Genomic DNA, 115,321 nt, shown 5'->3' on the forward strand with positions numbered 1-115,321 from the left:
TCGTCATACAGCAGCTCGGCGCCGGCAAAGCCCGGATAGACCTCCACGCCCAGCGCCTCGGCCTGCTCGCCCAGCCACTTCACCACGTTGCCCAGGCGCACGATGTAGTTGCCGTGATTCTCCAGGCAGCCCGGCAGCAAGCTGTTGGGCGTCTTGCGTGCGCCGCTCTCGGTCAGGAACAGCACCCTGTCCTCGGTCACCGCGGTCTTGAGCGGTGCGCCCTTTTCCTTCCAGTCCGGGATCAGCTCGGTCAGCGCCTGCGGGTCCATCACCGCGCCCGACAGGATGTGGGCGCCGATCTCGGCCGCCTTCTCGATCAGACAGACCGACAGTTCCTGCCCCTTGGCTTCGGCCAGTTGCTTGAGCTTGATCGCCGCCGCCAGCCCACCCGGGCCGCCGCCGACGATCAGCACGTCGAATTCCATTGATTCGCGTTCCATCCTGTTCTCCTGTTCCCGTGTGGGGCTAAGATCGAGCGTTCAGATCGAGTTTAACCCCGGAATCCCCTTTGGCGTTGCTCAGGCCATGGTGCTTGCCGTGGGCATGCATAACATACGGATGCGTATGTTACATTAGCGCGTGCCATACACAATAGGAGGATGCTGCATGAACGCTCAGGCCAAGCTTATTTACACCGCTCGCATTCCCGTGCGCTGGGGCGACATGGATGCTTACGGCCATGTGAACAACACGGTGTATTTCCGTTTTTTCGAGCAGGCGCGCTGTGAATGGATAGAGCACATGGGCTTTCGCGTCAGCCCGGAAGAGGCGACCGGCCCGGTCATCATCAATGCCAGCTGCACCTTCCTTGCACCGGTGAACTATCCTGCGACCGTGATCATCAAGATGTATGCGGGCGACCCTGGTCGGAGCAGCGTCATGACCTGGTACGAGCTCTTCATCGAGGGGGAAGAGCGCCTGTATGCCGAAGGCGCGGCCAAGACGGTGTGGATGGACATGCGCAGCGGCAAGTCGGCCCCCTTGCCCGACAAGGTGCGTGCGCTGTGCGACGCAGCACGGAACTGATCAACCCAGCCCATGACAGGGTGCAGACGTGACGGATCTGCATCTGCGCCCGATGACAAGCTGTTGATGGATGAAGAGGAGACAACATGAATCTTGCTGAAGACAAGCCATTGTGGACACCGTCGCCGGCGCGTATCGCGTCGTCCAACCTGACCGCCTTCCGGGTGGCGGCCGAACAGCGCTGGGGCCTGTCCCTGCCGGATTACGAGGCCTTGTACGCCTGGTCGGTGGAGCAGCCCGAGCAGTTCTGGGTCAGCGTATGGGAGGGTGCGGGCACGGGTGGGCCGGTGATTGGTGTGCGCGGTGAGCGCGTGCTGGTCGATGGTGACAAAATGCCTGGCGCGAGCTGGTTTCCGGATGCCCGCCTCAACTTTGCGCAGAACCTGCTGCGTTCACGAGACGCGCACGATGCGCTCGTGTTCTGGGGCGAGGACCGCGTCAAGAACCGCATGAGCCATGGCGAGCTCTATCGTGCGGTGGCGCGCTTCGCGGCCGCGCTGCGCGAGCAAGGGGTGGTGGCGGGGGACCGGGTCGCGGCCTACATGCCCAACATGCCCGAGACCCTGGTGGCGATGCTGGCGGCGGCGAGCATTGGCGCGATCTTCACTTCCGCTTCGCCCGATTTTGGCGTTCAGGGCGTACTCGATCGCTTCGGCCAGACCGAGCCCAAGGTGCTGGTGGCCTGCGACGGCTATTACTACGCCGGCAAGACAGTCGATGTTCTGCAGCGCCTGGGGGAAATTGTCGCGCAGCTGCCCTCGCTCAAGCGCGTGGTCGTCGTCCCCTATGTGCATCAGGCCCATGAGCTGTCGGCGGTGCCGCACGCACGCATGCTGAGCGATTTCGTCAAGCCCTTTGCTCACATCGACGATCTTGAATTTGCCCAACTGCCCTTTGATCATCCGCTCTACATCATGTACTCCTCGGGCACCACCGGCGTGCCCAAGTGCATCGTCCATGGTGCCGGCGGGGCCTTGCTGCAGCACCTCAAGGAGCACCGCCTGCATGGTGACGTGAAGCCGGGCGACCGCGTCTATTACTTCACCACCTGCGGCTGGATGATGTGGAACTGGCTGGTGTCCGGTCTCGCCGCCGGTGCCACCTTGCTGCTCTATGACGGCTCGCCGTTCGCGGCGGACAAGCACATCGTCTTCGATTACGCTGACGCCGAAGGCATGACCCACTTCGGCACCTCGGCCAAGTTCATCGATGCCTGCGCCAAGTTCGGCATGAGGCCGCGTGAGACGCACAAGCTCGACCGCCTGCGTGTGATGATGAGTACCGGCAGTCCCCTGGTGCCCGAGGCTTTCGACTACGTCTATCGCGAGATCAAGACCGACCTGCAACTGTCGTCGATCTCGGGTGGCACCGACATCATCTCCTGCTTCGTGCTCGGCAGCCCGGTGCTGCCCGTGTGGCGCGGCGAGATCCAGAGCCGCGGGCTGGGCATGGCGGTGGACGTGTGGGATGAGGACGCGCAGCCGGTGCGCGGCGAGAAGGGTGAGCTGGTGTGCACCAAGCCCTTCCCGGTGATGCCGATCGGCTTCTGGGGTGATGCCGATGGCAGCAAGTATCACGCCGCCTATTTCGATCGCTTTCCGAATGTCTGGTGCCACGGTGATTTTTGCGAGATCACCGCTCACGGCGGCCTGATCATCTACGGACGCTCGGATGCCACGCTCAATCCTGGCGGTGTGCGCATCGGCACCGCCGAGATCTATCGTCAGGTCGAGAAGCTGCCTGAAGTCGTGGAAAGTCTGGTCATTGGCCAGGACTGGCCACCACAGAACCCGAACGATGTGCGCGTTGTACTGTTCGTGAAGCTCGCCGAAGGCCTGGTGCTCGATGATGAGCTCGTGCGTCGCATCCGCCAGGTCATTCGCGACAACACCACGCCGCGCCACGTGCCGGCCAAGGTGTTGCAGGTGGCGGACATCCCGCGCACCAAGAGCGGCAAGATCGTCGAGCTGGCGGTGAGAAACGTCGTCCATGGGCGCCCGGTGAAGAATCAGGAGGCGCTCGCCAACCCTGAGGCGCTGGCTTATTTCAGTGATCGTAGTGAACTTGCTGGCTGAGGAGAGGGAGCGATGTTGATGAACCGTGAGCAGTCCGTGTTGTTGATCGTCGATGTGCAGGCCAGGCTGGCACCCTTCATCCACGAGGGTGAGCAGGTCGCGGCCCATTGCGCGTGGCTGGCGCAGGTCGCCGAGCGTGTGCGCGTGCCGGTCGTGGTGACCGAGCATTTCCCGGAGAAGATCGGCGGCACGCTCGAATCCGTGCGTGCGGTGACGCAGGCCGCTCAATATGTGAGCAAGCAGTGCTTTTCTGCGCAGGACGATGGTTGCCTGAAGGGCACGGCCGTCGAGCAACAGCGCCAGGTCATCATCTGCGGCACCGAAGCGCACGTCTGTGTGCAGCAGACCGCGCTCAGCCTGCGTTGGGCGGGCAAGCAGGTGTTCGTGGTGGCTGATGCTTCAGGCTCGCGCGACCCGGCAAATCGCGACCTGGCGTTCGAGCGCATGCGTGGCCATGGCATCGAGATCGTGTCGCGGGAGATGGTGGCCTTCGAATGGCTGCAACGTGGAGGCACGGATCTGTTTCGCGAGGTCAATCGCGACTTCATTCGCTGAAACCCCCGCCCGGGGCGTTGCGCCTGCACATCAGGCGAGCAGGCGCTCGGTCCCCGGCCTTGATGCACAAACGCGTTTCATGCAGGGCAATCGGGGCCAGGTGCACATCTGGCCCCGATTCCGTTTCAAGGTTCGATGGCGAGCCCGAGCAGCTTGTCACCCCTGCCGATGATGCCCATGGGTTCGGCCTTGCCACTGCCGAGATCGATACGGTACAGCGTGGGTCTGGCGTCTGCGGCGGTGCTCAGCGCCACCAGTGCGGTGTTGGTGACATCCGAGATGTCGAAGTGGGCGTCAGTGATGCCGTCGACCCCCAGCGCGCCTACTGTGTGCAATTGCCCGGAGTTGGGTGAAACGACAGGCTGCTGGCCTTCGATCGAGCCCTGTCGCACCAGGGTGGCGCGCGCAGCATCGATGGCGAAATTGGTCGTCAACTTTTCGTCTTCGGTGTTGTAGGTGTAGGCGGCGGCGACGAGCTGGGGCGCCTGACCGGCATGAGGATCGTCCGCCGCATAGCTCAGCGCTGCGTCCGCCTGCAAGCCGGCTTGCTCGGGTTTGTAATCAAGGACAGCGCCGGTTTCGGGGTGGACGCGCAGATTCTGGCCGCGGTCGGAAACGATGCGGATGCGATCGGCCGCGGGATTGAAGTCGAAACCGAAGCGCTCACCCTCGAGCCGGGAGGCGAAAGCCGCATCGCCCACCGGCGTCAGCGCACCGCTGACGACATCCACCGTGAACACCCTGTTGCTGCTACCCAGCGCGAACAGCACGCCGTAGGCCACGCGATAGTCAATACCGAGCAGGCGCTCTCCGGCCTCGAGTCCGGAAAGCGTCACACTGCGGGCGATTTTGCCCGGCTGTGCAGCGGAAATGGCGATAAGCTGGTACGCGTCCGAGGCTGCAGTCTGGGTCAGGGCATGCAAGGTGATTCCCGCTGGCGTGCGCTCGGCATCGGCGATGACCGGTGTTGCCAGCCCCGCAAGAGCCGTGCTTAGCGTCGATACGACAAGGCGGGAGACGAGTGATCGCATACGAAATCCTGATGATGAGTGTTGGAATGAGCGTGTGTTGCAGACAGCGGCCTGTGCGGCGGGTGCTTGCATTGAACGATAGACCAGTCGACACCAGAGGCCTTGTGACCGAGTTGGCAGTCAGGGCGAGGCGTCAGGCCGGGGCGCTGGCCGCAGCGGCCCTGGGGCTCGCGCTGGCGGGCGACGTGGTGGCGGCCTCGCTCACGCTCAGCTTTACCGATGACAAGGGCGCTGCCGTCGAGCATGCTGCCGTGGCCTTGGTGCCCATTCAGGCCCAGTCCGCAGTGCCGCCCCAGCGCGCCGAGATCGTGCAAAAGGACAAGCGCTTCACGCCGCTGATGTCGGCCATTCAGACCGGTTCCGCCGTCGAATTCCCGAATCGCGACAGCGTCCGCCATCATGTGTATTCGTTTTCGCCGGCGAAGACCTTCGAGCTCAAGCTCTACCTCGGCAAGCCTGCCAAGCCGGTGGTGTTCGATAAACCCGGCATCGTCGTCATGGGTTGCAACATCCACGATCACATGGTCGCCTACGTGATGGTGGCCAACACGCCCTGGCTCGGCGTCAGTGATGCGCAGGGGCGGGTACGCCTGTCAGGGTTGCCGGTGGGCGACTATCGGCTCGAATACTGGCATCCACGCTGGGTGGGCAAGGCTGACATCGCGCGTCTGGCCCTAAGCGTCGACGGCGACACGGCGTTCACCCTGAAGATCGAGAGCCAGCCTTGATGCGCTTCGGTTTTCGCAGCCTGAAGTGGCGCATTGCTGCGTGGACGGCGCTGATCCTGCTGTCCATGCAGATCGGCGCCCTGCTCCTGTTTGCGCAGATCGGGCGCACCAGCGCCTTGGCCGAGGTCGGCATCCAGCTCGACACCGGCAACCGGGTGTTCGCGCGCCTGATCGATCAGCGCAGCGCACAGCTGGCGCAGGCAGCGCGCGTGTTGGCGGCGGACTACGGCTTTCGTGATGCCTTGCTGTCACGCGACCGGGCGACGATCGAGTCCGCACTCGACAACCACGGTTCGCGCATCGGTGCGGCGCTGATGCTGCTGATCGGGCTCGATGGCCGCGTGATCGGCGCCCATCCGCCGCGCCCTGACGCGATTGAACTCGGCACCGTGCGCAGTCTCATCGATGAGGCGGGGAAGGAAGGTGGCGCCAATGGCTTCCAGTTTCTGGATGGGGCGCTCTACCAGGTAGTGGTGGTGCCGGTGAGGGCGCCGGTTGCGGTGGCCTGGGTGGTGATCGGCTTTCCGGCCGATGAGGTTTTCGTGCAGGACTTGAAGCGGCTCACCGGGCTCGAGGTCAGCCTCAAGTTCGAGTCCGCAGCGCAGGCGCAGGCCATGATCGCGAGCACGCTGGCGCTGGCTCTGCAGCCGGCCTTGCTGCACACGCCCTCGCTGGAGTCGATGGAGCTGGACAGCGTGGAGTACGCCGGGCGCGTGCATGTGATCGAGGCCGATGACACGGGGCGGGTCACTGCGGTGCTGCAACTCTCGCTGGCGCGCGCGCTGCAGCCGTGGAACAAGCTCTATCGCGACTGGACCGGCCTGTCGATCGCCGCCACCTTGCTCATGTTGCTGGCCAGCGTGTGGGTGGGGCGTACGATCGCGTCGCCGGTGACTCGCCTGGCGCAATTTGCGCGGCGGGTCGAAGGCGGTGACTACGCTGCGCCGCCGCGCTCTGAAAGTGGCGACGAGATTGCACAGCTCGCCGATGCCTTCGGCGTCATGACCGATGCCATTGCCAGCCGCGAGGCACGCATCTCCGAGCTTGCCTACTGCGACGCGCTCACCGGGCTGCCCAACCGGGTGCGTTTCATGGCCTGGCTGGAGCAATCGCTGCAGGCTGTGCAGCTGTCCGGGCAGCCCCTGGCCTTGCTCAGTTTCGACATCGATCGCTTCAAGCTCATCAACGACACCCTCGGTCACGGTTTTGGCGATCGGGTGCTGCATGAAGTCGGCCAGCGTCTGCTGGCGCTCGAGCTCAGTGGCGACGCCGGGTGTGGATGTGGCGGCAGGGACGATGAAGACGAACGGGCGCCGATGCGCAGCGCGACCGCCCGCCTGGGGGGTGACGAATTCGCCGTACTCCTGCCTGCGGCCGATCTCGCCGCAGCGCTCACCGTGGCCGAGCGTGTTGCCAATGCGCTCGAGCAGCCGATGAACGTGCAGGGGCAGCTGGTGGATTTGCGCGCCAGTATCGGCATTGCCCTCTACCCGCAGCACGCGACGGATGCGGCGGAGCTGATCCGCTGCGCGGATGTCGCCATGTACAAGGCCAAGCGTGGCATCGACGGCGTGGAGGTCTACGACCCCGCACACCACGAGCGCAACGCCGCGCGCCTGTCCTTGCTGACCGAGCTGCGGCAGGCGGTCGAAGGCCATGAGCTGGTGCTGTTCTATCAGCCGAAATACGCTTTTCAGGCCAGCGACGAGCTCCATGTCGAAGCGCTGGTGCGCTGGATTCACCCCCAGCGCGGTTTCATATCGCCGATGGATTTCATCCCCTTCGCGGAACAGACCGGCTACATCAGGACCATCACCCACTGGGTGATGAACGAGTCCATTCGTCAATGCGCTCAATGGCAGCGGAGCGGGCGCAAGGTGCACATCGGGCTCAACCTGTCGGCGCGTGACCTGCTGCAGCCGGAGCTACCCGCACAGTTTTGTGCCCTGCTCGAGCGCCACGCTTGCAGGGCCGACTGGATCACCCTCGAGATCACCGAAAGCGCGGTGCTGGACGACCCCGCCAAGGCCCTCGCCAACCTCGAGCACCTGCGCGCGACCGGCTGCAGGCTGTCGATCGACGACTATGGGACGGGCTATTCATCGCTGTCCTATGTGCGCCAGATGCCGGTGCAAGAGCTGAAGATCGATCGCAGCTTCGTGATGAACCTGATCACTCAACCCGACGACGAAATCATCGTCCGCTCCACCATCGAGCTTGCCCACAACATGGGGCTGACCGTGACCGCCGAGGGCGTCGAGACCGAAGCCGTCCTGCAGCGGCTGGCCGAACTGGGTTGCGATCTGGCACAGGGCTATTTCATCTGCCGTCCCCTGGGCGTGGCCGAGCTCGAGACCTGGCTGCAAACCTCGCCCTGGGCGCGTGCCGGCCATCATCAGCGCGCGCTGGCGGACGAGACCCAGCCCGACTGACCTAGGGAAAACGCGGGTTCCGCTTTTGCGCCGTGTCGCCTAGCCTTGGTGTTTATTCCACGGTGATGCGACATGGACTTCCGCCACGCCGACCGTCGGCGTCTGTCCGCATCCTGCCGTGAGCTGATCAACAGCAGGGGGGCGAGATGGAAAAGACGGAGTTGAAGCGACTGGCCGTGCAGGTCGATGCGGTCATCGAGCAGATCGACGCGCGTTTGCCCGCGCACCAGGCCGGAGCGGTGGCGGAGTTTGCGGCGCAGTTTTTCGCTCAGGTCGACCCTGAAGACCTCGAAAAGCTGTCGGTCGCCGACCTTTATGGTGCTGTGCTCAGCCAATGGCACTTCATCGCGCGCCGCAAGTCGGGGGTCAGCACGGTGCGGGTGTTCAACCCGCGCCTCGATGAGCACGGCTGGGAGTCCGCGCATACGCTCGTCGAGATCGTCGGTGACGACATGCCGTTCCTGGTCGATACCGTGACGATGGAGCTCATCCGCCAAGGCTTCACGCTACACCTGCTGATCCATCCGGTACTCAAGGTCGTGCGCGACGCCGACGGCGTGCTGCTGCGCTTGACAGACGACAGCGATGCCGACGCGCAATATGAATCGACCATGCACCTCGAGGTCGACCGTCGTAGCGATGAGGCCGATCTGCAGGCCTTGCAGCAAGGTCTCGAGCAGGTGCTGTCCGATGTGCGCGCGGCGGTCAGCGACTGGCGCTTGATGCGTGAGCGCATGCACGACATCATCGCCGGCCTGTTGAGCACGCCAGCTTCGATCGAGGCGGAAGAGGCTGCAGAGGCGCGCGACTTCCTGCAGTGGCTGACGGCAGACAATTTCGTGCTGCTGGGTTGTCGTGACTACGCGCTTGCCAGCGCTGAGGACGGCGACGCCTTGCACATCGTGTCCGGTTCCGGTCTGGGGCTGCTGCGCGCTGAGGGTGAAGACGGGCAGTCTCGCTCGTTTGCCGCGCTGCCGCCGCAGTTGCGCGCACAGGCACACGTGCCGGGCGTGCTCACCGTCACCAAATCGAATACGCGCTCGACCGTGCACCGTCCGGGCTATCTGGACTTCATTGGCGTCAAGACCTTCGACAGCGAGGGCAGGGTGAGCGGCGAGCGCCGCGTCATCGGACTGCTGGCGTCCACTGCCTATGGCACCTCACCCGCGCACATTCCGCTGTTGCGGCGCAAGGTCGCCGCGGTGATCGAGCGTGCCGACCTGCCCTCTGGCGGGCACGCTGCGAAGACGCTGCAAACCATCATCGAGCGCTATCCGCGCGACGAGCTCTTTCAGATCACGATCGACGAGCTCTACACCCAGGCGATGGGCATCCTGCGCCTCGGCGAACGCCTGCGCACGCGACTCTTCGTGCGCTGCGATCCTTTCGCGCGCTTCGTCTCCTGCCTCATCTATGTTCCGCGTGAGCACTACAACACCGATCAGCGCCAGCGCATGCAGGCCGTGCTGGTCGAGGCCTTTGATGGCAGTTCGTCAGAGTTTGACGTGCAGTTCTCCGATTCGGCGCTGGCCCGCATTCAGATCATCGTGCGCACGCGCGATTCGGTCATTCCGCCCTTTGATGTCCGCGAGCTCGAGCAGCGCCTGATCCGTGCCTCGCGGCCCTGGGAGGACGCCTTGCGCCAGGCCTTGGTCGAACAATGTGGCGAGGAGCGCGGGCTGGCGCTGCTGCGTCGCTACGGCAAGGGCTTCCCCGCGGGGTACCGCGAGGACTACAGCGCGCGCATGGCGGTGTTTGACATCGAGCAGATCGAAGGCCTGGGCGGTGTCGGTGAGCTGGGCATGAATCTCTACCGCCCGCTCGAAGGGGCAGCCGACCGCATCAACTTCCGCATCTATCACCTCGATGCCTCCGTGCCGCTGTCGCAGAGCCTGCCCATGCTCGAGCGCATGGGGGTGAAGGTGATGGACGAGCGCCCCTCGGAGATCGTGCGCCAGGACGGCAGCGTGGTCTGGCTGCACGATTTCGGCCTCAGCTTCAGCGCGGCCGAGACCCTCAATATCCATGACATTCAACCGCTGTTTCACGACACTTTCCGCCGCGTGTGGAGCGGCGAGGTGGAAAACGACGATTTCAACCGCCTGGTCTTGCTGGCCGGCCTGTCCTGGCGTGAAGTCAGCGTGTTGCGAGCGTATGCGAAGCATATGCGGCAGGCTGCGTTCACCTTCAGTCAGGCCTACATGGAGCAGGCCCTGGCCTGCTACCCGCAGCTGACGCGTCAGCTCTACGCGCTCTTCCGCGCGCGCTTCGACCCTGCGCTGGAGGCGGATCGCGAGGCGCACTGCAAGGACATCACGGCGCAGATCGAAGCCAGCCTGAACACCGTGGCCAACCTCGACGAAGATCGTATCCTGCGCCAGTTCCTGGCCATGATCCTGGCCACGCTGCGTACCAATGCCTTCCAGCGTACGGCTGATGGTTCCTGCAAGCCCTGGCTGTCGTTCAAGCTTTCACCTGCGCGCATCCCCAACCTGCCGCAGCCGTTGCCGATGTTCGAGATCTTCGTCTATTCGCCGCGCATCGAAGGCGTGCATCTGCGCGGGGGCAAGGTGGCCCGCGGCGGGCTGCGCTGGTCGGACCGGATGGAGGACTTCCGCACCGAGGTGCTGGGGCTGGTGAAGGCGCAGATCGTCAAGAACGCGGTGATCGTGCCGGTCGGCTCGAAAGGCGGCTTTGTGGTCAAGAACCCGCCCACCGAAGGCGGACGGGAGGCGCTGATCGCCGAGGGCGTGGCCTGCTACCAGACCTTCCTGCGTGGCCTGCTCGATCTCACTGACAACCTGGTGCAAGGTCAGGTGGTGCCGCCGGTCGATGTGGTGCGCCATGACGACGATGACCCCTACCTGGTGGTGGCGGCCGACAAGGGCACGGCGAGCTTCTCCGACCATGCCAATGAGATCTCGGCCGAATACGACTTCTGGCTGGGTGATGCCTTCGCTTCGGGCGGCTCGGTCGGCTATGACCACAAGAAGATGGGCATCACCGCACGTGGTGCGTGGGAGGCGGTGAAGCGGCATTTCCGTGAAATGGGCACCGACATCCAGAACCAGCCCTTCACGGTGGCGGGCATCGGTGACATGTCGGGCGACGTGTTCGGCAACGGCATGCTGTTGTCGAAGCATATCCGGCTGGTGGCCGCGTTCGATCATCGCCATATCTTCATCGACCCCGAGCCCGATGCCGCGCGCTCCTGGGAAGAGCGCGCGCGCCTGTTCGCGCTGCCGCGCTCGAGCTGGGACGACTACGACAAGGCCTTGATTTCAGAAGGTGGCGGGGTGTGGGCGCGCAGCGCGAAGTCGATCAAGCTGTCGCCGCAGCTGCGCGCCGTGCTCGACATCGAAGCCGAAGCCCTGGCGCCGGTGGAGCTCATTCGCGCCATCCTCTGCGCTCCGGTCGACCTGGTGTACAACGGCGGCATCGGCACCTACATCAAGGCGGCGAGCGAGGCCGATGCTGCGGTGGGTGACCGCGCCAATGACGCGGTGCGGGTCAATGGCGGCGCGCTGCGCTGCAAGGTGCTGGGCGAAGGCGGCAACCTGGGGGCGACCCAGCTCGGTCGTATCGAATTCGCGCTCAAGGGTGGGCGGGTGAACACCGACGCCATCGACAACTCCGGCGGTGTCGATTGCTCGGACCATGAGGTCAACATCAAGATCCTGCTCAACGGTGTGGTGGCCGAAGGCGAGCTCACGCTGAAGCAGCGCAATCAGCTGCTGGCGGACATGACCGACGAGGTCGCCGCCCTGGTGCTGCGTGACAACTACGCGCAAACGCAGATTCTGGCGCTGACGCGCTTGCGCGGCGTGGCGCTGCTCGACGAGCAGGCGGAGTTCATGCGCCGGCTGAGTCACCTGGGCAGGCTCAGCCGCAAGCTCGAGTTCCTGCCGGTGGATGAAGACCTCGCCGAGCGCAAGGCGGCACGCATAGGCCTCACCAACCCCGAGCTGGCGGTGTTGCTGGCCTACAGCAAGATCGAGCTCTACGACGAGGTGCTGGCTTCCGACGTCCCCGAAGATCCCTATATCTCCACCGCCCTCGAGCGTTATTTCCCCGCTCCCCTGCGTACGCGCTTCGGGGCCCAGATCCAGCACCATGCCTTGCGCCGCGAGATCATCTCGACCCATGTCGTCAACAGCATGGTCAACCGTGTCGGCCCCACCTTTGCCGGTCGGCTCAAGTCCGAGCAGGGCGTGCGCGCCCCCGACGTGGTGCGCGCTTACATGGCCACGCGCGAGGTCTTTGGTCTGGTCGATGTCTGGGCGCAGATCGAGGCCCTCGACAATCAGCTTGATCATGCGGTGCAAGTTGATTTGATGAGCGCCTGTGATCGTCTGGTGCAGCGCGGCAGTTTGTGGTTTTTGCGCCACCCCGAGTGGCTGAGCGACCTGCAGGCGACCTTGCACCACTTCTCGCCAGGTGTGGCGGCGCTGGCCGGAGATCTGCTTGCTCTGGTCGGCGACGCTTACCGCAGCGAGCTTGAAGCGACGGTGAGGCGTGCGGTGGACCAGGGCGTACCCCAGGCCCTGGCCGAGCGCGTGGCGGCGCTCGACGAGCTGTATTCGGCGCTTGATCTGGTCGAAATCGCGGTGGAGACGCAGCGCCCCGAACCCTTTGTGGCGCGGGTGTATTTCGGTCTCGGTGGTGATCTCGAACTGCACTGGCTGGGGCAGCAGATTTCCGCGCTGGCGACCGAGAACCGTTGGCAAGTGCTCGCCCGTGGCGCCCTGCGCAGTGATCTTTCTGCGCTGGCGCGCAGCCTGACGACCAATGCGCTGCAACTGACGGTAGACGAGGACGATGCCCAGCAGGTAATGGCGGCGTGGTACCAGCGCCAGGGCGCGCGACTCGAGCGTTATCGCCAGTTGCTCGGAGACATGCGCAGCGCTCAGTCGGTGGATCTGGCGATGGTGTCGGTGTTGCTGCGTGAATTGCGTGGCATGAGCTGATCTCCATGCGAGCTGGGCAGGGCTCGGCGCCAACTGCGGCGCAGGTCCCTGCCCATGTCGCTTGCGTGCCGGGAGAGCGGGTTCGGGTGTCCTGGCTTCGGCGTGCTGATTCGGGTGGGCTGACTCCGGCGTGCTGACTCCGGGGCGGTGGATCGGTTATCATCGCGCTTTCCCGCAGCACTGTTCACATGACCAAATACGTCTTCGTTACCGGTGGTGTCGTGTCCTCTCTGGGCAAAGGCATCGCCGCGGCTTCCCTTGGAGCCATCCTCGAGTCGCGTGGCATCAAGGTTACGCACCTCAAGCTCGATCCCTACATCAACGTTGATCCGGGCACGATGAGCCCGTTCCAGCACGGTGAGGTCTTTGTCACCGAAGACGGCGCCGAGACCGATCTCGATCTCGGCCATTACGAGCGCTTCACCAGCGCCAAGATGAGCAGGCGCAACAACTTCACCACCGGCCAGATCTACGAGTCGGTGCTGAAGAAAGAGCGTCGCGGCGAATATCTGGGCAAGACCGTGCAGGTCATCCCGCACATCACCGACGAGATCAAGGCCTATGTGAAGCGCGGTGCCGAAGGCGCCGACGTGGCCATCGTCGAGGTCGGCGGCACGGTGGGCGACATCGAGTCGCTGCCTTTCCTGGAGGCCATCCGCCAGATGGGCTTCGAAGAAGGCCGCAACGGCACCTGCTTCATTCACCTCACGCTGTTGCCCTACATTCCCACCGCGGGCGAGCTCAAGACCAAGCCGACCCAGCATTCGGTCAAGGAATTGCGCGAGATCGGCATCCAGCCCGACATTTTGCTGTGCCGTGCCGACCGCCCGATTCCGCTTGACGAGCGGCGCAAGATTGCCCTGTTCTGCAACGTCGTGCTCGAAGCCGTCATCGAATGTCTCGATGCCGACTCGATCTACAAGATCCCGCGCCAGTTGCACAACCAGATGCTCGACCAGATCGTCTGCCACAAGCTCGACATTCTGGCGCGCTCCGCCGACCTGTCGGTGTGGGACAAGCTGATCCACGCCCTCGAGAATCCGAAACACACGGTCAATGTCGGCTTTGTCGGCAAGTATGTGGATCTCACCGAGTCTTACAAGTCGCTCATCGAGGCCCTGAACCACGCAGGGATGCATACCGAGTCGAAGGTGAAGATTCACTACATCGATTCCGAGGTCATCGAGCGCGACGGCTGTTGCGTGCTCGAGACCATGGACGCCATCCTGGTGCCGGGCGGATTCGGCAAGCGCGGTACCGAGGGCAAGATCGCCGCCATTGGCTTTGCGCGTGAGAACAAAGTGCCCTATCTGGGCATCTGCCTCGGCATGCAGCTCGCGGTGGTGGAGTTCGCGCGCGATGTTGCGGGCATGGGGGGCGCGCACTCGACCGAGTTCGAGCGTGACACGCCGTTTCCCGTCATCGGCCTCATCACCGAGTGGAAAGACCGCAGCGGCAAGATCGAAAAGCGCTCCGAAGAATCCGACCTCGGCGGCACCATGCGCCTGGGCGGACAGATCTGCCTGCTCAAGGAAGGCACGCTGGCGCGCGCGATCTACGCCGCACCCGAGATCCTGGAGCGCCACCGCCATCGCTACGAGGTCAACAACACCTTGCTGGCGCAGCTTGAGGACAAGGGCCTGGTGGTGTCGGGTCGTGCACCGGTCACCGAGCTGTGCGAGATGATCGAGTTGCCAACCGAGGTGCATCCGTGGTTCGTGGGTTGCCAGTTCCACCCCGAATTCACCTCCAATCCGCGTACCGGTCACCCGCTGTTCACTGCATTCGTGCAGGCGGCGATCGCACACAATCAGGCCATTGTCCAAGGGGGTGAGGCATGAATCTATGTGGCTTTGAAGTCGGCCTGGAGCAGCCGTTTTTCCTCATTGCCGGTCCTTGCGTGGCCGAGTCCGAGCAGATGTGTGTCGACATCGCCGGGCAGATGAAGGAGATCTGCGCCGAGCTCGGCATTCCCTATATTTTCAAGGCGTCCTACGACAAGGCCAATCGTAGCTCGGGCAAGAGCTTTCGTGGCCATGGCAGGGACGCCGGCCTGAAGATGCTCGCAGCGGTCAAGCAGCAGCTCGGCCTGCCGGTGCTGACCGACGTGCACAGCATCGATGAAATTGCGCTCGTGGCTTCGGTCGTCGACGTGCTGCAGACGCCTGCCTTCCTGTGCCGCCAGACCGATTTCATCCACGCGGTCGCAGCCAGCGGCAAGCCGGTCAACATCAAGAAGGGCCAGTTCCTCGCCCCCGGCGACATGAAGAACGTCGCCGACAAGGCGCGCGAGGCCAATGGCGGCGCCGACACCATCATGGTGTGTGAGCGTGGCGCATCCTTCGGCTATAACAACCTGGTCTCGGACATGCGCGCGCTGGCGATCATGCGCGACACCGGCTGCCCGGTGGTGTTCGACGCCACCCATTCGGTGCAGTTGCCAGGCGGGCAGGGCACATCCTCCGGCGGCCAGCGCGAGTTCGTGCCCGTGCTGGCGCGTGCTGCGGTCGCAGTCGGGGTGGCCGGGCTGTTCATGGAAACCCACCCTGACCCCGCCAACGCGCTGTCTGACGGTCCGAACGCCTGGCCACTGCAGAAGATGAAGGCGCTGCTGGCCACGCTCAAGGACATCGATGCGCTGGTCAAGCGCCAGGGTTTTCTGGAAACGACGCTCTGAGAGCCACTTTTTGAGGAGATGGGGTGTGCCACCACAACGCATGGCGCCAGCGCTGCCAATTGCCTGCGACACGCTCGTCCGGTGCCCGCATTCCGCCTCCAGCTTCACGTCTCCGCGTGATTGATTCGAATCCTTCGTAACTGCAACAGGACAATACATGAGTGCAATTGTTGATGTGATCGCCCGTGAGATTCTCGACTCGCGCGGCAACCCCACGGTTGAAGCCGACGTGCTGCTGGAGTCCGGCGTCATGGGCCGCGCTGCCGTGCCCTCGGGCGCCTCCACCGGCTCGCGTGAGGCGATGGAACTGCGTGACGGCGACAAGTCGCGCTACCTCGGCAAGGGCGTGCTGCGCGCGGTCGAGAACGTCAATACCGAGATCGCCGAAGCCATCATCGGCCTCGACGCCGAAGAGCAGGCTTTCATCGATCACACCCTGATCGAGCTCGACGGCACCGAGAACAAGTCGCGTCTTGGCGCCAACGCCATGCTGGCGGTCTCCATGGCGGTGGCCAAGGCGGCGGCAGAAGAGGCGGGCCTGCCGCTGTATCGTTACTTCGGCGGCTCCAGCCCGATGGTGATGCCGGTGCCGATGATGAACGTCATCAACGGCGGCGAGCACGCCAACAACAGCCTCGACATCCAGGAATGCATGATCATGCCGGTGTCGATGACGAGCTTCTCCGAGGCGCTGCGCTGCGGCGCGGAGATCTTCCATCACCTGAAGAAGATCGTCGATGGCAAGGGCTATCCCACCACCGTCGGCGACGAAGGCGGCTTCGCCCCCAACGTGTCGGGCACCGAAGAAGCGCTCAACCTGATCCAGGAAGCCATCGTCGCTGCCGGCTACGTGCCCGGGCAGGACGTGTTGCTGGCGCTCGACTGCGCGGCCTCCGAGTTCTACAAGGACGGCAAGTACGAACTCAAGGGCGAGGGCTTGTCGCTGTCCGCCGAGGGTTTCACCGACTACCTCGAGACCCTGTGCGACAAGTTCCCGATCGTGTCGATCGAGGACGCCATGGCCGAGGGCGACTGGGATGGCTGGAAGATCCTGACCGACCGTCTGGGCAAGCGCGTGCAGCTCGTCGGCGATGACCTCTTCGTCACCAATACGAAGATCCTGGAGCAGGGCATCGCCCAGGGCGTGGCCAACTCCATCCTCATCAAGATCAACCAGATCGGTACCCTGACCGAGACCTTCGCCGCGGTCGAGATGGCCAAGCTGGCGGGTTACACCGCGGTGATTTCGCACCGCTCGGGCGAGACCGACGATTCGACCATTGCCGATATCGCCGTCGGCCTGCGCGCGATGCAGATCAAGACCGGTTCGCTGTCGCGTTCGGATCGCATCTCGAAGTACAACCAGCTGCTGCGTATCGAAGAAGATCTGGGCGACACTGCGTTCTACCCGGGCAAGCGCGCGTTCTACAACCTGCGCTGAACGCGCTTGTGAGCTGAGCGCAAGCATGCACAGGGCCGGCGCGCAAGGCGCCGGCCCTCGTCGTGAATGCAAGCCTCTTATAAGACACCATGCGCTGGCCCATCCTGATCCTTCTTGCGCTCGTCGTGCTGCTGCAGTACCCGCTCTGGCTTGGCAAGGGGGGCTGGTTGCGGGTGTGGGAGGTCGATCGCCAGCTCTACGCACAGCGCGAAGAAAACCTGCGTCTGGAGCAGCGCAACGCCAGCCTCGAGGCCGAGGTGCGTGATCTCAAGTCAGGCAATGAAGCGATCGAGGAGCGCGCGCGCTTCGAGTTGCGCATGACGCGGCCAGAAGAGATCTACGTCCAGGTGCCAAGGCACTGAGCTTGCGCGCCGCCCGCTGCAAGGGCCTGTTCCATCCTGATTCGTCCGGCGCGCTCCGCTCAAACCTATGTTTCAGCCGGTGGTGATCAAGGTGCGCGCGCCGTCGATGCGGGGCGCGAAATAGCGGTTGTCCAGGCGCTCGACGCGGACGCGTCCCTTGCTCGAGGGCGCATGCACGAAGCGGCCGTCGCCGATGTAGATCCCCATGTGTGAATGACGGCGCTTGAGGGTGTTGAAGAACACCAGGTCGCCGGCCTGCAGCTGGCTCACTTCGATGGGTCGAGTGCGTTGCGCAATCTGCGCCGCGTTGTGTGGCAGTCGTTTGCCGCTGATGTTCTCCACAATCCACGCCACCATGCCACTGCAGTCAAGGCCAGCCTCGGGGTTGCGGCCACCGAACTGGTAGCCGGTATCGAGCAGGCCGAGCGCGAACAGCACCATCTCGCGCGCGTGGCTTTCATCTTCGAGGGTGAAATACGGCGCGCTGGGTGAGGCGGTGGAAGGCCGGTCGAGCGCTGCGCGCGTGCTGGGTGCAGGGGTGGAGCTGCAGCCTGCGAGCACGCCTGCAGTGAGCGCGATGAGGGCAAGCGTTCCGACGTGGTGCCGCTCAGGCCGCGTGTGCGCGCTGGGGGGGAGCAAGGTCTTCATGCGCGCCAAGATAATTCAGTGCGCGGCAGACGTCCAGCTCCGGGCGCGGCTGGGCCGGCACCGTGGGCCGCTCACTCGAGCAAGTCGATGCGGCCGCTGATGCTGACCCCGACCTGGCTCTCGCCGCCTTCGAGCGGCGCGGGCGCAGAGTCGGCCAGCATGCCTGCCGGGGCTGCGCGCATGCGGATGGGCATCGGCGGCTGAAAGCCGCTGTCCCCGATCGACATGTGGGCGATGCGATAGCCTTTGCCCAGCGTGTGTGCGATCAGCGCGGCGCGTTGTTCGAACGCCCGAATTGCGCTCACCGTGGCTTCCTCGACCGCCTTGCGCCGGGTCTCGGGCGCCGGTTGCATGACGACCTGCGATAGGGCGAGATCGGCCTGCAGCTTGCCGATGAGTTCGGAGAGCGCGCCGAGGTCGCGGCTCTCGATGCGAATCTCCGAGCGCATGCGCCAGGCCTCGATGCGCCCTTGTCCGTCCTTGGCGTACACCGGCCAGGTCGACACGCCGCCCGACTGCGCCTTGACGCTGGCAAAAGCGTGCGCGACCGCGAGCGCCTTGACCATGCGCTGGTTGATCCCGAGGGCGAGCTCGGCCGCATTGTCGCCGCTGCCCTCGGCGTACAGCGTTGCCACGCCCAGATCGTTGGCCGCGGTCTGGCTGGCTTCGGCCGAGAACTCAATGCTGGGTCGCGCCTCGTTTCCCGTCGCCAGCTGCGCGCTGGCTGCGGTCGGGACGCTGATCATGACGGTAGCGAGACTGGCGCCCAGGATGCGGCTCCAGGCCTTGGTGTGAGCCCCCCCAAGGGCAAGACGAGGCCAGATGCGAACAAGCATGGGCGAACTCCTGAAGCAGGTTTGCGACGGCGCTGCGGGCGGGTACCGGCCTTCAGGCCTGGGTCGATGACTTTGCAAGCACGCTGGCAGGGTCGATGGCGCGCAGTTCCTGCGCATACAGCCTGGCGTTGTCGACGTAGTGGCTCGCGTTCCATTTCAGGTGCTCGACCTCGGCATCCGAAAGCTCGCGGATCACGCGCCCTGGCGAGCCCACGACCAGCGAGCGGTCCGGAATGATCTTGCCTTCAGGAATCAACGCATTGGCGCCGATGATGCAATTCTTGCCAATGACGGCCTTGTTCAGGATGACGGCATTGATGCCGATCAGGCTGCCGTCGCCGACGCTGCAGCCGTGCAGCATCGCCATGTGGCCGACGGTCACGCCCGCACCGATCGTGAGCGGCACGCCGGTGTCGTTGTGCAGCACCGAGCCGTCCTGGATGTTGCTGCCGTCGCCGATCGTGATCGGATCGTTATCACCGCGAATGACGACGTTGTACCAGATGCTGACATCACGGCCGGCGCTGACCGCGCCGATCACGGTCGCGTTGTGGGCCACCCAGGATCCTTCGCCGAAAAGGGGGCTGCGCTCGCCCAGGGCGTAGATACTCATGCTTGTTCTCACTGTCTCTGTCAGCCGGCCAGTGCCGGCGATCGGGGGCGCATCATAACAAGTGAGCCAGGCGCTGCAAACTGTGGCAAACGATAGGTCCGGGCTGAGGATGTGGCTGATCTGCCGAAGGATTTGCGCTCGCGGCGAGCGTCGCGTCGCGCTCTTTGGACGAGCGCAGTGCTAGCATGCTGGCCGCAACCGGAAATTCCTCATGCTCAGTTACCGTCACGCTTATCACGCTGGCAGCCACGCCGACGTCCTCAAACATTGCGTTGTGCTCGAACTGCTGTCCTACTTCAACCGCAAGGACAAACCCTGGCATTACATCGATACCCATGCGGGAGGGGGCTGTTACGCGCTCGAAAGTGAGCGCGCAGGCAAGACCGCCGAGCATGAAGAGGGTATCGCCCGCATCTGGGGGCGTACCGATCTGCCGGCGCCGCTGGCGGCCTATCGTGAGGCGGTCGCGCAGTTCAACCCCCATGGCCGGCTGGTGTTCTATCCGGGTTCTCCCGCGCTGGCGATGACCATGGCGCGGCCTCAGGACAGGCTGCGCTTGTTCGAGCTGCATCCGGCCGACTTCGAAGCGCTTGAGCGCACCTTCGCTGGCGAGACGGAGCGCGTGCAATGCCGCAAGGCTGACGGCTTTACCGGCCTGAAGAGCCTGCTGCCGCCGCTGTCGCGGCGGGCGCTGGTGCTGATCGATCCTTCCTATGAGATCAAGGACGACTACCGCAAGGTGGTCGATTGCGTGAAGGACGCAATGCGGCGTTTTCCGACCGGCACCTACGCCGTCTGGTATCCGCTGCTGGCGCGCTCGGAGGCACGCAATCTGCCGACGCGGCTTGCCGACCTGGGTGCTCAGAGCTGGCTCGACCTGCGGCTGGCCGTGCGGCGGCCGCCGCGTGACGGCTTTGGCATGTTCGGCAGTGGCATGTTCATCATCAACCCGCCGTGGGTGCTCCCCGAGCGCCTGGAAACAATGATGCCGTGGCTGGTCAATGTCCTGGGCACTGACGACGGTGCGGGCTTCGATCTCGAGCATCACATCGAGTGATGTGGCAAGCGACGGCGCAGGCTGGACTGCCAGTTATTGCAGCGCAAAAAAACGCATCTTCGCCTGAGCGCGGATGCCTTTTCGCGGCAGCGCGACGCGGCAGATCTGGATCTGTGGTGCCAATGCTGCGCTGCAGCGAGAAATTGGGCCTCTGGCCACTGAGGTGGATTGGGTGCAGCGCAATTTTCTGAAACAATAAGGCCTTCGTTCATTTCGGGACACTTGACGTGGACCTGCAACATATCAGCGACCTTGAACGTGCCGCACACAGCGGGCGTGGTGAGCTTTCGAGATTGGGCATCGGACTGCTGTTCATCGTTGGCGTGATGTTCTACGCCGCCATGCGCGGCAGCGGCGAGGGCGGGATGATGCTGGTCATGGCTGCCATGGTCGGCGGCTACATGGCGATGAACATCGGCGCCAACGACGTTGCCAACAACGTCGGTCCGGCGGTGGGCTCCAAGGCCTTGAGTCTGGCCGGTGCGCTGATGATCGCGGCGGTGTTCGAAGCCGCAGGCGCCTTGATTGCCGGCGGCGAGGTTGTTGGCACCATTCGCAGCGGCATCATCAACCCCGATCTGATCGCCGATTCCGACACTTTCGTCTGGATCATGCTGTCCGCGCTGCTCGCCGGCGCCTTGTGGCTGAACATTGCCACCGCAGTGGGCGCGCCGGTATCCACCACACATTCGATCGTGGGTGCGGTGCTGGGCGCGGGCATGGCCGCGGCTGGACCGTCCATCGTGGATTGGACGATGATGGCGAGCATCGCGGCGAGCTGGATTGTCTCGCCCCTGCTCGGCGGTCTCTTTTCTGCCGCCTTCCTGTACCTGATCAAGCGCAGCATCACTTACCAGCCCGACATGGCCGCGGCCGCGCGCAAGATGGTGCCCTTGCTGGTCGCCCTCATGGCGTGGACCTTCGGCACCTACCTGATCCTGAAAGGGCTCAACAAGGTGTGGAAGGTCAGCTTCGGCAGCGCCATCCTCTATGGTTTTCTGATTTCCATTCCGGTGTTCCTGATCGTACGCCGGGTGGCCTCCGTCACCTCGGGCCGGGTCACCAACACCAAGCAAAGCGTCAACCGCCTGTTTACCGTGCCGCTGATCTTCGCGGCCGCCCTGCTGAGCTTCGCGCATGGCTCGAACGACGTCGCCAACGCGGTAGGGCCGCTGGCGGCGATCGTCGATACCGTCACGCATGCGGGCGTGGTGAACAAGGCCGCACCGATCCCCCTCTGGGTGATGATGGTGGGCGCAATCGGCATTGCGCTCGGCCTGGCCCTGTTCGGCCCGAAGGTGATCCGTACCGTGGGTTCCGAGATCACCGAGCTTGACCAGATGCGGGCCTACTGCATCGCCATGGCAGCCACCTTCACCGTGATCGTGGCCAGCCAGATGGGCTTGCCGGTGAGCTCGACGCACATTGCAGTCGGAGGTGTGTTCGGGGTCGGTTTCCTGCGTGAATATCTGAAGAGCAATTACGACCGCATGCTGGCCGACATCAAGAGCCACCACTCGGAAGGCGACATGGCCGAGATCGAGGCCTTCGTTGCGCGCTTCGAGAAGGCGTCGATTGACCAGAAGGGCGAGATGCTGCGCGATCTGAAGGAGCGCTCGAAGAAGGCCGAGGATCCGGCGCATTTCTCCAAGGTCGAGCGCAAGGGTTTGCGCAAGGTCTATCGTCGTGAACTGGTGAAACGCTCGCAGCTGATGCGCATCGCGGCGGCGTGGGTGATCACGGTCCCGGCCTCTGCGCTGATGGCCGCGATACTGTTCTTCACCATCCGCGGCATGATGCTCCCCTGAGCGGGGGGCTGCGCATGTCTTTTTTGGAGCTGATGGCCGTGCTGCTGCTGGGTGCCATGCTCTGGTTCTGGTTCGACAGCCTCAAGGCGCGCGAATCCGGCCTGGCCGCGGCGCGACGCGCCTGTCAGCGCGAGGGCCTGCAGTTTCTGGACGAGACCGTGGTCGGTCACGGTTTCAAGTTCGCCCGTGACGACAAGGGGCATCTCGTGCTTCGTCGTGGTTTCGACTTCGAGTATTCGCTGTCGGGGGATGACCGCTACCTTGGCGCAGTGATCATCGAAGGCCACGACATCGTGCTGGTTGACACCACCCAGCATCGCTCCCGTGCCGTCGATTTGATCTGAACTCACGCGCAGCAGGGCTGCGCGCGGGTGCTGGAGTCAGCCCGAGATCGCGTGCAGGAATTCGTTGCGTGCCTGTGCCGAGCGTTCGAACTCTCCGCTGAAGGCCTGCGTCACCACACGTTCATCGCCGCGCCTGTCCTCGCCCAGCAGCAGGCACAACTGCTCGGCTTCGACCACGCAGGCTGCGCCTGCCGCCTTGCCGTGCGCCATCAGCGCATCGGCAATATCGCGCGTCATCCATTCCTGGTAGGTGAAGCGGTGGCCGATGGCATCAACGAGGCGGGCGATGCGACCGAAACCGTGCAGGCGGCCGCCCGGGATGTAGGCGACATGGGCGACGCCGCGAAAGGGTACGAGATGATGCGGGCACACGCCATGCACCGCGATGCCGCGCACCACCACCATGTCGCGGCGTTCGTCGGCAAAGCCCTCGCCCAGCACTTCGGCCGGGTCGAGGTCGTAGCCACCGAGCAGGCGTTTTTGCCATAGCTCACGCACGCGTTGCGCGGTGCGCCCGGTATGCGCCGAGTCGGTCTTGATGCCACAGGCGCCCAGCAGATCGGTGATCGCGCGCTCGAACGCGGGTGCGTCGAACTGGGCGCTGCGCGCGATGCCCACCGTGCGCGGCCGAGCTTGCACAGGGTGATCGTGCTCGGAGTCGTGATCGGAGTTGGAGACGGGGGGGGATGCGCTGTGGCGCACTGATTTCTCGTTTGGCCTGTCGTCTGCTGCCATGCCGGCATTCGCCTTCATCTGCGTTGAATGGCTTCTCATGATACGCGGATCGAACCTGGCGGACCCTTGCGGAGCGGGTTCAGGCGATGAATACCGGGTCCGAGAACACGAGCGTGCCGTCCTTGCGCACCATCAGGTTATTGGCGTTGAGGATGTCAGGCAGTACCTGATAGCTGTCGACGAAATCGGACAGGGCGCGGATCGCGTCCTGCAACTTGTCGCCCACCGCCAGTGGATTCAAGGACATGTGGTAGAGCGCGATGCGGCCCATGTTCACGCCCAGCCTGCTCCACTGCTGACAGCCTGACCAATAGGCCTCGATCAGGCGCAGCGCGAGCTCGGCGGCGGGCGAGCCCTCGGCGAGCGGGTAGAGCTTTTCCATTTCGATCAGGTGCAGCGGGTAGCCTGATGCGGCACGGCCGATGATGCCGTGATCGGCGTGGATGGTGGGAAAGTGTTCGCCACGAGGGCGATCGTCAGCGGTGTACAGAAAGTAGTCGGCGGGCGAACTGACGATCTTGTAGACGCGTTCGCCATCGCCATTGTCGAGCACGATCGAATACTCACCACGACCGATCTCCTTGCGGCCATCGAGCAGCGGGTGCGCCGGAACGGGGTCCGGCAGCAACACGCCTCCACGGCCAAATTGAACTCTGGCTGCAGCGAGATCGATCATGGCGGCCTCCGTCTTTACGCCATGATGTTATAGCCAGCGTCCACGAAATGCACGCCGCCGGTGATCAGGCGACCGGCGTCAGACACCAGGAAGGCGGTCAGCGCGCCGATGTCCTCGGGCGTGACCAGCGCACGCATCGGCGAACGTTCAACTGCCGTTGCCATCAGGCCGTCGAAACCCGCAATGCCCGAGGCGGCACGCGTCATCAGCGGACCGGGTGACACGGCGTTGACGCGAATGCCCTTGGGGCCGAGTTCGGCTGCCATGTAGCGGGTGGCGGCTTCCAGTGCGGCCTTGCACAAGCCCATCACGCCGTAGTTGGGAATGACCTTCTCGGAGCCAAGATAAGTCATCGTCACCAGTGCGCCGCCGCCTGCCTTCTCCAGCAAAGGCTCGGCTTTTTGCGCGAGGCGCACGAAGGAGTGGGTGGAGACGTCCATCGCGAGCGCAAAACCGTCAGCCGAGATGTCGACCACGCGGCCGTGCAGGTCGTCGCGCTTGGCAAAGGCCATGCTGTGCAGCGCGAAGTCGAGTTTGCCGTGGCGCGCCTCGATTTCGGCAAAGGCCGCATCCATGGTCTCGGGTCGGGTCACGTCGAGCAGGAACACATCCTTCACGCCGAGACGGTGGATCACCGGTTCGATGAAGGCGCGGGTCTTGTCGTTCTGGTAGGTGATGATGAGCGTGGCGCCGGCAGCGGCGCAGGCTTCGGCGACGCCGGTCGAAATCGATTTTTCGTTGGCAATGCCGGTGATCAGACCGACCTTGCCCTGCAGGTTGACGATGGGGTTCATGCAGGATTCCTTGTGGTGGAGGCGTTGGTTGTGCGGCGCACAAAATCTCGCCGGCGTACTGGACGGCAATAATCTTTAAGTGTTTCGTGACTTAGCTGACAGGCGTCCAGGTGTGGGTTTGGAGTATATTCCGCATTGCAGCATTCAAGACCCGCTGCCTTACGCCTAATTGGCACAGAGAGTGCAACATGACACGCAACACATACATTTTCATGGACTTCGATGGCGTCACCCACCCTTGGGGTGAGGTTGAGGACTTTCGTTGCCTGCCGCTGATCGAGTCGGTCGTGCGCGAATTTGAAGAGGTGCGGGTGGTCATCTCATCGGACTGGCGCATGCTGTTCTCCATGCAGAAACTGCTTGCACGTTTCGCCGAGGACATCCGCGAGCGCGTCGTCGGGGCGACCCCCCACATGCTGCCCAAGAGCGGCGCCGAACTGCATGGTCTGCGCGAACGCGAGGCCATGCTATGGCTCGCCCAGCACGACGCGGACGGCCGCAATGCGGCCTGGTGCGCCATCGATGACGCACCAGGCAACTGGATGACGCGCTCACGATTGCTGCTCACGGATTTCAAGCGCGGTTTCATCGAAGAGGATGCGATCGCCTTGCGCCGCACCCTGCAAACCTTCAGTGACGGGCTCGAGCTTTGCCCCGACATCAGGCTCGCGCCCTCGCTGTGGGAACGCAACATCGCCTGAGCTTGCTGGCGGCGCGTGCTCGGCGCGCACGACAAGCACATTGCTTCGTCCTCTGCCGCTGTGCACAATGAGCGCCCATTTGCCATGATGGTGCCGCCATGACCGCGCCCGAATCCGCCCTTCCCTCCGACTGCCTGGCTGTCCATGCTGACGGCCAAACCCAACGCCAGGCTGCTCACCTCGCGCAGGATGCGTTCGCACGCGTGTTTCGCCTCAGTGTGGGCGAGACCGATGAGGTGCGCCACCGTGGCGTGGGGCAGCTGCAAGGCGAACTTGAACAGTGGGCGGTGGCGGGTGCGGACGATGAGTCCCGCGCACTGCGGCGTGCCCTGCTGCTCAGTGGCATGGATCACTGGGGCGTGGCGTGGAGCGAGGCTTTCAATCTCGTCGCCATTCCCGGCCTGAGCGAGCTCATCGGCGCCTTGCGTACCGGGCTGGCGGTGCGCGATGAGGCGCGCTTCCTGCAACAGTTCGAGGCCATCACCCGCACCGAAGGCAACGCCATCGACTTCAAGGTCGAGTTGCGCCGTGGTATTCATCTCGCCCTGTGGCACTCCTCCATCGCCACCGAGAATCGTGACCAGGCGCTGCGCCTTGCTGGTCAGCTCGGCGGGCGGCTGCTCGGGCTGACACGCGAAATGCCGACCGTCGGCTGGCGCCTGGTGGCCGACGCGCTCGCCTTCATCCAGATTCGTTGCCTGGCCGACGGGCTTGCCGCCGAGGGCGTGGGCCAGGAGGCCACGCAGGCACTGTTCGCGGCGCTGAGCCGCGAGCTGCCCAAGGCGCAGCGTGAGGTGATCATGGCGCACGCCGCGCGTGCCGTGCTGGCCTGGCAGCAGGCCAGCCGTGCTCCAGAGCAGATCCACTGATGGCGCTCAAGGCAACGATCTTCAAGGCCGACATCCAGATCGCGGACATGGACCGGGCGCATTACGCCGACTACAGCCTGACCCTGGCACGCCACCCCTCCGAAACCGACGAGCGCATGATGGTGCGCCTGCTTGCTTTTGCGCTCTTTGCCCACCCCGCGCTGGTCTTTGCCAGGGGTTTGTCCGTCGATGACGAACCTGGCCTGTGGCAGCTGGATCTGACCGGCAGGATAGAGCGCTGGATCGACGTCGGTCAGCCCGATGAGAAGTGGCTGCGCAAGGCCTGTGGGCGCGCTGATGAGGTCGTGGTGCTGAGCTACGGTCGTGGACTCGACGTGTGGTGGAACGGCGTGCGTGAGAAGCTGGCGCGCCAGTCCTCGCTGCGCGTCATCGAGATTGCGCGCGAGGCCAGTGCGGATCTGGCGCGCCTGGCCGAACGCTCGATGCGCTTGCAGTTCAGCATCCAGGACGGTGGCGTGTGGGTGACCAACGGGCGCGACAACGTACAAATCGAGCCCAGGTGGCTGCAGGGCGGTGAGCGCAGCTGAGCGTGCGCGCGGAGCGGTGCGCACGGGCGTTTGCACGGCGCTCAGGGTCAATCCGCAAGGTAGTCGATGATGGCGGTGGCCGTGGTGCTCGGGTCTTCCTGCATGAAACAGTGCCCGCCGGGCAGGACTTGCTGACTCACAAGCGGGTTGCGCTGTGCCCAGCGCGCTATGGCGCGCGCGGCGAAGGGGAATGTGTCGGCGCCGCGCATGACCCGTGTGGGCGTGCTGATGCGCGCCAGTGAAGGCCACAGGCGACGTGGATAGGAGCCGAAGATTTCGGCCTCGCGCGCGGGTTGGCACTTGAGCTCGACACCGCCGCCGGGGTGGTCGCGCAAGGCGTGGGTGACATAGGCCTGCAGCGCATCTTCGTGCCAGCCGTGGAACATGCCGCGATTGCGCAGGTTGTCAGCCGCCTCCTTACGGTCCCGCCAATGGTGACGACGCCTGCGCGCGCGGCTTGCGAGCTGATTGCGTGAGTACAGGCCAATGACGTCGGACAGGGCCATCAGCCCTATCATCGCCGGTGGAAACAGCACCGGATCGAGCATCACCGCACGATCGAAGGCATCCGGCGCGCGCGCCAGCATCAGCGCCGTCAGCACCGAACCGAAGCTGTGACCGACGGCAAAAACGCGCACCTCACCGAATTGATGCTGGTGCGCGTGCCATGCCTCGAGCGCGTATTCTGCGCTGCGATTCCAGCCCACGAAGCGGCCACCATGATCACTGTCGCCATGGCCCTGGATGTCGGACAGGAAGAGGTCGAAGTGTGCGCCCAGGCGCTCCAGCAAGGGCGCATAGCTCAGGCCGCAATAGCCATTGCCATGCAGGAAATGGATCAGCGGCCGGCCGCTGGGCGGCGTGTGCACACCGCGCACGGTGTAGCCGGCAGGCGTACGGTGGGACCAGGGATGAAACTGCATCGGTGAGGGCTCAAGGTGGCGGGGCGAAGCTGGGCGCATCGGTGTCGGCGCTCGCCGTGTACCAGCTCATCCAGCCGGGGATGTGTGTGGGCGGCATGGGGCGCGCGATGCCGAAGCCCTGGCCGAGATGGCAGCCGATATCGATCAGGGCCTGAGCGTGCTCCATGGTCTCGACCCCTTCGGCGATGACCTCTCGGCCGAAGGACTGTGCCAGATGCACCACGCTGAGGACGATCGCCCGATCGTCGGCGTCGGTGAGCATGTCGCGCACGAAGCTGTGGTCGATCTTGAGCAGGTCGACCGGCAAGCGGCGGAAGTAGGCGAGCGAGGCGTAGCCGGTGCCGAAGTCGTCCAGTGCCAGGCGTACGCCGAGCGCACGGCAGGCGGTGAGCACCTCGAGCGCGCTATGCATGTCGGTGATCGCGGTTGATTCGATGATCTCGATTTCCAGGCGGTCGGGGGCGATGGCCGGGTGCTGTGCGAGGGCGTCGCGCAGCGATCGGACAAAGCCGGGCCTGAGCAGATGGCGTGCACTGACGTTCACCGCGACCGGCAGATCGAGCCCCAGCGCTCGCCAGCTGTCGATCTGTTGCAGCGCGCTGCGGATGACCCACTCGCCGAGCTCCACTTCGAGTTCGCTGCCTTCGATTGTGGGCAGGAACTCGCCCGGCGCGAGCATGCCGCGTTCGGGGTGTTGCCAGCGCACCAGGGCCTCGACCCCGATCGGGCGCCCTTGCAGCATGTCGACCTTGGGCTGGTAGTGGAGCACGAACTCGCGCGCTTCGAGCGCCTGAGCGAGGCGGCGCAGCAGTTCCTGCTTTGCCTGCAAGGACAGCTCGACGCCGGCATCGAACAGTTGCACGCAGTCGCGTCCGCGCTGCTTGGCGAGATACATGGCCTGGTCGGCGTGACGCAGCAAGGTGTCGGCGTCCGAGTGGTCCTCGGGGTAGAGGGTGACGCCCACGCTCGCCGATACGCTGACGTCTTCGCCGCGCAGGCGGACGGGTTTGCGCACCTCATCGAGGATGCGTTCGAACACCGCGTCGCTCTCGAGGTCTCCCAGCAACAGCACGAACTCGTCGCCCCCCAGGCGGGCGACCGTGTCAACCTTGCGCAGCATGGACTGCAGCCGCGACACGATCTGCACCAGCAGGTGATCTCCTGCCTCGTGACCGAACTGATCGTTGATCGGCTTGAAGCCGTCCAGATCGAGCATGCACACCGCGAGCGTCTGCCCGCTGCGCTCCGCGCGGGCGATGGCGTGCTTGAGGCGATCATCGAGCAGGCGGCGGTTGGGCACTCCGGTGAGGGGGTCGAAGTGGGCGATGCGATCGAGTTCGTCGGCATGCGCCTTCAGGCGACTGATGTCGGAGAACACTGCGACGTGATGGATCAATTGCCCGTGTTCGTCCTTGACACAGGTGATGGACAGGGATTCAGCGAAAATCTCACCGTTCTTGCGGCGGTTCCACACCTCGCCGCGCCAGTGGCCACGCTCGTTCAGGCTGCGCCACATCTGGGCGTAGAACTCGTGCTCGTGGCGACCTGAGTTGAGCAGCGAAGGCTTGCGGCCGAGCGCTTCTTCGCGACGGTAGCCGGTAATGCGGGTGAAGGCGGGGTTGACGTCCACGATATGGTTGGTGCTGTCGGTGATCATGATCGCGTCGTAGCTATTGGTGAACACGCTGGCAGAGAGCCGCAGCATTTCCTCGGCCAGCTTGCGCTCTGAAATGTCCTGATGCGTGCCGACCATCAGCAGCGGTTCGCCGCTGGGCGTGCGTGAAACGAGGCGGCCGCAGTCGTACACCCAGATCCAGTGCCCAGCCTTGTGTCGCATCCTGACTTCGATGCGATAGTCCGTCAGCTCGCCTTTCAGGTGACGCGCCACCAACGCGTTCGAGCTTGCGATATCGTCGGGGTGCGCGAAGCGGCGCCAGATTTCGATGGAGATCGGCTCGAGCTCTGCAAGCTCGTAACCCAGCATGTTGGCCCAGCGCGCGTTGAGCGTGAGTTCGCCGCTGGACACGTTCCACTCCCAGGTGCCGACTTGTGTCGCCGCGATGATGTTGCCCAGGCGCTCGCGCTCAAGCTCGATCGTCGCTGCAAGCGCGCGCGCGCGGCGGTGAGCCAGACTGAGCTGACGATTACCGCGGGCCAGCCCGAGTGCAAGCACGATGATGATCAGTACGGCCGCAGTGAGGGCGGAAATCCACTCCGGGTAGCGCAACAGAACATCGCGCCAGGTGAACACGGGCAGGCTGTCGAAGGGGGTCACGCGCAGTGCGCGCATGGCGCTTTCAACTTGCGTGTAATCGGCCGGGATGGTGAAACCGTGGATGCCTGCCGCACGTAAAACCGGGTCGTTGGGCTCCAGGCTCAGCAGCTGTGCGGCGATGCGGCGCGCGAGCTTCTCCTCGACATGAGGCAGGGCGACGACCGGCCACTCGGGATAGAGGCGGGTGGAAACGGCATAGGGGAAGTCGGGATGATGTTGTTCGTTGAGCACGCGCAGGCGTGAAGGATCGATGCGTCCTTCCTGGGCGAGTTGCTCGAGCACGCCGGTGCGGATGAAGCCCGCGTCCACCTCACCCTTCAGTACGGCGTCGACCACCGCATCGTGCAGGTTGGAGCCGGATTCGAGTTCGATCTGGTCTGGCCCGATGCCCGCTTCGAGCAGCTCGTAGGCTTGTGCGACGTATCCGCCGAGGAAATTCCGGTTCGGGGTGGCGACCCGCTTGTCGCGTAGATCGGCAAGCGTGGTGAGCTCAGTGCGCTCACTGCGCACGATGATGACGCCGCCCAGGGTCGATTTCGGCCTGCCCTGATGCATCGTCACCACGGTTGCCAGGACGCCCGAAAGGACATTCTCGCTGCGCAAGGCGATGAAGTGCGTAGGGTTGGTGAACACGACGTCAAGTTCGTCCTTGCGCAGCGCCTGGGTGAACTCGCTTGAATCCAGGATGCGCAGGGTGAGCGCGGTGTCTGGCAGTGCTGCGGCGAGCGACTCCGCCAGCGGGCGCCAGGCCTGCTCCATGACCGGCTTGGGACGGTAGGCGAGTACGCCGAGAACGAGTTGTTGCGCGGCCTGAACCGGTGAGGCGAGGCTGGAAAGCAGCATTGCCAACAGCAGGATGAACCGGATCATGATGCGTTTATGCTGGCTGGCTCGGTTTGACTTGAGCGGGCGCTCGATTTGAAAGCCGGTTTCGAAGCACACCGCCACTGGAGCTCAGTGCGCTGATCGTGTGTGCTGGAGAAGACAGCTGCAAGGCCTTGCGGCGGTGATGCGTGGGGGGCGGTCCGCAGGCAGGGGTAGCCCATTCCTGCCTGCGGACAGCGTTCATTTCTCAGTCGTCCTTCTTGCGGCGCGGCTTGGAGGCGGAGTAAGGCGGATTCGACGGCCGCGCGGCCGGCTTGCCTGTGGTCGGGCCGTTGCGCTCATCACGGCGCTCTTCGCGGCGGGGGGCGGCTGGAGATTTCGTGCGATCGCGCTCCCAGGCGCCGCGCTGGGTGTCGCTCGCGGGGCGGCTCGGGCGCGACTCGAAGTCCGCCTTGTGCCCGAAGTCACGCTTCTTGTGCCAGCCGCCCTCACTGCGTTCGCCCTGCGGCGCGGCGTCGCGTGGCGGGCGGCGGCGTTCCGGGGTGGCAGCGGCCTCGGCTGCCGACAGCGGGCGAATGTTCAGCGCCATCTGACGCACACGGGTGCGCTTCAGGATGGCAAGCAGCTCGTCGGGCAGATTGGCGGGCAGCTCGACCGTGGAGAAGTCGTCGAAGAGGTGGATCTGGCCGATGTACTTGCCTTCGATGCCACCTTCATTGGCGATGGCACCGACGATTTCCTTCGGGCTCGCGCCCTGGCTGCGGCCGACTTCGATGCGATAGCGCGCCAGCGCACCATCGGCAAAAGAGCGTCGCCGCGAGAGGATCTCGTCACGGTTGGGGCGTGGCGTGCGTTCGCGTGCGGCCCCGGTGGTGAAATGTTCTTCGCGCGGTGCGCGGCCGCCGCTGCTGGGCTCGGCGGTGGCCAGGTCCCAGCCACGCCCGGATTGTTCGAGCTGCAAGGGGCGCTCGCGCTGGGCGAGATAGGCGAGCGCGGCGGCAATTTCATGTACGTCGAGTTCGTTCTCTTCGGCGAGGCTGTTGACCACGTCCATGTAGAAACCGAGCTCCTGCGCATTCACCGTTTCGACCACCTGGCGCTTGAACTGGGCGACGCGCAGATTGCTGACCTCCTCGCTGCTGGGCAGCGCAATCGGGGTGATCGGCTGCCGGGTGGCGCGCTCGATCATCTTCAGCATGCGGGTCTCGCGCGGCGCCACAAACAGGATCGCGACCCCCTCGCGTCCGGCACGGCCGGTGCGGCCGATGCGGTGCACATAGGCCTCGGTGTCGTACGGGATGTCGTAGTTGATGACGTGACTGACGCGCGGCACGTCGATGCCGCGTGCGGCCACGTCAGTGGCGATGACGATGTCCAGGCTGCCATTCTTGAGCTGCTCGATCACGCGCTCGCGCAGACCCTGGGTCATGTCGCCATTGAGCGCCGCCGCTGCATAGCCGCGCGCGGCGAGCTTGTCGGCGAGCTCTTCGGTGGCGATCTTGGTGCGCACGAAGACGAGGGCGGCGTCGAAGCTTTCTTCGGCGTCGAGGATGCGGGTCAGGGCATCGAGCTTGTCCACCCCGCGCACCAACCAGTAACGCTGGCTGGTCTTGGCAATGGTGGCGGTGGCGCTACGGATCTTGACTTCTTCGGGCGCGCGCAGATGGCGGCGGGCGACCTCGCGGATCACGTTCGGCATCGTCGCCGAAAACAGCGCGGTCTGGCGGTCTGCCGGCGTGTGCTCGAGGATCCAGTCGACGTCGTCAATGAAGCCCATGCGCAACATCTCGTCGGCCTCATCGAGCACGATGGCCTTGAGCGCATCGAGCTTGAGGCTTTCGCGCTCGAGGTGGTCCATCACGCGCCCCGGCGTACCGACGATGACCTGAGCGCCGCGCGAGAGCTGGCGCAACTGCACCACCATGCTCTGCCCGCCGTAGATCGGCAGCACATGGAAGTTCTTCAGGTGGCGCGCGTATTTGGCGAAGGCTTCTGCGACCTGGATCGCGAGCTCGCGCGTCGGCGTCAGCACCAGCACCTGCGGCCGGGTATCGGACAGATCCAGATTGGCAAGCATCGGCAGGGCGAAGGCTGCGGTCTTGCCGGTGCCGGTCTGGGCTTCGCCCAGGATGTCGCGTCCGGCGAGCAGCAGCGGAATGCACGCGGCCTGGATGGGTGAGGGCGTCTCATAACCGACGTCGGCCAGAGCGGACAGCAGGGCTGCGGGCAGATTGAGGTCGGAAAAGCGCACAGCGGCCCCCGGGCTGGCGGATTCGGGGCTGGCGGAGTCAGGCTGAGTGGATTCGGTCATGGCAGTCGTGCCGCGCGAGCGGCGATGTGCAGCGGCGCTGCGAAGTCGCGATTATCGGCGATTCCGGCGCAGCAAATGAAGAATGTGGCTTGTGACCACAACGGGGGTCGGCATGCGGGGTGTCGGCGGCCGGACATCGTGCAACGCACGCTGCAAAAGCAAAAACGCGGCGCAAGGCCGCGTTCTGGATCAATCGAAGGACGTCGGTGACGTCGTATCGATTACAGCGGGCGGATGTTCGCCGCCTGCAGGCCCTTCGGGCCGGTCTTGACTTCGAATTCGACGCGCTGGTTTTCGGCCAGGCTCTTGAAGCCCTTGCTCTGAACTTCAGAGAAGTGGGCGAACAGGTCGTCACCACCGTTTTCCGGGGTGATGAAGCCGAAGCCCTTGGCGTCGTTGAACCACTTGACGGTACCGGTTTGAGTGCTCATTTGCGTTCCGTATAAAAAATGATTGGGCTCGCGCCCCAAAGTGCAGGAACGATCAAGAAACGTAATCCAGAGGAATCAGACCGGCACGCGTTCTCGTAGAACACGCTGGGTAACCACCAGAACAACCACTGCTTGAATCGACTGCGAAGCGGACGATACACGTTTTCAGGTGTCCGGGGAATATTTTTTGTGCCGAAATTCGCACCCTTCGTGGCCTGTCGTGGTAAGCCTGCAAAGGCCTGTCGGCAAGGCCTCATGCATGTTCTGCGCAGCGCCACTGCTAAGGGATAATGCAGGCAACTTCAACGTGGTGATTCCAGCATGCCCATACAGTGGTTTCCCGGTCACATGGCCTCGGCGCGTAAAAAAGCCGCCGAGGCCATGGCGGCCATCGACGTCGTCATCGAGGTCGTCGATGCACGCCTGCCTGCGGCCAGCAGCAATCCGATGATTGCGCAATTACGGCAATTCCGTAATCGGCCCTGCCTCAAGCTGCTCAACAAGTCCGACCTGGCCGACCCGGCAGCGACACAGGCGTGGATGGATTTCTACAATCGTCAGCCTGGCGTCAAGGCGGTCGCCATCTCGGCGAAGAGCGCGGCCGAGGTCGCGCGCGTGCCCGCTCTGTGCCGACAGCTCGCGCCGCATCGCGATGACGGCACCAAGCCTCTGCGCATGATGATCATGGGCATCCCCAACGTCGGCAAATCGACGCTGATGAATACGCTGCTCAAGCGCAAGGTCGCCAAAGTCGGCGACGAGCCCGCAGTCACCAAGCATCAGCAAACGCTGGATCTGGGGCCAGGCATGACCCTGACCGATACGCCGGGGATGATGTGGCCAAAGATCGACTACGATCCGGACGGCTACATGCTGGCGGCAAGCCATGCGATTGGCCGCAATGCCGTCATCGACGAAGAGGTGGCGAGCTTTCTGGGCGGCATCCTGCTCGAGCGCTACCCGGCCCTGCTGGCGGCGCGCTACCGCATCGAGCCTGCGGCGCTCGATGCCCCAGCGTTGATCGAGGCCATCGGGCGTCGGCGTGGTTGTCTGGTCAAAGGCGGGGGGCTCGACCTGGAGAAGGCGTCCCTCATCCTGTTGCAGGATTACCGCGACGGCGCGCTCGGGCGCGTGAGCCTGGAGACACCGCAATCGCGTGCGCAGATGATCGCCACGGTTGATGCCGCGCGCGCCGAAGCCGTGCCGGACGATCAGAGCGTGGATGAGGATGAGGACGATTGAGCCTGGGTTGTCGCGCAGGCACGCTAAGCTGTGCTCGTGATGCGGACCCAGCACCGCCACTGACCACAGGCATTGCGCGGACCGCGCAGCGAACCATGCCAGGGGCCCTCATGACAGGCGCCGCGGCTGTTCGTCGGGTCGAGCTCCACCGTGCTCCCATCCTCGCCCAGCGTGCGCTGCCCGCCCCAGCGGTTGCAGGTGGGGCAGCGGCGGAGTTCAGCGAGCAGTGGCGCGGTCATGGGGGTGGCCCGGATGGTCGAGGACGGCATGGTGATGGATGGTGCAATGATAAGCAGCTCGCGCCGTACTTGAGCGTGCGGGCCGAGCACGATCGAGATTGCCTGTCAGCGCGCTTCTTTTTGTGGGTTTTGTCGAAAGTGCTTGTATTGATGGTCTAGATTGTTTATAGTTCTGTTTCTCCGACGCGGGGTGGAGCAGTCTGGCAGCTCGTCGGGCTCATAACCCGAAGGTCGCAGGTTCAAATCCTGCCCCCGCAACCAAAAAAAGTCATTAAAGCCAATCACTTAACGGTGGTTGGCTTTTTTGCGTTTGGGTGTCGTGGGCACGGTGTTCATCTTGTGCCCAGAGGGGGGCACGCCGGTCGGCGCTTGGAGTTCTGAGCGCAGGCACACACGGCTCTTGTTGCCCGTGCCGTCATGCTTTCTTGCCAAGCCAGGGGGGCTTCATGGGGCTTTTAACTCCCCTTTGGCTGCGCTATTCCTCGTTGCTGGCAAGCGTGCTGGAGTTCTCGTCACCCGTCGTTCTATCGGGGATGTATTCAAGAAGTTCACCCAGCGAGCAATCCAGATACCTGCACAGTTCGTTCAGGACGTCGAGTTCGAGTCGCTCCGCGGTCTCGTGATAGAGACGGGTGAGCGTTCCGCGATTGAGACCAGTCATGGCATACTGCATGAAACGTCAACGAGGATTCTGACAGTGCCCGCCACTGCTTCTGCCGATCTCTCCCGCCTGGGTCAGGGCACCCGGCTGCATGCCGGCAAGGTATTCCGCCGCAAGGACCTTGCCGCCTCGCTGCCCAGTGTGGACCGCGAATTGGGCAGGGCGCTCAAGGCTGGCCTGGTGCGCCGCGTGGCGCAGGGGCTGTACTACGTCCCACGGCACACCCCCTTCGGCGAAGTGCCACCCAGAGAGGAGGAACTGGTCCGCAGCTTTCTCGACGATGACCACTTCCTGCTCTTCAACCCCAGCGTGTATAACAGTCTTGGCCTGGGCACCACCCAGCTTTACCGCAGCAGCGTGGTGTACAACCACAAGCGCCATGGCCTCTTCACGCTTGCCGGGTTCGAATTCGATTTTCGCGTCAAGCCGCGCTTTCCTGCGCGCGATCAGGTCAGCCGCGAATACCTGCTGGTCGACATGCTCAACAACCTCGACCAGCTCGCTGAGGACCCGGATGTGCTGCTCGTCGCCGTGCGTCGCAAGCTCGATAGCTTCGACGCCGCACGCCTGGAGCAGGCGCTGCGCGACTACGGCTCGGCCCGCACACGCCGCCTGTTTCGCCAATGGATGAGCGAGCACGATGCCCAGGGCTGAAGCTGCAACGCCAGTCGTGGGCTTCCTGCACGAGCACCCCAACTTCGTGGACTTGCTGCGTCAACTCGCCCAGCAAACCGGCATCGCCACCTACCTGATCGAAAAGGACTACTGGCTCATGCATGGCCTGTGGGCCTTGCAACAGCAAGGCTGGCAATTCCAGCTCAAGGGCGGCACCTCGCTGTCCAAAGGCTTTGGCATCATCCAGCGCTTCTCCGAAGACATCGACCTGCGCATCGAGCCGCCCGCTGGGCAGCAGGTGAAGACCGGCAAGAATCAGGACAAGCCCGCACACATCAAATCGCGCCAGCAGTATTTCGATTGGCTGGCGACCGAGATCCGTGCCCGCCCGCTGCCCGGCTTCGAGTCGGTCGAGCGCGATACCGAATACGACGACCCCAAATGCCGGGGCGCCGGCATCCGCCTGCATTACCCGGTGCTTACCGATTACCTCCCCGGCATCAAGGAAGGCATCTTGCTCGAGGTCGGTTTCGACGACACCGCGCCCAACACCCCCTGCCTGATCAGCGCCTGGGCAGTCGATGCCGCGCTCTCCAGCCCGGTGCAGGTCATCGACAACCGGGCGGTGGATGTGCCGTGCTACAGCCCGGCCTACACCTTCGTCGAAAAGCTGCAGACCGTCTCCACCAAGTTCCGCCTGCAGCAGGCCGCTGATCCTGACGCACCCTTCCCGAAGAACTTCCTGCGTCATTACTACGACTTGTATTGCCTGCTGGCCCACCCCGAGGTGCTGGCCTTCATCGGCACGGCGGAATACGCGCTGCGCAAGCAGCAACGCTTCCGGAGCGGCGACGAACTCAACATCGCGCGCAACCCGGCGTTCACCTTGATCGACCCGGCCGTGCGAGCGCGCTACCAGCACAAGTACGAGGAAACTGCCGGTCTCTACTACGCCGGCCAGGTGCCGTTTGCCACCATCCTCGCGCGCATCGCCGAACACATCGACCGTCTCTGAGCCATGGACAAAGCCAAACTCAAAACGGGCTTTCGGCGTTCAGCAGGCCATGCTTTTTTCCGTCCGGATTCAGGTGACCCTTGGAGGCGACAAAGCCCTTGTCCGTGTCCGCGCAGGTGCCGACGCTGTGGATGTGAACGCCTTTCGGACCGGGTGGGAGGCCCTTGGCAGAAACATGGATGAGCACGCCCTGCGGGCCTTCGATGAAGGTGGCAGTGCCGACGCTCTGTCCCTGGCGGTCGATGAGGGTGGCCGAGGCAGGCTCTGTTGCTTGGTCCGTGGCTGAGGCGGTGCTGGCGAGGACAAGTAGAATGCAGGTCGCGAAGAGACGGTGTGTGCTCATGGCGGAGCTCCCTCGGTAATGGATCGAGTCATGATCATACTCATCATTCATGCCTCTCTCAGGCCAAGCTCGGCCGCAACGGCCCGTTTGGCGCGCACGGGTGCTTGCCCGTAACATCGCTGCCAACATTCACGGAGAAAAAACATGGCGTCTTCCGCCGACAGCATCAACATGGCGCTTTATTGCGACTTCGAGAACGTGGCGCTTGGCGTGCGTGATGCCAACTACGACAAATTCGACATCAGCCGCGTCCTTGAGCGCTTGCTGCTCAAGGGCAACATCGTCGTCAAGAAGGCCTATTGCGACTGGGACCGTTACAAGAGCTTCAAGGCCTCGATGCACGAGGCCAACTTCGAGCTGATCGAGATTCCGCACCTGCGCCAGTCGGGCAAGAATTCGGCCGACATCCGTCTCGTCGTCGATGCGCTCGACCTGTGCTACACCAAGTCGCATGTCGATACCTTCGTCATCATCAGCGGTGACTCCGACTTCTCGCCGCTGGTGTCCAAGCTGCGCGAGAACGCGAAACAGGTGATCGGCGTGGGCGTGAAGCAGTCCACTTCTGATCTGCTCATCGCCAACTGCGATGAATTCATCTTTTACGACGACCTGGTGCGTGACAGTCAGCGTGCGGCCAAGCGCGACACGCGCGATGCGCAGTCGGCGCCGAAGCGTTCGCCCGAGGAGGACAAGCGGCGCAAGGAAGAGCTGGAGAGCCGCCGTGGCAAGGGTATCGAGATTGCGGTCGAGACCTTCGATGCCTTGATGTCCGAGCGTGGTGACAGCGGCAAGATCTGGGCTTCGATGCTGAAGGAAGCCATCAAGCGTCGTCGGCCGGATTTCAGTGAAGGTGCCTTCGGTTTCCGCGCTTTCGGCAATCTGCTGGAGGAGGCCCAGGCGCGCGGACTGCTGGTCGTGGGCCGTGATGAGAAGTCGGGTGCGTATGTCCATCGCCCCGCCGTGACCGCGTCCGAGTCCGAACTGAACTCGAACAGCGATGCCGGTGATTCCCATAACGGTACAGTGCTCACGCCTGATGCTGCGGGCAGGCCCGAGCCTGCCGATGGTGCTCAGGTCTCCAATGGGCGCAAGAGCACGCGTGGCCGCGGTACAGGCGGACGCAAGGCGAGGCTTGAGGAGAAAGACGTTGCGCCCGCTGAGGTGGCAGAGGTGGCGCCCGCGCCTGCGATTGCAGCACAGCCAGCGGCAGCGCCGGCCGCTACTGCCGCTGTGTCCGAGACCGCAGCTGTCGAGACCGCAGCTGTCGAGACCGCAGCTGTCGAGACTGCAGCCGGGGCCGAGCCGGCCGTCGTGGGCGATGAGCCTGCGCCGCGGCGCGCGCCGGCTGCCGCGAAGGGGCGGGGTCGCTCCAGCGCACGGGGGCGCAAGGACGCAAGTGCAGAGTCCGGGAACGGAGAGGCCGGGGGTGGTAAGGAAGAAAAGGGGGAGGCGGTGATTTCCGCACAGGTGTCCGCCGCCCCGGCTGCAGCCGACGCTCCGGCCGCAGCGCCCCGAAACCCTCGCACGCGCCGCCCGGCCGCCACTCCGCCAGCAGTCGTCGAACAGGCGCCAGCAGCCATCGAGCAAGGACCCGCAGTGGTCGAACAGGCGCCAGTGGTGGTGGAGCAAGATGCAGGGGGCGGTGCGGCTGCAAGCGCGGCGGTGGCAAAGAAGCCTGCTGCGCGCCGTCGTACGCGCAAACCGGCCGAGACGGCGGGCGAGGGCGAGTGAGTCGGGCCGGCGTGCGCGTTTCGCCGCGCTTGCGTTGATGCGGGCGATGCCTGCAGCCGGGGCCATGGACAAGGCTATCGACTGGCCCGGTCCGTGGCCTTACCCGCTCTGGATCGCCCATCGCGGAGCGGGCCGGCTGGCGCCCGAGAATACGCTGGCCGCGTTTCGATTGGGCCATGCTTACGGCTATCGCATGTTTGAATGTGACGTGCGTCTGAGCGCCGACGGTCTGCCCTTCCTGCTCCATGACGATGATCTTGAGCGCACGACCAGTGGCCACGGACCCGCCGTTGCGCTCGAGTGGTCAGCGCTGGCGCAACTCGATGCCGGCAGCTGGCATTCGGCGCGTTATTTCGCCGAGCCGCTCGCCAGTCTGTCTGAAGTGGTGCGCTTTTGCCACGAGGCGGATTGCGCGCTCAATGTTGAGCTCAAGTCCGCTCCAGGCATCGAGCGTGAAACCGGTCTCATCGTCGCCGAGACCCTCGCGCGCGAGTGGCGGGGTGCGCTGCCACCCCTGCTGAGTTCGTTCAGCAGTGCTGCGCTCGAGGGCGCACGCACGGCCGCCGCCTGGCTTCCGCGCGCGCTGCTTGTTGAGCAGGTCGATACCGGGTGCGTGCAGGCTGCGCTGGCGCTTGGCTGTGTGGCGATGGTCGTCGAGCATGGTCAGATCGAGCCGCAGCTTGCGGCAACCATGAGCGCTGCCGGGCTGGTGCTGCTGAGCTACACCGTCAATGACGAACTCGAGGTGCAGCGTTTGCTCGGCCTGGGCGTTCAGGGGCTCATCACCGATCGCGTGGATGGCTTCAAACCGGGGCCGTGAGGCCGTGGCCTGGAACTCGCGGCGGTGCGAAGGCTCTACGCATACATCGTATCTGCCGAGACTTCAGCCCATGCGCTGCTCACGCTTCCTCGTTTCCCGCCTGCTCGCTGCGAGCCTGGCGCTCGCGCTGCCGTCTTCGCTTGTGTTCGCAAGCACTGCTGCCGACTGTCTGCGGCCCGGGGAGTGGACGGTGTTCGATGGCCTGGAGCCGCGTGCGGGGGGAGATGTTGCCGCCCTGGTGGCAGCCATGGCGCAGCGCGAGGTGGTGCTCCTGGGCGAACAGCATGATGACGCTGACCATCATCGCTGGCAGCTGCAGGTGCTCGCCGCCTTGCATGCGCAGCGCCCCGACATGGTGATCGGCTTCGAGATGTTCCCGCGCCGAGTGCAGCCCGTGCTGGAGCGCTGGGTGGCGGGTGAGTTGAGCGAGAGCGAGTTCCTGCAGCAGGTGGAGTGGGACAAGGTATGGAGCATGCCCGCCGAGCTTTACCTGCCGCTGTTTCACTTCGCGCGCCTGAATCGCGTGCCGATGGTCGCGCTCAACATTGATCAGAAGCTGAGCCGGGCGATTGCCAGGCGTGGCTGGGATGCGGTGCCTGAGGCGGAGCGTGAAGGCGTGAGCCCTGCGGCCGAGCCCTTGCCGGCCTATGTCGATTTTCTGTTCGGCATTCATCGCGAGCATGCGCAAATGCGCGCCGGCAAGGACAAGGAGGTGGCGCGCGAGGATGTGGCTTTCCGCAACTTCGTCGATTCGCAGCTGGGCTGGGATAGGGCCATGGCCGAGGCGCTGGCGTCAGCGGCAAGAGCGCAGCGCGCATCCGCACCGGGAGCCGCCAGTGATGCACCGGCGCCGCTGGTGGTGGGCATCATGGGCAGCGGGCATGTGCGCTTCGGCCACGGCGTGGCGCACCAGCTCAGGAGCCTGGGGGTGGACAACCCGGGCCTGTTGTTGCCGCTGGCGGCGAGCACACCGTGCACCGACATCGTCGCCGGCCTGGCCGATGCGGTGTTTGCGGTGCCCGAGGCCGTGCTCGCGCCGGTGCCGCCGCCGCGGCTGGGCGTGAGCCTGGAAGAGCACCGTGATGGGGTGAAGATCGTTGAGGTTTCGGCCGGCAGTCTGGCTTCGCACACTGGGTTGCGCGCCGGTGACATCATCATCGAGGCCGCCGGTGCCACACTGAAGCGCTCGGCAACTCTGGTCGCGCTGGTGCGGGCACAGCCGCCCGGCACCTGGCTGCCGCTCACGCTCAAGCGCGAGAGCGAGACCATAGAGCGCGTCGTGCGCTTTCCGCTGGCGCGCTGATGGTGATGAACGAGGTTTCGAGGTCGGCGCGCGCGCTGATGCAGATGTTGCTGGCTGTTCTGGCGTTGGCGGTGCTGCGCCCGGCGCTGGCGAGCGAATGGCCGATCGCGCTCGATGTGGTGCTCGATCCTGCATCGCGCAGTCTGCAGGTCGAGGCGGAACTACGCCCGACAGAGCGTGACTTCCGCTTCGTGCTGCATGCTGAGCTGCGCATCGCTTCCGCCGAAGTCGATGGCAAGGCCTTGCGCGTCGAGTCTGTAGGTGGGCGCGGCGAAGTTCGCGCCTGGCGCATTCGCTTGCCAGCCGAGGGGGTGTTGCGCATGCGCTATGGCGGCACCCTGCCGGCGCTCGATGCCGGGCTGGATCATCGTGAGGTGCTGCAGGGCATGCCGCCGATGGCGGCGCAGGGCGGTACCTTCCTGTCTGCAGGCAGCGCCTGGTATCCACGCCCGGCCGAGGTGTTCAGCTATCGCGTCGATGTGCGCGTTCCGGGCGGGCAAAGGGTGGTCGTACCTGGGCGGCTCGTTGCCGAGCACCTGCCTGGGGAGGAGGGCGCGGCGGCGGGTGTCGCTGGCTTGCGGCCCGACACTCCGACCTCAGCACCGGGGATGCTTGCGCGCGACTATCGGGCGCGCTTTGAATTCGACCATGCTGCCGATGGCATTGACCTCATGGCCGGGCCGTGGATCGTGCGTGAGCATCGCGTCGAGCGCGTGGGTGCCGAGCCTCTGCGCCTGCGCACTTATTTTCCGCCGGCGCTCGATGCCGAGCCTGGCCTGGCTGAGGCTTACCTGCACGACAGTGCGCGCTACATCGCGCGTTACAGCGCACGCATTGGCGCCTATCCCTTCACCGAGTTCTCGGTGGTTGCCAGCCCCCTGCCCACCGGCTTTGGCATGCCCACGCTCACTTACCTGGGTGAGCAGGTGCTGCGCCTGCCTTTCATCCGTGCCACTTCGCTCGGCCATGAGGTGCTGCACAACTGGTGGGGCAATGGCGTGCTGGTCGACTACGCGCGCGGCAACTGGTCCGAGGGTTTGACGACCTTCATGGCCGACTACGCTTACAAGGAAGAGCAATCCGACGTCGCGGCGCGCGAGATGCGGCTGGGGTGGCTGCGCGACTTCGCTGCCCTGCCGATGGATGGACAACAAGCCCTTGCGGCGTTTCGCTCGCGCACGCATGGGGCTGCGGCCGCAGTTGGCTATGGCAAGGCGGCGATGGTGTTCGTGATGTTGCGCGATCTGATCGGCGAGGCGGCCTTCGATCGTGGCATCAAGCTTTTCTGGGAGCAGAACCGTTTTCGCATCGCAGGCTGGAAGGAACTGCAGCTTGCCTTCGAGCAGGCTTCAGGACGGGTGCTCGCAGACTTCTTCCGTCAATGGCTGGATGTGGCCGGTGGCCCAAAGGTGGCGCTCGAACAGGCGTATTTCGTCGCGCAAGGCAATGGTGGTGGCGTATTGCATGTCGAGCTGAGTCAGTCGGGACCGACGCACACCCTTCATCTGCCCTTGCAGATGGAGGACGGATCAGGGTCACAGACGCGCTGGCTGAACGTATCGAAAGCGCGCGAGACGATAAGGCTGACGCTAGAGCGTGCGCCGCAGACCCTGAGCCTGGACCCCGAGCTGCGCGTGTGGCGTCGGCTGGATGAGGCGCAACTGCCGCCCATCCTGCGCCAGTGGATGCTGGAGAGCGCTCCCCAGGTGGTGATCGCGGATGAGGGCGATGCCGCACTGGCGCAGGCGGGCAAATCCCTTGCAACGCGCTTTTTCGAGCGTCCGCCACGCGTCGTGAGCCGCGCTGCCCTGAGCTCCGCGCGCGACCCGGTGCTGCTGGTCGGAACCCACGCCGCCATCGATGTCACCTTGGCGCACGCCGGGCTGCCGCCGCGGCCGGCCAGCCTGGGGGCGCGCGGCACGGCGCAGGTGTGGACCCTGCGTGAGGGCGCACGCTCGGTTGCGGTGGTGTCGGCGCGCGACCCTGCGGCGCTGGCGGCGCTTGAGCGCCCGCTGCCGCATTACGGCGGGCAGAGCTGGCTGCTGGCTGAGGGCAGCCGCGTGTTCGAGCGTGGCGTGTGGGATGCCCAGGGCGCCGCAGTGGCGGTGGAGATGCGTTGAAGCGCAGCGCGGGCTCGCGAGCACCTCACCGCGGCGGTGAGCGGCGTAGAATCGAGCGCATGCCTACGATAATGTCTTCCACCGCGTGCGAGCCTGTTCCTGCGGCCCACCCGGTTCACACTTCTCTTCTCCAACGCCGGCTTTCATCCCAGCGTCCGGCCTTGCGCGCGCTCGGGGGCGCGCTGGCCTTGCTGGGCATGGTGGCGCTGTCAGCGCCCGCGATTGCTTCCGATCGCGAGTTTGCCGCCTGTCTGCAGCAGTTGCGCAGTGAGGCCGCGACAAAGGGCGTTTCGTCCGCGACTTTCGACCAGCACACCGCTGCCCTGGTGTCGGATATGGCCGTGGTCGGCTTTCTCGATGCCCAGCCCGAATTCGTCACGCCGATCTGGGACTACATGGCCGGGCTGGTCGACGCCGAGCGCGTGGCCGACGGGCGTGCCATGCTCGAGCGCTGGGCTGAAGTGCTCGCCCGCGTCGAAACCCAGTACGGCGTCGATGCGGGCACGGTGGTTGCGGTGTGGGGCGTGGAGAGCAACTTCGGGCGTAACTTCGGTAGCCGGCCGCTGCTCACCTCACTGTCGACGCTGTCCTGCTTTGGCCGGCGACAGGCTTTTTTCCGCGGTGAGTTCTTCACCACATTGAAGATCATCCAGGAGGGCCACGTCGCGCCCGAGCGTCTGACGGGCTCCTGGGCCGGGGCCTTTGGCCACACGCAGTTCATGCCCTCCACCTTCATGCGGCTGGCGGTCGACTTCGATGGCGACGGCCGCCGCGACCTGGTCGACAGCGTGCCCGACGCGCTGGCGTCCACGGCGAACTTCCTCAAGCGCGCGGGCTGGCGCGGCGATCTGGATTGGGGTTTCGAGGTGGTGCTGCCGAAGCGGTTCGATACGGCGGGTGCAGGGCGGCGCAACAAGCAGCCGATGCAGCAATGGGCGTCGCGCGGGGTGAAACGCGTCGATGGTTCTGCCTTGCCGGCTGCGGCCACCCCGGCGGGCTTGCTGCTGCCCGCAGGCGCAGCGGGCCCCGCTTTTCTGGTGACTCGCAATTTCGATGCCTTGTACGCCTACAACGCGGCCGAGAGTTATGCCCTGGCAATCGCCCACCTGGCCGACCGCCTGCGTGGGGGCGCGCCCTTGGTCACGCCGTGGCCAACCGATGATGCTGGCCTGTCGCGCGCGGAGCGCCGCGAAGTACAAAGCTTGCTGCTTGCCCGTGGCCATGACATCGGTGAGCCCGATGGCATGATCGGCGCGCGCACGCGTGAGGCGCTCAAGCGGGTGCAGGGCGAGCTCGGGCTGGTGGCGGATGGTCGGGCCGGGCAGGCGGTGTTAAAGGCACTGCGTGATGCGGAGTCACGCTGAGCCTCGCCACCTCATCTGAGTCCTTTCGCCCTTGCCGTCGGACGCTGCACGCCCACCGCCATCGGAGCTGGTAGGCGTGATCAACAGTAGGTGTAATCAACAATCGCTGCGTCGGCTTGGCGGCGGCACAATCGTTCTGCTTTCTTCGGAGGCCATTCTTATGAGTCACAACTCCAGGGGCACAGGCCAGGCGACACGTGTGGCACCGCCGCGCGAGGCTGCGCGTGTTTATCCACCAAAGCCGACCGATGTCTATCTGTTCGGCACCTGCGTGATTGATCTGTTCTTTCCCGATGCCGGCATGGATTCGATCCGCCTGCTCGAGCGCGAAGGCATCAAGGTCCATTTTCCGCAGGCACAGAGCTGCTGTGGTCAGCCGGCCTATACCTCGGGTTACACCGAAGAGGCGCGCGCGGTGGCGCGTGCTCAGCTTCAACTGTTTGCCGCCGACTGGCCGCTGGTGGTGCCATCCGGGTCGTGTGCGGGGATGTTTCGCCACCATTATCACGAGCTGTTCAAGGATGAGCCCGCGGCCCTGCAGCAGGTCGAGGCGCTGGCGGCGCGCACCTATGAGCTCGCGGAGTTCCTCCTCCATGTGTGCCGCATCCAGTTGAGTGACACGGGCGCGCCGGTGAAGGTGGCGCTGCACACCTCGTGTTCGGCGCGACGTGAGTTGGGCACCCATGTCCATGGTCGTGCGCTGCTGGCGCAGCTCGGAGCGGTGGAGCGTGTGGATCACGCTTACGAGAGCGAGTGCTGCGGCTTTGGCGGCGCCTTCAGCGTGCGCCTGCCCGATATCTCGGGTCTCATGGTGCTGGACAAGACCACTGCGCTGAAGGATTCGGGCGCGAGCGAGGTGGTGAGTGCGGACTGTGGCTGTTTGATGAACATCAATGGCGCGCTCGAGAAGCAGGGTGAATCCCTGCGTGGCGAGCACCTCGCGAGTTTCCTGCTGCGACGCAGTGGAGGAAAGTGACATGCCCAATTTTGCCGCCTTGACCGAGGCTCCGATCGAATTCAAGCGCAACGCACGCGCGGCGCTGGCCGACGGGCAGCTGCGGCGCAATTTCCGGGGGGCGATGGATTTCCTCATGGTCAAGCGCGCGGCGCAGTTTGCGGACGACGAGGAGTGCGAGCAGCTACGGGCCTTCGGCAACCGGGTCCGCGCCCGCGCGCTGTCCCGGTTGCCCGCCTTGCTCGAACAGCTGGAGGCCCGACTGACGCGCAATGGCGTGCAGGTGCACTGGGCTGAGAGTGTCGACGAAGCCAACACCATCGTGCATTCGATCGTCGCGGCGCACGAGGCGAAAAACCTCATCAAAGGCAAGTCGATGGTCAGCGAGGAGATGGAGATGAACCATTTCCTGGGCGAGCGTGGGGTGGACTGTCTTGAGTCCGACATGGGCGAATTCATCGTCCAGCTGCGCGCGGAAAAGCCGTCCCACATCATCATGCCGGCCATCCATCTCAACGTCGGACAGGTCGCTGCCTTGTTCCACGACAAGCTGGAGGTCGATTACACCGAAGACGTTGACCTGCTCATCCAGATTGGGCGTGAGACTTTGCGGCGCAAGTTCTTCGAAGCGGATATCGGCGTCTCGGGGGTCAATTTCGCCGTCGCCGAAACGGGCACCCTGGTGCTGGTCGAAAACGAGGGCAATGGGCGCATGTCGACCACGGTGCCGCCGGTGCATATCGCCGTGACCGGGATAGAGAAGGTGGTGGAGAAGCTGCGCGACGTGGTGCCCCTGCTGTCGCTGCTGACGCGCTCGGCGACCGGCCAGCCGATCACCACCTATGTGAACATGATCTCCGGTCCGCGCCAGGCGGACGAGCTGGACGGCCCGCGCGAAGTGCATCTGGTGCTGCTCGACAACGGTCGTACCCAGGCTTTTGCCGACAGTGAGCTGCGCCAGACGCTCAACTGCATTCGCTGTGGTGCGTGCATGAACCATTGCCCGGTGTATACACGGATTGGCGGACACGCATACGGGACGGTGTACCCGGGGCCGATCGGCAAGATCATGACCCCACACATGCTTGGCCTGGAAAAGACACGTGAGCTGCCAAGTGCATCTTCCCTGTGCGGCGCCTGTGGCGAGGTCTGTCCAGTGAAGATTCCGATCCCGTCCTTGCTGCGGCGCCTGCGTGAAGAAGCGGCGCGTCGTGCCGACGCTGCCCCGCATCATGTGCGCGGACAGGGGGCGAATCATTCCACCAAGGAAGGCTTGGTCTGGAAAGCGTGGGTGAAGATGAACACCTCGCCGACGCTGTATCGCCTGCTCACCTACGCTGGCACCCGCGCGCGCGGCCTCACGCCGGCGAATATCGGCCCCTGGACCGAACACCATGCAGCGCCAAAGCTGGCGCCGCGTACCCTGCACGAACGCGTGCGCGAGCACCTGGGAGAGGCGTGAATGAACGCCAGGGAACGCATTCTCGCCAAGCTGCGTGGCAGCCTCGAAGGCACCACCCCGATCGCGGATGACTACGATACCGCGCTCGTCACCACGCCCTGGACGTATGCGCCCGCGCAGCGTGTCGCCCGCTTGCGCGCGCAGCTCGAGGCCGTCCATGGCGAAACTCAGCTGACTACGAGTGCCGAGTGGCCGGCCAGGGTGTTTGCGGCACTCGCCGAACGCAACATCGATGAACTCCTGGTCTCGCCCTTGACGCTGCATGGCCAGCAACTGGCCGCTCAGCTCGCGCTCAACAAGGGCGGGTTGAGGCTCAAGGCCTACGATCGGGCAGTGGAGACGTGGAAGGACGAGCTGTTTTTCCATACCCCGGCGAGCCTGACCGGAACGCTTGGCGGTATTGCCGCAACCGGCAGCCTGATCGTCTGGCCCACCGTTCAGGAGCCGCGTCTGATGAGCTTGGTGCCGCCGCTTCACATCGCCTTGCTCAAGGCCAGCGCCGTGTTCGACAACTTGCATGAGGCGATGCACACCCAGCGCTGGAGCGAGGGGCTGCCGACCAACGCGCTGCTCATCTCCGGGCCGTCGAAGACCGCCGACATCCAGCAAACACTTGCCTATGGGGCTCATGGCCCCAAGGAGCTGATCGTGCTGATCCTGCAGGATGCGTGAGGGGTGTGGAGGGCACGCGCTGCTGCGTGTGCGTCTCGACCGCGGCGGAGTGCTGCAAGGTCCGAAGAGGGCGAAGACGAGCGCGCGCTTTCGTTAGAATCACGCCCCCGGGGTGCGTCCTTCACGGCCGCCCCAAACTTTTCAGGTTGCGCATGCAAGATCTTGCTTATTTCAAATGGTCGATTGCGGTCACGGTGCTGGGCATCGTCGGCGGTTATCTGCTCGCCGGTCCATCAGGTGCATTCATTGTCGTCGTGCTGGCGATTCTGGAGACCTCACTGTCGTTCGACAACGCCGTGGTCAATGCCACGGTGCTCAAGCACATGGACGAGAAGTGGCGCAAACGCTTCCTGCTGTGGGGAATCCTGATTGCAGTGTTCGGCATGCGCATCGTGTTCCCGCTCGCAATCGTCGGCGTGGTGGCCAACATGGGGCCCTTGCAGGTCATCGATCTCGCCCTCTTCGACGAAGCCGAGTACGCCCGTCTGCTGTTGTCGGCACACCACGAGATCGCCGCCTTTGGTGGGGCCTTCCTGGCCATGGTGTTTCTGAAGTTCTTCGTCGATGCCAACAAGGACGAGCACTGGCTGCATTTTCTGGAAAAGCCGCTGACCCGGCTCGGTCGCCTGGAGGCAGCGCAGATTCTGCTGACCTTGCTGGCCATCCTGGGCAGCGCGGCCTATCTGGAGAGCGACACCAAGCGCGTCGAATTCGTGGTGGCCGGCTTGTGGGGCCTGGTCACCTACATCGTTGCCGACGGTCTCGGGGCGATTCTTGGCGGTGAGCCGGGTGAGGGGGGCAAGACGGTCGTCAAGACCGGGTTTGCCGGCTTCATGTACCTGGAGCTGCTGGATGCCTCATTCAGCTTCGACGGTGTGATCGGCGCGTTCGCACTGACGACGAGCTTGCCGATCATTGCCATCGGGCTCGGGGTTGGGGCAATGTTCGTACGCTCCTTCACCCTGATGCTGGTCGAGCGCGATACGCTGAACGCCTATCGCTTCCTCGAGCATGGTGCATTCTGGGCCATCGGGGCACTGGCGGCGGTGATGTTCATCGGTGTACACATGCATATTCCCGAGGTCTTCACCGGCCTGATTGGAGCGGTGTTGATCGGCGCCGCATTCTGGAGCTCGCTGCGCCATCGACGACTGGAAGCCTGAGGCTCAGGCGCGCCGGGTATGCAGCAGGTAGTTCACATCCGTATCCCGCCCCAGTGAGTACACCCGGCTGAGAGGGTTGTAGCTCAGACCGATGAGTTCATGGGTGTCCAGTCCCGCATTGCGGCAGTGGCGGCTCAGTTCGGAGGGCTTGATGAACTTGGCGTATTCGTGCGTGCCCCGGGGCAGCATGTTGAGCACGTATTCGGCGCCGATGATCGCCTGCACGTAGGCTTTGAGGTTGCGGTTCAGGGTCGAGAAGAAGACGTGGCCACCCGGCTTGACCAGGCGGGCGCAAGCAGCGATGGTGCTCGCCGGGTCGGGCACGTGCTCCAGCATTTCCATGCAGGTCACGACGTCGAAGTGAGCCGGCATTTCCTCAGCCAGATCTTCCGCGCTGATCAGGCGATAGTCGACACTGAGTCCGCTCTCGAACAGGTGCAGCCGCGCCACGCTCAGTGCCTTTTCCGACAAGTCTATGCCGGTGACCCTGGCGCCGGCCGACGCCATGCTTTCGGCCAGGATGCCGCCGCCGCAGCCGACGTCGAGCACGGTCTTGTCGAGCAGGTCGGCCTTGCCGTTGATCCAGCCCAGGCGTAGGGGGTTGATGTCGTGCAGGGGTTTGAATTCGGACGCGGGATCCCACCAGCGGTGGGCGAGCTCACTGAATTTTTGCAGCTCGGCGGGGTCGGCGTTGATTGCGCTCATCGTGTGTTGTCACCGCTTGTTGGATTGAATGCTTCTGCCCAATGGGAGTTCGTGTTTCTAACACGCCCCGCACAAAACAAAAAGCCCTGCCGAGGCAGGGCTTTTCTTGTGCATCAGGCTACCGATTACTTGGAGCCGATGACTTCGACTTCAACGCGGCGATCCGGCTGCAGGCACTCGATCAGAGCCTTGCGGTTCTTCACGGTGTTGCAGGTCGTGCCGGTCACGGGCTGCTTCTTGCCCTTGCCTTCGGTGTAGACACGGTTGGCTTCGACGCCCTTCGACACCAGATAGGTCTTCACGGCGGCGGCGCGACGCTCGGACAGCTTCTGGTTGTAGGCATCGGAACCGATGCGGTCAGTGTGACCAACGGCCAGGATCACTTCCAGCTTCAGTTGCTTGGACTTGACGGCCAGCTCGTCGAGCTTGGCGCGGCCTTCTGCCTTCAGCGTCGCCTTGTCGAAGTCGAACAGGGTGTCGGCGGCCAGCTTGATCTTGTCGGCGCTGGGCTTCGGTGCGGGGGCGGGAGCCGGCTTGGCAGCGGCAACCGGGGCTACGCACTTGTCCTTGGCGACGATGTCGGCGTCACACTCGCAGCCTGCCGGGAACTGACCGGCCATGGCGGTCGAGGCGGCAGCCGGCGACCAGTAACCCGTGCGCCAGCACAGGCCAGCACCACTACGGGCAACAACGTTGCGGGCATCGATGACGTAAGGGATCTCGCCCTTGCCGTCGACAACGACGTCCTTGACCTGAGCATAGGCACCGGGGGCGGACAAGCCGATCGATGCGATTGCAGCCAGCACGAAGATCTGTTTCTTGGTTTCTTTGATCATGGTTTCCTCTTTGATGGGCGATTCGCCGGAATTACCACTGCAACGGGAAGTGAAAACAGCCGGAAAGCCGCATTCGTGTCGGGTTTGAACCCTGTATCCAGTTCAATTAGCGAACCTAGTGTGCCATACCGATACGATCCTGAGCAATTGTTTGTCGCTTATTTGCAACAGCGTAAGCCCTTTGTCCACGCGGGGTTCACCGTTTATCCAGACGTGTGTGACGTATTCGCGACCTGCGACATAAACGAGGTGCGAAACCGGATCGAAACAAGGCTGGGTCAATATGCTGCCGAGGTCGACCGCACACAGGTCGGCGCACTTTCCGGGCAGGAGTGAGCCGATCTGCGCATCGAGCCCGAGCGCCTGGGCGCCGCCCAGTGTTGCCATGTGCAGGGCGGCATGCGCGGGCAGTGCAGCCGCATCGAGCGTGCGCACCTTGGCCAGCAGGGCGGCGTGGCGCATCTCCTGGAAGATGTCGATGCGGTTGTTGCTTGCCGCGCCGTCGCTGCCCAGTCCGACACGGATCCCGGCAGCCAGCAGTTCGGTTACTGGCGCCATGCCGCTGCCGAGCTTCATGTTCGAGCTTGGGCAGTGGGCGACGCTGCAGCCATGATGTGCCAGCAACTCGATATCGGTGTGGTCGAGATGCACGGCATGCACACCGATCAGGTTCTCGCCCAGCACGCCGAGCTTTGCCAGCCGTGCAAGCGGACGCATGCCATGTTCGGCGAGCGAGTCACGAATCTCGTTTGCGGTTTCGTGAATATGGACATGGATGGGCAGTTCCAGTTCGTCGGCGAGGGCGCGTGCGCGCTGGAAGCTGCTGTCGGACACGGTGTAGGGCGCATGGGGTGCGATCGAGAACGAAATGCACGGATGATTGCGCCACTGGTCGCGGGCGGCGAGGCCTTTGCGCAGGTAGTCGTCGGCGTCGCTGGCCCATGGGGTGGGAAACTCCATGAGCACCATGCCCACCACCGCACGCATCCCGGCGCTGGCAAAAGCCTGCGCTGCAGCCTCTGGATGGAAATACATGTCGTTGCAGGTGGTGACTCCGCCGCGAAGCATCTCGGCAGCCGCCAGCAAGGTGCCGTCGCGCACGAACTCGGCGCAAACATGCCGGCTTTCTGCCGGCCAGATCGCCTCCTGCAGCCAGCGCATCAGCGGCAGGTCGTCCGCGGTGCCGCGGAACAGGTTCATTGCAGCGTGGGCGTGCAGATTGACCAGGCCGGGGATGAGCACGTGTTGCGCCAGTTCGACCAAGGACACGGGCTGGTAGCGCGCACGTGCTTCGTCGACCGGCAGGATGGCGAGGATCTTGCCGTGCCTGACCGCGAGTGCATGGTTTTCAAGTGTGACGCCGGCCGGCTCTACCGGAATGATCCAGCGTGGGCAAATCAGGAGGTCAATCGTTTCGCGCACGCTGCAGGCTCCCTTGGAAAGGCTGGGGTGCTCCGTGCTGCGGTGCGCGCTGGTCGCGGGCGCAGCAAGGAGGGAGTTTGTCGGTGTTCAAGCTGGGATTTGTCCTTGCAAGGTTCGCATTTCTGGTTTTCGTGCGCCGCACCGGGGGCGCGCGTGCCAAGTGACTTCGTGCCACAATCGCGCTCATCAACAATGGCCCGCGCAGATCCCGTGGAGCCCGCCCGAGCCCTCATGAGCCGAATTCCAGAAACCGTTGGCAAGTATCGCATCCTGCGCGAGGTCGGTCGCGGCGCCACGGCGATCGTCTACCTTGCCGAGAGTCCGGACCATCCCGAGCCGGTCGCGCTCAAGCACGTCCGCTTCGAAGACCGGGCGACCGACGAAGCGAAATGGAACCGTCGCCTGCTCAAGTTGCTGAAGGCGGAGCAGGCCGTGTCCTCGCGCCTCAGTCACCCGAACATCATCCGCATCCTGGATGCTTCGGTTGAGCCGACGGAAGCTTATGTGGTGATGGAGTATTTTCCCGGCGGCACGCTGGAGCGCTACTGCAGCTTCGAGAAGTTATTGCCGATACACCGCACCATCGGCATCATTTTCAAGTGCTGCATGGCGCTCGATCATGCCTTTCGCCAGGGGGTGGTGCATCGCGACATCAAGCCGGCCAACATCCTGGTGGACGATGAGGATAATGTGAAGGTCACGGACTTCGGGCTGGCGTTGAACATCAACAAGCGCGTGGATACCGACTCGACCTTCATCATGGGCGTGGGTTCGCCCGCCTACATGAGCCCGGAGCAGATCAAGGGCTATCCGCTCAACCAGAAGACCGACTTGTATTCGCTTGGCGTGCTGCTGTTTCACATGCTGACCGGGCGCTTGCCGTTTCGCGCGAACAATCCGGCGCAACTGGTCTACAAGATCATCAACGCCGACCCGCCGCTGGTGTCGCAACTCAACCCTGATGTGCCCGAGCAGATGGACGCGGTGATCCGCAAGGCGCTGGAAAAGGATTTGTACTCGCGCTATCACAATGGTGCAGAGTTTGCCAAGGATCTGGCCGCCGTACGCTACAAGATCCTTGATGAGAATTACGTGGCGCCCGACACCAGCCGTTTTGCGCGCCTGCGCAAGCTTGCGTTCTTCACCGAGTTCGAGGACGTGGAGTTGTGGGAGGTGCTGCGCATCTCGTCCTGGCGTCGGGTCGAGCGCCATGTCTGCCTGATGCGCGAGGGCGACGCCGACCAACGCTTTGGTGTCGTGCTCGAGGGCAGTGTCGAGTTGTCGATCGAGGGGCGGCGGGTGATGGAGTTGGGGGCTGGCGAGGTTTTTGGCGTTCAGGCCTGGCTCGATAGTCTTGAGCATCGACACATGATGACGGTGGTTTCGCTCTCTGCGCTGACTTATCTCGAGATCAACCCGGCGGCCCTTGCGCTGGCCAGCGAAGAAGTGCTGGAGCGTTTCCGCCGCGAGTTGGCGACGATGGTGGTACGCCGCCTCGCACAGACTGCAAGACAGCTGTCCGTGGGTGCTCCCGCCGCGGTGCGTGGCGACTACACCGCGACCGGGGGGCTGGACCTGCAGTTGCTGGAGCCCTGACTCAGCTCCTGGCGCCGAGTGCGAGCGCTTGCGCGCGCGCGGCCTTCAGTTCGGCCTCGTCGGCCTGTGGCCGTGACAGCCAGGCGCCCAAGTGCTCAATGGTGAGCGCAGTCAGACCCTCGACCCAGTCCTGGCGTTCGTTCAGGCAGGGGATGTAATGGAAGACCTTGCCGCCGTGGTGGAGGAAGGCCTCGCGACACTCCATGGCCATTTCTTCCAGCGTTTCCAGGCAGTCCGCCACAAACCCGGGGCAGATCACGTCCACCCTGCCTATGCCCTGGGCAGCCAGCTTTTCCAGGGTGGGCTGAGTGTAGGGCTGCAACCATTCGGCCTTGCCAAAGCGCGACTGGAAGGTCAGCAGTGCGCGTTCGGGCGCGATGCCAAGCGCTGCGACAAGCAGACGAGCGGTCTTGTGACACTCGCAATGATAGGGGTCGCCAAGCTCCAGGGAGCGCCGCGGCACGCCGTGAAAGCTCATGACCAGGCGATCGGGCTCGCCGTGCAGTGCCCAGTGCTCGCGTACGCTGCTGGCCAGGGCCTGGATGTAGCCGGGGTTGTCGTGAAAGTTGCGCACGAAGCGCACTTCGGGCTGATTGCGCATCTGCGCGAGGCAGCGTCCCACCTCGTCGGTGACGGTTGCCGTCGTGCTCGCTGAATACTGTGGGTAGAGGGGCAAGACGAGAATGCGCGTGCAGCCGCGAGCACGCAGGGCTTGCAGGCGGTCGGAGATGGACGGCGCGCCATAGCGCATCGCAAAGTCCACGTCGATCTCGTCATGACCTGCCTGGAGCAGTTGCTTGGCCAGCAAGGTGGTCAGGCGTTCGGTGTGCACCTTCAGGGGCGAACCCTCTTCCATCCATACACTGGCGTATTTCTTTGCCGATGCTGCGGGGCGCAGGGTGAGGATGATGCCGTTGAGGATCGGCCACCACAGCAGACGCGGAATCTCGACCACGCGCGGGTCGGAGAGGAATTGCTTCAGATAGGGGCGCAAGGCGGCAGCGGTGGGGGCGGCCGGCGTGCCCAGATTGACGAGCAGGACTCCGGTGCGGGGGGCTGTGCCGTGAAGGTAGGGGGGTTCGGGCCAGTAGCGGGCCATGCTTGTCCTTGTTCTGGTGATGCGTGTGTCTGTTCGGAGGCGGGAGGGCAGGCTCGCTGGCTCAGCTGTTGGGCGACAGCGCGCTGGACAGCAGCCGTGCGGTGATGTCCACGATGGGGATGACGCGGTCGTAGGCCATGCGGGTGGGGCCTATGACCCCGACCGAGCCGACGACCTGGCCATTGGCTTCATAAGGGGCGGTGATCACGCTGCAGCCATCGAGTTGGGCGAGGCCGGACTCGCCCCCGATGAAGATCTGCACGCCGGCGGCCTTGTTCGACAACTCCAGCAGTTGCATCAGGCTGGTGCGCTGCTCGAAGAGTTTGAACAGCTCACGCAGGCGCGTCATGTTCGACGACAGGTCTTCGATGTCGAGCAGGTTGATTTCGCCTGAGATGACATAACCCGTGGCGCTTTCCTCGGCGGCTTCGCTTCCCGCATCCACGGTTGCCGTCATCAGTTCGCTCATGTCGCTGCGCAGCTGGCGCAGTTCGTCCGTGATGCGACGCCGGATGGCGTCAAAGGAAAGACCGGTAAAGTGTTCGTTCAGGTAGGCCGCGGCGCTGCTGAGTTCGGATGAGTTGTAGGCGCGTCGTGTGATCAGGATGCGGTTCTGGACGTCGCCTGCGGTGGTGACGATGATGAGCAGGATGCGGTTCTCGGACAGGCTGATGAACTCGAACTGCCGGATGCGGACCGCGTCCTTGCGTGGCGTGACCACGACGCCGGCGAACTGGGTGAGATTCGACAGCATGTGCGAGGCCGAGTTGAGCAGGCGTTGCGGCTGGTCGGACTGGAGTTGCCCCTTGAGCTCATGCACGCGTGAGGTGTCCAGGGGCTGAACGGTCAACAAGGCGTCGACAAAGAGGCGATAGCCCAGCGCGGTGGGAATGCGGCCGGCGGACGTGTGCGGGCTGGCGATCAGGCCCATTTCCTCCAGATCACTCATCACGTTGCGCACGGTCGCCGGCGATAGCTCGAGGCCGGAAAAGCGCGACAGGGCGCGTGAGCCGACCGGCTGCCCGTCCGCGATGTAGCGTTCGATCAGGGTTTTCAGCAGGATCTGGGAGCGGGCGTCTAGCGAGTTCATGTCAGGCGGCGAATATAGCCCGGATTCTATAGGCAAGTTGGCATTTCCTGGGATCATGGCGGCGTTCTTCGGCAGAAGACAAGGCACTGGCGGGATATGGTTTAATCCTTGGCCATGAGCACGACATTTCACAATATTGCCCTCGTGGGCAAATATCAGAGCCCTGACGTGGCCGAATCCGTGATGGCGATCGCGCGCTTCCTGCGCGAACGTGGGCTGATGGTATGGATCGAGCAAGGGACGGCGAGTTCCATCGGCGGCGCAGGCGACTTTCCGGTTTCCAGCTACGAGAACATCGGCAGCGAAGCCGACCTCGCGGTGGTGGTCGGTGGCGATGGCACCATGCTGCATACGGCGCGGCGCCTGGTTGAATATGGCGTGCCACTGGCCGGCGTCAATCTCGGGCGCGTGGGCTTTCTGACCGATATCGCGCTCAAGGATGCGAACCACTATCTGGGTGAGATCGTCGATGGGCGCTTCTGTGAGGAGACGCGATTCCTGCTCGATGCCGAGGTGTTGCGCGGCGGCAAGCGTGTATTTCAGACGCTGGCGCTCAACGACGTCGTCGTCAACAAGGGAGAGCTCGGTCGGATGATTGAATTCGATCTGTCGATTGATGGCGAGTACGTCTATACCCAGCGCTCAGACGGCATGATCATATCGACCCCGACCGGATCGACCGCGTATGCCATGTCGGCCAATGGGCCGATTCTTCACCCCAGCGTCGGCGGCATTGCATTGGTGCCCTTGTGTCCCCATGCGCTCACGGCGCGACCGATCACGCTGCCTGACCATTGCTGCATCGAGATCGAGTTGTTGCCGCCGCAGGATGCGCGCGTCCATTTCGATGGTCAGGCACGTTTTGACCTGAGGGCGGGCGACTGTGTGCGCATAATGCGATCGCAGCACGCCTTGCGCCTGCTGCATCCGGAGCGCTACAGTTATTTCGCCATGCTGCGTGAGAAGCTCCACTGGAGCGCCACGCCGCGGCACAATTGAGCACGCACACACTTTTGCGGCGAGCCTGCAGCAGGGCGCCCACCGCCGTGCTTGATCGACAGTTGCTCCCCATTTTTTGTGACCCACCATGCTGAGAAGCCTTTCCATTCGCGATTTCGTCATCGTCGATCATCTCGATCTCGAATTCGATCGGGGCTTCGGCGCGCTCACCGGTGAAACCGGAGCAGGCAAATCCATTCTGCTCGGCGCACTGGGGCTGGCGCTGGGTGGGCGCGGCGAGGCCGGCATGGTGAGGCGTGACAGAGAACGTGCCGATGTGGTGGCAGAGTTCGATCTGCCCGAACGAGGGGGCTTGCGGGCCTGGCTCGCCGAGCACGATCTTGTGGCGGACGAGGGGAGCGTGCTGCTGCGGCGCACGATCGACGCCGCTGGGCGTAGCCGTGCGTGGATCAACGGTAGCAGTGTGACGCTTGCCCAGCTGCGAGCGGCGAGTGACTGGCTCGCCGACATCCATGGTCAGCACGCACACCACGCCTTGCTCAGGCCCGACGCGCAGCGCGCCCTGCTCGATGCCCATGCTGGCGCCCGGGGCCTGGCCGCCGAGGTGGACACGCTCTATCGTGCCTGGCAGCAGCTTGTCCGGTTGCAGGCTGAGGCCGAGGCCCGATCGGCGAACTCTGCGCGCGAGCGTGAATTGCTCGGGTGGCAGGTCAGGGAACTCGATGAGCTCGCATTCGATGCCAGCGAGTGGGGTGAGCTCAATGCCGAGCACAGCCGCCTTGCCCATGCCGCGAGCCTGATGGAGGGGGCGGACGAAACCCTGGCGGGTCTGGGTGAGGGTGAGCTCGCGGTGTGTGCAATGCTGCGTCACTTCGACTCCCGTGTGGCGGCCTTGACCGAGATCGACCCCTCCCTGACGGATGTACGCGAGTTGCTCTGCAGCGCTGCGATCCAGGCCGACGAGGCCTTGCACGCCCTGCGCCGCTATCGCGAGCGCCTGGATCTGGAGCCACAACGCCTCGCCGAGATCGAGAGCCGGATTGCGGCGGTGACCGGTGTGGCGCGCAAATATCGTGTGGTGGTGGACGATCTGCCTGAGTTGCGTACGCAATCGCAGGCGCGCCTGCACGCTCTGGAGGCGAGTTCGGATCCGGCGCGTCTGGCTGCCGAAGAAGCGCGCGCGCGCAAGGCATTCGAGCTTGCCGCTGCCCGCTTGTCAGCGCTGCGAAAGCCGGCTGCAGCGGCGCTCTCTGCCGAGATATCGGACGCCATGCAGACCCTGGCGATGGCGGGTGGACGTTTCGAGGTGGCGCTCGAAGCCTGTGCGCCCGCGGCGACCGGGCTTGAAAGCATCGAGTTCCGCGTTGCAGCCAACCCTGGGCAAGCGCTACGCAGCATGGCCAAGGTGGCTTCGGGGGGCGAGCTTTCCCGCATCGGGCTGGCAATTCAGGTCATGACCAGCCGAGCATCCGACACCCCGACGCTGATCTTCGATGAGGTCGATGTCGGTATTGGTGGCCGTGTGGCGGAGATCGTCGGCAAGCTGCTGGCGCGTCTGGGCGAGGACAGGCAGGTGATGTGCGTGACGCACTTGCCGCAGGTTGCAGCCTGCGCCGATTGGCAGTGGCGGATTGCGAAGCGCGAGCAGGCTGGTGAAACCTTGAGCGAGGTGCGGACGCTGGAGGCGAGCGAGCGCGTCGAAGAAATCGCGCGCATGCTGGGCGGCGTGAACATCACCCCGACGACGCGTCAGCATGCCGCCGAAATGCTCGGCCGCAAGGCTCCCGGGGAGGTGGCTGGCCAGGAGGCCAAGGCCTGAGGCGTGAGGACGTGCCCGTCGTGCCGGCCGCGCAGCCTTGGGCCCGCTGTCGCGCTACGCTGAGTCATTCGTCCGTGCTGCGATTGGGGCAGTTGTCGCGCGTGCAGTCGGCGTAAAGATAGAGTGCGTGTTCGCGCAGTTTGAATCCGCGCTCCTCGGCGATGGCGTTCTGCCGTTTTTCGATTTCTGCGTCGAAGAACTCCTCGACCTTGCCACACTGCATGCACACAAGGTGGTCGTGGTGGCCACCCTCGTTGAGTTCGAACACGGCCTTGCCAGACTCAAAGTAGTGGCGCTCGAGCAGGCCCGCCTGCTCGAACTGAGTCAGCACCCGATACACGGTGGCCAGGCCGATGTCCATGCCATCGTTCATCAGCGCACGGTAAACGTCTTCCGCGGTCAGATGTCTCTGGTCAGAGCTTTGAAAGAGATCGAGAATCTTCAGGCGGGGGTAAGTCGCCTTCAGTCCGATGTTCTTCAGGTTTTTTGAGTTGTCAAGCATGAGTCTTCGCGGAGATGTCCCTGTTGGTGGCCGTGAGAAGCAGGAGCGCGCGACCGGACAGTGCGCCGTGTAAAATCGCACTATGTTATATTTTTTGACCTTTACTGAGAACCGCGCGCCCCGTGCGCCACAACCTACGCCGACATGCGAACCTATCTTTCTGCGGCGATCCTCGCCTCCAGCCTGCTTGCAGGCTGCTCCTTCGACTCCATCGTTGGCGTGGTCGATCCCTATCGCATCGATGTGCGTCAAGGCAATTACGTTGACCAGGAGATGGTATCCCAGCTCAAGCGTGGCATGAGCCGTGATCAGGTCCGCTTCGTGCTTGGCTCGCCCCTGGTGGTCGACATGTTCCGCAAGGACCGCTGGGACTACGTCTACCGTTTCAAGCCCGGTTCTGGCGCCGCTGAACAGCGCGTGATCTCGGTGTTCTTCGTTGATGAACAGCTGCATCACGTCGAAGGCGATGTGGTGGGCGAAGGTGCTACGCCCGCCGCCGCCGTCGAGCGCAGCCGGGTGGTCGAAGTGCCGGCAGCAGTCGACGATTGATTTTTGCGTCCCGTCGATGGCGGGGCGCTGCTTTTTAGGATTTTGGTGATGGCTGACATTGGTGTTGCAATTGCCGGCGCATCCGGCCGCATGGGCAGGATGCTGATCGAGGCCGCGCTGGGGGCTGAAGGCATCACGCTCGCTGCGGCCTTCGATCGTCCCGGAACCGCCTTCATCGGACGTGATGCGGGTGAGATGGCCGGCGTGGTGACCGGCGTTGTCATCGTCGATGATGCACGGGCGGCGATAGCCGCGGCGGATTGCGTGATTGATTTCACTCGCCCGGAGGGCACGCTCGAGCACCTCGCGCTGGCGCGCGAGCTGGGCAAGGCGATGGTCATCGGTACGACCGGATTCGATGCCGGCGGCAAGGCCGAGATTGCGCGCGCCGCCGAGTCGGTGCCGGTGGTGTTCGCACCGAACATGGCGGTAGGGGTCAATGCGGTGTTCAAGCTGCTTGAGGTCGCCGCACGCATCCTGTCCGAGGGTTATGACATCGAGGTCATCGAGGCTCATCACCGCTTCAAGGTGGACGCGCCTTCCGGCACGGCGCTGCGCATGGGAGAGGTGCTGGCGCACGAGCTTGGACGTGATCTCGACACCTGCGCAATCTATGGGCGCGAGGGTTACACCGGCGAGCGCAAGGCGGAAACGATTGGTTTTGCCACGATTCGTGGTGGGGACGTGGTCGGTGATCACACGGCGCTCTTTGCCGGCATCGGCGAGCGTATCGAGATCACGCACAAATCGGGTAGCCGCATGCCCTATGCGCTGGGCTCCCTGAGAGCTGCACGCTTCCTGCAGGGGCGCGGCAGCGGTCTGTTCGACATGCAGGACGTGCTCGGCTTGCGCTGAGGCCGGAGATGGACAAGGCGTTGCGTAGCGAAGAGCGATGCGTGACCCCTGATGGTGCGCAGCCGAAGTGGCGCTGGCAAAGGCCAGGTAGCACGGCGGCACGCGACCGGCGTGCGGCTGCGCTGATTGCGGCGAAGGAGGCCGCCGAGGCTGCGAGCCGGGCCAAAGGCGACTTCCTGGCGAACATGAGTCATGAGATCCGCACGCCCATGAATGGCGTGCTGGGCATGACCAATCTGCTGCTCGATACCGAACTCACGCACGAGCAGCGTGATTACCTGAATACGGTGAAGTCGTCGGCCGAGGCGCTGCTCATCATCATCGATGACATCCTCGACTTCTCCCGCATCGAGGCCGGCCGTCTTGCCCTGGAAGAGGTCGATTTTTCGCCGCTTCAGCTGGTCGCGGACACCTGTCGTGCGCTGGCCTTCAAGGCGCATCAGAAAGGCGTCGAGCTGTTCTTCGCGCTCGCCCCGGAAGTCCCTTCGGTGGTGCGGGGTGATCCCACGCGCCTGCGCCAGGTCCTGATCAATCTGATTGGCAACGCAATCAAATTCACCGAGCGTGGCCAGATCGAGCTTGAGGTGAGGGTGGTCGCGCAGGCGGGCGCCGCCGTCGAGCTCCTCTTCGCTGTGCGCGACAGTGGCTGCGGCATCCCGCCTGACAAGCTCGAAAGCATCTTCGAGGCCTTCACCCAGGCTGACAGTTCGACCACGCGAAGATTCGGTGGAACGGGGCTTGGGCTGACCATCTCGCGACATCTGGTCGGATTGATGCAGGGTCGTATTGAAGTGCGCAGCGAGCCCCTGCAGGGGAGCACCTTTTCAGTGGTGTTGCCGCTCGTGCTTGTCCAGCCCGCGGTTTTTGTCCGCATGTCCTTGCTCGATCAGGCCCACGTACTGATCGCCGCGTGCAATGAAATCCTGGGTCAGCACCTGTGCGACGTGCTCGCGCGTCACGGCGCTCGTGCTCAGCTCGCCTGCAGCGGGGAGGCCGTGGAGGCCGCGCTTGTGGCTGCGCATGAGGACAATGATCCGTTTCACTTTGTCCTCATGGACGCTGACATGCCTGACCCCGGCGGCTTTGCGCTGGCAGAGCGCTTTGCCAGGGAGACGCCCTTCATTGACCGGTTCGTGATGATGATTTCCAGCCATCTGCAGCGCGTCAATACTGCACGCTGTGAGGAGATCGGTTTGCCAGTGCGCTTGTCGAAGCCGTTTGCCGTGGAGGACTTGCTCGGTGCGCTGCAACTCGCCAGTCAGGGGCTGTCAGGCCGGCGGGTGGGGGCAGAGAGCGCCACCGATGTCGCTTTCGAACTGGCGCCCCCGCTGGCGTTGGACGAGGCGAGTGCACAGGCGCAGAGCACTGCTCTCGCCGTTCTGGTGGTGGAGGACAATCCGGTCAATCAGACCGTTGCCAGGCGTATTCTCGAAAAGGCGGGTCATCATGTGACCATCGCCAACAACGGCGCGGAGGCGCTTGAGGCCTTCGATTCCAGGCACTTCGACCTCATCCTGATGGATGTGCAGATGCCCGTGATGGGCGGCATCGATGCAACGCAGGCTATCCGTGCACGCGAGGCCAGGCGCAGCTGGGTCATTCAGGGGGACTGGCGACCGACGGCGATCATTGCAATGACCGCGCATGCGATGGCCGGTGACCGCGAGCGCTGCCTCGAGGCCGGAATGGATGACTACGTTTCCAAGCCGATCGATGTCAACGCCTTGTTCGCAGCGATTGATCGTGTTCTCGGTCGCCCTGCACTCGATGACAGCGATGGTGATGTCAGCCTGCTCGAGATGGGAGAGGGCGACCGTCGCCAGATCGCAAATCTGGACGAGGCGCGCGCCATGTTCGACGGCGACGAGGACGTCGTGCAGCAGTTATTGGCGCTCTTCTTCCGCGATTTCGATCGCACCATCACCGATCTGCAGCGCGCATCGGCTGCACAGGATTACAAGCGCCTGGCCGAATTGTCCCATGCGCTCAAGGGTTCGGTGGGCTTGTTTGGTGCGCAACGCGCTACGGAGGCGGCAAAAACACTGGAACAGATGGCCAGAAGCGCTGACCCCGCCGCCGCGACCACGCAAGCGACGAAGCTCAGCGGTGAGCTGAAATTACTCGCTCAGGCCTTGCATCAGCATGAGAAAAAGCACTGAGAACCAATCCGCAGCCACGCAGGCGTCCCCGCGCAGGCGGAGCGTGCATGCCTGAGCCGGCCTTGCAGAGCGTGTTGAAGGTTTGCCATCGAACGCTCGAAAATATACAATCCGACGGTTTATCCAGCGGGATTGACCCAGGGGGCGGTCCCGCTTTTTTGCACGTTTCGGGGCGCGAATTCTCGTTAGTCCCTGATCTTAAAGCTGAATTCAGGAGTTTCTCGTGAGTGCATACCCGTCCGCCCTTCTTGCGCTTACCGACGGGACGGTCTTCCACGGCAAGGGCATCGGTGCGGTAGGCAGCACGGTTGGCGAGGTGGTGTTCAATACCTCGATGTCCGGTTATCAGGAAATCCTGACTGACCCGAGCTATTCGCGCCAGATCGTCACGCTGACCTACCCCCACATCGGCAATACCGGTGTCAATACCGAAGACGTCGAGTCCTCTCGGGTGCATGCCGCAGGGCTGGTCATACGCGACCTGCCCATCCTGCCGTCGAACTTTCGCATGACTCAGCGTCTTGATGCCTACCTCAAGACGGAAGGCGTCGTTGCCATCGCCGGGCTTGATACGCGCAAGCTCACCCGCCTGCTGCGCGAAAAAGGCGCACAAGCCGGCTGCATCGTGACCGCCGCCGAAGGTGAAGTCCTCAATGCCGAGTCGGCGATCGCCCAGGCTCGATCCTTTCCGGGTCTGAGCGGCATGGACCTGGCGCAGGTCGTCACTGCTGCCCAGGCCTATGACTGGACGCAGACCGAGTGGCGGCTGGGTGAAGGCTATGGCGAGCAGCACACGCCGCGCTTTCATGTCGTCGCCTACGATTTCGGCATCAAGTACAACATCTTGCGCATGCTCGCCGAGCGCGGTTGTCGCCTCACCGTAGTGCCGGCGCAAACGCCCGCACGTGACGTGCTGGCACTCAAGCCCGACGGCGTGTTCCTGTCCAACGGACCGGGCGACCCCGAGCCCTGCGACTACGCCATCGAGGCCATCCGCGAAATCCTTGGTGCACGCATCCCGACCTTCGGTATCTGCCTGGGCCACCAGTTGCTGGCGCTGGCCTCCGGCATGAAGACGATTAAGATGGGTTCGGGCCACCATGGCGCGAACCACCCGGTCAAGGACCTCGAAACCGGCAACGTGCTGATCACCAGTCAGAATCATGGTTTTGCGGTCGACGCGTCGACCCTGCCGGGCAACCTGCGCGTAACGCACGTATCGCTTTTCGACGGCACCAATCAGGGCATCGCCCGCACCGACGTACCGGCCTTCTCCTTCCAGGGGCATCCGGAGACGAGCCCCGGTCCGCGCGACGTGGCCTACCTGTTCGATCGCTTCATTGAGTTGATGGAAGCGGCCAAGACCAAGTAATACGGCATCCGGCACGCACAAGCCTGCCGTCACTGTTCGACTCCGGCGCACAAGGCCGGGTCAAGGAATCATCGAGGCAAGACAATGCCGAAACGCACCGACATAAAGAGCATCCTCATCATTGGCGCGGGTCCGATCGTCATCGGCCAGGCCTGCGAGTTCGACTACTCCGGCGCACAGGCCTGCAAGGCCCTGCGCGAAGAAGGCTACAAGGTCATCCTGGTCAACTCGAACCCGGCGACCATCATGACCGACCCGGAAACCGCCGACGTCACCTACATCGAGCCCATCACCTGGCAGGTGGTTGAGCGCATCATCGACAAGGAACGTCCGGACGCCATCCTGCCGACCATGGGCGGGCAGACTGCGCTGAACTGCGCACTCGACCTGGGTCGCCACGGTGTGCTGGAAAAATACAAGGTTGAGTTGATCGGTGCCTCCGAAGTCGCCATCGACATGGCAGAAGATCGCCTGAAGTTCAAGGACGCGATGACCCGGATCGGCCTTGGTTCGGCGCGCTCAGGCATCGCTCACAGCATGGAAGAGGCGCTTCAGGTTCAGGGCAGCATCGGTTTTCCGGCCATCATCCGTCCCAGTTTCACCCTGGGTGGCTCGGGTGGCGGCATCGCCTACAACATGGAAGAGTTCCACGAGATCTGCAAGCGCGGTCTCGAAGCCAGTCCGACCAATGAGTTGTTGATTGAAGAGTCGCTGCTGGGCTGGAAAGAATTCGAGATGGAGGTCGTGCGCGATCGTGCCGACAACTGCATCATCGTGTGTTCGATCGAGAACCTTGATCCGATGGGCGTGCATACCGGCGACTCGATCACCGTGGCCCCGGCGCAGACCCTGACCGACAAGGAATATCAGATCATGCGCAACGCCTCGATCGCGGTGTTGCGCGAGATCGGTGTTGAGACGGGTGGCTCGAACGTGCAGTTCGCGATCAACCCGGTCGATGGTCGCATGATCGTCATCGAGATGAACCCGCGCGTTTCGCGCTCGTCGGCGCTGGCATCCAAGGCGACCGGCTTCCCGATCGCAAAGGTCGCGGCCAAGCTTGCGGTGGGCTATACGCTGGACGAACTGAAGAACGACATCACCGGCGGTGCCACGCCGGCCTCGTTCGAGCCTTCGATCGACTACGTCGTCACCAAGATTCCGCGCTTTGCCTTCGAGAAGTTTCCGCAAGCCAACGACCGCCTCACCACGCAGATGAAGTCGGTGGGTGAGGTGATGGCGATCGGGCGCACCTTCCAGGAATCTTTCCAGAAAGCCTTGCGGGGTCTCGAAGTCGGCGTCTATGGGCTCGATGAGATCGAGGCCGACAGTTCGGATCTCGAGCACGAACTGGCGAGTGCCGGCCCGGAACGCATCTGGTACGTTGGTCAGGCCTTCCGCGAGGGCATGAGCCAGGAGCAGGTGTTCAACCTGACCAAGATCGATCCGTGGTTCCTGGCCCAGATCGAGGATATCGTGCTCTCCGAGAAGGCACTCGCCGGCCGCTCCTTGAAAGCCTTGCAGGCAGCCGAGTTGCGCGAGCTCAAGCGCAAGGGCTTCTCTGACCGCCGTCTCGCCAAGCTGCTCAACACCGACGAAACCGCAATGCGCCTGCATCGCCATGCCCTTGGTGTGCGTCCTGTGTTCAAGCGCGTGGATACCTGCGCGGCAGAGTTTGCCACCTCGACCGCGTACATGTATTCGAGCTACGAGGATGAGTGCGAAGCCCAGCCGAGCGACAGAAAGAAGATCATGGTTCTGGGTGGCGGCCCGAACCGGATCGGGCAGGGTATCGAGTTCGACTACTGCTGCGTCCATGCCGCGCTCGCGCTGCGCGAAGACGGCTACGAGACCATCATGGTCAACTGCAACCCCGAGACCGTGTCCACCGACTACGACACTTCAGACCGCCTGTATTTCGAGTCGATCACGCTTGAGGATATTCTCGAGATCGTCCATGTCGAGAAGCCGGTCGGGGTGATCGTGCAGTTTGGCGGCCAGACCCCGCTCAAGCGTGCGAAGGCGCTGGAAGCGAATGGCGTTCCCATCATTGGTACCTCGCCGGACATGATCGACGCCGCCGAGGATCGCGAACGTTTCCAGAAGCTGTTGATGGATCTGGGTCTGCGCCAGCCGCCCAACCGCACCGCGCGCACGCCCGAAGAGGCCGTGCGCCTGGCAGCCGAGATCGGCTATCCGCTGGTGGTGAGGCCGTCCTATGTTCTGGGCGGGCGGGCGATGGAGATCGTGCATGAGCAAAAGGATCTCGAGCGTTACATGCGTGAGGCAGTCAAGGTCTCCAATGAGTCGCCGGTGCTGCTCGACCGTTTCCTCAACGATGCGACCGAAGTCGACGTCGATGCCCTGTCCGACGGCAAGCAGGTGATCATCGGCGGCATCATGGAACACATCGAACAGGCGGGGGTGCACTCGGGCGACTCCGCCTGCTCGCTGCCGCCCTACACGCTGTCGGCCAAGCTGCAGGACGAACTGCGGCGCCAGACCGAAGCGATGGCACGCGCACTGAATGTCTGCGGTCTGATGAACGTGCAGTTCGCGATTCAGGGCGAAGGCGACAACGCGGTGGTCTATGTGCTGGAAGTGAATCCGCGTGCTTCGCGCACCGTGCCCTTTGTCTCCAAGGCCTGCTCGCTGCAGCTGGCCAAGGTGGCGGCACGTTGCATGGCAGGTCAGAGTCTGGCGAGCCAGGGCGTGACCAGCGAGATCATCCCGCCTTACTACTCGGTCAAGGAGGCCGTGTTCCCCTTCGTCAAGTTCCCGGGCGTGGATACCATTCTCGGCCCTGAGATGAAGTCCACCGGCGAGGTGATGGGGGTGGGCCGCAGCTTTGCCGAAGCCTTCGTCAAGAGCCAGATCGGCGCCGGTGTGCGCCTGCCGAGCTCGGGCACCGCATTCATCAGCGTCAAGCTGAGCGATCGTCCAGTGGCCATCGAGGTGGCCAAGGATCTGCATGAGCTCGGCTTCACGCTGGTCGCGACGCGCGGCACGGCATCGGTGATCGAGGCGGCGGGGATCCCCGTGGCGGTGGTCAACAAGGTCAATGAAGGGCGTCCGCACATCGTCGACATGATCAAGAACGGGGAGATATCGCTGGTGATCAATACCGTGGAGGAGAAGCGTCAGGCGGTCACTGATTCGCGCTCCATCCGCACCAGTGCGCTGGTGGCCAAACTGACGATCTTTACCACCATCGAAGGCGCGCGCGCAGCCTGCATGGGCATGCGCCAGATGGCCGACGGTCTCGACGTGTACTCCTTGCAGGCCTTGCACGCCGAGCTGAAGGGTATGGCATGAACAAGACGCCGCTGACCGTGACCGGTGCCGAGCGCTTGCGTGATGAGCTTCATCGCTTGAAGACCGTGGAGCGTCCGAACGTCATTGCCGCAATCGCCGAGGCCCGGTCGCATGGCGACTTGTCCGAAAACGCCGAGTACGATGCGGCCAAGGAACGCCAGGGCTTCATTGAAGGCCGCATCATGGAGGTTGAGGGCAAACTGTCGAACGCTCAGATCATCGACCCCCAGCTGCTTGATGCCGATGGTCGCTGCGTGTTCGCATCAACCGTCGAGCTCGAGGACCTGGATACAGGGCAGGTGGTCACTTACCAGATCGTCGGCGAGGATGAGGCGGACATCAAGGAGGGCAAGATTTCCGTGAGCTCGCCGATTGCGCGCGCCTTGATCGGCAAGTACGCGGGTGATGTTACCGAGGTGCAGGCGCCGGGCGGCGTGCGTGAATTCGAGATTCTGGACGTGCGCTACGTCTGAGCATCGCAGCCCGCTGCCCTGTTGAGGGCGCTACGGAAGGGCGGTCTGCGGACCGCCCTGCGTGTTAATGTGGCGGGCTTGCTTCAGCGACCACGATTTCCGCTGTTGGGGTTGCGGCCGCGCGGGGCTGAGCTTCGTGCCGGCGGGCGACGGGATTCGGCGTTGGCCTTTGCCAGCGCAGCGCGACGTGCGGCCGTTGCGAATGCTGAGGCCGATTTTGCAGTGGATGCCTTGGCTGTTGGCTTGTGTGCGGCGTGGGTCGGGCTTTTCTCTTCTTCGCGGCGCTCACGCCACACGACCAGGATGTTGCCGATGTGTTGAACCGCGGCGGCGGCGAGGGTTTCGCACAGTTCATTCATCAGGGTTTCGCGCTGTTCGCGCTCGCTGCCCTGAACCTTGACCTTGATGAGCTCGTGGGCCTGAAGCGCACGCTCGATCTCGGCCACGACGGCAGGGGTGAGGCCGTTGCCGGCAATCGTGACAACGGGGTTGAGGTGGTGGGCTCGCGCACGCAAATCGCGGCGTTGAACCGGGGTGAGTTCGGTCATTGAATCTCTCTGGATGCTTGAAGCTTAGGACCGCGGATTCTACTCCGATTACTAAAGGCGGACTTCTTCCAAGTCGATGAAAAAGAACAAGACAAATCGGGCCTGGGTGCATGATCACCTCAATGACCCCTATGTCCAGCGCGCTCGAGCCGAGGGCTATCGCGCGCGCGCGGCCTACAAATTGCTGGAGATTGACGAGCGTGACCACCTGCTCAAGCCAGGCGCCGTGGTCGTTGATCTGGGCTCGACCCCGGGCTCGTGGTGTCAGGTGGCGATCAGGCGTTGTGGGGCGAAGGGAAGGGTGTTTGCACTCGATATCTTGCCGATGGAGGAAGTGGCCGGCGTGGATTTCCTCCATGGCGACTTCTGTGATGATGCGGTGCTGGCCGAGCTTGAGTCGCGCCTTGAAGGCGCACGGGTTGACCTTGTGCTGTCCGATATGGCGCCCAACCTCTCGGGTGTGGCAGCAGTGGACCAGGCGCGCTCTGTGCACCTGTGCGAGTTGGCGCTGGATTTTGCCGTGCGCCACCTCAAGCCGGAAGGACAGTTCCTGGTCAAGATGTTTCAGGGCGAAGGCTTCATGGAATACCGCAAGCAGATGGAGGCCGCATTTGCGTCCGTCCAGGTGCGCAAGCCCAAGGCGTCCCGTGATCGCAGCGCAGAGGTCTATGTGCTGGGTAAAGGGCCGCGCGCACTGCAGTAAGGCGTCGGTTTGTCCAATCCGATCGTGGCTCGCGGTTTGCCCGCGGGAACGTTCGGCACTAGAATCGGTCAGTCGCGTACACGGCCAAAATGGCTTTTGAGGAACAGACAGTTGAATAATCTATTCAAAAACCTCGCGATCTGGATGGTCATCGGTGTCGTGCTGATGACTGTGTTCAACCAGTTCAACACGCGTCAAGTCGCGCCCAGCACGATGGAGTACTCCCAGTTTCTGGAAGAGGCCAAGGCGGGGCGTATCACCAAGGCGACGGTGGATGGTCGCTTGTTGCGCGCAGTGACCCAGGAAGGGCGTTCGATCACGGTGTATACGCCTGGAGTGCAGGACATCTGGATGGTGTCCGACCTGATGCGTTACGGGGTGCAGATCAATGCGACCAAGCCCGAGGAGGAGCAGTCCTTCCTCGCGAGCATCTTCGTGTCCTGGTTTCCGATGTTGCTGCTGATTGGCGTCTGGGTCTTCTTCATGCGCCAGATGCAGGGTGGCGGCAAAGGGGGTGCGTTCTCGTTCGGCAAGAGCAAGGCACGCATGCTCGATGAGTCCACCAACACCGTGACCTTCGCCGATGTCGCCGGTTGCGATGAGGCCAAGGAAGAGCTGGTCGAGATCGTCGAATTTCTGCGCGACCCGTCCAAGTTTCAGAAACTGGGAGGGCGTATTCCCAAGGGCGTGCTGATGGTCGGTTCGCCCGGCACGGGCAAGACCTTGCTCGCCAAGGCGATTGCGGGCGAGGCCAAGGTGCCGTTCTACTCGATTTCCGGCTCGGACTTCGTCGAGATGTTCGTGGGTGTTGGCGCTGCCCGTGTGCGTGACATGTTCGAGCAGGCGAAGAAGCAGGCGCCTTGCATCATCTTCATCGATGAGATCGACGCGGTCGGGCGCCAGCGTGGCGCTGGCATGGGGGGCGGTAATGATGAGCGCGAGCAGACCCTGAACCAGCTCCTCGTCGAGATGGACGGTTTTGAAGGCCAGACCGGTGTGATCGTGATTGCTGCGACCAACCGCCCGGACGTGCTTGATCCCGCGCTGTTGCGCCCTGGGCGCTTCGATCGCCAGGTCGTGGTTTCCTTGCCCGACATTCGTGGGCGTGAGCAGATTCTCAAGGTGCACATGCGTAAGGTGCCGGTTGCACCCGATGTCGAACCGCATGTCCTGGCGCGGGGCACCCCCGGTTTTTCGGGCGCTGATCTTGCGAACCTGGTGAACGAGGCGGCGCTGTTTGCCGCGCGTTCCAACAAGCGCCTGGTTGATATGGAAGACTTCGAGCGCGCCAAGGACAAGATCATGATGGGCGCGGAGCGCCGTTCAGTGGTCATGCCCGAGGAGGAGCGTCGCAACACCGCTTACCATGAGTCCGGCCACGCGGTGGTGGCCCGTCTCCTCGATAAGACCGACCCTGTGCACAAGGTCACCATCATTCCGCGCGGTCGTGCCCTGGGCGTAACGATGCAGTTGCCGACCGAGGATCGCTACAGCCAGGACCGCGATCGCTTGTTGCAGACGATCACCGTCCTGTTCGGTGGCCGGATCGCGGAAGAAATCTTCATGAAGCAGATGACCACCGGCGCCTCCAACGACTTCGCGCGCGCAACCGATCTTGCCCGCCGCATGGTTACTCAGTGGGGAATGTCGGACAGCCTTGGGCCCATGGTCTATGGCGAGGAGGAAGGGGAGATCTTCCTCGGCCGTCAGGTGACGACTCATCGCAATATGTCAGAGGCCACGATGCAGAAGGTCGACGGCGAGATCCGTCGCATCATCGATCAGCAGTACAGCCTCGCGCGCCGCCTGCTGCAGGAGAACAGCGACAAGGTTGAAGCAATGACCGCGGCGTTGCTCGAGTGGGAGACGCTTGACGCCGATCAGGTGAACGACATCATGGACGGCCGTCCGCCGCGTGCGCCCAAGCCTGTTTCAGTGCCGCCCAGTCGTCCCCGGGATGATGCGCCGGGTGCAGCGCCGACAGCGCCTGCGCCAGTGGCCTGAACGCTGTAAATCATTGATTCATCAACCTGGCGGGCCGGTTCATCCGGCCCGTTTTTAATCGTGAACCGGTATGTCAACCTTCCAGTGTGGGCGTTTTCGTCTCGATCTTTCAAGCCCGAAGGTGATGGCGATCATCAACCTCACCGCCGACTCCTTTGCGGGCGACGGCTTGCATGGTGATCTGACGGAGGCCGTTCGGCGCGCCGAATGCGCTCTTGAGCAGGGCGCGCACATGCTCGATGTCGGCGCGGAGTCCACGCGGCCGGGGGCGCACGCGGTGTCGCCGGCGCAGGAGTTGGAGCGTGTGCTGGGCTTCATTGAGCGCACGCGCGACTGGAAGGTGCCGCTCTCCATCGACACTCAAAAACCCGAGGTGATGGCGGCTGCACTGGCCGCAGGTGCGGACATGATCAACGACATCAATGCGTTTCGCGCGCCGGGTGCGATCGAGGCAGTCGCCGCCAGTAATGCCGGCCTGTGTGTCATGCACATGCAGGGTGAGCCGCGCACGATGCAGGACAATCCGCGCTATGTCGACGTGCTTGCAGAGGTGGAGCGGTTTCTTGACGCGCGCGTCCGTGCCCTGGAGATGGCTGGGGTCGCGCGCGATCGAATCGTGCTTGACCCCGGTTTTGGATTTGGTAAGCGAACCGAGCACAACTATGCCCTGCTGCGTGAGCTCAAGCGTTTTGGCGCCGACGGGCTTGCGGTGCTTGCAGGTATGTCACGCAAGTCCATGCTCGGGGCAGTGAGCGGACGTGCGGTTGATGAGCGCATGCCGGCCAGCGTGGCGGCAGCGCTGATCGCGGTGCAGCGCGGTGCGGGAATCGTGCGCGTACACGATGTTGGCCCCACCCTTGATGCACTCAAGGTGTGGCAGGCGGTGTGTGGCGACGGCCGCGCAGCGTGACGCTTCCAGTGTCATAATCCGTGCTTTGCGATTGAGCTGGAGCGATGATGGGGCGCAAGTATTTCGGGACGGATGGTGTGCGAGGCAAGGTTGGGGACAGTCCGATCACGCCGGAATTCGTGATGCGCTTGGGCTACGCTGCTGGCGTCACCCTTGTCGCACGCGAGAAGCTTCCGGCCGGTGAGCATCCGGCTGTCCTTATCGGCAAGGACACGCGGATATCCGGCTACATGCTCGAGGCAGCGCTCCAGGCCGGGTTCGCTGCAGCGGGTGTCGATGTGATGCTCGCGGGCCCCATTCCAACCCCGGCGGTTGCTTACCTGACGCGGGCGCTGCGGCTGCAGGCAGGGGTGGTGATCTCAGCGTCACATAACCCATTTTATGATAATGGTATAAAATTTTTTTCGGCAAGCGGAACGAAGCTGCCCGACGCACTTGAGGCTGAGATCGAGGCGCACCTGGATGAGCCCATGGGTTGCGTCGACTCAGCCCGACTGGGCAAGGTGCGGCGCATCAGCGATTCGGCCGGCCGCTATATCGAATTCTGCAAGAGCACTTTTCCTAATGAGCTGGACCTGCGCGGCATGCGCATTGCCCTGGACTGCGCCCATGGCGCGGCCTACCAGATCGCACCGAGCGTGTTTCACGAGTTGGGCGCCGAGGTGCTGGCCGTCGGGGTGGAGCCAAACGGACTCAACATCAATGACGAGGTCGGCGCCACGCGGCCAGAGCATCTGCGCCAGGCGGTACTCGCCCAGGGGGCGGATCTGGGGATCGCACTCGATGGCGATGCCGATCGTCTGATCATGGTCGACCATCGTGGAGAGATCTACGATGGTGACAAATTGCTCTATGTGATCGCCGCGGCGCGCCAGTCCGAGGGCAGGCTCGATGGCGTGGTGGGCACGCTGATGAGCAACCTTGGTTTCGAGCACGCCATCGGGCGCTTGGGTGCCTCCTTTGCACGCGCCAAGGTCGGCGATCGCTACGTGCTGGAACTGCTTCACGAGTACGGCTGGACGCTGGGCGGAGAAAACTCCGGTCACATCATCTGCCTCGACTGCCACAGCACCGGAGACGGAATTGTCTCAGCGTTGCAAGTGCTCGCAGCGCTCAAGAAGCAGGCCATCACCCTTGCCGATGCCTGCAAGGATCTGGTGTTCTACCCACAAAAGCTCGTCAATGTAAGGCTGCCCGCCGGCTTCGACTGGCGAGCCGACGCTAGTATCGCGGCAGCGCAGGCGAGAGCTGAGCAGGCCCTGGGTGAGAGCGGCCGGGTGCTGCTGCGACCCTCAGGGACCGAGCCGCTGCTGCGGGTGATGGTCGAGGGGCGTGATCTCACGCTCGTCGAGCAGCTCGCCCGTGACATCTCGGACGTCGTGCAGGACGCGGTCGCGTAACGGGCCCTCCGCATGATGCATGCGCGTCTGGCGCCGGCTCGTTGGGCAGGGGCGCGCACCTCGACTTCGTGCTCGAACGTCCCGAACCTCAGGCTCGCATGCGTTCAAATTTGCTGGGTCGCAAAGAGGGGTCTATAATTTTGCGGTTAAGCTATCAGAGCGAGCGGTTAGTTTCATGAAAAAGATCGTCGCCGGAAATTGGAAGATGCACGGTAGTCTGGTCTCCAATGCCAAGTTACTGTCCGGTATGACTGACGTGCCCGGGGTCGAGGTTGTGCTCTGCGTTCCCTATCCTTATCTTGAGCAGCTCAGGCAGCGTCCCGCTGGACTCGCGCTGGGCGCTCAGGATGTCAGCGAATATGCGCAAGGAGCCTATACCGGCGAGGTCAGTGCGGCGATGCTGGTCGATTTCGGCTGCCGTTACGTCATCGTGGGGCACTCCGAGCGCCGCGCGTTGTTTGGCGATGATGACATGAGTGTTGCGCGCAAGGCGAAGGCTGCGCTCGCTACCGGGCTCGTTCCCATCGTCTGCGTCGGCGAGACCTTGGACGAGCGCGACGCGGGTCTGGTGCATGCAGTCATTGCACGCCAGCTGTCGGCTGTGCTTCAGCTGCTTGGCAGTCAGGCGCTGGGTGGGGTGGTGCTGGCCTATGAGCCCATTTGGGCAATTGGTACGGGGCGCTCGGCAAGCGCTGCGCAGGCCGAAGAAGTGCATGCCGGCATTCGGGCCTGGTTGCTTGCACACGGAGTGCAGGCGGCCAGTATTCGCATCCTCTATGGGGGGAGTGTGAAGCCGGAGAATGCTGCGGAGTTGTTTTCCATGCCGAGCGTGGACGGCGGTCTGGTCGGTGGTGCATCGCTTGTAGCCGATGATTTCATGGCTATCTGCCGCGCAGCGGCCACAGCATGATCTTTCAACGAAGTGTTTTTTAGGGTTTGTGATGGGTGACTATCTTTTTTCTCTCGTGCTGACTGTTCACGTGCTCGTCGGGCTTGGTGTGATCGGCCTCGTTCTTGTGCAGCACGGAAAAGGGGCTGACATGGGTGCTGCGTTCGGGAGCGGGTCCTCGGGTAGTCTGTTCGGTTCCTCGGGCTCGGCGAACTTCCTCAGTCGCACTACAGCCGTCCTTGCGACGGCTTTCTTCCTGACTAGCCTCGGTTTGAGCTACCTCGCCAGCAACAAGCCGGCAGCGCCTTCGAGCGTCATGGAGGGTTTGCAGACGGCCCCTCTTCCTGGTGCTGTACCTGATGTGCCTGTGGTGCCTGCGGACGACTCCAAGGCCCAGTCGATTCCGAAATAAATGCGTGCGTGGCTGTTTGCGCGCCGCAAAAAAAGTCGTATAATTATGTGGCTTTGAAACGAAGCGCCGACGTGGTGAAATTGGTAGACACGCTATCTTGAGGGGGTAGTGGCGAAAGCCGTATGAGTTCGAGTCTCATCGTCGGCACCAGATGACGGAGAACGCCCGCTTCAGCGGGCGTTTCCATGCAGAGCAAACAAAACAATAATGATCGGCTGAAGCCTGTCGATTTAACAGGGGGTTCCTGAACATGCTGGAAAGTTATTTTCCTGTCTTGATGTTCATGCTCGTTGGCCTGGCTGTCGGTGTCGTTCCCATAGTTCTGGGGCGAGTTCTTGCCCCTTATAATCCCGACAGTGAAAAGCTATCTCCGTACGAATGCGGATTCGAGGCGTTTGAAGATGCCCGAATGAAATTCGACGTCAAATATTATCTGATCGCCATTCTTTTCATCCTGTTCGATCTGGAAATAGCCTTCCTGTTTCCCTGGGCGACTGTCTTTCAAGAGTTCATTGCCGCCGGCGAGCACGCTTGGTTTGTATTTGGATCGGTAATGGTATTTCTTGCCGTTCTGGTTATCGGCTACATCGTCGAGTGGAAAAACGGCGCACTCGATTGGGAGTAAGGAATGAGCATTGAGGGTGTCTTCCGCGAGGGGTTTGTCACCACTTCGCTCGATGCGGTGATCAATTGGACGCGTACAGGCTCTTTGTGGCCGATGACTTTCGGTCTGGCCTGTTGCGCGGTCGAAATGATTCACGCTGGCTGTGCGCGTTACGATCTGGATCGCTTCGGTGTGATATTCCGGCCCAGTCCGCGGCACTCCGACCTGATGATCGTGGCCGGAACCTTGTGCAACAAGATGGCCCCCGCCTTGCGCAAAGTCTATGACCAGATGCCCGAGCCGCGCTGGGTGATCTCGATGGGATCCTGCGCCAATGGTGGAGGTTATTACCACTACTCCTATTCGGTTGTGCGAGGTTGTGATCGCATCGTGCCGGTCGACGTTTATGTGCCGGGCTGCCCGCCTACGGCCGAAGCGCTGATCTACGGCATTCTCCAGTTGCAAAACAAGATCAAGCGCACGACTACGATTGCGCGCTGACGGATGCTCCAGACATGAGTGCAAAGCTTGAACGCCTGAGCCAGACCTTGCGCAACGTATTCGGCGAAACGCTGCAGAGTTTGGTGCTCGACTGTGGCGAGGTCACCATCGAGGTTACTGCCGCAGATTACCTGAAGGTTGCGCGCACCCTTCGGGATCACGTCGATCTGCATTTCGAACAGTTGGTCGATATTTCCGGCCTCGACTTTTCGACCTATGGTAATTCGCCCTGGAAGGGAAAGCGCTTCGCGTCTGCGGCTCACCTGCTCTCGGTACGCCACAATTGGCGCGTCCGTTTGCGTGCATTTGCTGATGATGATGCCTTTCCGGTGCTGGATTCGGTGTGTGACGTCTGGCCAAGTGCAAACTGGAACGAGCGTGAGGCCTTCGATCTGTATGGCATCATGTATGTCGGCCATCCGGATCTGCGCCGTATTCTCACCGATTACGGTTTCGTCGGACATCCCTTCCGCAAGGATTTTCCGGTCTCGGGCTATGTTGAAATGCGCTACGACCCGGAGCAGGGAAGGGTGGTCTATCAGCCTGTGACGATCGAGCCGCGCGAGAATACACCGCGAATCGTGCGCGAAGAGAACTACGGGGACGTCGGTCATGGCTGAGATTCGAAATTACACGATCAACTTTGGTCCTCAGCATCCATCTGCACATGGTGTATTGAGAATGGTCCTGGAACTCGACGGTGAAGTCGTCGAGCGTGCCGACCCTCATATCGGCCTCCTTCATCGTGGGACCGAAAAGCTTGCCGAGACGCGTACCTGGGTGCAGTCAGTCCCATACATGGATCGCCTCGACTATGTATCGATGATGTGCAACGAGCACGCCTACTGCATGGCGATCGAGCGCCTGCTCGGTGTGCAGGTGCCTGAGCGTGCTCAGTACATCCGCGTGATGTTCGATGAAGTCACCCGCATCCTCAATCACCTTCTGAATATCGGCACTCACGGTCTCGACATCGGTGCGATGACCATGGTGTTGTACACCTTCCGCGAGCGCGAAGACCTCATGGACGTTTATGAGGCCGTGTCGGGGGCGCGAATGCATGCGGCGTATTACAGGCCCGGTGGCGTTTATCGCGATCTGCCCGACCGCATGCCGAAGTATGAAGTCAACAAGTTTCGCAACGACAAGGTGGTGCGTGATCTGAACGCTGCGCGCGATGGTTCGCTGCTCGATTTTCTTGAGGACTTTACAAACCGGTTTCCGGCGTATTGCGATGAATACGAGACGCTGCTGACCGATAACCGTATCTGGAAGCAGCGCACGGTTGGTATCGGTGTGGTTTCACCAGAGCAGGCGCTTGCCTGGGGTTTTACCGGTCCGATGCTGCGTGGTTCCGGGGTGGCCTGGGACCTGCGCAAGAAGCAGCCCTACGAAGTGTACGACCGCATGGACTTCGATATCCCCATCGGCAAGAACGGCGATTGCTACGACCGCTATCTGTGCCGCATGGAAGAAATGCGCCAGTCCAACCGCATCATCAAACAGTGCATCGACTGGTTGCGTAAAAATCCAGGCCCGGTGATTACCGACAACCATAAAGTGGCGCCGCCCTCGCGCGAGGACATGAAAGCCAACATGGAAGAGCTGATTCACCACTTCAAGCTCTTTACCGAAGGTATTCACGTCCCCAAAGGCGAGGCTTATGCGGCGATCGAGCATCCTAAGGGTGAGTTCGGCGTCTATGCCGTATCCGATGGGGCCAACAAGCCTTATCGCCTGAAGTTGCGCGCGCCAGGTTTTGCACATCTGGCAGCGATGGACGACATGGCACGCGGTCACATGATTGCGGACGTTGTCGCCATCATCGGCACGATGGATGTCGTGTTTGGCGAGATCGACCGTTGAGGTCGGTTCAATTCCCGCGATGCGGGCGTGTGATCGGCTAACGAGAGTTGGCAAGCTATCCGGAAGATCAAGACGAAATGCTCAGCCAGGAATCATTGCACCAGATCGATCGAGAGATCGCCAAGTACCCCTCCGATCAAAAGCAGTCCGCCGTCATGGCAGCGCTGCGGATCGCCCAGATAGAAAAGGGCTGGCTGCCCAAGGATCTCATCGAGTTCGTGGCCAACTATCTTGAAATGGCGCCGATCGCAGCGTTCGAGGTCGCGAGCTTCTACAACATGTACGACCTCGAACCCGTCGGGCGCCACAAGATCACGGTGTGCACCAATCTTCCCTGTGCGCTGTCGGGAGGCGTTCACGCCGCAGATTACGTAAAGCAAAAGCTCGGGATTGACTTCAACGAGACCACCGCCGACGGCAAGTTCACGCTCAAGGAGGGTGAATGCATGGGAGCCTGTGGCGATGCGCCGGTGTTGCTGGTGAACAATCATCAGATGTGCAGCTGGATGACCACAGAAAAAATCGACCTGATGCTGGCGGACTTGGACAAGAAATGAGTACGCAAGGAATGATTCTCGCCGGCTGTGACGGTGACCGCGCCTGGCGGCTACAGGACTACGTTGCGCGCGGCGGTTATTCGGCGCTGAAGAAGATCATTGCCGAGAAGGTTTCGCAAGACGCGATCATTGCCGAGTTGAAGACTTCGGTGCTGCGTGGCCGTGGTGGTGCGGGCTTCCCGACTGGCCTGAAGTGGAGCTTCATGCCGCGATCGTTTCCAGGTGAGAAGTATCTTGCCTGCAACTCCGACGAGGGCGAGCCTGGAACCTTCAAGGATCGCGATATCCTGCGCTACAACCCGCACAGCGTTATCGAAGGGATGACGATCGCGGCCTACGCGATGGGCGCCGCCCGTGGTTACAACTACATTCATGGTGAAATCTTCGATGTGTATCTGCGCTTCGAAGAGGCGCTCGCTGAAGCTCGTGAAGCCGGCCTGCTTGGACAGAACGTTCTAGGGTCGGAGTTCTCCTTCGAGCTGTTCGCACACCATGGCTATGGCGCTTACATCTGCGGCGAAGAAACAGCCCTGCTCGAGTCGATCGAAGGCAAGAAGGGGCAGCCGCGCTTCAAGCCCCCGTTTCCGGCGAGTTACGGCCTTTACGGCAAGCCGACGACGATCAACAACACTGAAACATTCGCATCGGTCCCGTTCATCATGAACATGGGCGGTGAGACCTTCCTTGAGCTCGGCAAACCCAACAATGGCGGAATGAAGCTTTTCTCGGTGTCCGGGCACGTCAATCGGCCGGGTAACTACGAGGTCCCGCTTGGCACGCCCTTCGCCGAAGTGCTGGAGATGGCGGGTGGGATGCGCGGAGGACGCAAGCTGAAGGCGGTGATCCCCGGGGGGTCCTCCTCGCCGGTCATCCCCGCCAGCGTGATGATGGATTGCACGATGGATTACGACTCCATCTCGAAGGCCGGCTCCATGCTCGGTTCGGGCGCCGTCATCGTGATGGACGAGACAACCTGCATGGTGAAGGCGCTTGAGCGCCTGTCGTATTTCTACTTCGAAGAGTCTTGCGGCCAGTGCACGCCTTGTCGCGAGGGCACGGGGTGGCTGTATCGCGTGGTTCACCGCATCGAGAACGGGCTTGGACGTCCGGATGACCTCGAGCTGTTGAATTCGGTTACTGCCAACATCATGGGCCGCACGATTTGTGCCTTGGGTGACGCTGCGGCAATGCCGGTGCAGAGCTTCGTCAAGCACTTTGGCAGCGAGTTCGAATACCACATTGAAAACAAGAAATGCCTGGTGCCGCCTGAAGTGCAGCGCGCCGGCAGTCAAATCTACGTGAGCCCGTCATGCTAGAGATCGAAATCGACGGCAAGCAGATCCAGGTCAATGACGGCAGCACCGTGATGGACGCTGCTGCTGCTGCCGGTACGTACATTCCGCACTTCTGCTACCACAAGAAGCTGTCCATCGCGGCCAACTGTCGCATGTGCCTGGTGCAAGTGGAGAAGGCGCCCAAGCCGCTGCCTGCCTGCGCAACGCCGGTGACCAATGGCATGAAGGTGTGGACGCACTCGGAGTTGGCGGTGAAGGCTCAGAAGGGCGTGATGGAGTTTCTCCTCATCAACCACCCTCTGGATTGCCCGATCTGCGACCAGGGTGGCGAGTGTCAGTTGCAGGACCTCGCAGTCGGCTATGGCGCCTCGGGTTCGCGCTATCAGGAAGAAAAGCGGGTCGTGTTCAACAAGAACCTCGGCTCTCTGGTGGCAACCGACATGACGCGCTGCATCCACTGCACGCGCTGTGTCCGCTTCACCACTGAAATTGCGGGTGAAATGGAGCTTGGGCAGGCATTCCGTGGTGAGTTCGCGGAGATCATGCCTTTCATCGAAAAGACGGTGGACTCCGAGTTGTCGGGCAACATCATCGACCTCTGTCCCGTGGGAGCGCTGACCTCCAAGCCCTTCCGCTTCGCTGCGCGCACGTGGGAGTTGTCCCGTCGCAGGACGGTGAGCCCGCATGATGCACTTGGTTCCAATCTTATCGTTCAGACCAAGCACGACGTCGTCAAGCGTGTGCTGCCGTTCGAGAACGAGGAGATCAACGAATGCTGGCTGTCCGACAAGGACCGTTTCTCCTATGAGGCGCTCAACAGCGACGAGCGCCTGAGCGCGCCGATGATCAAGCAAGGTGGGGAGTGGCAGCGGGTCGACTGGCAGAGCGCACTCGAATTCGTTGCCACCGGCTTGCGTGGAATTGCGAAGGATCACGGTGGTGCGTCGATCGGGATGCTGGCGTCCCCGCACTCGACGCTTGAAGAGCTGTATCTGCTGCAGAAGCTGGCGCGCGGCCTCGAGTCGCAGAACGTCGATTTTCGCTTGCGTCAGGTGGACTTCCGTGCCGACGGCAAGCGTGCAGGCGCACCGTGGCTGGGCATGCCGATCGCAGGCGTGAAGGACTTGAACCGATTGTTGGTGATCGGCAGTTTCCTTCGCAAGGATGCGCCCCTGCTCGCGCAGCGGGTGCGTCAGGCGGCCAAGAAGGGACTGCAGGTCAGCGCAATTGGCCCGAATGCCGAGGACTGGCTGTTACCGGTCAAGCATCGCGCGCTTGTCGCCCCCTCGTCCATGGTTGCGACGCTTGCCCAAGTGCTTGCCGCTCTTGTGGCGGAAAAAGGCCTTGAGCCATCCCCTGCGCTGGCGGGGAAGTTGCCCGAGCACATCGAAGATGAGGCGCGTGCCATTGCGCTGAGCCTGGCCTCGGGTCGTCAGGTCGCGGTCTGGCTGGGCAATCTGGCTGTGCAGCATGGTCGTGGGAGTGAGCTCCAGACCCTGGCGCAGGAAATCGCGCGTCTGACCGGAGGCAGTTTCGGTTTCATCGGCGAGGCGGCAAACAGTGTTGGCGGCTATCTGGCGGGTGCCATCCCGGGCGCAGACGGTCTCAATGCGGCAGCGATGATCGAGCAGGCACGCAAGGCCTATGTCGTGATGGGCGCGGAGCCTGCGTTCGATTTTGCGAATCCGTCGGCGACAACTGCCGCCATGCAGACGGCGCAACTGGTGGTGGGACTGACAGCCTTCGATTCGGCCTCTCTGCGTGGCGTGGCTGACGTGATGTTGCCGATTGCACCCTTTTCCGAGACTTCAGGCACCTATGTGAACTGTGAGGGGCGTGCGCAGAGTTTCGTTGCCGTCGCTCGGCCTCAGGGCGAGACGCGCCCCGCGTGGAAGGTCCTGCGTGTATTGGGTAACCTTCTCGCTCTGGACGGCTTCTCGCAGTCGGATTCGGAGGCGGTGCGGGATGAGATTCTGAGTGCTGATTTTGCCTCGCAGCTCAACAACGGAGTCGAGGGTGTTGTGGTGTCAATAGCCACCGCTTCGTCGGCCGCGCTTGAACGCGTGACCGATGTCCCCATCCACTTTTCCGATCCGCTCGTGCGACGCGCTGAGGCGCTACAGAAAACACGCGATGCGGCGGCACCAAGCGCTCGCATTTCACCGGCCACCATGGAAGCGCTCGGTGTCGCAGCCGGCGATCGGGTTCGTGTTGCGCAGGGCGCTGCCACTGCGGAGCTCATCGTGCAGGCCGATCCAGGGCTCGCCGCGGGCTGTGTGAGGATTGCAGCTGCGCATGTGTCGACCTCGAAGCTCGGTGGGATGAGTGGTGACCTCAGTGTGGAGCGTGTCTGATGGAAGCGATGCTGCAGCCTGTTGCCGAATTCTTCGGCCCGACCTGGACAGCGGTATGGGTCCTGGTCAAGATCATCGCGATCGTTGCGCCACTGATGATAGGGGTGGCCTATCTGACGTATGCCGAGCGCAAGGTCATCGGCTTCATGCAGGGCCGCATCGGCCCTGATCGCGTCGGTCCCTACGGACTGCTCCAGCCGATGGCTGACGGCCTGAAGCTGCTGTTGAAGGAAGTCATCGTTCCGAGTAGCTCGAGCAAGAGCCTGTTCATCCTCGGCCCCATCCTCGCGATTGCGCCATCGCTTGCGGCATGGGCGGTGATCCCGTTCGACGATGGCCTTGTGCTCGCAAACATCAACGCCGGCTTGCTTTTCATCCTCGCCATCACTGCGCTCGAAGTGTACGGGGTGATCATCGCGGGTTGGGCCTCAAACTCCAAGTATCCCTTCCTGGGTGCGATGCGGGCCGCGGCACAGATGGTCTCGTACGAAGTGTCGATGGGTTTTGCGCTCATCTGTGTGCTGTTGATCTCAGCCAGCCTCAATCTTTCGGATATTGTCCTGTCGCAGGGGCAGGGTCGGTTTGCGGAAATGGGTCTCGGTTTCCTGTCCTGGAATTGGCTGCCTCTGCTGCCCATGTTCGTCGTGTATCTGATCTCGGGTATCGCGGAAACCAACCGGGCGCCCTTCGACGTGGTGGAAGGCGAGGCCGAGGTGGTTGCAGGACACATGGTCGAGTATTCGGGAATGACGTTCGCAATGTTCTTCCTCGCCGAATACGCAAACATGTTCCTGGTTTCGGCAATGACTTCGCTGCTGTTCCTTGGCGGTTGGCTGTCGCCCGTGGGTTTCCTGCCTGATGGTTTTCATTGGCTTGCCCTGAAGACGGCTGCAATGTTGTTCGTCTTTCTCTGGGCACGTGCGACCTTTCCGCGTTTCCGTTATGACCAAATCATGCGACTGGGCTGGAAGGTATTCATCCCGGTGACCTTGGTGTGGGTGTTTGTGGTGGCCGCATGGTTGATGTCGCCGCTGTCGATCTGGAGTTGAGAAGACCATGGGTGCCAAGGATTACATCGGCAGTCTGTTCCTGAAGGAACTGCTCAAGGGTATGGCCCTCACCGGGCGGTATTTCTTCCAGCGCAAGATCACGATTTACTTTCCTGAGGAAAAGACGCCGCAGAGCAACCGTTTCCGTGGTTTGCATGCCTTGCGCCGCTATCCGAATGGCGAGGAGCGCTGTATCGCCTGTAAGCTGTGCGAGGCCGTGTGCCCGGCGTTGGCGATCACGATCGAGTCAGAGCAGCGCGATGATGGTTCACGCCGGACGAGTCGCTACGACATCGATCTGACCAAGTGCATTTTCTGTGGTTTCTGTGAAGAAGCCTGTCCGGTTGACGCAATTGTAGAGACACGGGTGTTTGAGTATCACGGCGAGCAACGGGGTGATCTCTACTACACCAAGCAGATGCTGCTGGCAGTCGGGGATCGCCAAGAGGCACAGATCGCAGCTGATCGTGAGCAGGACGCAAAGTACCGCTAAGGGAGGGCGCTTCTAGCGCCATTAGCCAGGAATATGGAATTCAAAACCTTCATCTTCTACTTTCTCGCCGTGATCATGGTTTTCGCGGCGCTGAGGGTGATTACCTCGAGAAATCCGGTCCAGGCCGCATTGTTCCTCGTGCTCACCTTCTTCAATGCTGCGGGCATTTGGCTGCTGCTCAATGCCGAGTTCCTCGCCATGACGCTGGTTCTGGTGTACGTCGGTGCAGTGATGGTCTTGTTCCTTTTCGTAGTGATGATGCTCGACATCAACCTCGATCGTATACGTCAAGGTTTCTGGAGTTATCTGCCTGTGGGTGCGCTGATCGGCATCCTCCTGCTGCTTGAAATGGTGATGGTGCTCGGCGGGTCTTATTTTGGCCTCGATGCAATGCCCGTCCCGCCGGCCGCGAGTCAGGGGTACAGCAACACACGCGAACTTGGGCGCGTGCTTTACACCGACTACGTTTATGCGTTTGAACTCGCTTCGCTGGTATTGCTGGTGGCAATGGTGTCAGCGGTGACCCTTACGCTGCGCAAGCGCAAGGGCATCCGGTACATGGCTCCGGCCGACCAGGTGGCGGTAAGGCGTGAAGATCGCGTCGAACTGGTCAAGATGCAGTCCGAGAACGAAGCCTGAAACAGTACGCGAACAAAAAAACACGCCAGCCTTGCATCGGCGTGATCAGGGAGTCATAGATGCCTTCGCTTTCCCATTACCTCATCCTGGGCGCGATCCTGTTCGCGATCAGCGTGGTCGGAATCTTCCTCAATCGGAAGAACCTGATCGTGCTGTTGATGGCCATCGAGCTCATGCTGCTCGCGGTGAATATGAACTTCATCGCGTTCTCGCATTTTCTCGGCGATATCGCCGGCCAGGTTTTCGTTTTCTTCATTCTCACGGTTGCTGCGGCTGAAGCCGCCATCGGCCTCGCGATCCTGATTGTCATGTTCCGTAACATGCGCACGATCCACGTGGATGATCTGGACAGGCTCAAGGGTTAAGGAAGCGTCACGATGATGGACATGCAGACTCTCTATCTCCTAGTGCCGCTGGCGCCGCTTGCAGGGGCGATCCTGGCTGGACTTTTTGGCAAGACCATTGGTCGAACCGGTTCTCACATCGTCACCATTCTCGGTGTTGCGGTCGCCTTGCTGGCTTCACTGGTCATCTACCAGGACGTTCAGGCCGGGAACACCTTTGACGGTCCGGTCTATACCTGGCTGGTCGCTGGAGGCATCAGCTTCGAGGTGGGCTTCCTGATCGACTCGTTGACGGTGATGATGATGCTGGTGGTGACCTTCGTGTCGCTGATGGTGCACATCTACACCGTCGGCTACATGTCCGAGGATCCGGGCTATCAGCGCTTCTTCAGCTATATCTCGTTGTTCACCTTCTCCATGCTGATGCTGGTGATGGCCAACAACTTCATGCAGCTGTTTTTTGGCTGGGAGGCGGTGGGCCTGGTCTCCTACCTGCTGATTGGCTTCTGGTATGACCGCCCTACAGCGATCTACGCCAACCTCAAGGCCTTCCTTGTAAACCGCGTGGGGGACTTCGGTTTCCTGCTTGGAATCGGGCTGATCGCTGCCTACGCGGGGAGCGTCAATTACGCCGAGGTGTTTGCCAAGGCTGGCGAACTCGCCACGCAGGAGATGGCGGTCACGGGTTGGTCCCTGATCACCGCGATCTGTATCTGCCTGTTCGTGGGTGCAATGGGCAAGTCGGCCCAGATCCCGCTTCACGTGTGGCTTCCTGACTCGATGGAAGGCCCGACCCCGATTTCGGCGCTGATCCACGCCGCGACCATGGTGACCGCGGGCATCTTCATGGTGGCGCGCATGTCGCCCCTGTTCGAGCTGTCCGATACGGCCCTGTCCTTCGTGCTGGTGATTGGCGCAACGACAGCGTTGTTCATGGGCTTCCTGGGCATCGTGCAGGACGACATCAAGCGCGTGGTGGCGTATTCAACCCTGTCGCAGCTGGGCTACATGACCGTCGCACTTGGGGTGTCGGCTTATTCGGCAGCGGTGTTTCATCTGATGACGCACGCCTTCTTCAAGGCGCTGCTGTTCTTGGCCGCCGGTTCGGTGATCATCGGCATGCATCACGAACAGAACATCCGCAAGATGGGTGGGCTGTGGAAGCATATGCCGATCACCTGGATCACATCCTTGCTCGGCTCCCTGGCCTTGATCGGCTTCCCTTTCTTCTCAGGTTTCTATTCCAAGGATTCGATCATCGAGGCGGTGCACGCATCGACCATTCCGGGTGCTGGATACGCGCTGGTGTGCGTCCTGCTGGGTGTTTTCGTCACTGCGTTCTATTCTTTCCGGATGTATTTCCTGGTCTTCCACGGCAAGGAGAACTTCGGCAGCGCGGACAGCACTCCTCACGGCGCTGCGCACGAAGAAGAGGATCACGGACATGATCCGCACCATGGTCTGGCGCCGGGCGAGAAGCCTCACGAGTCGCCCTGGGTGGTCACGCTGCCGCTCGTCCTGCTTGCGATCCCTTCGGTCGTGATCGGTTTCATCACGATTGAACCGATGTTGTTCGGAGACTGGTTCACGGGTGTGATCTTCGTTGCTGACAACCACGTCGGACTCAAGGAACTCGCAGCCAGTTTCCATGGCGCAGCGGGCATGGCGATGCACGGTCTGCAAACGGCACCGTTCTGGTTGGCGATCAGCGGTGTGGTGCTTGCCTGGTTCTTCTATCTCGTGCGGCCCGGTATTCCGGTGGCGATCCAGCGCACCTTCAAGCCGATCCATAGCCTGCTCGAGAACAAGTATTTCTTCGATCGCTTCAACGAAATCGTGTTCTCGGGTGGTGCTCGTCTGCTCGGCAAGGGGCTCTGGAAGTTTGGTGATCAAGGTCTTATCGATGGCATTGCAGTGAATGGCACGGCCAGGTTGGTGGCCTGGATTGCGCAGATGTCGCGCCTGTTCCAGACCGGCCACCTTTATCAGTACGCCTTCACCATGATCATCGGCGTGTTCGTGCTCCTTACCTTCTGGTTCAACCGTGGGTGAGCAGGTCGCGCAGTGAAGAAATACATAACAAGACGGACCGCGCCGCTCGCGGCGCACTGAACGGAAAGCAACGATGACGGACATTCCTCTCCTCAGTCTGGCGATCTGGGTACCGATTATCGGTGGCCTGCTGGTCCTCGCGACCGGCTCGGATCGTAATGCCCCGCTGGCGCGGATGCTTGCGTTCGCGGTCGCGGTGGCTGGGTTCGTCGTGACCCTCCCGCTTTACACGGGTTTCGACACCACAACCAGCGCAATGCAGTTCGTCGAAGTGTCGTCCTGGATACCGCGCTTCAACATCAACTACCACCTCGGGGTGGACGGCATCTCGGTGTTGTTCCTGCTTCTCAACGCCTTCATCACCATCATCGTCGTGCTGGCAGGCTGGAAAGTGATCGAGAACAAGGTCGCGCAGTACATGGCGGCCTTCCTGATCATGTCCGGTCTGATGAACGGCATCTTTTCCGCACTCGATGGCGTGCTGTTTTATGTCTTCTTCGAGGCGTCGCTGATTCCGATGTACCTGATCATCGGCGTCTGGGGTGGCCCGAACCGGGTTTATGCCGCGATCAAGTTTTTTCTTTACACGCTGCTCGGCTCGCTGTTGATGTTGATCGTGCTGTTGTACCTGTTCATGCAGTCGGGTGGTAGTTTCTACATCCTGGACTGGCATCAACTGCCCTTGCCGATCGAGCCACAGATCCTCATTTTCCTCGCCTTTCTTGTTGCCTTTGGCGTCAAGGTCCCGATGTGGCCGGTGCATACCTGGTTGCCTGACGCTCACGTCGAGGCGCCAACCGGAGGTTCGGTGGTGCTGGCGGCGATTGCGCTCAAACTTGGTGCTTACGGTTTTCTGCGCTTTTCCATGCCTATCGTGCCCGACGCTGCGCATGAGCTGTCGTGGCTGGTGATCTCGCTGTCCTTGATTGCGGTCGTGTACATCAGTTTCGTCGCCCTCGTGCAGGTCGACATGAAGAAGCTGGTGGCTTACTCATCAATCTCGCACATGGGTTTCGTTACCCTGGGTTTCTTCATCTTCAACCCGCTGGGTGTCGAAGGTGCGATCGTGCAGATGATTTCACACGGCTTCGTGTCGGCTGCGATGTTCCTGTGCATAGGCGTGCTCTATGACCGCGTGCATTCGCGCCAGATTGCTGATTACGGCGGTGTCGTGCATACGATGCCAAAGTTTGCGGCCTTCTTCATGTTGTTCGCGATGGCGAACTCGGGCCTGCCGGCAACTTCGGGTTTCGTGGGCGAGTTCATGGTGGTGCTAGGGGCGGTCAAGTACAACTTCTGGATCGGATTCATCGCGGCAACTTCTTTGATCCTCAGTGCGGCATATTCGCTGTGGATGTACAAACGAGTTGTTTTCGGCAAGGTTGCGAACAAGCAGGTTGCCGAGCTCCACGACATCAATGCGCGCGAGTTCGCCTTTCTGGGCATTCTTGCGGTATGTGTGCTTGCGATGGGTCTGTACCCGTTTCCCTTTACCGAAGTGATGCATACCTCGGTCAACGAACTCCTGCGGCATGTTGCCGTGAGCAAGCTCTGAGCGTCGGGCCACCGAACGCCTCAGGGATACTTAACGGACTGGTCAGAAGATGAACTTTGTCGTCCCCGACTTCTACCCCGCCGCGGCCGAGATCTTCGTCGCCGTGATGGCCTTGGTGACCATGCTTGCGAGCGCCTTTGCACGCAGCATTGCCCGCTCGCTCGCTTACTATGCGACCCAATTCACGCTGATCGCGGCGGCCTTCGTAACGATCTACACGATGCAGGGCGAGCCTGTATACACCTTCAACAATCTCTTCATCAGTGACCTGATGGGAGATTTCCTGAAGCTGATGATCTATTTTTCCACCGCGATCGCTTTGCTCTACGGTCGTGCCTATCTTGCGGACCGCAAGCTCGATAGGCCGGAGTACTACGTCCTCGCGCTGTTGATGACGCTGGGCATGATGGTGATGGTGAGCGCGAACCACATGTTGTCGATGTACATCGGGCTGGAAATGATGTCGCTCGCGCTCTACACCATGGTCGCCTTCGACCGCAATTCGCCGCGATCAACAGAAGCGGCGATGAAGTATTTCGTGCTTGGGGCCCTGGCCTCCGGTCTGCTGCTGTATGGCATGTCAATGATTTACGGCGCCACCGGCTCGCTCGAATTCTCCTCGATTGCCCAGGCGGTGTACAACCAGACCGCGAATCAGATCGTGCTGATGTTCGGCCTGGTGTTTCTGGTCGCTGGCATCTGCTTCAAGCTAGGGGTCGTGCCTTTCCACATGTGGGTTCCGGACGTTTATGAGGGCGCGCCTACGGCGGTCACCCTGATGATCTCCACCGCACCCAAGTTGGCCGCTTTCGCGATGGCGGTGCGCTTGTTGATCTGGGCGCTGTTTGACGTCGCCGAAGAGTGGCAGGGGATGCTGATGATGGTTGCAGTGGCGTCCATTGCGCTCGGCAACCTGGCCGCGATCGCGCAGCAGAACATCAAGCGCATGCTGGCCTATTCCGGCATCTCGCACATGGGTTTCATGCTGCTGGGTTTGCTCGCAGGCGTGGTGGACGGGGATCGACACTTCGCGCTCAATGCCTATAGTTCGGCGATGTTCTACGCGGTTTCTTACGTCATCATGAGTCTTGCCTCTTTCGGCATGCTGATCCTGTTGTCCCGGGCCGGCTTTGAGGCCGAGAACATTGATGATTTCAAGGGGCTCAACAAGCGCAGTCCGTGGTTCGCGCTGATGATGCTTTTCGTCATGTTCTCGATGGCGGGTGTTCCCTTCTTCATCGGCTTTTTCGCCAAGCTCGCAGTGCTTCAGGCGGTGGTGGCGGCAGGCTACTTCTGGCTCGCGGTGGTTGCGGTGCTGCTCTCGGTTGCAGGCGCGTTTTACTACCTGCGGGTCGTGAAGGTGATGTATTTCGATGCGCCGGTTGATGAGTCGCCCATTCAGGCGCCTGCGGAAGTGCGCATCATGTTGTCGGCGAACGGAATTGCAATTGCCGCGCTTGGACTCGCTCCGCAGATGCTGATGTCCTTGTGTGCGTATGCGCTGCTGGGCTCGCTCTGAGCACGGCGGGGGTGTGAGCCGGTCCGGGCGTTGACAAGCACCGCGTCTCAAAAAGTGGAGTCAACCTTGGCCATCGCTTGCGCGATGGCCATTTTTTTTTGAGCTACTGGCATCCGGGCCAGGGCCGCGAGAAATACTTGAAAGCGATCGCTTTGGAGCTTGAAGATGGATGTGCTTGAAGAACTTGAGCTGGCCAGCGAGCAAGTGTTCGATGGCAGCTTGCTCAGTGTCTGGCGTGATCGCGTGCGCTTGCCGGATGGTACTGAGGGCAGGCGCGAATACATACGCCACCCCGGTGCTGTGGTTGTCGTGGCCTTGCTGGGTGATGGTGGGATTCTCTTCGAGCGGCAGTTTCGCTATCCCCTGCGTCGCGCCTTCATCGAACTGCCGGCGGGCAAGATCGACAGCGGAGAGGATATCCTCGACTGCGCCCGGCGCGAGTTGCGTGAAGAGACCGGCTATGAGGCCGCAGAGTGGCGCTACGTTGGAGTGATGCATCCCTGTATCGGCTATTCCGACGAGCGCATCGAGATCTTCCTTGCCAAGGGACTCAGCTACCTTGGACATCAGCGGGATGAGGGGGAGTTTCTGGAGTTGTTGACCTTGACGCGGGAAGAAGTCGAAGGGGCGATACACGCCGGTGAGATTACCGATGGCAAGTCCATCGTCGCGCTCTATCGCTGTCTGCCCCTGATCGGAGTCTGACACTCAGCGGGGCGCGCATCTGCCAGGAGGGCGCTTCTTGTCACGCACTAATCGGTGCTGCTGCGGTAGGGCGCGCGTTCGTTCAACTCGTCCAGATAAAAACTCATGTGCTGGCGCTCGCGGCCGAGGAAGTCGTCAACTGCCGTGCGAAAGCGGGGGTCGGCGATCCAGTGCGCCGAGTGCGTCTTCACCGGCAGGAGACCGCGCGCGACTTTGTGTTCGCCCTGGGCGCCACCCTCGAAGCGCTGCAGCCCATGCGCAATGCAGTGCTCGATCGCCTGGTAGTAGCACAGTTCGAAGTGCAGGAAGGGCAGGGGCTCGACGGCTCCCCAGTAGCGCCCGTACAGCGTTTCTTCGTCGCGCAGGAAGAAGGCGCACGCCACCGGCACGCCGGCACGTGCGGCGACAAGCAGCACGACCTGTTCGGGTCGTGCGCGCGCAAGGCGAAGAAAGAAATCCAGATTCAGGTAGGGCGTTGAGCGGTGCAGGGCGTAGGTGTTTGCATAGCAGCGGTACAGAAAGTGCCAGTCCTCGTGCGTTGCGGTGTGGCCATTAAGCCAGCTCAGGGAGAGCCCGTGCGCGCTTGCGCGTCGCCGCTCCTGGCGGATCTTCTTGCGTTTGTCGTGATTGAGGCTGCCAAGGAAGGCGTCGAAGTCGGCATAGGGTGAGCCGTCCGTGCCGGTGTTGCTCCAGCGGAACTGCACGCCTTCACGCAAGGACAAGCCGTTCTGCTGCAAGGACGCGAGCTCGCGTTCGCCAGGAAAGAGTACATGGAGGGAGGACAGGGCGCTGCTTTCAGCGAGTCTGCTTACCCCGGCCATCAACCGCTCGCGTGCCCGGGGATCCTGCCCGAGTACACGCGGGCCGGGCACGGGCGTGAATGGAATCGCACACAGCCATTTGGGATAGTAATCGAGGCCGTGGCGCTGATAGGCCTCTGCCCATGCCCAGTCGAAAACGTATTCTCCCCAGGAGTGCGTCTTGAGGTAGAGCGGCATCGCAGCGGCCAGGCGTCCGTCCGTCCACAGCGTTGCGTGGCGGGGTGTCCAGCCGCTGGCCTCACCTACGCAGCCGCTGGCCTCCAGTGCGTGCAGGTAGGCGTGGTGCAGGCACGGGGTGGGCGCAGGGGGTAGCAGTGCATCCCAATCCTGAGGGGCGATGTCCGCGATCGAGCCGAGCAGCCTGAATTCATCGGGACTGGTCATGAGCGAAACTTGAATGACTTGGATGCGTGCCGCACGGGGGTGTCGCCTCATTATTGTGCAGTGCGAAGATACGCTGCGGCGGCAGCCACTTGCAAGCCTTGTCCCCTGCTTATCCACAGTCTTGCACACCCCGTGTGTGGGTTTAATTGCCGGCTCGCGTGTGATGCGACGCAAGGATCGCGAAGCGGTATAGTTTCGCCCCATGAACACGAACTCTCGAACTTCCCTCACCCTGGCCGTCGCACAGCTCAACCTCACCGTGGGCGATGTAGTCGGCAATGCCGACGCCATCATCGCGGCGATCGGCCGTGCTCGCGCCGCGGGCGCTGACTTGCTGCTCACCCCGGAACTGGCCTTGTCGGGCTATCCGCCTGAGGATCTGCTGCTGCGGCCGGACTTCTATCGTGCCTGCGAGCGCGAGACGCAGCGCATTGCGGCGGCCGCCGGCGAGCTCTGCGTCGTGCTGGGGCGCCCGGTCGCGATCGGTGCGGCGCGCTTCAATGCCGCGTCGGTGCTCCGGGGTGGCAAGGTGGAGCGCAGCTATTTCAAGAATCTTCTTCCCAACTACGAGGTCTTTGACGAGGAGCGCTACTTCGAGGCTGGGGTCGATGCCTGTGTGTTCGACCTCAAGGGGCTGCGCCTGGGGGTGAGCATCTGTGCCGATATCTGGGAGCCCGGTCCGGCCGAGGCCGCGCGGGCCGCCGGCGCGCAGGTGCTGCTATCGCTTAACGCATCGCCCTATCACATGAACAAGCACGCGCAGCGCCTGCAGGTACTGCGCGACCGTGTGCGCGAGACCGGCCTGGCAGTGCTCTATTGCAACATGGTGGGTGGTCAGGATGAGCTGGTGTTTGACGGCGGCTCGTTTGCGCTCGACCACGACGGTCGCCTTGGCTATGCCGCCCCTGCGTTCGAGGAGCGTGTCGATATCCTGCGTTTTGATGGTGCCCGCTGGCAGAGCGAACTCAAGGCCGTGCCGCAGGGCCTGGAGGCAGGCGTGTACGAAGCGCTCAAGCTGGGGGTGCGAGATTATCTCGACAAGAATCGTTTTCCGGGCGCGATCATCGGGCTTTCGGGAGGACTGGATTCCGCGCTGACGCTGGCGGTGGCGGTGGATGCGCTCGGTGCCGAGCGAGTCAGGGCGGTGATGATGGCCTCGCCCTATACGGCGCAGATGAGCCTCGACGACTCGCGCGAAATGGTCGCCCGCCTCGGGGTGCGTTACGACGAGATCCCCATCGAGCCTGCAATGCAGGTTTTTGCGCAGCTGCTCGAAGCGCAGTTCGCCGGCTTGCCGGCCGATACCACCGAGGAAAACCTTCAAAGTCGTATCCGCGGCATGATCCTGATGGCCTTGTCGAACAAGACGGGCGCAATCGTGCTGACCACCGGCAACAAGAGCGAGATGGCAACCGGCTACGCTACCTTGTATGGAGACATGGCCGGCGGTTTCGCGGTGCTGAAGGACGTCTACAAGTCGCTCGCATTCCGTCTCGCGCGCTGGCGCAACACCCTTGGCCCGGTGATCCCGCAGAACATCATTGATCGACCGCCTTCGGCCGAACTGAAGCACGACCAGACCGACCAGGACAGTCTGCCGCCGTATGAGATGCTCGATGCGATCATCGAAGCCTACATGGAGCGCGATCAGTCTCCGCGCGAGATCATTGCCGCCGGTTTTCCCGAGGCCGAGGTGCGGCGCACTGTATCGATGCTCACACGCAGTGAGTACAAGCGCCGCCAGGCGCCGGTGGGCGTTCGGGTGACGCAGCGTGGTTTCGGCAAGGATTGGCGTTATCCGATAACATCGCGTTATCAAGATGAGTTTTAATGATTACCGCAGGCTTTTGTTGCCGCGGGTGAACATGATCAGGAGAAGTGGATGAAGAAGATCGAGGCGATCGTCAAGCCGTTCAAGCTGGATGAGGTCAGGGAGGCCTTGTCGGAGGTGGGGATCACCGGCCTCACCGTCACCGAAGTGAAGGGTTTCGGCCGCCAGAAGGGGCATACCGAACTCTATCGTGGAGCCGAGTACGTGGTGGACTTCCTGCCCAAGATCAAGGTTGAGGTGGTCGTCACCGATGAGCTGGTCGATGCGGCCGTCGAGGCCATCGTCAAGGCCGCCCACACCGGAAAAATCGGCGATGGCAAGATCTTCATCATGGCGGTGGAGCAGGTGATCCGCATCCGTACCGGTGAGACCAACGAAGCGGCGATCTGATGATTCAGCGCTGGGCGCTGCGCTGCGAGGCGTTTTGTGCGCGCAGCAGCACCAGCAGCGCGCCGCCGCCGCCGTCGTGCGGCCCCGCCTGACAGAAGGCCAGAATCTCTTCGCGCTGCGCCAGCCAGCCGCGTGACAACTGTTTGAGGATGGATACCTTTCCGGGTGATCCATGCCCCTTGCCATGGATCACCCGGATGCAGCGCCTGCCCTGCAGCAAGCTGTCATGCAGGAAGTGCGCGAGCGCGGCGCGCGCCTCGTCGCGTATCAGCCCATGAAGGTCGACCTGTCCCTGCAACACCCAGCGCCCGCGGCGCAGGTCGGTCAATATCCGGCGTGGCAGCCCCGGCCGCAGGAAGGCCGCTTCCTCGCCCATGTCGATCCTGTCCTCAAGGGTCAGCGGCGCGACGAGCGATTCGCTGAGCGCGGCGCGCTCGTCCTCTTCGCGCTTGATCGGGCTGGGCTGAGGCGCGGGGCGGGCGAGTTCGATGCGATTGCGGGTGTCGATCGGGCGCAGCTCACCGACCACTGCGCGAAACAGTTCAGCGCTGTCGGCCAGCTCGGTCTCGGCCGGCAGCACGAGTGCGTCCGGGCGTTGTGCCGGCGCTGCGCGGGACGCAGTCCGGGCTGAGGCGAGGTGTCGCCGCGGGGTACTGAGCTCGATCCGACCCGTGTCGCGCAGCGGCACGACGCCGTCGTAGGCGGCACTGAGAGGGTCGGTGCTGCCCTTGTGCGCAGACGCCTGCTCCATGTCTTCGTCGATCGGCTGGCGCGGACGGGGTACGGGGGCAGGGCGCGGACGTTCGATCTCGACCCGGCCGTGGCTGCGGATCGGCGTACTGGGTCCGACCAATTCACGGAATAGCGCCAGTTCGCTGTCGTGCCCGGTTTGTTGCCCGGCGGGCCGGGGTGAGTCGGCGTGCTTGAGCGCTTCCGTGTCGCTTCGGTCAGCGTCGTGCCGTGTCTGGGGCGGGCTTGACTTGCCGGTGGGTGGCGGTGAGGGCGGCGCTTGTTCTGCTTCCCGTTTCTCCCGCAAGGTTCTGCGCAAGGCGGCGAAAGCACCGCTGCCAGCAGCGGCGGTGCTTTTCGGCTCGCTGCCCCCGGCTGTGCGCGCTTGTGCGCGCTCAGCCGGGCGAGGAACGGGACGCGAACGACGACTCATCGCTGCCTTCAGCCAGCGAGCCCGTCGAGGTAGCGCTCCGCGTCGAGTGCCGCCATGCAGCCGGTGCCCGCCGAGGTCACCGCCTGTCGGTAGATGTAATCCTGCACGTCACCCGCCGCGAACACGCCGGGAATGCTGGTCTGGGTGGCGTTGCCGTGGCGACCCCCGGTGGTGACGATGTAGCCACTGTCCATCTCCAGCTGGCCCTCGAAGATGTCGGTGTTGGGCTTGTGGCCGATGGCGATGAACACGCCTTGCAGCGCTACATCGCGCGTCGCGCCGCTGTTGACATCCTTGATACGCATGCCGGTGACCCCGCTGCTGTCGCCCAGCACCTCGTCCAGGGTCGCGTTGGTCGCGAGCTCGATGCTGCCGGCAGCGACCTTTTCCATCAGCTTGTCGATCATGATCTTTTCGGCGCGAAACTGTTCGCGACGGTGCACCAGGGTGACTTTCTTCGCGATGTTGGAGAGGTAGAGCGCTTCCTCGACCGCGGTGTTGCCGCCACCGATCACTGCCACGTCCTGCTTGCGGTAGAAGAAACCATCGCAGGTTGCGCAGGCGGACACGCCGCGGCCGGAGAACTTCTCTTCCGAGGGCAGGCCGAGGTACTTCGCGGTGGCGCCGGTGGCGATGATCAGGGCGTCGCAGGTGTATTCGCCTGCATCCCCGATCAGACGAAAGGGCTTCTCGGTCAGCTTCACGGTGTGGATGTGATCGGAGATCATCTCGGTGTTGAAGCGCTCGGCGTGCTTCTGAAAACGCGCCATCAGTTCCGGCCCCATCACGCCGTCGGCATCTGCAGGCCAGTTGTCGACTTCGGTCGTGGTCATGAGCTGGCCGCCCTGGGCGATGCCGGTGATCAGCACCGGTGCCAGATTGGCGCGTGCAGCATAGACCGCAGCGCTGTAGCCGGCGGGACCGGAGCCGAGGATGAGCAGGCGGGCGTGTTTGGTGGTCATCGGAGAGCGATCCTGTAAGTGTGCGAACGGAGCCGGGATTATAGCCGAGCCCCTTCGAGCATCGCTGCGATGAGGGTCGTCAGGCGTGGACACGCCCGCAAACCGGGGTGACGGCGTTCGTACCACTGCGATTGATCGCGGGTATTCGTTTACACTGTGAAATAAGTCGTAGACATGCCTGTTTTAATGGATTTTTCGCGGAGTCAGCATGACCAAATCCACCGCAGTATCCGTCATCGCCCTCAAGACCTTCCCGCTGTTTCAGGGGCTTTCCGACGAAGTGCTTGCCAATGTCGCCCGCGTCTCGATGATGCGGCGGATCGCGCGCGGACAGTCGGTGGTCAACGCGGGCGATCGCTCCGATTACGTCTATTTCGTCCTCACTGGCAGCCTCAAGGTGATCGTGAGCGACGAAGACGGCCGTGAGGTCATCCTCTCCATCCTTGGCCAAGGCGAGCTGTTCGGCGAGATGGGCATGTTCGACGAGCAGCCGCGCTCGGCGTCGGTGGTGGCGGTGGTGCCAGCGGATCTGGTGTTGATCGCCAAACAGGATTTTCGCCTGATCATGCGCGAACACTTCGATGTCGCCTGGCGCATCATGTGCAACCTCGCCAGCCGCTTGCGCAACGCTGACCGCAAGATCGAGAGCCTGGCGCTGATGGATGTCTATGGTCGCGTCGCGCGTTTGCTGATCGAGATGTCCGAAGATGTCGGCGGCGAGTCGGTGGTGGTGCGCAAGATATCCAAGCAGGACATCGCCAAGATGATAGGCGCCTCGCGCGAGATGGTGAGCCGTGTGATGAAGGATCTCAGCCAGCAGGGTCTGATCGAGGAGCGGCCGCAGGGGATCGTGCTGTGCGAACGGCTTGGCGAGGCGTGATCTGCCGCGGCCGGGTGCGCTGACACCGGGTCAGGCCCTGCGCTCGTCGTGCCGGGGGCGGGCGCCGGTGCGATGAAGACGGCGAGCCCGGCTTTGTGAGCATGCGCAACGCCGCCGCCGGGGGCTGCGGTGCATCGCTTATAATCGACGCTGTTGTTTCATTCAGGCTGTCCGCCGTCGCCCCATGCTGTCTCGCTCGTCGTCCCGCTCCCAGCCTTTGCCCGAAAAGATTTCGCTACTGCTGCAGGAAGCGCGCTGGCTGATCCTGGGCGTGATGTCCCTTTACGTGGGGCTGATCCTGATCGGTTACAGCAAGGCCGATCCTGGCTGGTCGCACGCGGCTGATGTTGCCCGGGTTGCCAATCCGGGGGGGCGCTTCGGCGCCTGGCTGGCGGATCTGCTGCTTTATCTGTTCGGCGTGTCTTCATGGTGGTGGGTGGTGTTTCTCGGTTACAGCCTGCTGTGGGGTTTCCGTCGCTTGAAGAACCGCCTGACGCTCGATCACCGCTCCTTCGTCTTCGTCCTGCTGGGCTTTGTTTTCGTACTGCTCACCAGCAGCGCGCTGGAGTTCATGCGCTTCCACACGCACGCGGCGGATGTCCCGCTGGCCCCGGGCGGGCTGCTGGGCATGGAGCTCGGCGGGCTGACCCAGCGCTACTTCGGCTTCACCGGCGGCACCTTGTTGCTGCTTGCGCTGATGGCCTCAGGGTTGTCGCTATTTACCGGGGTGTCCTGGCTCGCGGTGGCGGAGCGCGTCGGTCTGTGCGTGGAGCGGGCGGTGTCTACGGTGCTGCAGGGTGCGCAGCGCTGGCGAGAGGGGCGGGCAGAGCGTGGACGCTTGCAGAAACGCGAAACCGTGGTGGAGACTCGCCGTCGCCGCGTCGACAAGGCAGTCGCTGCGCCCTTGCGCATCGAACCGGCAGCAGTCTCGGTGCCAAAGTCCGAACGCGTCGAACGCGAGCGCCAGCAAACCTTGTTCTCCGATGTGACTGAAGGCGTCATCCCGCCGGTGATGCTGCTCGACCCGGCATCGGGCGAGCTTGATCCGCCTTCGGCCGAGGCGCTGGAATCCACTTCGCGCCTGATCGAGACCAAGCTCGCCGAGTTCGGCGTTGAAGTGAAGGTGCTCGCCGCCTATCCAGGGCCGGTGATCACGCGCTACGAAATCGAGCCTGCCACCGGCGTCAAGGGCAGCCAGGTGGTCAACCTGGCGAAGGATCTGTCGCGCGCGCTGTCGCTGGTCTCGGTGCGCATGGTGGAGACGGTGCCGGGCAAGTCGTGCATGGCGCTCGAGTTGCCCAACCCCAGGCGCCAGATGGTGCGCCTGTCGGAGATCATCGGCTCGAAGGTCTATCAGGACATGGCGTCGCCGCTCACGGTCGTGCTGGGCAAGGACATCGGTGGCCATCCGGTGGTGGCCGACCTGGCCAAGATGCCGCACCTGCTGGTGGCCGGCACGACGGGTTCGGGCAAGTCGGTCGGCATCAACGCCATGATCCTGTCACTGCTCTACAAGAGCGAGCCGGACCGCGTGCGCCTGATCATGGTCGACCCGAAGATGCTGGAGTTGTCGATCTACGAAGGCATCCCCCACCTTCTGGCGCCGGTCGTCACCGACATGAAGCACGCCGCCAATGCACTCAACTGGTGCGTGAGCGAGATGGACAAACGCTACAAGCTCATGTCCGCGCTCGGCGTGCGCAACCTGGCGGGCTTCAACAAGGCGGTGGTGGAGGCGCGCAAGGCCGGGGCGCCGCTCACCAACCCGTTCTCGATCACCCCGGACAGCCCCGAGCCGCTCGACACCCTGCCTTACATCGTGGTGGTCGTCGACGAGCTCGCCGACATGATGATGGTGGTGGGCAAGAAGGTGGAAGAGCTGATCGCCCGCCTCGCACAGAAGGCGCGTGCAGCCGGCATTCACCTGATCCTCGCCACCCAGCGCCCCTCGGTGGATGTGATCACCGGCTTGATCAAGGCCAACGTGCCCACGCGCATTTCCTTTCAGGTCTCAAGCAAGATCGATTCGCGCACCATCCTCGATCAGATGGGCGCGGAGACCCTGCTCGGGATGGGCGACATGCTCTATCTGGCACCTGGCACCGGCCTCCCGGTGCGGGTCCATGGCGCCTTCGTCGCTGACGAAGAAGTGCACAAGGTCGTCGACCACCTCAAGCGCATCGGCCCGCCCGACTATGTGGAAGGCATCCTTTCGGCAGCCGAAGACGATCTCGAGGGTGCCCTGGGCGTGGGGGGCGAAGGCGGTGACGAGGAAGCTGACCCGCTTTACGACCAGGCGGTCGAGATCGTGGTCAAGACGCGCCGTCCCTCGATCTCGCTGGTGCAGCGTCACCTGCGTATCGGCTACAACCGCGCCGCCCGCCTGATCGAGCAGATGGAGCGCGCAGGGCTGGTGTCGGCAATGGGCAGCAACGGCAATCGTGATGTCATCGTGCCGGCCAAGGAGAGCGAGTGATGAAGATGGGGTCTTGCGTACGAGCTTCGGCCAGCGCCATGCTGCGTGGCGTGCTGGCGACAGCGCTGATGGCGACCAGCGCCCTGGCGTTTGCGACCGACGGCATCGCGCAGCTGCGCCAGTTCGTGGCGGCCACGCCGAGTGCGGAGGGTGAGTTCGAGCAAACGGTGCTCGCTCAGTCCGGGCGCAAGCCGCAGCAGGCTTCCGGCCATTTTGCCTACGCGCGGCCTGGCCGTTTCAACTGGGAGTACGAGCGCCCCTACCGGCAGATCCTGATCGGTGATGGGGTCAACTTGTGGACCTGGGATCCGGACCTCAACCAGGTGACCGTGCGCGCGATGGGTGACGCGCTGGGCGCCACGCCGGCGGCGATCCTGTTTGGCAGCGGCGAGCTCGACGAGGGTTTCGTGCTCACCGAAGGTGGCAGGGAGGGTGAGCTGGCCTGGGTGGAGGCGCGCCCGCGCCAGGCCGACAGCGGCTTCGAGTCGCTGCGCATCGGCTTGCAGGGCGGTCAGCTGCGGCGCATGGAGATGCGCGACAATTTTGGCCAGACCACCTTGATCCGCTTTACCCGCCTGGCACCGAACCCCCAGCTCGCCACCGACCGTTTCCGCTTCGTGCCGCCGTCCGGTGCGGACGTGATCGGCGACGCTGCGGCGCCTGCGCGCTGAACCACATGCGCTGCTGAAGCCTGTCCTGATGGCGGATCTGTTCGAATCCCTGGCGCCGACGCAGGTGCCGCTGGCCGAACGCATGCGACCGAAGTCGCTCGCGGAGGTGGCCGGGCAGACCCATCTGCTCGGCGCGGGCAAGCCCCTGGCGCTGGCTTTTGCTGCGCGCAAGTCGCATTCGATGATCCTGTGGGGCCCGCCGGGGGTGGGCAAGACCACGCTCGCGCGCTTGATGGCGGAGGGTTTCGATGCCGAGTTCGTCGCCCTGTCCGCAGTTTTTTCGGGCGTCAAGGAGATTCGCGAAGCGATTCAGCAGGCGCAACAGGCAAAGGCCCGCGGTCGTCACACCCTGCTGTTTGTCGATGAGGTGCATCGCTTCAACAAGGCGCAGCAAGATGCCTTCCTGCCCTATGTCGAACAAGGCCTGGTGACCTTCATCGGTGCCACCACCGAGAATCCATCCTTCGAGGTCAATTCAGCCCTGCTCTCGCGTGCGGCGGTGTATGTGCTCGAACCGCTCGACGCCGAGGCGATGACGGCGCTGTTCGAGCGTGCGCAGGCCTTCGCCTGCCCGCAGCTGGGGTTCGACGACGACGCGCGTGCGCGCATGATCGGCTTTGCCGACGGCGACGCGCGACGCTTGATGAATGTGATCGAGCAGGTGCAGGTGGCGGCGCAGACTGCTGCAGTGGAGGCGGTGAGCGCGGACTTCGTCGATGCGGCCTTGTCGCAGAGCCTGCGCCGTTTCGACAAGGGCGGCGAGGCCTTCTACGATCAGATCTCGGCCCTGCACAAGGCGGTGCGCGGCTCGGATCCTGACGCTGCCCTGTACTGGCTGTGCCGCATGCTGGATGGCGGCGCAGACCCGCTCTATCTCGGCCGGCGGCTGATTCGCATGGCGGTGGAAGATATCGGCCTGGCCGATCCGCGCGCGCTCGAGATGAGCTTGAACGCCTGCGCCACCTACGAGCGCCTGGGCTCGCCCGAGGGCGAGCTCGCGCTTGCACAAGCCACGCTTTTCCTTGCCTGCGCTGCCAAGTCGAACGCGGCCTACAAGGCCTACAAGGCCGCGCGCGAGTTCGTCAAGCGCGACGGCTCACGGCCGGTGCCGCTGCATCTGCGCAACGCGCCCACGCGCCTGATGAAGGATCTGGGTTACGGCAAGGCCTACCGCTACGCACATGATGAGCCGCATGCCTATGCGGCGGGCGAGAGCTATCTGCCCGAGGGCGTGGCGACGCCAAACTGGTACCGCCCCACCACGCGCGGCATGGAAGCGCGCATCGGCGAAAAACTCGCCCACCTGCGTGCCCTGGACGAAGCCGCAGGGGGCAAGGCGGGCGGCGCTGGTCGCAGTGCGCGCGCGGATGATCAGTCATGAAGCGGGCGCACACGGATTCGGCCTGTGCTGCCTGCATTTTCCCTTCCCATCCCAAGTCGATGACTCTTTGACGATTCCAGGAAAACCCGATGCTCGACATACAAGTTCTGCGTAACCAGATCGATACCGTTGCCGACCGCCTCGCCAGCCGCGGCATGCAATTGGACAGTGCGCTCTTCATTGAACTCGAGGACGAGCGCAAGCAGTTGCAGACCCGCACTCAGGAGCTGCAGGCCAGGCGCAACACCTTGTCCAAACAGATTGGCATGCTCAAGGCGAAGGGCGAGGACGCCACTGCGGTGCTGAGCGAGGTGGCGCAGCTGGGTGAGGAGCTCAAGGCCTGCGAACAAACGCTGCCGGGCGTGCTCGAGCGCATGAATGACTTCGTCGCCCGTCTGCCCAATCTGCCGCACGAAAGTGTGCCGGTGGGCGTGGATGAGCGTGACAACGTCGAGCAGCGGCGCTGGGGCACGCCGCGTCAATACGATTTCGAGGTGCGCGACCATGTCGACCTGGGCGCACCGCTGGGGCTGGATTTCGAGACCGGCGCCAAGCTGTCGGGCTCGCGTTTCGCCTTTCTGCGCGGACCGGTGGCCCGTCTGCATCGCGCCCTGGCGCAGTTCATGCTCGACACCCACACCCTAGAGCACGGCTATACCGAGTGCTACACGCCTTACATCGTCAACCGCGAGGCCTTGTTCGGTACCGGACAGCTGCCCAAGTTCAAGGAGGATCTGTTCTGGGTGCTGCGCGGCGGTGATGAGGAAGGGCTGGAGCAATATCTGATCCCGACCGCCGAGATCACGCTCACCAACAGCGTGCGCGAGGACGTGCTGGCGCTCGACGCCTTGCCGATCCGCATGACCGCGCACAGCCCCTGCTTTCGTTCAGAGGCGGGCAGCGGCGGGCGCGACGTGCGCGGCATGATCCGCCAGCACCAGTTCGACAAGGTGGAGATGGTGCAGGTGGTCGAGCCTTCCACCAGCTACGACGCGCTCGAGCAGATGGTGGGCCATGCCGAGGCCATCCTGCAAAAGCTCGAACTGCCCTACCGCGTGATCACGCTGTGCACCGGCGATATGGGTTTTTCCGCGACCAAGACCTACGACATAGAGGTGTGGCTGCCGGCGCAGAACACCTTTCGCGAAATATCCAGCTGCTCCAACTGCGAAGCCTTTCAAGCCCGTCGCATGCAGGCGCGCTACAAGAACGCGCAGGGCAAGAATGAGCTGGTGCACACGCTCAATGGCTCGGGTCTGGCGGTGGGGCGGACCTTGGTCGCGGTGCTGGAAAACTGCCAGCAGGCCGATGGCTCGATCCGGATTCCGCAGGCCCTGGTGCCCTACATGGGTGGCGTGGAGCTGCTCGAACCCGCGCTCTGATTGAAGCTCAGCCGGGCGGGCCCAGCCGCAGCTGCGGCGGGCTCAGTGCCGGCTCATAGGGCGCTTCCAGCCCTTCGAGAATGTCGTGAAAGTTGCGCACGTTTTCGGTCATCACCACCGCTTCGCCGCCGCGTGCGGGGCCGGACTTGAGGCGCTGCGCGTATTCGGGCCGTGACATCAGCGGCAGCACCGACTTCATGTCCCACCACGAGTGCTCGTCCTTGCCCAGCCCACGCGCGATTGAACGTGCGCCATTGAGGTGGCCCATGCCCAGGTTGTAGGCCGCGGTCGCCATCCAGGTGCGATCCGGCTCGGCCACCTCGGCGGGCAACTGTTCCATCAGCATGTCGAGGTAGCGTGCTCCGCCCAGGATGCTCTCGCGCGGGTCGAGGCGGTCCTTTACCCCCAGGCGGTCCGCAGTGTCCCCGGTCAGCATCATCATCCCGCGCACGCCGGTGAATGAGGTCGCCTGCGGGTCCCAGTGCGATTCCTGATAGGCGACGGCGGCGAGATAGCGCCAGTCGATGCCGGTGCGCGCCTGGGCCTCATGGAAGAATGCGCGGTAGCGCGGCAGGCGCTCGCGGATGCGCGTGAGGAAGGTGGTGATGGCGGCATCGTCTAGGCGTCGGACGTGGCCAAAGTGGCGATCGGCAAGGCGTGCCAGTCGGCCGCTGGCGCTGAAGGCGGCGATGAAGGCGTCGACCGCGGTGGCCAGACCCTCGTCCTCGGGGGCGAGCGCCCACGCGATGCTGGAGCGCCCGGGCAATTCGTACACGATCTCAAGCTCGGGATGGATGCGCGCCGCGAAGGCGTAGTGCAGACGGTCGGTGGCGACGAGGTCAAGCGCGCCGCGCGCCAGCTCGGCGAGCAGTTTTTCTTCACCGGCCTTGATCGGGAAATGCACGTTGAGCGCGGGCAGGCGCTTGCGGATGGCGCTGATCCTGTCGGCCGGCAGGCTGCCGCGGCGTACGGACACCGTGCGCCCCGCGAGCCGGTCTTCGGTGTTGACCGCAGGCCCGTCGTTGCGGCCGACGATGACGTATTCCACCTCGCGCAGCGGTGCAGACCAGCGCAAGGGCAGGCGCTCGTTTTGACCCAGCCCGGCGGCCGCCATGTGCACCTGGCCATTGATCACCGCATCCAGCGCACGTGCTGCGTCAGGGTAGGGGACGAACTTGACCGGCACACCGAGCGCGTCGCCCAGTGCCAGCAGCAGCTCGTGCTCGAAGCCGCTGGCGTGGCCCTCGTCATCGATGCGGTAGGAGATCGCATCGTGGCGCGTGGCGACCCGCAATTCGCCTTGGCTGCGGTAGTCCGTCACCCGCGGCCTGTCGGTGGGGCCACAGGCATTGAGCAGCAGGCTCAGCGCCAGCAGGCTTGCCAGTGCGAGGCGGTGCGGCAGACGTGACAGCAATCGGGCCATCGTGCATTCCTTGGCCGGACTGCTGCTCAGGCCGGGCGCGGGGCGGTGGGTGCGGCCGTCCAGGCGTGGAAGCTCTCCAGCAGCGAGAGCAAGGCCGGCACGAAGAAAAGCACGAGTATCGCCGAGAATCCAAGCCCGAAGGCAATCGAGGTCGCCATCGGGATCAGGAACTGGGCCTGCAGCGAGCTCTCGAAAAGCAGTGGCGTGAGCCCGCCTATGGTGGTCAGTGAGGTCAGCAGCACCGCGCGCAGGCGGCCGCATGAGGCCCCGACCAGGGCCTCGTTGAGGCCTTGGCCCTGCTCGCGCAGCTCCTTGAACAGGCTGACGAGGATGATGGAGTTGTTGACCACGATGCCGGACAGGCCGAACAGACCGAACAGCGACAGGATGGTGAGCTGTACATCGAGCAGCCAGTGGCCGAAGAGGGCGCCGGCAAGGCCGAGCGGGATGGCCGACATGACCACCAGCGGCCAGCTCCAGGACGAGAACGACCACACCAGCACCAGATAGATGAGGCCGAGGCCAAGGATGATGCCGTTCTTCATGTCTTCCATGGTCTCGCGCTGGTCGGCGGAGCGGCCCTCGAAGCTGAACTCCACCCCATGCCTTTGCGCCAGCCGCGGCAGCGTGTCGCGCGTCAGCTCCGCCTGGATCGCGTTGGCGTTGTTCACCCGTGGATCGACCGCCGCCGACACCTCCACCGCCAGCCGACCTTCGGCGTGGCGCAGGGCCTCGAAGCCGCGGCGTGACTCCCAGCTTGCCACCGTTGCCAGCGGGGCAAAGCGGCCGTCGGGGAGGCTGACGGTGATGCGATCGAAGACGTCGAGGCGGCTGCGTTCGGCACGCGGCAGCATGACGCGCACCTCGAGCTCGTCGCGCCCCACCTGCACGAGCTGCGCGAGACTGCCATCGAAGGCGGCACGCAACTGACGACCCAGGCTTTCAGTGCTCAGGCCGAGGGCTTCGCCCGCCGGGGTGAGGCGGTAGATGAGCTGTTCACGACCGAAGGGCATGTCGTCCTCGGTTTCACTGACACCGGCGATGCTCTTCATGGACTCAGCGAGCTCGAGTGCAGCGGCCTTGAGCCGGTCGGCGTCGTCGCCCATCAGGCGCACGTTCAGGTCGCGTCCAGGCGGGCCGGACTGGCGTGCGGTGAAGGTGAGCATCTCGATGCCGGCCACGGCGCCGAGTTTTTCCCGCCAGGTGGCAAGAAAGCGCTCGTTGCGCACCTCGCGTTCGTCCGAGGGGCTCAGTTCGACCATGATCGCGGCGAGCTGGTCACCGCGTGGCCCGGTGGCGCCGGCGCTGGCAATGGTGCCGCCGAGACGGGATACCGCCGTGCGTACCAGCCCGCCGCCGAGCTCGGACTCCGCCTCGAACAGCGCGCGCTCCAGGTCTTGCAGGAAGGCTGCGGTGTGCGCGCGTGGCGTGCCTGCAACGAAGGTGGCATTGGCATACATCACCTGGCCTTCCGGAGTGGGAAAGAACACAAACCCCAGGCGACCGCCCGCGAGCAGGCCAATGGCGAGGACCATCAGGGCGAGGGTGATGGCAATGGTGGTGGCGCGCCAGCTCAGCGCGCGCTCGACCAGCGGACGAAAGCGCTGATCACGAAAATGCGCAAAGCCGGCATCGAGACGTTGTCTCAGCCTGGAGGTGTGCTGGCCGGCCTTGCCCGCCAGTGCGAGCGTGAGGTGAGCGGGCAGGATGAGGAAGCTCTCGAGCAGCGAGGCCATGATGACCATGATCATCACGAAAGGGATGTCGCCCAGAATGTTGCCGACCACCCCGCCGACCAGCATCAGCGGAATGAAGGCGGCGATGGTGGTGAGCGAGGCGGCCACCACCGGCCACAACATGCGCTGTGCGCCACCGAGCGCGGCCTGCCCCGGGCTTTCGCCCAGGCGGCGATGGGTGTCGGCGTCTTCGCTGACCACGATCGCGTCATCGACGATGATGCCCAGGGCCATGATGAGCGCGAACAGACTCATCATGTTGATCGTGCCACCGAAGAACAGCATCAGCCCCAGGGTGGCGAGGAAAGCGGTGGGTACGCCGATCATGACGCAGAACGCAACCCGCATCGGCAGGAAGAAATACAGCACCGCCACCACCAGCAGCAGCCCTGACAGGCCGTTGTTGACCAATAGTTCGATACGGTCGCGGATGAGCTGCCATTGGGCGTCGAACACCTCCAGACGGATGGAGGCGGGCAGGGTGGGGCGGGTGCTTTCCAGCCAGGTTTCGAGGACCTTCGCGGCCTTGAGCGAGTGTCCGCTTTCGCTGCGCTGGAGCTGCATCTCGACCACCGCGTCGCCGCGCTCGAAGAGGGCGAGCTGGCCCGTGCGGGGCTCACGGCTCAGGGTCGCGATCTCGCCCAGACGCACCACACCTTGCGGGTCGCTGAGGATGGGCAGGGAGGCAAAAGCTTGTGCGCTGCGGCGTTGCTCAAGGCCACGAATTTCGCGTGCGCCGTCGGCCTCGCCGGCGATGCCAGCGGGCACGTCGCGCGCGAACTGGCTGACGCGCTCGCCGATCTGCTGCAGTGAGAGGCCTAGCGTCTCGAGTGCGGCCGCAGGCACCTCGATGGCGATGCGCTCCTCGGGCAAGCCGGTGATATTGACGCGGTCAATGCCGGCGGCGAGCAGCTCGGCTTCGAAGCGGCGTACCCAGGGGCGCAGCTCGTCGACGCTGCTGCCGCGTACCAGCAGGCGCGCGATCGGGTCGTAGCGTGATATGCGGCTGACTTCGGGAGGTTCGGCGTCACGCGGAAGATTGCGGAATTCGTCGACGCGCTGGCGGGCCTGGTCGAGCGCGAGCAAGGCATCGGTGCGCTCGTTCAATTCGAGGGTGATGCTTGCCACCCCTTGCGCCGAGGTCGAGCTCATGCGCTTGAGGCCGTCGACCGTCTTCAGGCGCTCCTCGAGCGGCGCGGTGATGCCGACTTCGATGTCCTCGGCTGACGCGCCACTCCACACCACGCGCACCGAGATCACATCGAGATCGAAGGTGGGGAAGAACTGCACGTTCATGCGCGTGACGCCGATCACCCCAAGCACGAAGGCGAGCAGCATCAACACGTTCGCTGCCACCTTGTGGCCGGCCAGCATGCGCATGAAGCCTGAGTTCATGCTGCGCCCGCGCTGCGTGCGGCGGGCGCCGTCCTGCTCTCGGGCTGGATCACCTCAACCGCGAGACCGTCGATGGCGTGCGGCAGATGGGTCACCATCACCGTGCTGCCGGTGTCCAGCTGCGGCGCGCGCACCAGCAGGCGCACCTCCTCACCCTCGCGGCGCTCTCCGACTCTGCTCACGCGCACGCCGACCAGGCGTTCGTCCTGCACCATGTAGACGCGATCGCCACCGTGCAGTGCCGCGGGTGGAAGGGCAATGACGTCGTCGACCTGTGGGCGTTGCAGCACCGCATTCAGAAACGCCCCTGCCGGCACCGGGTTGCTGTCGACGAGGCGCAGCAGCACCTCCACGCCACGTGCGTCAGCCTCACCCGCGATGCGTTCGAGCTGCGCCAGCACGCGCTGGCTACCGAAGTCGGCCTCGGCGCGCAGCACCTCGCCACGGTGCAGCGCGCTGCGCAACTCCTCCGCATAAATGGCGGGGACGCGGGCACGCAGGAACAGCGCGTCGGACGCGTACAGCGTGAGCAGGGTCTGCCCGGCTTGCACCTGATCGCCTGCCGCAACCTCGACCTTGCCGATGCGGGCGTCGAAGGCAGCGGTGATCTCGCCGCGCTGCGCATCACGGCGCGCTTCCGCCAGCCTGGCCTGCAACTGCGCGAGTCGGGCAGGATGCTCGGCGATGGCCTGCTCGCGCTGGCTCAGCATGAGCTGCACGCGGGCCGCCTCCTCGCGCGCCTGGTCGAAGGCGCTTTCCGCACCCAGGCGCGCATCCTTGAGTTTTTCGAAACGCGCGACCTTGGCCTGCGCCAGGGCCAGCAGCGTCTTCTCCTGGCGCACGGCGTCGACATCGAAGCGCTGGCGGATGTGCTCGCGCTCGACATCGGCTTGCGCCTGCGCGAGGCGTGGCTGGAGGTCGCGCGGATCGAGGCGGGCAAGCACGGTGCCGGCGGTCACGCGGTCTCCGTCACGCGCGTTGAGCTCCAGGATGCGACCGCCCACCGGTGCTGCGGCGCGCACCTGGTCGGGGGCCTCGACACGCCCATAGAGGACGAGGGTGGGCTGGACGGAGGACGTCTGGGCAGTCAGGGCTTCGATCTGCCATACGCGCTCACGAGCTTCAACGGGTGAAGGTGCGGGACGCGTGGCACGTAGCGCTGCAAAGCCGCCAAGGGCGATGAGCAGGATGAAAAGCGGAAGGAAGCGGCGCATGAAGAGCTTGCCTGTCGCCGCGAGGCGGCTGTGGTCTATTAGTGGGTGCTTATTCTACGCATGCGCCTGCGCCTGCGCATGCTGTGCGTCGTGTGCGGCCATCATTCATGGTCGCCGGTCCTGCAGCCAGTTCGCCTCCCAGGCTGCAAGCTCTGGAAAGTAGTCGGACAACTTGCGCTGCAATTCAGTTTCCAGCGCCTCGAGCCGCTCCCGCAGTGAAGCGTCGATTTCACCGACCGTGATCGGTTCAAACTCGATGATGAGGTTGCCGCACGGGCGGCCTGCGCGTGCGGGAAAGCCTTCACCATGAAAACAGACTGAGCGCGCGCTCGCGGTGCCGGCGTCCACCTTCACCGTGCGCTCGCCACCCGGGTGCGGGATGCGCACCTCGCCACCCAGCAGCAGCCGGAGCGCACTGAGGGGGCGCTGCAGCAACAGGTCCCGGCCGCGGCGTGAGTACAGCGCATGGGGGCGTAGCCGGATGTGCAGGTGGAGGTCGCCGGGGCGAGCGACGAACTCGGGATGCGGTTCGCCTTCGCCGGCCAGGCGCAGGCTGTCGCCATCGATCAGGCCGGCGGGCAGACTGAGCGCCAGCCAGCGCTCCACGCTTTGCTTGCCGCTGCCCTCACAGCTTGGGCAGGCTTCAACGCTGCGATAGCCGCGCCCGGCGCAGACCGGGCAGTGCTGCAGACGGTCGCTGCTGCGCACGCGCCCCGTGCCGCGACAGGGGGTGCACAGGCGAGTGAAGCTGAGCTTGACTTCGCCCCTGCCTTCGCAGTGCGTGCAGGGGGCCGACTGGCTCAGCCTGATCTGCTTGCTGCCACCGCTGAAAGCCTCTTCAAACTCAAGCTCCAGTTCCATGAAGCGGTCAGCGCCGCGCACATCAGAGTCGGGTGCAGTGGAACTCGCCGCGCCGTGCCCGGAGGAGGTCGCCGTGTCCTGCTCCGGGGCTGCGGCGCCGTCGGCAGCCGCTGTGCTCAAGGCGTCGAGCAGGCGGTCGTGGGCGCGGCGCAGGGCCTTGAAGTGCTCGGTGGCGACGGGGTCGTCGTTGCGGTCGGGGTGCCAGTGCATCGCCAGACGTCGAAACGCGCGCTTTATGTCGGTCGGGCTCACGCCCGGTTTCAGACCGAGCAGCTTGTACGCGTCGCGCATTTTTTGGCGTCCGCTGGGCGTTGACACGGGGACCCGGTGCGGGTCGTGAGAGGGCTGGAGAGCGCAGGCGGCCCAGTTGCGTGCCTGCATGGTGCGCCGAAAATGCAAAAGGCCCGGTCCGAAGACAGGGCCTTTTGCTTGAATCTGGCGCGCCCGGAAGGATTCGAACCTCCTACCCCCTGGTTCGTAGCCAGGTACTCTATCCAGATGAGCTACGGGCGCAATCTCGAAACATTTAAAGCCCGTTGTCGAAAGGCCTGAAAAGCTGGCGCGCCCGGAAGGATTCGAACCTCCTACCCCCTGGTTCGTAGCCAGGTACTCTATCCAGATGAGCTACGGGCGCTTATTGCTGCACTGCAAAGAGGCGAGATTATAACGACTAATCTTGCTTCTTCAAAGTTGTTTGGCGGAGAGGGTGGGATTCGAACCCACGGTAGGCTTGCACCTACGCCTGATTTCGAGTCAGGTACATTCGACCACTCTGCCACCTCTCCGCTCGAAGGTCGGCATTATAGGGGGTATTCAGTGGATGTAAATGCCTTGTGCCGAACTTTTTACGCGGTCGTGGCCTGGGGGGCCATCTCCTCATAGGCGCGCACGGCCTCGGCCGCATACATCAAGGCCGGACCGCCGCCCATGTAGGTGCATACGGCGAGTGTTTCCATGATCTGCTCGCGACTGGCGCCCAGGCTCAGCAAGGCCTTGATGTGAAAGCCGATGCAGGCGTCGCAACGCTGAGTCACGGCAATCCCGAGCGCGATCAGTTCCTTCTGCAGTTCAGTCAGCGCGCCGTCCTTCAGAGCGCCCTTGGCCATTGCGCCGAAACCCTGCATCGTTTCCGGATTTTCCTTGCGCAGCGTGGCAAGCGCCCTGGAGACGTCGGTGGTGATCTGAACGAAGGACTTGGACATTGATGCAACTCCGTATTTTAGGATTTGCTTATTTTAAGCCGAAATCAATGCGGGTCGGCATCGCCATCATCGATTGGCGCATCCACTGCGTGAATTCGGGATGAGTGCAGCCAGCCCACGCCTGCATCGGGTGGGAAAAGTCAGCACGGCGCGGGCCCGAATGCGATCAATGCGGGCGCTTGTCGCGCTCGATGAGGGCGTAGGCCGAATGGTTGTGAATGGATTCGAAGTTCTCGGACTCGACCACGTAGGCGTCGATGCGGGGCTCGGTGGTGAGCAGCCCGGCGACGTCGCGCACCAGGTCCTCGACGAACTTGGGGTTGTCGTAGGCGCGCTCGGTCACCCACTTCTCGTCCGGACGCTTGAGCAGGCCGAACACTTCGCAGGATGCCTGGCTCTCGACCAGTTGCACCATGTCCTCGATCCACAGGTGATCGTTGAGCACCGCGGTGACGGTGATGTGGGAGCGCTGGTTGTGCGCGCCGCGATCCGAGATTTTCTTCGAGCACGGACACAGGCTGGTCACCGGCACCACGATCTTCATGGTGAACTCGTAGCGGCCGCCGGCGCTGATTTCGCCAATGAAGCTCACTTCATAGTCCATCAGGCTCTGCACCCCGGACACGGGTGCTGATTTGTTGATGAAGTAAGGGAAGCTCATCTCGACATGGCCGGTCTCTGCTTCCAGGCGCTCGACCATTGCGCGCAGCATGGGCTCGAAGGACTCAACCGAGATGTCGCGCTCGTTGGAGTTCAGGATCTCGACGAAGCGCGACATGTGGGTGCCCTTGAAGTCGTGGGGCAGGCCGACGTACATGTTGAAATTGGCGACCGTGTGCTGCACGCCACCGGTCTTGTCGCTGACCTTGACGGGGTGGCGGATCGACTTGATGCCGACCTTGTTGATTGCGATCTGACGCGTGTCCATGCTGCTCTGGACGTCGGGCATGGGCACATCGAAGGGGGGAGTCATGAGCAATTCTCAAGAAAATGCGGCGCAAGGGCGAAGCGTGCGCAAGATGTGCGGACAGGTTGACGGTTAATTGCAACCTGGTTGCGATTGGGTGCACATCTTAGCTTTCCTGACAAAAATGCTCAACTATCGCGCTGATACAGTGCGTTGATGCTGGCGAGAATGCCGGCTTCGTCAAGGCCGACGGAGGCCAGCAACTGCGCCTGATCGCCATGGTCGATGAAGTGATCGGGCAGGCCAAGGCGCAGCATGCGGGGGCGCTGGGCCAGCGTCTCCACCACGCGTGACACTTCGGCGCCGGCGCCGCCGATGACCGCGTTTTCCTCGAGTGTCACCAGCAGCTCGTGGTGCGCTGCGAGTTCGAGCACGAGCGCTTCGTCCAGTGGTTTGATGAAACGCATATTGACCACGGTGGCGTCGAGCGTCTCCCCGACACCTTCGGCAAGGCTGACCATGCTGCCAAAGGCGAGCAGGGCGATACGCGTGCCCTGGCGTCGCACCTGGGCCTTGCCGATGGGCAGCGCACTCATCTTGGCGGCAGGTGCCACGCCGCTGCCGCTGCCGCGTGGATAGCGCACCGCGCTCGGTCCCGCATGCTGGGTCGCCGTGTGCAGCATCTGGCGGCATTCGTTCTCGTCTGCAGGTGCCATCACCACCATGTTGGGGATGCAGCTGAGGTAGGACAGGTCGTAGGCACCATGATGGGTGGCGCCGTCCGCGCCCACCAGGCCGCCACGGTCGATCGCGAACACCACCGGCAGGTTCTGCAGGGCGACATCGTGGATCAGCTGGTCGTAGGCACGCTGCAGGAAGGTGGAGTAGATCGCCACCACTGGCACGAAGCCCTCGCAGGCCAGCGCGGCGGCGAAGGTGACGGCGTGCTGCTCGGCGATGCCGACGTCGAAGTAGCGCTCCGGATGCTCCTGTGCGAAGCGCACCATGCCCGAGCCCTCGCGCATGGCTGGGGTGATGCCGACGATGCGCGCATCAAGCGTGGCCGCGTCGCACAGCCAGTCGCCGAAGACCTGGGTGTAGGTGAGCTTGCCGGCGGTCTTCGCGGTCTGAATGCCGGCGGTGTGGTCGAATTTCGAGACCCCGTGATAGAGGATGGGGTCGGCCTCGGCGAGCTTGTAGCCCTGGCCCTTGCGGGTGATCACATGCAGGAACTGCGGGCCCTTGAGCTTCTTCAGGTTGTTCAGGGTCGGGATCAGGGCGTCGAGGTCATGGCCGTCGATCGGGCCGTAATAGTGGAAGCCGAACTCCTCGAACAGTGTGCCCGGGCTGAGCATGCCCTTCGCGTACTCCTCGACCTTGCGCGCGAGCTCGGCCACCGGCGGCGCAATGCCGAGCACCTTCTCGCCCACGCGCCTTGCGGTGTTATAGGTCGAGCCCGAGAGCATGCGCGCGAGTATCTTGGTCAAGGCACCGACGGGCTGGGAAATCGACATCTCGTTGTCGTTGAGGATCACCAGCAGGTTGATGTCGTTCATGTCGCCGGCGTTGTTCAGCGCCTCGAAGGCCATGCCGGCGGACATTGCGCCATCGCCGATGACGGCGACGGCGTGGCGGTCTTCCTTGCGGCTGCGGGCGGCCACGGCCATGCCCAGCGCAGCCGAAATCGAGGTCGATGAGTGCGCGGTGCCAAAGGTGTCGTATTCGCTCTCGCCGCGCCGCGGAAAGCCCGAGATGCCGCCCCAGTGACGCAGACTGGACATGGCTTCGCGCCGGCCGGTGAGGATCTTGTGGCCATAAGTCTGGTGACCGACATCCCACACGATGCGGTCATGCGGCGTGTTGAAGACGCGATGCAGGGCGATCGTGAGTTCGACCGTGCCCAGGTTCGACGACAGGTGGCCCCCGGTCCTGGAGACGGACTCGATCAGGAAGGCACGCAGTTCATTGGCCAGGGTGTTGAGTTGGCGGCGCTCGAGGGCGCGGAGGTCGGTGGGGGTGCTGATGCGTTCCAGGGTCGGATAGGACATGTGCGGTCCGGTGCAGAGTCGTTATTGTCGTGGGCGTTCGGGTCGTGGACGTCGATGCGCCGGCTTCGATGGTGCGAGTCCGAGCTCAAAAGGCGCGGTGCACGATGTACTCAGCCAGGGATTCGAGGCGCGCGGCTGGGGGGCCGAAGGGCAACAGTGTCGCACGTGCATCGGCCAGCATGTCATCGGCAAGAGCCCTGGCGTGGCTCAGCCCAAGCAGACTCACATAGGTGGGCTTGTCGTTTTTTGCGTCCTTGCCAGCGGTCTTGCCCAGGGTGGCGGTGTCCGCCTCGGCGTCGAGAATGTCGTCCACCACCTGGAACAAGAGCCCCACCACCTTTGCGTAATGGTCCAGGCGCTGTAGTTCTTCGGCATCCAGCGTGCGTCCGGCGCGCGCGCCAAGCAAGACCGAGGCGCGGATGAGGGCGCCCGTCTTGCGGATATGCATGAACTCCAGCTCAGCGCGGCTGGGCTGGGTGCCGACGGCGGCGAGGTCGATGGCCTGGCCACCCGCCATGCCGCGCGAGCCCGAGGCCTGGGCGAGCATTTCAACCATGCTCAGCTGGCTTGCTGCATCGTCGGCCACCGCTGCCTCGACCAGTACCTGGAAGGCGAGTGTTTGCAGCGCGTCGCCGACCAGCAGCGCCGTGGCCTGATCGAATGCGACATGCACGGTGGGCTTGCCGCGGCGCAGCACATCGTTGTCCATGCACGGCATGTCGTCATGGACCAGGGAGTAGGCGTGGATCAACTCCACCGCGCAGGCAACGCGATGCAGGCGCTCGCGTGGCGCGCCGGAGAGCGCGCCGGCGGCATGCACCAGCAGCGGGCGTACGCGCTTGCCGCCGCCAAGCACGGCGTAGCGCATGGCGGCGTGCAAGCGCTGTGGCGCGATGTCGGCCTCAGGCAGCAGTTCTTCGAGTGCGCTTTCGGTGTGCTGCTGGACTTGCCCCATCCATTCCTGGAATGACGGACTTGCGCTCATGTTTCTTTTCCTTCGACGGCGAAATCGACCAGGGCTTCGCCCTCGAGAACCTTTACGCGCTGCTCGGCGCTGGCGAGCGTGCCCTGACAGTAGCGCAACAGGCTGACGCCGCGTTGATAGCGCGCAAGGGCGTCTTCAAGCGCGAGCTTGCCGGATTCCATTTCCTGCACGATGGTTTCCAGTTCGGATACCGCGGCTTCGAAGGACTTGGGAGTGGCGGCCGACTTTGGCATGGATGAGCACCTGGGCGGCAAAGGCGGGAAAATAACCGATCGACCGTGTGGCGGTCAAACTGCGGCTGTCATAGACTAGCTGGTTTATTTTCCGGATTTTCGTCCGTAACTAGGATTCGGGGATGACCGACATCGCTTCCAAGGCGCAGCTGGCGCAGGCGGGTTCGCAGCTGCCTGTTTCGTGGTACTTCGATGAACGTGTTTTCGAGCTGGAGAAAAAGCTCCTCTTCGACGCCGCAGCGGGCTACGTCGGCCATGAGTTGATGGTGCCCGAAGTCGGAAACTACCGCTCCCTCGAATGGCTCGATCATTCCAAGTTGTTGCTGCGTACCGACAGCAGTGTGCATCAGATGGGCGTTGGTGCACTATTAACAAACGCTTATATAACAATGGCCTAGATTCTGAGATTTTGGCATGATTCGCCCCTTTCCCC

Annotated in this window: 98 protein-coding genes, 5 tRNA genes and 1 pseudogene; 68 read left to right on the forward strand and 36 right to left on the reverse strand. The window is 63.3% G+C overall.

Translation table 11 applies throughout. From position 1 onward, the window contains the following. The coding region (locus M622_RS0119780; RefSeq protein ID WP_031346160.1) for an NAD(P)/FAD-dependent oxidoreductase at positions 1-440 on the reverse strand (440 nt) is incomplete at its 3' end. 166 nt (positions 441-606) lie between these two features. Between M622_RS0119780 and M622_RS22870 the strand changes: the two genes are divergently transcribed. From M622_RS22870 to M622_RS22880, 3 genes are all read left to right on the forward strand, one after another. Next, positions 607-1,026, forward strand: coding sequence for an acyl-CoA thioesterase (locus M622_RS22870; protein WP_021247890.1), 420 nt, complete (start codon positions 607-609; stop codon positions 1,024-1,026). Between the two features lie 86 nt (positions 1,027-1,112). Continuing rightward, entirely contained in the window at positions 1,113-3,101 is a 1,989-nt protein-coding gene (locus M622_RS22875) for an acetoacetate--CoA ligase (RefSeq protein ID WP_021247891.1), read from the forward strand. A 12-nt stretch (positions 3,102-3,113) separates the two neighbouring features. Further along, positions 3,114-3,656 carry an isochorismatase family protein gene (locus M622_RS22880; protein WP_021247892.1) on the forward strand — a complete coding sequence of 181 codons (543 nt, stop codon included), beginning with the start codon at positions 3,114-3,116 and terminating at the stop codon, positions 3,654-3,656. Between the two features lie 125 nt (positions 3,657-3,781). Here the strand turns inward: M622_RS22880 and M622_RS22885 are convergent, their stop codons facing one another. Further along, positions 3,782-4,687, reverse strand: coding sequence for a DUF4394 domain-containing protein (locus tag M622_RS22885; protein ID WP_021247893.1), 906 nt, complete (start codon positions 4,685-4,687; stop codon positions 3,782-3,784). A gap of 104 nt (positions 4,688-4,791) precedes the next feature. On the opposite strand from M622_RS22885, the gene M622_RS22890 reads away from it, so the two are divergent. The 7 genes from M622_RS22890 (at position 4,792) to ftsB (ending at position 17,294) form a co-directional block, all read left to right on the forward strand. Then, positions 4,792-5,415 carry a methylamine utilization protein gene (locus M622_RS22890; protein WP_021247894.1) on the forward strand — a complete coding sequence of 208 codons (624 nt, stop codon included), beginning with the start codon at positions 4,792-4,794 and terminating at the stop codon, positions 5,413-5,415. Continuing rightward, a complete protein-coding gene (locus M622_RS22895; protein ID WP_021247895.1) occupies positions 5,415-7,847 on the forward strand; it encodes a putative bifunctional diguanylate cyclase/phosphodiesterase in 2,433 nt (810 codons plus the stop codon). Before M622_RS22890 ends, M622_RS22895 begins: the two co-directional genes overlap by 1 nt. A gap of 146 nt (positions 7,848-7,993) precedes the next feature. Continuing rightward, positions 7,994-12,814, forward strand: a complete 4,821-nt coding sequence (locus M622_RS22900) for an NAD-glutamate dehydrogenase (protein ID WP_021247896.1) — start codon at positions 7,994-7,996, stop codon at positions 12,812-12,814. A gap of 188 nt (positions 12,815-13,002) precedes the next feature. Next, positions 13,003-14,655 carry a CTP synthase gene (gene pyrG / locus M622_RS22905; protein WP_021247897.1) on the forward strand — a complete coding sequence of 551 codons (1,653 nt, stop codon included), beginning with the start codon at positions 13,003-13,005 and terminating at the stop codon, positions 14,653-14,655. Continuing rightward, positions 14,652-15,491, forward strand: a complete 840-nt coding sequence (gene kdsA, locus M622_RS22910) for a 3-deoxy-8-phosphooctulonate synthase (protein WP_021247898.1) — start codon at positions 14,652-14,654, stop codon at positions 15,489-15,491. Before pyrG ends, kdsA begins: the two co-directional genes overlap by 4 nt. 157 nt (positions 15,492-15,648) lie before the next feature. Beyond that, a complete protein-coding gene (eno, locus tag M622_RS22915; protein ID WP_021247899.1) occupies positions 15,649-16,932 on the forward strand; it encodes a phosphopyruvate hydratase in 1,284 nt (427 codons plus the stop codon). A gap of 89 nt (positions 16,933-17,021) precedes the next feature. Beyond that, positions 17,022-17,294: a cell division protein FtsB gene (gene ftsB, locus M622_RS22920; RefSeq protein ID WP_021247900.1), complete on the forward strand. Its 273-nt coding sequence runs from the start codon at positions 17,022-17,024 to the stop codon at positions 17,292-17,294. 72 nt (positions 17,295-17,366) lie between these two features. Here ftsB and M622_RS22925 read toward each other — a convergent pair whose 3' ends face one another. The 3 genes from M622_RS22925 to M622_RS22935 all read right to left on the reverse strand — a co-directional run bounded on the left by M622_RS22925 (position 17,367) and on the right by M622_RS22935 (position 19,391). Continuing rightward, entirely contained in the window at positions 17,367-17,942 is a 576-nt protein-coding gene (locus M622_RS22925) for a C40 family peptidase (protein ID WP_021247901.1), read from the reverse strand. Between the two features lie 71 nt (positions 17,943-18,013). Beyond that, the gene (locus M622_RS22930; protein WP_021247902.1) at positions 18,014-18,778 is read right to left on the reverse strand and encodes an SIMPL domain-containing protein; all 765 of its coding nucleotides are present in this window, start codon (positions 18,776-18,778) and stop codon (positions 18,014-18,016) included. 52 nt (positions 18,779-18,830) lie between these two features. Next, entirely contained in the window at positions 18,831-19,391 is a 561-nt protein-coding gene (locus M622_RS22935; protein ID WP_021247903.1) for a gamma carbonic anhydrase family protein, read from the reverse strand. 211 nt (positions 19,392-19,602) lie between these two features. Between M622_RS22935 and M622_RS22940 the strand changes: the two genes are divergently transcribed. The 3 genes from M622_RS22940 (at position 19,603) to M622_RS22950 (ending at position 22,600) form a co-directional block, all read left to right on the forward strand. After that, complete coding sequence (locus tag M622_RS22940) at positions 19,603-20,448, forward strand: 23S rRNA (adenine(2030)-N(6))-methyltransferase RlmJ (protein WP_021247904.1); 846 nt, start codon at positions 19,603-19,605, stop codon at positions 20,446-20,448. 227 nt (positions 20,449-20,675) lie between these two features. Further along, positions 20,676-22,256, forward strand: a complete 1,581-nt coding sequence (locus tag M622_RS22945) for an inorganic phosphate transporter (protein WP_021247906.1) — start codon at positions 20,676-20,678, stop codon at positions 22,254-22,256. Between the two features lie 14 nt (positions 22,257-22,270). Continuing rightward, positions 22,271-22,600, forward strand: coding sequence for a DUF3301 domain-containing protein (locus tag M622_RS22950; protein ID WP_021247907.1), 330 nt, complete (start codon positions 22,271-22,273; stop codon positions 22,598-22,600). Between the two features lie 36 nt (positions 22,601-22,636). Here M622_RS22950 and folE read toward each other — a convergent pair whose 3' ends face one another. From folE to fabI, 3 genes are all read right to left on the reverse strand, one after another. Further along, positions 22,637-23,335, reverse strand: coding sequence for a GTP cyclohydrolase I FolE (gene folE, locus M622_RS22955; protein ID WP_088178567.1), 699 nt, complete (start codon positions 23,333-23,335; stop codon positions 22,637-22,639). Positions 23,336-23,414: 79 nt separating this feature from the next. Next, entirely contained in the window at positions 23,415-24,011 is a 597-nt protein-coding gene (locus tag M622_RS22960) for a hypothetical protein (protein ID WP_021247909.1), read from the reverse strand. Positions 24,012-24,025: 14 nt separating this feature from the next. After that, positions 24,026-24,805, reverse strand: coding sequence for an enoyl-ACP reductase FabI (gene fabI / locus M622_RS22965; RefSeq protein ID WP_021247910.1), 780 nt, complete (start codon positions 24,803-24,805; stop codon positions 24,026-24,028). Between the two features lie 188 nt (positions 24,806-24,993). On the opposite strand from fabI, the gene M622_RS22970 reads away from it, so the two are divergent. From M622_RS22970 to M622_RS22980, 3 genes are all read left to right on the forward strand, one after another. Beyond that, positions 24,994-25,506: an HAD domain-containing protein gene (locus tag M622_RS22970; protein ID WP_031346169.1), complete on the forward strand. Its 513-nt coding sequence runs from the start codon at positions 24,994-24,996 to the stop codon at positions 25,504-25,506. 98 nt (positions 25,507-25,604) lie between these two features. Continuing rightward, positions 25,605-26,375 carry a hypothetical protein gene (locus M622_RS22975; protein ID WP_021247912.1) on the forward strand — a complete coding sequence of 257 codons (771 nt, stop codon included), beginning with the start codon at positions 25,605-25,607 and terminating at the stop codon, positions 26,373-26,375. After that, entirely contained in the window at positions 26,375-26,923 is a 549-nt protein-coding gene (locus M622_RS22980) for a YaeQ family protein (protein ID WP_021247913.1), read from the forward strand. Before M622_RS22975 ends, M622_RS22980 begins: the two co-directional genes overlap by 1 nt. A gap of 47 nt (positions 26,924-26,970) precedes the next feature. Here the strand turns inward: M622_RS22980 and M622_RS22985 are convergent, their stop codons facing one another. The 4 genes from M622_RS22985 to cspE all read right to left on the reverse strand — a co-directional run bounded on the left by M622_RS22985 (position 26,971) and on the right by cspE (position 33,688). Next, on the reverse strand, positions 26,971-27,846 hold the full coding sequence (locus M622_RS22985) for an alpha/beta fold hydrolase (RefSeq protein WP_021247914.1): 876 nt from the start codon (positions 27,844-27,846) through the stop codon (positions 26,971-26,973). A gap of 10 nt (positions 27,847-27,856) precedes the next feature. After that, positions 27,857-30,991: an EAL domain-containing protein gene (locus M622_RS22990; RefSeq protein ID WP_031346171.1), complete on the reverse strand. Its 3,135-nt coding sequence runs from the start codon at positions 30,989-30,991 to the stop codon at positions 27,857-27,859. Between the two features lie 202 nt (positions 30,992-31,193). Further along, on the reverse strand, positions 31,194-33,257 hold the full coding sequence (locus M622_RS22995) for a DEAD/DEAH box helicase (RefSeq protein ID WP_021247916.1): 2,064 nt from the start codon (positions 33,255-33,257) through the stop codon (positions 31,194-31,196). 221 nt (positions 33,258-33,478) lie between these two features. Further along, the gene (gene cspE / locus M622_RS23000) at positions 33,479-33,688 is read right to left on the reverse strand and encodes a transcription antiterminator/RNA stability regulator CspE (RefSeq protein ID WP_021247917.1); all 210 of its coding nucleotides are present in this window, start codon (positions 33,686-33,688) and stop codon (positions 33,479-33,481) included. A gap of 321 nt (positions 33,689-34,009) precedes the next feature. Here cspE and ylqF point away from each other — a divergent pair, with 321 nt between their 5' ends. Together ylqF and M622_RS23015 are read left to right on the forward strand one after the other, a co-directional pair. Continuing rightward, positions 34,010-34,930 (forward strand): ribosome biogenesis GTPase YlqF, encoded by a 921-nt coding sequence (gene ylqF, locus M622_RS23005; protein WP_052028661.1) that lies wholly within the window; start codon positions 34,010-34,012, stop codon positions 34,928-34,930. A 423-nt stretch (positions 34,931-35,353) separates the two neighbouring features. Further along, a tRNA-Met gene (locus M622_RS23015) sits at positions 35,354-35,430 on the forward strand. Positions 35,431-35,644: 214 nt separating this feature from the next. Here M622_RS23015 and M622_RS23020 read toward each other — a convergent pair. Continuing rightward, complete coding sequence (locus M622_RS23020) at positions 35,645-35,830, reverse strand: helix-turn-helix domain-containing protein (protein WP_217995297.1); 186 nt, start codon at positions 35,828-35,830, stop codon at positions 35,645-35,647. A gap of 36 nt (positions 35,831-35,866) precedes the next feature. Here M622_RS23020 and M622_RS23025 point away from each other — a divergent pair, with 36 nt between their 5' ends. Then, positions 35,867-36,484, forward strand: a complete 618-nt coding sequence (locus M622_RS23025) for a hypothetical protein (RefSeq protein WP_021247921.1) — start codon at positions 35,867-35,869, stop codon at positions 36,482-36,484. Continuing rightward, complete coding sequence (locus tag M622_RS23030) at positions 36,471-37,460, forward strand: nucleotidyl transferase AbiEii/AbiGii toxin family protein (protein WP_021247922.1); 990 nt, start codon at positions 36,471-36,473, stop codon at positions 37,458-37,460. The genes M622_RS23025 and M622_RS23030 overlap by 14 nt, the downstream gene beginning before the upstream one ends. 19 nt (positions 37,461-37,479) lie before the next feature. Here the strand turns inward: M622_RS23030 and M622_RS23035 are convergent, their stop codons facing one another. Then, positions 37,480-37,803, reverse strand: a complete 324-nt coding sequence (locus M622_RS23035; RefSeq protein ID WP_084520657.1) for a superoxide dismutase family protein — start codon at positions 37,801-37,803, stop codon at positions 37,480-37,482. Between the two features lie 144 nt (positions 37,804-37,947). Here M622_RS23035 and M622_RS23040 point away from each other — a divergent pair, with 144 nt between their 5' ends. From M622_RS23040 to M622_RS23080, 9 genes are all read left to right on the forward strand, one after another. After that, complete coding sequence (locus M622_RS23040) at positions 37,948-39,534, forward strand: NYN domain-containing protein (protein WP_021247924.1); 1,587 nt, start codon at positions 37,948-37,950, stop codon at positions 39,532-39,534. Positions 39,535-39,598: 64 nt separating this feature from the next. Next, a complete protein-coding gene (ugpQ, locus tag M622_RS23045) occupies positions 39,599-40,354 on the forward strand; it encodes a glycerophosphodiester phosphodiesterase (protein WP_021247925.1) in 756 nt (251 codons plus the stop codon). A 70-nt stretch (positions 40,355-40,424) separates the two neighbouring features. Beyond that, positions 40,425-41,657, forward strand: a complete 1,233-nt coding sequence (locus tag M622_RS23050) for a ChaN family lipoprotein (RefSeq protein ID WP_021247926.1) — start codon at positions 40,425-40,427, stop codon at positions 41,655-41,657. 5 nt (positions 41,658-41,662) lie between these two features. Continuing rightward, positions 41,663-43,777, forward strand: coding sequence for a M1 family metallopeptidase (locus M622_RS23055; RefSeq protein ID WP_031346180.1), 2,115 nt, complete (start codon positions 41,663-41,665; stop codon positions 43,775-43,777). Between the two features lie 197 nt (positions 43,778-43,974). Then, on the forward strand, positions 43,975-45,141 hold the full coding sequence (locus M622_RS23060; RefSeq protein ID WP_084520658.1) for a lytic murein transglycosylase: 1,167 nt from the start codon (positions 43,975-43,977) through the stop codon (positions 45,139-45,141). Positions 45,142-45,301: 160 nt separating this feature from the next. Beyond that, positions 45,302-46,117 (forward strand): (Fe-S)-binding protein, encoded by an 816-nt coding sequence (locus tag M622_RS23065; protein WP_031346184.1) that lies wholly within the window; start codon positions 45,302-45,304, stop codon positions 46,115-46,117. A gap of 1 nt (position 46,118) precedes the next feature. Beyond that, on the forward strand, positions 46,119-47,558 hold the full coding sequence (locus M622_RS23070) for a LutB/LldF family L-lactate oxidation iron-sulfur protein (RefSeq protein ID WP_021247930.1): 1,440 nt from the start codon (positions 46,119-46,121) through the stop codon (positions 47,556-47,558). After that, positions 47,559-48,230, forward strand: coding sequence for a LutC/YkgG family protein (locus tag M622_RS23075; RefSeq protein WP_021247931.1), 672 nt, complete (start codon positions 47,559-47,561; stop codon positions 48,228-48,230). A gap of 152 nt (positions 48,231-48,382) precedes the next feature. Further along, on the forward strand, positions 48,383-49,393 hold the full coding sequence (locus M622_RS23080) for a DUF475 domain-containing protein (RefSeq protein WP_021247932.1): 1,011 nt from the start codon (positions 48,383-48,385) through the stop codon (positions 49,391-49,393). A gap of 3 nt (positions 49,394-49,396) precedes the next feature. Here M622_RS23080 and ubiG read toward each other — a convergent pair whose 3' ends face one another. The 3 genes from ubiG to M622_RS23095 form a co-directional block, all read right to left on the reverse strand. Further along, positions 49,397-50,098, reverse strand: a complete 702-nt coding sequence (ubiG, locus tag M622_RS23085) for a bifunctional 2-polyprenyl-6-hydroxyphenol methylase/3-demethylubiquinol 3-O-methyltransferase UbiG (RefSeq protein ID WP_021247933.1) — start codon at positions 50,096-50,098, stop codon at positions 49,397-49,399. A 125-nt stretch (positions 50,099-50,223) separates the two neighbouring features. Further along, positions 50,224-50,934, reverse strand: coding sequence for an OmpA family protein (locus M622_RS23090; RefSeq protein ID WP_021247934.1), 711 nt, complete (start codon positions 50,932-50,934; stop codon positions 50,224-50,226). A 102-nt stretch (positions 50,935-51,036) separates the two neighbouring features. Further along, positions 51,037-52,356: a TRZ/ATZ family hydrolase gene (locus tag M622_RS23095; protein ID WP_021247935.1), complete on the reverse strand. Its 1,320-nt coding sequence runs from the start codon at positions 52,354-52,356 to the stop codon at positions 51,037-51,039. 231 nt (positions 52,357-52,587) lie between these two features. Between M622_RS23095 and M622_RS23100 the strand changes: the two genes are divergently transcribed. Further along, entirely contained in the window at positions 52,588-53,952 is a 1,365-nt protein-coding gene (locus tag M622_RS23100) for a serine/threonine protein kinase (protein WP_021247936.1), read from the forward strand. 1 nt (position 53,953) lies between these two features. Here M622_RS23100 and hemH read toward each other — a convergent pair whose 3' ends face one another. Both hemH and hrcA read right to left on the reverse strand, forming a co-directional pair. Beyond that, positions 53,954-55,051, reverse strand: coding sequence for a ferrochelatase (gene hemH / locus M622_RS23105; protein ID WP_021247937.1), 1,098 nt, complete (start codon positions 55,049-55,051; stop codon positions 53,954-53,956). Positions 55,052-55,112: 61 nt separating this feature from the next. Next, the gene (hrcA, locus tag M622_RS23110) at positions 55,113-56,141 is read right to left on the reverse strand and encodes a heat-inducible transcriptional repressor HrcA (RefSeq protein ID WP_021247938.1); all 1,029 of its coding nucleotides are present in this window, start codon (positions 56,139-56,141) and stop codon (positions 55,113-55,115) included. A gap of 114 nt (positions 56,142-56,255) precedes the next feature. Between hrcA and M622_RS23115 the strand changes: the two genes are divergently transcribed. Together M622_RS23115 and recN are read left to right on the forward strand one after the other, a co-directional pair. Then, a complete protein-coding gene (locus M622_RS23115; protein ID WP_021247939.1) occupies positions 56,256-57,140 on the forward strand; it encodes an NAD kinase in 885 nt (294 codons plus the stop codon). Positions 57,141-57,228: 88 nt separating this feature from the next. Next, positions 57,229-58,920, forward strand: a complete 1,692-nt coding sequence (gene recN, locus M622_RS23120; RefSeq protein WP_021247940.1) for a DNA repair protein RecN — start codon at positions 57,229-57,231, stop codon at positions 58,918-58,920. A gap of 64 nt (positions 58,921-58,984) precedes the next feature. Here recN and fur read toward each other — a convergent pair whose 3' ends face one another. Next, positions 58,985-59,422, reverse strand: a complete 438-nt coding sequence (gene fur, locus M622_RS23125; protein ID WP_021247941.1) for a ferric iron uptake transcriptional regulator — start codon at positions 59,420-59,422, stop codon at positions 58,985-58,987. Between the two features lie 144 nt (positions 59,423-59,566). Here fur and M622_RS23130 point away from each other — a divergent pair, with 144 nt between their 5' ends. From M622_RS23130 to greA, 6 genes are all read left to right on the forward strand, one after another. Next, on the forward strand, positions 59,567-59,971 hold the full coding sequence (locus tag M622_RS23130) for an outer membrane protein assembly factor BamE (RefSeq protein WP_021247942.1): 405 nt from the start codon (positions 59,567-59,569) through the stop codon (positions 59,969-59,971). Positions 59,972-60,019: 48 nt separating this feature from the next. Beyond that, entirely contained in the window at positions 60,020-60,826 is an 807-nt protein-coding gene (gene dapB, locus M622_RS23135) for a 4-hydroxy-tetrahydrodipicolinate reductase (protein WP_021247943.1), read from the forward strand. A gap of 41 nt (positions 60,827-60,867) precedes the next feature. Beyond that, positions 60,868-62,985 carry a response regulator gene (locus M622_RS23140; protein ID WP_245543028.1) on the forward strand — a complete coding sequence of 706 codons (2,118 nt, stop codon included), beginning with the start codon at positions 60,868-60,870 and terminating at the stop codon, positions 62,983-62,985. A 223-nt stretch (positions 62,986-63,208) separates the two neighbouring features. Continuing rightward, complete coding sequence (gene carA, locus M622_RS23145; RefSeq protein WP_021247945.1) at positions 63,209-64,357, forward strand: glutamine-hydrolyzing carbamoyl-phosphate synthase small subunit; 1,149 nt, start codon at positions 63,209-63,211, stop codon at positions 64,355-64,357. Between the two features lie 84 nt (positions 64,358-64,441). After that, the gene (gene carB, locus M622_RS23150; protein WP_021247946.1) at positions 64,442-67,672 is read left to right on the forward strand and encodes a carbamoyl-phosphate synthase large subunit; all 3,231 of its coding nucleotides are present in this window, start codon (positions 64,442-64,444) and stop codon (positions 67,670-67,672) included. Beyond that, complete coding sequence (gene greA, locus M622_RS23155; protein ID WP_021247947.1) at positions 67,669-68,145, forward strand: transcription elongation factor GreA; 477 nt, start codon at positions 67,669-67,671, stop codon at positions 68,143-68,145. The genes carB and greA overlap by 4 nt, the downstream gene beginning before the upstream one ends. An 83-nt stretch (positions 68,146-68,228) precedes the next feature. Here the strand turns inward: greA and yhbY are convergent, their stop codons facing one another. Then, positions 68,229-68,693: a ribosome assembly RNA-binding protein YhbY gene (gene yhbY, locus M622_RS23160; RefSeq protein ID WP_021247948.1), complete on the reverse strand. Its 465-nt coding sequence runs from the start codon at positions 68,691-68,693 to the stop codon at positions 68,229-68,231. Positions 68,694-68,769: 76 nt separating this feature from the next. Between yhbY and M622_RS23165 the strand changes: the two genes are divergently transcribed. The 22 genes from M622_RS23165 (at position 68,770) to M622_RS23270 (ending at position 90,544) form a co-directional block, all read left to right on the forward strand. Next, positions 68,770-69,396 (forward strand): RlmE family RNA methyltransferase, encoded by a 627-nt coding sequence (locus tag M622_RS23165; RefSeq protein WP_021247949.1) that lies wholly within the window; start codon positions 68,770-68,772, stop codon positions 69,394-69,396. 111 nt (positions 69,397-69,507) lie between these two features. After that, entirely contained in the window at positions 69,508-71,400 is a 1,893-nt protein-coding gene (gene ftsH, locus M622_RS23170; protein ID WP_021247950.1) for an ATP-dependent zinc metalloprotease FtsH, read from the forward strand. A 70-nt stretch (positions 71,401-71,470) separates the two neighbouring features. After that, positions 71,471-72,310, forward strand: coding sequence for a dihydropteroate synthase (gene folP, locus M622_RS23175; protein ID WP_021247951.1), 840 nt, complete (start codon positions 71,471-71,473; stop codon positions 72,308-72,310). 47 nt (positions 72,311-72,357) lie between these two features. Further along, on the forward strand, positions 72,358-73,710 hold the full coding sequence (gene glmM / locus M622_RS23180; RefSeq protein ID WP_031346191.1) for a phosphoglucosamine mutase: 1,353 nt from the start codon (positions 72,358-72,360) through the stop codon (positions 73,708-73,710). Between the two features lie 175 nt (positions 73,711-73,885). Continuing rightward, positions 73,886-74,620 (forward strand): triose-phosphate isomerase, encoded by a 735-nt coding sequence (gene tpiA, locus M622_RS23185; protein ID WP_040830300.1) that lies wholly within the window; start codon positions 73,886-73,888, stop codon positions 74,618-74,620. 31 nt (positions 74,621-74,651) lie between these two features. Continuing rightward, entirely contained in the window at positions 74,652-75,011 is a 360-nt protein-coding gene (secG, locus tag M622_RS23190; protein ID WP_021247954.1) for a preprotein translocase subunit SecG, read from the forward strand. Positions 75,012-75,076: 65 nt separating this feature from the next. After that, positions 75,077-75,161 (forward strand) — tRNA-Leu (locus M622_RS23195). Between the two features lie 100 nt (positions 75,162-75,261). Next, positions 75,262-75,636, forward strand: coding sequence for an NADH-quinone oxidoreductase subunit A (ndhC, locus tag M622_RS23200; RefSeq protein WP_021247955.1), 375 nt, complete (start codon positions 75,262-75,264; stop codon positions 75,634-75,636). 3 nt (positions 75,637-75,639) lie between these two features. Continuing rightward, positions 75,640-76,116 (forward strand): NuoB/complex I 20 kDa subunit family protein, encoded by a 477-nt coding sequence (locus tag M622_RS23205; protein WP_021247956.1) that lies wholly within the window; start codon positions 75,640-75,642, stop codon positions 76,114-76,116. Positions 76,117-76,130: 14 nt separating this feature from the next. Then, positions 76,131-76,736, forward strand: coding sequence for an NADH-quinone oxidoreductase subunit C (locus M622_RS23210; protein WP_021247957.1), 606 nt, complete (start codon positions 76,131-76,133; stop codon positions 76,734-76,736). Next, positions 76,729-77,982 carry an NADH-quinone oxidoreductase subunit D gene (locus tag M622_RS23215; protein WP_031346192.1) on the forward strand — a complete coding sequence of 418 codons (1,254 nt, stop codon included), beginning with the start codon at positions 76,729-76,731 and terminating at the stop codon, positions 77,980-77,982. Before M622_RS23210 ends, M622_RS23215 begins: the two co-directional genes overlap by 8 nt. A 77-nt stretch (positions 77,983-78,059) precedes the next feature. Next, on the forward strand, positions 78,060-78,539 hold the full coding sequence (gene nuoE / locus M622_RS23220; RefSeq protein WP_021247959.1) for an NADH-quinone oxidoreductase subunit NuoE: 480 nt from the start codon (positions 78,060-78,062) through the stop codon (positions 78,537-78,539). A gap of 11 nt (positions 78,540-78,550) precedes the next feature. Beyond that, complete coding sequence (gene nuoF, locus M622_RS23225) at positions 78,551-79,855, forward strand: NADH-quinone oxidoreductase subunit NuoF (protein WP_021247960.1); 1,305 nt, start codon at positions 78,551-78,553, stop codon at positions 79,853-79,855. After that, positions 79,849-82,188, forward strand: a complete 2,340-nt coding sequence (nuoG, locus tag M622_RS23230; RefSeq protein WP_021247961.1) for an NADH-quinone oxidoreductase subunit NuoG — start codon at positions 79,849-79,851, stop codon at positions 82,186-82,188. Before nuoF ends, nuoG begins: the two co-directional genes overlap by 7 nt. Then, the gene (gene nuoH, locus M622_RS23235) at positions 82,188-83,237 is read left to right on the forward strand and encodes an NADH-quinone oxidoreductase subunit NuoH (protein ID WP_021247962.1); all 1,050 of its coding nucleotides are present in this window, start codon (positions 82,188-82,190) and stop codon (positions 83,235-83,237) included. The genes nuoG and nuoH overlap by 1 nt, the downstream gene beginning before the upstream one ends. A 7-nt stretch (positions 83,238-83,244) precedes the next feature. After that, the gene (gene nuoI, locus M622_RS23240; protein WP_021247963.1) at positions 83,245-83,730 is read left to right on the forward strand and encodes an NADH-quinone oxidoreductase subunit NuoI; all 486 of its coding nucleotides are present in this window, start codon (positions 83,245-83,247) and stop codon (positions 83,728-83,730) included. Positions 83,731-83,763: 33 nt separating this feature from the next. Further along, entirely contained in the window at positions 83,764-84,369 is a 606-nt protein-coding gene (locus M622_RS23245; RefSeq protein WP_021247964.1) for an NADH-quinone oxidoreductase subunit J, read from the forward strand. A gap of 59 nt (positions 84,370-84,428) precedes the next feature. Further along, positions 84,429-84,734: an NADH-quinone oxidoreductase subunit NuoK gene (gene nuoK / locus M622_RS23250; protein ID WP_021247965.1), complete on the forward strand. Its 306-nt coding sequence runs from the start codon at positions 84,429-84,431 to the stop codon at positions 84,732-84,734. A 12-nt stretch (positions 84,735-84,746) separates the two neighbouring features. Next, on the forward strand, positions 84,747-86,765 hold the full coding sequence (gene nuoL / locus M622_RS23255) for an NADH-quinone oxidoreductase subunit L (protein ID WP_021247966.1): 2,019 nt from the start codon (positions 84,747-84,749) through the stop codon (positions 86,763-86,765). A 73-nt stretch (positions 86,766-86,838) separates the two neighbouring features. Continuing rightward, the gene (locus M622_RS23260; RefSeq protein ID WP_021247967.1) at positions 86,839-88,320 is read left to right on the forward strand and encodes an NADH-quinone oxidoreductase subunit M; all 1,482 of its coding nucleotides are present in this window, start codon (positions 86,839-86,841) and stop codon (positions 88,318-88,320) included. A 49-nt stretch (positions 88,321-88,369) separates the two neighbouring features. Then, complete coding sequence (gene nuoN, locus M622_RS23265; protein WP_021247968.1) at positions 88,370-89,839, forward strand: NADH-quinone oxidoreductase subunit NuoN; 1,470 nt, start codon at positions 88,370-88,372, stop codon at positions 89,837-89,839. 165 nt (positions 89,840-90,004) lie between these two features. Then, positions 90,005-90,544: an NUDIX domain-containing protein gene (locus M622_RS23270; protein WP_021247969.1), complete on the forward strand. Its 540-nt coding sequence runs from the start codon at positions 90,005-90,007 to the stop codon at positions 90,542-90,544. A 47-nt stretch (positions 90,545-90,591) separates the two neighbouring features. Here M622_RS23270 and M622_RS23275 read toward each other — a convergent pair whose 3' ends face one another. After that, positions 90,592-91,749 (reverse strand): GNAT family N-acetyltransferase, encoded by a 1,158-nt coding sequence (locus tag M622_RS23275; protein WP_021247970.1) that lies wholly within the window; start codon positions 91,747-91,749, stop codon positions 90,592-90,594. Positions 91,750-91,951: 202 nt separating this feature from the next. On the opposite strand from M622_RS23275, the gene M622_RS23280 reads away from it, so the two are divergent. Further along, entirely contained in the window at positions 91,952-93,580 is a 1,629-nt protein-coding gene (locus M622_RS23280) for an NAD+ synthase (protein ID WP_021247971.1), read from the forward strand. Between the two features lie 51 nt (positions 93,581-93,631). After that, positions 93,632-93,970 (forward strand): P-II family nitrogen regulator, encoded by a 339-nt coding sequence (locus M622_RS23285; protein WP_021247972.1) that lies wholly within the window; start codon positions 93,632-93,634, stop codon positions 93,968-93,970. Between the two features lie 4 nt (positions 93,971-93,974). Here M622_RS23285 and M622_RS0119800 read toward each other — a convergent pair whose 3' ends face one another. Together M622_RS0119800 and trxB are read right to left on the reverse strand one after the other, a co-directional pair. Continuing rightward, positions 93,975-95,132: a Smr/MutS family protein gene (locus M622_RS0119800; protein WP_031346194.1), complete on the reverse strand. Its 1,158-nt coding sequence runs from the start codon at positions 95,130-95,132 to the stop codon at positions 93,975-93,977. 8 nt (positions 95,133-95,140) lie between these two features. After that, complete coding sequence (trxB, locus tag M622_RS23290; RefSeq protein WP_021247974.1) at positions 95,141-96,094, reverse strand: thioredoxin-disulfide reductase; 954 nt, start codon at positions 96,092-96,094, stop codon at positions 95,141-95,143. A 208-nt stretch (positions 96,095-96,302) separates the two neighbouring features. Between trxB and M622_RS23295 the strand changes: the two genes are divergently transcribed. The 5 genes from M622_RS23295 (at position 96,303) to serS (ending at position 102,884) form a co-directional block, all read left to right on the forward strand. After that, on the forward strand, positions 96,303-96,974 hold the full coding sequence (locus M622_RS23295; protein ID WP_021247975.1) for a Crp/Fnr family transcriptional regulator: 672 nt from the start codon (positions 96,303-96,305) through the stop codon (positions 96,972-96,974). 184 nt (positions 96,975-97,158) lie between these two features. After that, on the forward strand, positions 97,159-99,450 hold the full coding sequence (locus M622_RS23300) for a DNA translocase FtsK (protein WP_031346196.1): 2,292 nt from the start codon (positions 97,159-97,161) through the stop codon (positions 99,448-99,450). After that, on the forward strand, positions 99,450-100,121 hold the full coding sequence (gene lolA, locus M622_RS23305) for an outer membrane lipoprotein periplasmic chaperone LolA (RefSeq protein WP_031346197.1): 672 nt from the start codon (positions 99,450-99,452) through the stop codon (positions 100,119-100,121). The genes M622_RS23300 and lolA overlap by 1 nt, the downstream gene beginning before the upstream one ends. 28 nt (positions 100,122-100,149) lie before the next feature. Beyond that, positions 100,150-101,502, forward strand: coding sequence for a replication-associated recombination protein A (locus tag M622_RS23310; protein WP_021247978.1), 1,353 nt, complete (start codon positions 100,150-100,152; stop codon positions 101,500-101,502). An 89-nt stretch (positions 101,503-101,591) separates the two neighbouring features. Further along, a complete protein-coding gene (gene serS / locus M622_RS23315) occupies positions 101,592-102,884 on the forward strand; it encodes a serine--tRNA ligase (RefSeq protein WP_021247979.1) in 1,293 nt (430 codons plus the stop codon). Between the two features lie 7 nt (positions 102,885-102,891). Here the strand turns inward: serS and mltF are convergent, their stop codons facing one another. The 12 genes from mltF to M622_RS23375 form a co-directional block, all read right to left on the reverse strand. Continuing rightward, positions 102,892-104,307, reverse strand: coding sequence for a membrane-bound lytic murein transglycosylase MltF (gene mltF, locus M622_RS23320; RefSeq protein ID WP_021247980.1), 1,416 nt, complete (start codon positions 104,305-104,307; stop codon positions 102,892-102,894). 26 nt (positions 104,308-104,333) lie between these two features. Further along, positions 104,334-107,438: an efflux RND transporter permease subunit gene (locus tag M622_RS23325; RefSeq protein WP_021247981.1), complete on the reverse strand. Its 3,105-nt coding sequence runs from the start codon at positions 107,436-107,438 to the stop codon at positions 104,334-104,336. Next, positions 107,435-108,652, reverse strand: a complete 1,218-nt coding sequence (locus M622_RS23330) for an efflux RND transporter periplasmic adaptor subunit (protein ID WP_021247982.1) — start codon at positions 108,650-108,652, stop codon at positions 107,435-107,437. The genes M622_RS23325 and M622_RS23330 overlap by 4 nt, the downstream gene beginning before the upstream one ends. Positions 108,653-108,757: 105 nt before the next feature. Beyond that, complete coding sequence (locus M622_RS23335) at positions 108,758-109,804, reverse strand: DnaJ C-terminal domain-containing protein (protein WP_021247983.1); 1,047 nt, start codon at positions 109,802-109,804, stop codon at positions 108,758-108,760. A 145-nt stretch (positions 109,805-109,949) separates the two neighbouring features. Further along, a tRNA-Arg gene (locus M622_RS23340) sits at positions 109,950-110,026 on the reverse strand. A 44-nt stretch (positions 110,027-110,070) separates the two neighbouring features. After that, a tRNA-Arg gene (locus M622_RS23345) sits at positions 110,071-110,147 on the reverse strand. 61 nt (positions 110,148-110,208) lie between these two features. Next, positions 110,209-110,298, reverse strand: a tRNA-Ser gene (locus tag M622_RS23350). Positions 110,299-110,358: 60 nt separating this feature from the next. Next, a complete protein-coding gene (locus M622_RS23355) occupies positions 110,359-110,715 on the reverse strand; it encodes a carboxymuconolactone decarboxylase family protein (protein ID WP_021247984.1) in 357 nt (118 codons plus the stop codon). A gap of 166 nt (positions 110,716-110,881) precedes the next feature. Further along, complete coding sequence (gene folE2, locus M622_RS23360; RefSeq protein WP_021247985.1) at positions 110,882-111,688, reverse strand: GTP cyclohydrolase FolE2; 807 nt, start codon at positions 111,686-111,688, stop codon at positions 110,882-110,884. Between the two features lie 122 nt (positions 111,689-111,810). Continuing rightward, the gene (gene dxs / locus M622_RS23365; protein WP_021247986.1) at positions 111,811-113,670 is read right to left on the reverse strand and encodes a 1-deoxy-D-xylulose-5-phosphate synthase; all 1,860 of its coding nucleotides are present in this window, start codon (positions 113,668-113,670) and stop codon (positions 111,811-111,813) included. An 85-nt stretch (positions 113,671-113,755) separates the two neighbouring features. Then, a complete protein-coding gene (locus M622_RS23370; protein ID WP_031346201.1) occupies positions 113,756-114,655 on the reverse strand; it encodes a polyprenyl synthetase family protein in 900 nt (299 codons plus the stop codon). Continuing rightward, entirely contained in the window at positions 114,652-114,888 is a 237-nt protein-coding gene (locus M622_RS23375; protein WP_021247988.1) for an exodeoxyribonuclease VII small subunit, read from the reverse strand. Before M622_RS23375 ends, M622_RS23370 begins: the two co-directional genes overlap by 4 nt. Positions 114,889-115,010: 122 nt before the next feature. Between M622_RS23375 and M622_RS23380 the strand changes: the two are divergent. Then, positions 115,011-115,241: pseudogene (locus M622_RS23380) on the forward strand (aromatic ring-hydroxylating dioxygenase subunit alpha); the annotation flags it as partial. Positions 115,242-115,321 lie beyond the last annotated feature (80 nt).

The sequence above is a fragment of the Thauera terpenica 58Eu genome, assembly GCF_000443165.1.
Taxonomy (GTDB): Bacteria; Pseudomonadota; Gammaproteobacteria; order Burkholderiales; family Rhodocyclaceae; genus Thauera; species Thauera terpenica.

Coding starts and splice junctions, on each gene's coding strand:
- folE (WP_088178567.1), bottom strand. CDS start 23,335: ATGGCAGCAGACGACAGGCCAAACGAGAAATCAGTGCGCCACAGCGCA.
- M622_RS23295 (WP_021247975.1), top strand. CDS start 96,303: ATGACCAAATCCACCGCAGTATCCGTCATCGCCCTCAAGACCTTCCCG.
- folP (WP_021247951.1), top strand. CDS start 71,471: ATGTCAACCTTCCAGTGTGGGCGTTTTCGTCTCGATCTTTCAAGCCCG.
- M622_RS23245 (WP_021247964.1), top strand. CDS start 83,764: ATGGAATTCAAAACCTTCATCTTCTACTTTCTCGCCGTGATCATGGTT.
- eno (WP_021247899.1), top strand. CDS start 15,649: ATGAGTGCAATTGTTGATGTGATCGCCCGTGAGATTCTCGACTCGCGC.
- nuoK (WP_021247965.1), top strand. CDS start 84,429: ATGCCTTCGCTTTCCCATTACCTCATCCTGGGCGCGATCCTGTTCGCG.
- hrcA (WP_021247938.1), bottom strand. CDS start 56,141: ATGAACTCGCTAGACGCCCGCTCCCAGATCCTGCTGAAAACCCTGATC.
- M622_RS23080 (WP_021247932.1), top strand. CDS start 48,383: ATGCAAGATCTTGCTTATTTCAAATGGTCGATTGCGGTCACGGTGCTG.
- fur (WP_021247941.1), bottom strand. CDS start 59,422: ATGCTTGACAACTCAAAAAACCTGAAGAACATCGGACTGAAGGCGACT.
- carB (WP_021247946.1), top strand. CDS start 64,442: ATGCCGAAACGCACCGACATAAAGAGCATCCTCATCATTGGCGCGGGT.
- nuoH (WP_021247962.1), top strand. CDS start 82,188: ATGGAAGCGATGCTGCAGCCTGTTGCCGAATTCTTCGGCCCGACCTGG.
- secG (WP_021247954.1), top strand. CDS start 74,652: ATGGGTGACTATCTTTTTTCTCTCGTGCTGACTGTTCACGTGCTCGTC.
- M622_RS22875 (WP_021247891.1), top strand. CDS start 1,113: ATGAATCTTGCTGAAGACAAGCCATTGTGGACACCGTCGCCGGCGCGT.
- M622_RS23260 (WP_021247967.1), top strand. CDS start 86,839: ATGACGGACATTCCTCTCCTCAGTCTGGCGATCTGGGTACCGATTATC.
- M622_RS22970 (WP_031346169.1), top strand. CDS start 24,994: ATGACACGCAACACATACATTTTCATGGACTTCGATGGCGTCACCCAC.
- folE2 (WP_021247985.1), bottom strand. CDS start 111,688: ATGACTCCCCCCTTCGATGTGCCCATGCCCGACGTCCAGAGCAGCATG.
- M622_RS23210 (WP_021247957.1), top strand. CDS start 76,131: ATGAGTGCAAAGCTTGAACGCCTGAGCCAGACCTTGCGCAACGTATTC.
- pyrG (WP_021247897.1), top strand. CDS start 13,003: ATGACCAAATACGTCTTCGTTACCGGTGGTGTCGTGTCCTCTCTGGGC.
- M622_RS23370 (WP_031346201.1), bottom strand. CDS start 114,655: ATGAGCGCAAGTCCGTCATTCCAGGAATGGATGGGGCAAGTCCAGCAG.
- M622_RS22940 (WP_021247904.1), top strand. CDS start 19,603: ATGCTCAGTTACCGTCACGCTTATCACGCTGGCAGCCACGCCGACGTC.
- M622_RS23030 (WP_021247922.1), top strand. CDS start 36,471: ATGCCCAGGGCTGAAGCTGCAACGCCAGTCGTGGGCTTCCTGCACGAG.
- M622_RS23060 (WP_084520658.1), top strand. CDS start 43,975: ATGGTGGCGCTGTCAGCGCCCGCGATTGCTTCCGATCGCGAGTTTGCC.
- M622_RS22960 (WP_021247909.1), bottom strand. CDS start 24,011: ATGATCGATCTCGCTGCAGCCAGAGTTCAATTTGGCCGTGGAGGCGTG.
- trxB (WP_021247974.1), bottom strand. CDS start 96,094: ATGACCACCAAACACGCCCGCCTGCTCATCCTCGGCTCCGGTCCCGCC.
- M622_RS22985 (WP_021247914.1), bottom strand. CDS start 27,846: ATGCAGTTTCATCCCTGGTCCCACCGTACGCCTGCCGGCTACACCGTG.
- serS (WP_021247979.1), top strand. CDS start 101,592: ATGCTCGACATACAAGTTCTGCGTAACCAGATCGATACCGTTGCCGAC.
- M622_RS22950 (WP_021247907.1), top strand. CDS start 22,271: ATGTCTTTTTTGGAGCTGATGGCCGTGCTGCTGCTGGGTGCCATGCTC.
- fabI (WP_021247910.1), bottom strand. CDS start 24,805: ATGAACCCCATCGTCAACCTGCAGGGCAAGGTCGGTCTGATCACCGGC.
- M622_RS23020 (WP_217995297.1), bottom strand. CDS start 35,830: ATGACTGGTCTCAATCGCGGAACGCTCACCCGTCTCTATCACGAGACC.
- M622_RS23035 (WP_084520657.1), bottom strand. CDS start 37,803: ATGAGCACACACCGTCTCTTCGCGACCTGCATTCTACTTGTCCTCGCC.
- ftsB (WP_021247900.1), top strand. CDS start 17,022: ATGCGCTGGCCCATCCTGATCCTTCTTGCGCTCGTCGTGCTGCTGCAG.
- mltF (WP_021247980.1), bottom strand. CDS start 104,307: ATGGCCCGATTGCTGTCACGTCTGCCGCACCGCCTCGCACTGGCAAGC.
- M622_RS23300 (WP_031346196.1), top strand. CDS start 97,159: ATGCTGTCTCGCTCGTCGTCCCGCTCCCAGCCTTTGCCCGAAAAGATT.
- M622_RS23280 (WP_021247971.1), top strand. CDS start 91,952: ATGAACACGAACTCTCGAACTTCCCTCACCCTGGCCGTCGCACAGCTC.
- M622_RS23075 (WP_021247931.1), top strand. CDS start 47,559: ATGAACGCCAGGGAACGCATTCTCGCCAAGCTGCGTGGCAGCCTCGAA.
- M622_RS23065 (WP_031346184.1), top strand. CDS start 45,302: ATGAGTCACAACTCCAGGGGCACAGGCCAGGCGACACGTGTGGCACCG.
- ndhC (WP_021247955.1), top strand. CDS start 75,262: ATGCTGGAAAGTTATTTTCCTGTCTTGATGTTCATGCTCGTTGGCCTG.
- kdsA (WP_021247898.1), top strand. CDS start 14,652: ATGAATCTATGTGGCTTTGAAGTCGGCCTGGAGCAGCCGTTTTTCCTC.
- nuoF (WP_021247960.1), top strand. CDS start 78,551: ATGATTCTCGCCGGCTGTGACGGTGACCGCGCCTGGCGGCTACAGGAC.
- M622_RS23215 (WP_031346192.1), top strand. CDS start 76,729: ATGGCTGAGATTCGAAATTACACGATCAACTTTGGTCCTCAGCATCCA.
- M622_RS22980 (WP_021247913.1), top strand. CDS start 26,375: ATGGCGCTCAAGGCAACGATCTTCAAGGCCGACATCCAGATCGCGGAC.
- lolA (WP_031346197.1), top strand. CDS start 99,450: ATGAAGATGGGGTCTTGCGTACGAGCTTCGGCCAGCGCCATGCTGCGT.
- M622_RS23090 (WP_021247934.1), bottom strand. CDS start 50,934: ATGATCAAAGAAACCAAGAAACAGATCTTCGTGCTGGCTGCAATCGCA.
- recN (WP_021247940.1), top strand. CDS start 57,229: ATGCTGAGAAGCCTTTCCATTCGCGATTTCGTCATCGTCGATCATCTC.
- M622_RS22925 (WP_021247901.1), bottom strand. CDS start 17,942: ATGAAGACCTTGCTCCCCCCCAGCGCGCACACGCGGCCTGAGCGGCAC.
- M622_RS23165 (WP_021247949.1), top strand. CDS start 68,770: ATGAAAAAGAACAAGACAAATCGGGCCTGGGTGCATGATCACCTCAAT.
- dapB (WP_021247943.1), top strand. CDS start 60,020: ATGGCTGACATTGGTGTTGCAATTGCCGGCGCATCCGGCCGCATGGGC.
- M622_RS23100 (WP_021247936.1), top strand. CDS start 52,588: ATGAGCCGAATTCCAGAAACCGTTGGCAAGTATCGCATCCTGCGCGAG.
- ubiG (WP_021247933.1), bottom strand. CDS start 50,098: ATGAGCGCAATCAACGCCGACCCCGCCGAGCTGCAAAAATTCAGTGAG.
- M622_RS23130 (WP_021247942.1), top strand. CDS start 59,567: ATGCGAACCTATCTTTCTGCGGCGATCCTCGCCTCCAGCCTGCTTGCA.
- greA (WP_021247947.1), top strand. CDS start 67,669: ATGAACAAGACGCCGCTGACCGTGACCGGTGCCGAGCGCTTGCGTGAT.
- M622_RS23055 (WP_031346180.1), top strand. CDS start 41,663: ATGAACGAGGTTTCGAGGTCGGCGCGCGCGCTGATGCAGATGTTGCTG.
- dxs (WP_021247986.1), bottom strand. CDS start 113,670: ATGTCCTATCCGACCCTGGAACGCATCAGCACCCCCACCGACCTCCGC.
- nuoG (WP_021247961.1), top strand. CDS start 79,849: ATGCTAGAGATCGAAATCGACGGCAAGCAGATCCAGGTCAATGACGGC.
- M622_RS23355 (WP_021247984.1), bottom strand. CDS start 110,715: ATGTCCAAGTCCTTCGTTCAGATCACCACCGACGTCTCCAGGGCGCTT.
- nuoI (WP_021247963.1), top strand. CDS start 83,245: ATGGGTGCCAAGGATTACATCGGCAGTCTGTTCCTGAAGGAACTGCTC.
- nuoN (WP_021247968.1), top strand. CDS start 88,370: ATGAACTTTGTCGTCCCCGACTTCTACCCCGCCGCGGCCGAGATCTTC.
- M622_RS23335 (WP_021247983.1), bottom strand. CDS start 109,804: ATGCGCGACGCGTACAAGCTGCTCGGTCTGAAACCGGGCGTGAGCCCG.
- M622_RS22870 (WP_021247890.1), top strand. CDS start 607: ATGAACGCTCAGGCCAAGCTTATTTACACCGCTCGCATTCCCGTGCGC.
- M622_RS23325 (WP_021247981.1), bottom strand. CDS start 107,438: ATGAACTCAGGCTTCATGCGCATGCTGGCCGGCCACAAGGTGGCAGCG.
- M622_RS22885 (WP_021247893.1), bottom strand. CDS start 4,687: ATGCGATCACTCGTCTCCCGCCTTGTCGTATCGACGCTAAGCACGGCT.
- M622_RS23330 (WP_021247982.1), bottom strand. CDS start 108,652: ATGCGCCGCTTCCTTCCGCTTTTCATCCTGCTCATCGCCCTTGGCGGC.
- M622_RS23205 (WP_021247956.1), top strand. CDS start 75,640: ATGAGCATTGAGGGTGTCTTCCGCGAGGGGTTTGTCACCACTTCGCTC.
- M622_RS23375 (WP_021247988.1), bottom strand. CDS start 114,888: ATGCCAAAGTCGGCCGCCACTCCCAAGTCCTTCGAAGCCGCGGTATCC.
- yhbY (WP_021247948.1), bottom strand. CDS start 68,693: ATGACCGAACTCACCCCGGTTCAACGCCGCGATTTGCGTGCGCGAGCC.
- M622_RS23040 (WP_021247924.1), top strand. CDS start 37,948: ATGGCGTCTTCCGCCGACAGCATCAACATGGCGCTTTATTGCGACTTC.
- M622_RS23115 (WP_021247939.1), top strand. CDS start 56,256: ATGAGCACGACATTTCACAATATTGCCCTCGTGGGCAAATATCAGAGC.
- nuoE (WP_021247959.1), top strand. CDS start 78,060: ATGCTCAGCCAGGAATCATTGCACCAGATCGATCGAGAGATCGCCAAG.
- glmM (WP_031346191.1), top strand. CDS start 72,358: ATGGGGCGCAAGTATTTCGGGACGGATGGTGTGCGAGGCAAGGTTGGG.
- tpiA (WP_040830300.1), top strand. CDS start 73,886: ATGAAAAAGATCGTCGCCGGAAATTGGAAGATGCACGGTAGTCTGGTC.
- nuoL (WP_021247966.1), top strand. CDS start 84,747: ATGATGGACATGCAGACTCTCTATCTCCTAGTGCCGCTGGCGCCGCTT.
- M622_RS23070 (WP_021247930.1), top strand. CDS start 46,119: ATGCCCAATTTTGCCGCCTTGACCGAGGCTCCGATCGAATTCAAGCGC.
- M622_RS0119800 (WP_031346194.1), bottom strand. CDS start 95,132: ATGAGTCGTCGTTCGCGTCCCGTTCCTCGCCCGGCTGAGCGCGCACAA.
- M622_RS23270 (WP_021247969.1), top strand. CDS start 90,005: ATGGATGTGCTTGAAGAACTTGAGCTGGCCAGCGAGCAAGTGTTCGAT.
- cspE (WP_021247917.1), bottom strand. CDS start 33,688: ATGAGCACTCAAACCGGTACCGTCAAGTGGTTCAACGACGCCAAGGGC.
- M622_RS23050 (WP_021247926.1), top strand. CDS start 40,425: ATGCGCTGCTCACGCTTCCTCGTTTCCCGCCTGCTCGCTGCGAGCCTG.
- M622_RS22880 (WP_021247892.1), top strand. CDS start 3,114: ATGTTGATGAACCGTGAGCAGTCCGTGTTGTTGATCGTCGATGTGCAG.
- M622_RS22990 (WP_031346171.1), bottom strand. CDS start 30,991: ATGATCCGGTTCATCCTGCTGTTGGCAATGCTGCTTTCCAGCCTCGCC.
- hemH (WP_021247937.1), bottom strand. CDS start 55,051: ATGGCCCGCTACTGGCCCGAACCCCCCTACCTTCACGGCACAGCCCCC.
- M622_RS22930 (WP_021247902.1), bottom strand. CDS start 18,778: ATGCTTGTTCGCATCTGGCCTCGTCTTGCCCTTGGGGGGGCTCACACC.
- M622_RS23310 (WP_021247978.1), top strand. CDS start 100,150: ATGGCGGATCTGTTCGAATCCCTGGCGCCGACGCAGGTGCCGCTGGCC.
- M622_RS22895 (WP_021247895.1), top strand. CDS start 5,415: ATGCGCTTCGGTTTTCGCAGCCTGAAGTGGCGCATTGCTGCGTGGACG.
- M622_RS23285 (WP_021247972.1), top strand. CDS start 93,632: ATGAAGAAGATCGAGGCGATCGTCAAGCCGTTCAAGCTGGATGAGGTC.
- M622_RS22995 (WP_021247916.1), bottom strand. CDS start 33,257: ATGACCGAATCCACTCAGCCTGACTCCGCCAGCCCCGAATCCGCCAGC.
- M622_RS23275 (WP_021247970.1), bottom strand. CDS start 91,749: ATGACCAGTCCCGATGAATTCAGGCTGCTCGGCTCGATCGCGGACATC.
- M622_RS22935 (WP_021247903.1), bottom strand. CDS start 19,391: ATGAGTATCTACGCCCTGGGCGAGCGCAGCCCCCTTTTCGGCGAAGGA.
- ugpQ (WP_021247925.1), top strand. CDS start 39,599: ATGGACAAGGCTATCGACTGGCCCGGTCCGTGGCCTTACCCGCTCTGG.
- M622_RS22900 (WP_021247896.1), top strand. CDS start 7,994: ATGGAAAAGACGGAGTTGAAGCGACTGGCCGTGCAGGTCGATGCGGTC.
- M622_RS22975 (WP_021247912.1), top strand. CDS start 25,605: ATGACCGCGCCCGAATCCGCCCTTCCCTCCGACTGCCTGGCTGTCCAT.
- ylqF (WP_052028661.1), top strand. CDS start 34,010: ATGCCCATACAGTGGTTTCCCGGTCACATGGCCTCGGCGCGTAAAAAA.